This window comes from Microbacterium sp. Y547 (assembly GCF_057669785.1).
Genome location: NZ_JBYHFN010000004.1, coordinates 301415 through 413188 on the forward strand (window position 1 = coordinate 301415; position 111774 = coordinate 413188).

Consider the following 111774-nt stretch of genomic DNA (forward strand, 5'->3'; position numbering starts at 1 on the left):
CAGCGGTGCCGAGGAGGACGTCATCGACGCCGAAGTGGTCGACGACGAAGAGGACAAGAAGTAGAACTATGACGGACAAGGACTTCGAAGAGGTCCGTCCGGGCGACGAGGGGTCGGAGGCAAACGTCTCCGACCCCGCGTCGCACCAGGACGACCTGACGGTCGAGGACATCCTCGGCGCCGACCAGACGGACGACGCGCTCACGGCCGACGATGCGGTGGATCTTCCGCCCGAGGCGTCGGGTTACCTCGCCGACCTGAAACGGCTGACCGCCGAGTACGCCAACTACCGGCGCCGCACCGAAGAGCAGCGGCAGCTCGAGATCGAGCGAGCCAAGGGCGAGGCGGCCAAGAGCCTGCTGTCCGTGCTCGATGACCTCGACCGCGCTGAGAAGCACGGCGACCTCGAAGAGGGCACTGCCTTCGCCGTGATCGCCGAGAAGGTGCGCGCTGCGGTGGCCAAGCTGGGCGTCACCGCTCACGGCGCCGCCGGCGAGGTCTTCGACCCGCAGCAGCACGAAGCGATCTTCCAGGTTCCGACGCCGGGGCAGGCGACCCCGACGATCGTCGAGGTCGCCGAGGTGGGCTACCGCCTGGGCGATGTCGAACTGCGTCCTGCGAAGGTCGTGGTTGCCGTGGCGGCGGAATAGGCAGGGGCGTTCATGGCCAGTCAAGACTGGTTCGACAAGGACTTCTACAAGGTCCTCGGGGTCAGCAAGGACGTCTCTGACGCAGACCTGAAGAAGACGTATCGCAAGCTCGCGCGCAAGTATCACCCCGATTCGAATCAAGCGGACGCCGCGGCTGAAGCCAAGTTCAAAGAGATCAGCGAAGCGTATGCCGTGCTGTCGGACGCCGAGCAGCGCCAAGAGTACGACCAGATCCGCGCCATGGGCTCGGGCGCCCGCTTCACGGCGGGCGGCCAGGGCGCCGGCGGGTTCGAAGACGTCTTCTCGCAGTTCGGGCAGAGCCGCGGTGGTGGACGCTATGCCTCCGCCGCTGATTTCGACGACATCTTCTCCATGTTCGGGCAGCAGCAGGGCGCCGGGTTCGGCTCGGGCCGCTTCGGGCAGACGACGGGCGGATTCCGCGGCTACGGGGGTCCTACCAAGGGCGCCGACGTCACGGCACGCACGACCGTCGACTTCGTCACAGCGACGAAGGGCGAGACCATCTCGCTGCAGGGCGAAGACGGAAAGCCGTTCAAGGTCAAGATCCCCGCGGGGGTCTCAGACGGGCAGAAGATCCGACTGCGCGGGCGCGGACGACCGTCGCTCGACGGCGGCGAGCCCGGTGACATCGTCGTTCAGGTCGCGGTGCGCCCGCACCCCGTCTTCGAGCGGGACGGGCTGAACCTGCGCGTCAAGGTGCCCGTCACCTTCACCGAAGCAGCCCTCGGGGCCACCATCGAGGTGCCCACGCTCGGCGGCGACCCCGTCAAGCTGCGCGTCGCACCCGGCACTCCGTCGGGGCGCGTGCTGCGCGTCAAGGGACGCGGCGTTCAGACATCCAAGGGCACGGGCGACCTTCTCGCCGAGGTTCAGGTCGCCGTGCCGGCGCACCTCGACGACGCCGCGCGCGAGGCGCTCGAGCGGTTCCAGTCGCTCGAGCCGAAAGAGAACCCGCGGGCAGACCTCATGGCGAAGTCGCGCGGCTGACAGGGGGTGACCGATGATGTCTGACGATCTCGACGAAGATGCCCCCATCTTCGCGATCGCGGTGGCCGCCGAGTTGTCGGGCATGCACCCGCAGACACTGCGGCAGTACGACCGGCTCGGTCTGGTGACGCCCGCGCGCACGCAGGGTGGCTCGCGGCGGTACTCGCTGCGGCATATCGAGCAGCTCCGCGAGGTCGCACGTCTGTCGTGTGACGGCATCGGCCTGCCCGCGATCATGCGCATCCTCGAGCTCGAGCGTCGGGTTCGGGAACTGACGTCTCGCGTCTACGAGCTCGAGGAGCGCATGCAGTCCGAGCTCGAGCGCCGCCCCGGTGCGCGCGTCTTCGTGGCCGAATCGACCGGGGCCGTCGTGCCGCTGCGTCGCGGCACGCGCGTGCGCCGCTCGACCGGGCTCACCGTGTGGCGGCCTCGTCAGCTGGGGCGTGACAACGACGACGACTGATCCGCGGATGCCGCGACGAACGCGTCGTAGTCGGCGCGGGACAGCCTGGCGTAGGCGTTGGCCCACTCGAGCAGCGCCTCGCCGATGAGCCGTCCGTTGCCGATGTATCCCGACACCACCGCGGCGTTCGCCGATTGCGCATGCGCGCGAGCCAGCGTCGCGGCGCAGGCTTCGGCATAGACGCGGAAGGGCCGGTCCTCGAGCTGTTCGAGATCGAGGCCGCCCTTCATGTCGTGGAACTGGCGGACGTAGAAGTCGCCCGCGAACGCCCGCAGGTGTCCCAGGAACGGGTCGGAGGTCGCCTGCAGAATGCGCTGCATCGCGACGACGCGTCCGCCCTGGCCGTAGCGGTCGATGTGCTCGTGAGCGGCTGCCGGCTGCGAGATGCCGCCGTACTGCGCGAGCACACTCTGACCGGCTTGCTTGGCCTGCAGGATGAGCGAGCCGCCGTCGCCGTCCTGCAGGAGGATCAGGCTGCACACCGTCCCGACGCTGCCGACCCCCACCACCCGGCGGGCGAGGTCTGACACGGTGTAGTGCGTCATCAGCAGGCGGATGTCGATGTCGGCGCTCTCGGCGTATGCCCGGGCGTTCTCGTGCAGCCGGTCCCGTGCAGCGGCGCTCGCGTGCACCATGGTGGGGGGGCGCTCGAGGAACACCATGCGGCCGTCGGGCAGCGTTTCGGTCAGTTTCCGGGCGGCGCGCTCGCCCGTGCGCTTCTCGGCGTCGCGGATCGCCTCTTTGAGCACGAGCCGCGTCTCGCGGTCGGCGGCCGCCGCGACCGCACGCACGTCGAACTGCACGAAGTACCGGTCCAGCGGGCTCCGGGCGGAGTGGGCAGCCATCGCACGCGCATACGTGCGCACCGCGGCCAGGGTGGCATCCTGCACCACCGTCTCGTCCCGACTGGATGCCTGCCCGCCGATGACGATGCTGGCGACGAGACGCTTGACGTCCCATTCCCAGGGCGCCCATGCGGCTTCGTCGAAGTCGTTCAGGTCGAACACGAGCGTGCGCTGCGGTGACGCGAAGAACCCGAAGTTCGCCACATGGGCGTCGCCGCACGAGGGCACGAGGATGCCGCTGTGCGGGTCCCGCCCCAGATCGGCGGCCTGCAGGGCGGCGGTGCCGCGGTAGAACGCGAACGGACTCGCCGCCATCCGCTCGGTGCGCAGCGGCACGAGTTCGGGGATCCGTGTCGCGTTCTGGTCGTCGAGGATGCGCAGCGGGTCACGGCCCGTGGTCGTGAGCTGCGACAGCGTGCTGCGCGGCACGCGCGAGCGGACAGCGCGGCCCTCCGCGGTCCGGGCCGCCACCGTCGGCGGCAGGGTCCACGTCTCGGCGAACGGCGATGCGACCGGCGTTGTCATGCGTGCATTGTCTCGCAGGTCAGGACGGTCCCAGGCGCAAGACTCCCGGTGTCTCTCCGACGGGCAGATCTTCGCTGATGCGCACGCTCCTCGCGAGGTCGTCGACCGCCCCGATCACGGTGCCGAATCGCTCGCGGTCGGCGCACACGGCGGACACCGTCACGAAGTGCGTCCCGGTGTCCCACGTGTAGGTCGCGAACGGCGGCGTCCGCGGATCCGGGGGGAGGGGCATCGCCAGCTTCTCGCCTGCGCCGAGGTATGTGCCGCGGAACGTCTCGGTGTCGTCGTATTCCATCGGCATCATGGCTCGCGCCGTGCGCAGCTGCGGGGTGGCCTCCTGCACCTGTGCCATCACGACGACGAGCTCGGGGTCGGCCTTCCACACCCACACCAGGACGCGGCCCGCCGCCTTGCGCATGAGAAAGGGCGCCGCCTGGCTCATCGCCCACGCCGCCACGCCGCTGCCGGGGCGCTCGGCCCCCATGGCGCTGTTCGCTCGGGTCAGCAGCATCCGGATCGCGGCTTTGCGGTGTCGGCGTCCGCGCCAGCCGAGGGATTCCGTGACCGGAACCCACAGCGTCGCGTCGGCATCGGCGTGCAGTCGGGGCATGACTCCAGGGTAGGCGTGTTCCCCGGACCCTCGGAGGCGCTCAGGCTACAGTGGGAGCGGCGCGCGTCCTCCCCACTGCGTGCCGCTCCGCACTACAGACAGGCCGCATTCTTCGTGACCGAATCCGCGACGCCCGCCGACCATGCCGCCGACGCGCGGCCGCTGACGATCCTGATCGGCGCCGATACGTTCCTGCCGCACGTCAACGGCGCCGCCCGCTTCGCCGAGCGTCTCGCCGCGGGACTGGTCGAGCGCGGCCATGACGTACACGTCATGGCGCCGAGCGCCGGGCACCGCAACCACGGCACGTTCCGCGAGGTCATCGAGGGCGAGCAGATGACCCTGCACCGCCTGCCGTCGTGGCGCTGGCCCCCGCATGACTGGCTCACGTTCGTGCTGCCGTGGATGTCGAAGCGCTACGCGCGCCGTGTGCTCGACGAGGTGCGCCCCGACGTCGTGCACATCCAGTCGCACATCGTCGTGGGCCGGGGCCTGGCGCGCGAAGCCCGCAAGCGCGGCATCCCCGTCGTGGCGACGAACCACGTCATGGCCGAGAACATCCTCGACTTCACGACCCTGCCGCCGGTTCTCGACAAGATCGTGGTCAGGCTCGCATGGAACGACGCCAAGCGCACCTTCGGCATGACGCGCGCCGTCACGACGCCGACGCGGCGGGCGGCCGACTTCCTCGAGACGACGATCGACATCCGCGGCGTCGTGCCGATCAGCTGTGGTCTGGATGCCCGCAACTACACTCCCGATCTCACGCCTCGTGACGCGAACCGCATCGTGTTCGTCGGCCGGCTCACGAGCGAGAAGCAGATCGATGTCGTGCTGCGAGCGATCACCAAGCTCGATCCCGCGCTCGATGTGACGTTCGACATCGTCGGGAACGGCGATCAGCGCCGCAACCTCGAACAGCTCGCCAGCGAGCTGGGCCTCGCCGACCGGGTGACGTTCCACGGCTACACGACCGACGAAGAGCTGCGCGCCATCCTCAGCCGTGCGAGCGTCTTCGCCATCGCATCGATCGCCGAGCTGCAGTCGATCGCGACGATGGAGGCGATGGCGTCGGGACTGCCCATCGTCGGGGCGAACGCCGTCGCACTGCCGCACCTCGTGCACGACGGCGAGAACGGATATCTTTTCGAGCCGGGCGACGTCGACGACCTCGCGGCCAAGCTCACGAGCGTGCTGACGCAGTCGCCCGAAGAGCGCCTGCGCATGCAGCAGGCATCGCTCGACGGCGTGAAGATCCACGACATGCAGCGCACCCTCGACACGTTCGAGGCGCTGTACCGCGACGAGCCCCTGCCGGAGTGAGCCGCCCGTGCACGTCGTGATGTTCGGCGATCAGCACGTCGAGACTCTCGGCGGTGCGCAGGTGTCGATGCGGCTGCAGCGGAGGTTCCTCGAAAAGGCCGGCCACACCGTGACGCTGGTCGCACCGGCCAGGCACGGCCGTCGCGCGGCGCCGTTCGACACGGCCTATGTCGACGTGCCCTCGATTCCCATCACGCTCGATCGCGAGTACGCGATGTCGTGGCCCGGTCGGCGCACAGACGAGCGGGTGGATGCGGCGCTCGCGGGCCGCGCGCCCGTCGATGTCGTGCACGTGCAGGCTGATTTCTGGGGTGCGTTCATCGGATACCGCTTCGCGAAGCGGCACGGGCTCCCGGTCGTGCACACGATGCACAACCGCGTCGACGTGGGAATCGAAGCGACGGCCCCGTTCCCGGGGCTCGTGCTGAGCGCGCTGAACGCGTGGAGTCGCGTCGCGCTGGCCGAGCCGACACCGGGCCGCGACGGGTGGGCCTACCTGCGACGCCTCGCGCGCGGTGCCCGGGCGGTCACTGCTCCGTCTCAGCACTTCGCCGAGCGGCTTGAGCAGCACGGAGTCTTCGTCGACGTCGACGTCGTATGGAACGGCATCGACGACGACGTGCTCGACGACGTGCTCGCCGCCGCCCCTGCGGTGCGCGAACCGGGCCCGGCGCGGTTCGTGTGGCTCGGGCGCATGAGTCCCGAGAAGCGCCTGCTGCCGTTCCTCGAGGCCCTCGCGCGGTCCGGCGTGCGTGCCGAGGTCGAGATCATCGGCGGGGGTGGGCAGCTCGCCGCGGCCCGTCGGACCGTCGAGCGGCTTCGGCCCGCAGCATCCGTCGTCTTCTCGGGCCGGATGCCGTATGCCCAGACCCTCCGCCGCATCCAAGCCGCCGACGCCGTGGTGCAGACCTCGATCGGCTTCGAGACGCAGGGCATGACGATCTTCGAGGCGGCGTCGCTCGGCACGCCGTCGATCGTGAGCGACACCGACCTCGCGCGCGAGCTCGGCCGGGGGTTCTGGGCCGTCGGTGGTGACGTCGATGCGCCCCCCGCGGTGGCCGACGCATCGGTCGACGCACTTGCCTCGGCGCTGCAGCAGGCGGTGCGGGACATCGCTGCGGGGTCGGCGGTGCAGCCGGATCCGGGGATCCGTGAGCGCTTCCGTCAGTCGTCGCGCACGGCTGCGATGGTCGAGGTGTACGACCGCGCGCGCGCGTCCACGGCCTGACACCCCGCCGCGTCCGGGTCAGCCGGACACTTCGTCGCGCACGCGGCGATGGTCTCGCTGTGCCCGCGCGCCGGTGGGCGGCGGCGCAGACCCTTGCCGCGATGGAGCCCCCTGCGCTAAACTTGAGTCAACTCGGCTCAACCTTTGAGCCCTCAGGCCTCAGGAGCTCCCATGAACGCACAGCCCCAGCCCGGGCAGGACGACCAGCAGAGTGCCCTCGAGCAGTTCGGGATCAACCTCACCGACCGAGCCCGCCAGGGCAAGCTCGACCCCGTCATCGGGCGAGACAGCGAGATCCGCCGCGTCAGCCAGGTGCTGACCCGCCGCACCAAGAACAACCCCGTCCTGATCGGCGAACCCGGCGTCGGCAAGACGGCCGTCGTCGAAGGTCTCGCCCAGCGCATCGTCGCGGGCGATGTCGCCGAGTCGCTCAAGGGCAAAGAACTCATCAGCCTCGACATGTCCGCCCTCGTCGCCGGCGCGATGTACCGCGGTCAGTTCGAAGAGCGACTCAAGAACGTGCTCAAAGAGATCACCGAGTCCGAAGGCCAGGTGATCACCTTCATCGATGAGCTGCACGTGCTCATGGGTGCGGGTGGCGGCGAGGGCTCGGTGGCGGCATCCAACATGCTCAAGCCCATGCTCGCGCGCGGCGAGCTGCGCCTCATCGGCGCGACGACGCTCAACGAGTACCGCGAGTTCATCGAGAAGGATGCCGCGCTTGAGCGCCGCTTCCAGCAGGTGTACGTCGGCGAGCCCAGTGTCGAAGACACGATCGCGATCCTTCGCGGGCTCAAGGAGCGCTACGAAGCCCACCACAAGGTGGCGATCGCCGACGGCGCGCTGGTGGCTGCGGCATCCCTGTCGAATCGCTACATCCCCTCGCGCCAGCTGCCCGACAAGGCGATCGACCTCATCGACGAAGCCGCGTCGCGGCTGCGCATGGAGATCGACTCGGCACCGCTCGTGATCGACGAGCTGCGGCGGCACGTCGACCGGCTCAAGCTCGAAGAGATGGCACTCAAGCGCGAGAAGGACGACGCGTCGAAAGAGCGCCTCGCGACACTGCGCGAAACGCTCAAGACCGAACAAGGCCGTCTCGCCGAGCTGCAGAACCGCTGGGAGCAGGAGCGCGCATCGCTCAACCTCGTCGGTGACCTCAAGACCCAGCTGGATGCCGCCCGCATCGAAGCCGATCGCGCGCAGCGCGAGGGCAACCTCGAACGGGCGTCACGGCTGCTCTATGCCGACATCCCCGCGCTCGAGCGCAAGCTCATGGACGCAGAGAAGGCCGAGAGCAGCGACGACCGGATGGTCGGTGACCAGGTGACCGATGAGGACATCGCCAAAGTCATCGCCGCGTGGACCGGCATCCCCGTCGGGCGCCTGCTGCAGGGCGAGACCGAGAAGCTGCTTCACCTCGAGAGCGAGCTGGGCAAGCGGATCATCGGGCAGAAGGACGCCGTCAAGACCGTCTCCGATGCCGTGCGCCGCTCGCGCGCCGGCATCAGCGACCCGCAGCGTCCGACCGGCTCGTTCCTGTTCCTCGGCCCGACCGGCGTCGGCAAGACCGAGCTCGCCAAAGCGCTCGCCGAGTTCCTCTTCGACGACGAGCACGCCATGGTGCGCATCGACATGTCGGAGTACGGCGAGAAGCACTCGGTCTCCCGCCTCGTCGGTGCCCCTCCGGGGTACGTCGGCTACGAGCAGGGCGGGCAGCTGACCGAGGCCGTGCGACGGCGTCCGTACTCGGTCGTTCTTCTCGACGAGGTCGAGAAGGCGCATCCCGAAGTGTTCGACGTGCTGCTACAGGTCATGGACGACGGGCGCCTCACCGACGGCCAGGGCCGGACGGTCGACTTCACGAACGTCATCCTGATCCTGACGTCGAACCTCGGCTCACCGATCCTGATCGACCCGACCCTGACGACCGAGCAGAAGCGCGAGCAGGTGCTGGCGCTCGTGCGCCAGACGTTCCGCCCGGAGTTCGTCAACCGGCTCGACGACACCGTCGTGTTCCACGCTCTCACCGAGGACGACCTCGCGCAGATCGTCGAACTGTCCGTCGATGCGCTGCAACGCCGCCTCAAGGACCGTCGCCTGACACTCGCTGTGACGCCGGATGCCCGCGCGTGGCTGGCCGAACGCGGATACGACCCGTTGTTCGGGGCGCGGCCGCTGCGCCGGCTCATCCAGTCCGAGATCCAGGACCGCCTCGCGATGGCGATCCTCGGCGGGGGCATCCACGACGGCGACGCCGTGCGCGTCGATGTCGCCGCCGACGGAGCGACGCTCGTGCTCACGAGCGAGCGCATGCCCCCGATGGACGAGGAGATCGTCGACGCCGAGCTGATCGAGGACTGACCGCGATAGCCGATACGGTCGGGGGATGCACATCGCAACCTCCGGCCGTTTCGTCTTCGTCGCGCAGTGGATTCTCGCGCTCCTCCTGCCCCTGTTCGTCATCGTGGGGCGAGGGATCGTCGGCTCGCCGCTGGGCTGGATGATGGTGATCGGCGTCTGGTTCGGCCTCTTCGGGATCATCGCGCTGTACGTGCCGCCCGTTCTGACGCTGTTCGACCGTGAGGTGCGCGCCGCGAAGGCCACGCGCACGGTCTACACCGCGGCGACGTGGGTGCTGTGGGCAGCGCTCGTCGTGTTCGCGGTCACTCTCGTCGACGGCGGCGACGACGGCGAAGTGGGCTCGGCGCTCACGGTGTGGACAGGCGGCGCCCTGTCGGATGACGCATCCAACGTCATCGCCCTCATGGCCGTACTCGTCGGCTTCGTGGCCCTGATCGTCGCGTTCGCGGCGGCGATCGCCGGTATCGTCCGCGCCCGCCGTAAGGTCGGCTGACCCCACACAGGGCGCTGCCTGCGCGCTCGCGGCGAGAGCGCGTGGACGTGAGAGTATCGAGCGTGAGCGTCATACGAGGACTGTGGGGATCATCCCACCCCGGGCCGACGCTCGTCGTGACCGCCCTCGCGCTCGCCCTCGGTCTCGCGGTCTCGCTCGACCTGTGGCGACTCGCGCTGCTGACGATCGCCGTGTTCGCGGGGCAGCTGTCGATCGGCATCTCGAACGACGCGTTCGACGCGGGCCGTGATCGCGCCGTCGGCCGTACCGACAAACCCCTCGCGCGCGGCGACGTGAGCCTTCGCACCGCGTGGATCGCGGCATGGGGCACCCTCGCGATCGCACTCGCGCTGTCCGACATCCTCGATTGGCGGATGCTGGCAGCGCACGCTCTTCTGCTGGGATCGGGCTGGTCGTACAACGCGGGGCTCAAGGCCACCGCCGTCTCGGTCGTGCCCTTCATGGTGAGCTTCGGCGTCTTCCCCTCGCTCGCGCCGCTCTCGGCGGCCGACCCGGCCTTCGCCGCGGGATGGGCGTGGATCGCCGGGGCCGCCTTCGGCGTCGCCGTGCATCTCACGAACGTGCTGCCCGACCTCGATGACGATGCGCGCACGGGCGTGCGGGGTCTGCCGCACCGGATCGGCCCGCGGTGGTCTGCCGTCATCGCGGCCGTCGCCGTGAGCGGAGGGGCCCTCGCCGTGCTGCTCGGCCCGGCCGCGGGAGACCCGGCGGCCATAACGCCGCTGTCGTGGGTGTTCTTCGCGGGAGTGCTCCTCGTCGCGGTCGCCACGGTGGTCCGCGCGGTCATCAGGCCCCCGGCGCGCATCCTCTTCCGCCTCGTCATGCTCGCGGCGCTCCTGCTCGCGGCGCAGCTCGTCGCCTCGGGATCGGCGCTGTCGGGCTGAACCGGCGGAGCGCCTCAGCCGAAGGACCGCGCGTCGCGGTCCAACCCCATCGCGTACGCCCGCGCGAGCGCGGGCCGCAGTGGCGGCGCGAGCATCGCACGCACCCCGACGCGTCGCACAGCGTCGCCGCGACCGAGCGATCTGCCGACCGCCGTGTTCACGGCGGCGAGCCGTGCGGCCGTGCGGGCGGATGCCACGCGCCGACGTTCCCACCGGGCGAGGTCGGCGTCGGGCGCGACCCCCGCGTGCACCCACTCCGCCAGGAGCGGCGCGAGCGTGGCCGCGTCGAGGAAGCCGAGATTCATGCCCTGACCGCCGATGGGGCTCACTTCGTGGGCGGCGTCGCCGATGACGAACACCCGCCCGTTGCGCAGCCGCGGAGCGACGAAGCGCCGCACGCCGAAGCCCGTCGCCGTGGCGATGCCCGACGGGTCGAGGCCGCGCGCCGCCACCGCTGCCCGCAGGCGAGCGAGACGGGCCGCGGGCTCCGGGTCGGCGTCGGCCGCGTCCGACGCGACGAAACGGCGTTGCCCACCGGGCAGCGGGAACGACTCGAGCACTCCGCCCGCGTCGAGGTGCACGACGGCGACATCCGACGATCCGGGGGCGACGGCGTCTGCCATGACGTACCGGTCAGGGTACGCGTGCACGCGCGTGGCGGTCTGGCGCAGGACGAGGTCGCGACCGCCGGCACCCGTCGCGACGACGACGATCCGAGGCTCTCGCTCGACGGTGCGGTCACCGGCGCTCGCACGGACGATCACCCGGTCATCGCACGGGCGCACCGCGGTCACGTGCGTGCCCCGCGCAGGCGTCGGGGTGCGCGCAGCGAGTGCGCCTTCGGTCGCCGACTGCGGAAGCGTCGCGACGAACGGGAACCGCGTCGACATCCGATCGAAGCGCACGATGCCGAGAAGGCGTTCGCCCGAGCGGGCCTCGCCGCGCGTCACCCGTGTCGCCTCGCTGAGCAGACGTTCCGTGACACCGCTCGCCTCGAGCGCCGCCAGCGCGGGCGAATGCACGCCGATCGCCCGCGAGCCCCCCGCCGCCGACGGACGTCGATCGAGCACTTCGACCTCGACGCCGTGGCGGGTGAGCTCACCGGCGAGCAGGAGACCGACCGGGCCCGCGCCGACGACGACGACGTCAGGCACGCTCGCCGCCGACGGCGAGCAAGCGGAATGCGGCGGGTTCGGTGACGTGCCACGGTGCGCCCAGCGCGCGCTGCAACTCTGCGCGCGTGTAGCTGCGCCGGATCGAGCGCAGCCCGTCGGTGCGCAGGAACGTGCCGCGCGCGAGCGGAGTGATGCCGACGGCGAACAGGCCGTACGCGCGCCGGCTGCGGGCGATGTCGGAGTGCAGGACGATGCCCGATGAGAGCGCGAGGGAGTCCTCGGCGAAGCGGGGCAGCTCGTCGTCTGACAGGTGGTGCAGCACGTGGTTCGAGAGCACGGCATCGAAGCGCTCGTCGGCACGACGCAGGTCATCAGACGTCGCCTGCACGTGCACGATGCCCGGTGTGGGAAGGGATGCGTCGAGGGCACGGGGGTCTGGATCGGCACCCACCCACTCGACGCTCAGTCCATCGGCGCGGGCCAGCCCGTCCAGACGCCGGAGGAGGTCGCCACCACCCGAGCCCAGATCGAGCACGCGGGCGGGGCGGTCGAGCTGCCGAAGAAAAGGTCGCAGACGGTCGCGGTAGACACGCCCCCACCCCGAGATGAGCCGGTTCACCACGGCGAAGCGCGCGTATGTCGCCGCGAGCAACTGCGGATCGCACGCCGGGTCGTCCATGAGCTCGCGGACATGCCGGTCCCGCCGACGCAGATCCACGGGGGCGTCCGCCGTCATCCGGCCACCGTCTCGAGGTCGCGGGCCGTCGTCGGAACGGGCACTCGTGCCGCACGCCGCACGAGGCGGGCCGCCTCGACCGTGAGCCCCGGCCCGAAGGCCATCGCGCCGATCCGCGCGCCGTCGGCGGTGTGCTGCGACCACAGTTCGTCCAGGACGAAGAGGATCGTCGAGCTCGACATGTTGCCGTAACGGCGCAGCACGTCGCGCGACGCCTGAAGCGCGTCAGTCGGCGCGCCGAGCGCCTCTTCGACGCGATCGAGGATGCTGCGCCCACCCGGATGCACGGCCCACACATCGATGCCGTGCGAGGTCAGCAGCACAGGAAGCGACGAGCGCGCGTGTGCGCCGACGAGGCGGGGCACCTGCGCCGTCAGGGTCATCTCGAACCCGGTGTCGCCGATCGTCCACTGCATCTCCTTCTCGCCGTCCGGCAGCAGCTGGGTCTGGAACCCGTCGAGTTCGAGGCGCTCAGCACTCTCGTATGCCGGGTCGGCCGTCACGATCGCGGCCGCGGCGCCGTCGGCGAAGACCGAGGCGGCGACGATCTGCTCGGGATCGGACGAACTGCGCAGGTGCAGTGAACACAGCTCGGCGGTCGCCACCAGCACGACCGCGGTGGGGTCGCTCGCTGCGATGTGTCCTGCCAGGCGAAGAGCGGGTACGGCGGCAGCGCACCCGACGAAGCCGAGGTGGTAGCGCTGCACTCCCGCGTCGAGCGACAGGTCGCGCACGAGCTCGACGTCGGGTCCGGGCGCGTAGAGACCGGTGCACGAGACCGTCACGACATGTGTGATCGCGCGCGCCTCGATCCCTGCTCGCGCGATCGCGGCACCGGATGCGGCGGCGAACAGGGGGGGAGCGCTGCGCCGGTACTCGTCGTTGCGCGCACCCGTCGGAGGAGCCAGAAGCACGCCGTCCTCGCTCACGACCGGAAGGTGTGTGGCGGGCTGACCCGCGAGATCGGGAAGCACCGTGCGGCGCGACTCGATGGCGGATGCGCCGAACGCGGCGTGGATGAGGCGCCGCGCACGGCGGTCGATGCCGGGCTGGCTCGCGAACAGGTCGCGCACGGCATCCTGCGCGAGAGACGTCGGGGGAACGGCAGTGCCGATGGACAGGACGCTCGGGCGCATGGTTCACGATAAACCGCGCGAAGCCGCTGGCGCGCGGTCTGGCGCGGGGTGAACGGGACGTCTATTGTGGCGGGCCGAGACGGCGGGGTCCCCCCACCATCTCGGCCCGTCGATGCCGCCGTACGGGTCAGCCGCGCAGGGCCTCGGTGAGCTTGACGCGAGCGCCCATGCGCAGGAGCGAGTTCTGGTAGATCTTCGCTCCGACGAGGATCGCCGCGACGCACGTCACGAGCAGGATCGCGAGCGAGAGCAGCGGCTCCCACCACTCGGCCTGGCCCAGGAACATCCGCATCGGCATGCCCACCGGCGCGGAGAACGGCACGTACGACATGACCGACAGCACGGCGGGGTTGTTCCAGAAGAAGATCACGAGGAAGTACGGACCCATGATGAGGAACATCAGCGGCGTCGTGGTCGAGCCGATGTCCTCCTGGCGCGACACCATCGCCGCCGCCGCCGCGAACAGCGCGGCGAGCAGAACGAACCCGAAGAGGAAGAAGATGGCGAACCAGGCGATCGGTGCGCCGAGCCCCCGCAGCAACTCGGTCTGCCCTGTGACCGTCAGTCCCACGACCGCTATCGCCGCCAGGATCAGCAGCTGCGCCATCGCGAGGATCGTGTTGCCGATGACCTTGCCCGCCAGAAGCGCGCGCACCGGGATCGCCGAGATGAGCAGCTCGACGACGCGCGTCTGCTTCTCTTCGACGACGGACTGGGCGATCGTCGCGCCGAACAGCTGCGCCGAGAACAGGAAGATGATCCCGAAGCCGATCGCGGCGATGTATCCGAGGAAGTTGGGCGCGTTCTCGGGATCGAGCAGTTCGACCGGCGGCGGCACCGACAGGCCGAGCAGGAGCGTCGACGACACGTCATTCTCGGCGAGCACGACGAACCCGACCGGCGACGACGAGTCACCCACGAGGGCGACATCGACATCGCCCGCGCGCACCAGCTCTTCGGCGGCGGCTCGATCCGCGACCTCGGTGATGTCGAGGCCCGTCGTCGGCGGCACATACGGCTGCGCATCGGCGGTCACGGCGACGGGAGTCCCCCCGCCGCTGCTCGCCGCGAAGCCTGCCCACAGCACAGCGGCCAGCGCGATGGCGAAGAGGATCGCGAACGAGATGAGGAACGACTTGCTGCGCAGCTTCGAGCCGATCTCACGCTCGGCGACGAGCCACGTGCTCTGCGCGAAGCTCGGCGCGGTGACGGCGGGCGTCCGGCGGGCGTGGGTCTGCGTGGTCACTGGATGACCTCCTTGAAGATCTGGGCGAGAGACGGATGCTGCGGGGCGAAGCTCGCGACGTCGCCCTGGGCGACGGCGCGGCGCAGAACCCGCTGCGCGGTCTCATCGGAGTCGGCGTCGAACACGGCATACCCGCCGTCGAAGTCGAGCACCTCGACGCCCGGCTCGTCGCGCAGCCAGCCCGCGTCGCCGGTAGAGACGAGCTCGAAGCGGCGCGTGGAGTATTCGGCGCGCAGAGCGTCGCGGGCGCCCGACGCACGGATCGCTCCGCCGGCGATGATGACGAGGTCGTCGCACAGCCGCTCGACCACGTCGAGCTGGTGCGACGAGAAGAGCACCGAAGCTCCGGCGGCGGCCCGCTGCTGCAGCACGTTCGCGACGACATCGACGGCAAGCGGATCCAGGCCCGAGAACGGCTCGTCGAGGATCAGCACCTTCGGGTCGTGCACGAGCGCCGCCGCGATCTGGGCGCGCTGCTGATTTCCGAGCGAGAGCGTCTCGACGTTGTCATGGAGGCGCTCGCCGAGTCCCAGCTCCTCGAGCAGGGACTGCGCGCGGGCGGCGGCATCCGTCTTCGAGAAGCCGTGCAGGCGCGCGAGGTACACGATGTGCTCGAGCACTTTCATCTTCGGATAGAGCCCGCGCTCTTCGGGCATGTAGCCGAAGGAGCGACGGTCGGATGCCGTGACATCGACGCCGTCGAGCGTCACGGTGCCGTCGTCCTTCGAGAGCACGCCGAGGATGATGCGCATCGTCGTGGTCTTGCCGGCGCCGTTGCCGCCGACGAACCCCGTGAGCCGGCCCGGCCGCACGTCGAACGTGATGTCGTCGAGCACACGGCGCGCGCCGTAGCTCTTGGTGATGCCGCTGAGGCTCAGCATGATCCGCCTTTCGGTCTTCGGACGGGATCAACGCTACGGATCGGTCGCGCGGCCGTCCTCCCCCGAGGGGCGGGTGTTGAGGCTCCCCCCGAGGGAGGAGTCGGCACCCCTCTTCATGCGCGGGAATAGAACGCGGTCGATCCCCGGTTGGCTCTGGGGAACGTCCACGGTGGTCCCCACGGGGATCCCCATTCTTTTTCACGGAGGAATCACGCAATGACCGATCGGACCATCGGCTACATCGTCGGCAGCATCTCATCGACCTCGATCAACCGGCGCCTCGCCAAGGCGCTGGAGCGGCTGGCTCCCGAGGGCACGACGCTCGTCGAGATCCCGATCGCGGATCTGCCGTTCTACTCGCCCGACCACGACGCGGACTTCCCGCAGGTCGCGCGGGACTACAAGCAGGCGATCGCCGACGTGGACGGCGTCATCATCGTCACGCCCGAGTACAGCCGTTCGATCCCCGGCGTCCTCAAGAACGCGCTCGACTGGTCGGCGCGCCCGTGGGGCCAGGCCTCGTTCGACGGCAAGCCGACGGCCGTCATCGGCACGTCGGCCGGCGGTATCGCGACCGCCGCTGCGCAGCAGCACCTGAAGGCGATCCTGAGCCACTACAACGCTCCGACGCTCGGCCAGCCCGAGGGCTACGTCCAGTCGCTTCCGGGCCTGTTCACCGATGACGGCGAGGTCACGAACGACCAGACCGCCGAGTTCCTCGTGGGCTACCTCGAGGCGTTCAACGCCCTCATCGACCGCTACGCGCGCGTCGCCGTCGCCGCCTGACCGCGTCGCGAGACTGACTGACTGATCGGTCGCGAGTCGGCATCGTCGGGCGGAGTCGGCGGGGTTCCCCGCTGTCTCGCCGTCGGGTGCCGCCTTGCGGCCGATCGTCGTCGGAGCGGCCGATCTCAGGTCAGACCGTGCCGGTGGGCGTAGACGACCGCGGCGACCCGATCGCGCGCGCCGAGCTTCTGCAGCACGTTCGAGACGTGCGTCTTGACGGTCGCCTCGCCGATGTAGAGCTGCGCGGCGATCTCGGCGTTGCTCATCGCCCGCGCGACGAGCCGCAGCACCTCGGCTTCGCGCTCGGTGAGTCCCTCTGCGAGCGCGTCGTGCGCGGGTGCCTCGGCCGCGGCCGGTGCGGGAGTCGCCGCGAAGCGCTCGATCACCCGCTTCGTCACCTCGGGGGCGAGCAGCGCATCGCCGGCGGCGGCGACGCGGACGGCCGAGACGAGCTCTTCGGGGCCGGCGTTCTTGAGTAGGAACCCGCTCGCACCGGCGCCGAGCGCCGCGAACAGGTAATCGTCGCGGTCGAACGTCGTCACGATCACGACGGCGGCGCCAACGGCGGCATCCGCGACGATGCGCCGCGTCGCCTCGAGCCCGTCCATCGTGGGCATCTGCACGTCCATGCAGATGACGTCGGGGCGAAGAGCGGATGCCGCAGCCACGGCCTCGACGCCGTCTGCGGCCTCACCGACGATGCGGATCCCGCCCGCGGCCTCCAAGATCATCCGGAATCCCGCCCGCATGACGGCGTGGTCATCGACCAGCAGCACGCCGATCATGCGAGGACACCCGTCGGCACGTGCGCCCGCACGAGGAATCCGCCGCGATTTCGGGGCCCGTATTCGAGCGTGCCGCCCGAGGCCGCGGCGCGCTCGCGCATGCCGACGAGTCCGAGGCCCGGCGCGATGAGGCCCGAACCCCGCCCCGTGTTGGCGATCTCGAGCTCGACTGAGCCGTGTGCGTACCGCAGGCGCACGTCGGCGGTGGCATCCGGTCCGGCGTGACGCCGGGCATTCGTGAGCGCTTCCTGCGTGATGCGGTAGAGGTTGACCTGCGTCACGTCGGGCAGGGGGACGGGGTCGCCGACGACCGTGAGGGTCGTTGTGAGTCCGTTCTCGTTCGCGTGTGCGACGAGGGCGGGGATCGCGTCGATGCGCAGGGTCGAGGCGTCGGGGGTGTCGCCGGCCGACGTGCGCAGCGTCTCGAGCAGATGCCGCAGCTCTCCCAGCGCCGAGCGGGAGGATTCCTCGACGGTCACGAGGGCGGTGCGGGTGGCGTCGGGATCCCGGTCGAGAACGGCGCGCGCCGCGCCCGCCTGCACGCCCATCGCCGAGACGTGGTGCGCGACGACATCGTGCAGCTCTCGAGCGATGCGCACGCGATCGAGGGCGACGGCCTGGGCGGCGGTGACTTCGCGCTCGGCTTCGAGTTCGCGCGTGCGCTCCTCGAGCGCCGTCCGTTCGAGTGCCGAGGCGTACGCCCGATCGCCCATGTAGTACGCGCCGCCGAAGAAGGCGACGTTGATGAGCAGCTGCATGAGCATGAAGGCGACGAACGGCGAGAACAGCCCCACGCGCGACAGGCCCTCATCGCCGGGGGCGATCGCGGCCTGGAACATCGTCACGAGCAGCCACACGAACATCGCGACGATGACAACGACACGCACGACGGTCGCCCGGCGCCGGTTGTCGACCCACGCGCCCACGGTGTACATCGCGATGAAGACGGCGACGTTGCCGACGTAGAGTTCGGGGATCTGCACCGTCACGCCGACGAAGAAGACGAGCGCGACGACGAGAGCCACGATCTCGGGAAAGCGCCGGCGCAGCGCGAGGGGCGCGGTCAGTGCGAGGGCGTAGAGGATGCCCCACGCGAGGTGCGGCGAGTCGGTCCCGTAGACCCCGGCGACCGAGCCGAGAGCCATGCTGAGGATGCCGGCGACGAGAAGCCCGCCGGCGAGCCAGACGTCGTGGCGGAGCCCCTCGGGGGTCACCGGCGTGCGCTGAACGGGCGCCGTGGCGCCGGGGAGGGCGTGGTCGGGCATCCTTCCACCGTACGGGGGAGGACGACGCGCGACATCCGCCGCGCGACGGAGTTCCTGCTTGCTCTTGACAGGTCTTGTTTTTTCTTACGAGCATGATGGTCTTGCTCGAGCGCTACGCCGAGACTTCCCGCGTCGGATCCCGTCGTCGTCACGGCGGCCTGAAACGGAGTCCATCATGACCGGACGCATCACGATCGACCTCTTCACGACGCTCGACGGCGTCGCTCAAGCGCCGGGCGGTCCCAACGAGGATCCGTCGAACGGATTCCCCTTCGGCGGCTGGCAGGCCCCCATCGACGACGCCGTCATCGACGAGCGCGTGGGCGCCGGGATCGCCAGCATGGACGCACTCGTGCTGGGACGGCGCACGTACGACATCTTCGCCGATTACTGGCCGAAGCACCGTGACAACCCCATCGGCCGCCGATTCGCAGAGATCCCGAAGTACGTCGCCTCACGCCGCGGCGTCGACCTGACGTGGGCGGGATCGTCGCTGCTCGGACCGGATGCCCCCGCAGCCGTCGCGGCGCTGCGTGAGCGCCACGACGATATCCACGTCATCGGCAGCATCGACTTCGTGCAGTCCCTCCTGGCCGCCGAGGCGTACGACGAGCTCAAGCTCTGGGTGCATCCCGTCGTGCTCGGGCAGGGCAAGAAGGTCTTCCCCGAGGGGGTGGCTCCCGCGGCCCTGCGCCTCATCGCTCCGCCGACGACGGGCGGCGCGGTCGTCGAACTGCGTTACGCCCCGGCCGGCCGGCCCGCCACGGGCGACATGACCGGCTGAACCGCGGGCGACTAGAAGATCATCGGACGGTCGTCGTCGTCCGGGCCCGTGAGGTCGAGGTCGACCACGACCGGCACGTGATCGCTCGGCGCCTCGCCCTTGCGCTCGTCGCGGTGGATGGATGCCCCGGCCACAGCCTCGGCCAGCTGGTGCGAGCCCAGGATGAAATCGATCCGCATGCCCTGATTGCGGGGGAACCGCAGCTGCTTGTAGTCCCAGTAGGTGAAGCCCGTCGGCACGAGCGGACGCACGACGTCCTGCACGCCGGCGGCCTCAATCGCGGCGAACGCCTCGCGCTCCGGCGGTGAAACGTGCGTCGAGAACCCCTGCACGATCTCGGGCACGCCGTTGTCGGCATCGGTCGGGGCGATGTTGAAGTCGCCGACGAGGGCGAGAGCGAGATCGGGGTCGCGGGTCAGCGCGTCACGTGTGTAACCGGCGAGCTGGGCCAGCCAGTCGAGCTTGTAGTAGTAATGCGGGTCGCCGAGCGAACGGCCGTTGGGAACATACAGGCTCCACACCTCGACCCCGCTGATCGTCGCGCCGATCGCGCGCGCCTCTTGCGGTGCATCCGGTCCCTCGTAGCCCTTCTCGAAGCCGGGCATCCCCGGAAACGAGGTGCGCACGTTCTCGATCGGCTCGCGGCTCGCGATCGCGACGCCGTTCCATTGCGAGAAGCCGTGCGCCTCGACGTGGAATCCGGCCTCTTCGAACGCCGCGAACGGGAACTGCTCGACCTTGCACTTGATCTCCTGCATCGCCAGGACATCGATGTGCTCGCGTACGGCGAAGTCGACGATCCGGTCGACGCGAGCACGGATGGAGTTCACGTTCCAGGTGGCCAGGCGCATGCGGTCCAGCCTAGGACGAGCGGTTCTCTAGACTCTCATCCATGACCGTCGCGTCCACGCCCGAGCTCGAAGCCGATCGCCAGTACCTCATCGCCCTCATCGAAGATGAAGCCGTCTTCCACGGCGACTTCACGCTCTCCAGCGGCAAGAAGGCGACCTACTACGTCGACATGCGCAAGCTCACGCTGGACCACCGCGCCGCGCCGTCGATCGGTCGCATCATGCTCGACCTGCTGCGCGATGTCGACGGGATCGTCGCCGTCGGCGGGCTGACGCTCGGCGCCGACCCGATCGCGAACGCCATCATGCACGAATCCGTGCGCACCCCTCGTCCGCTGGACGCCTTCGTCGTACGCAAGGAGCCCAAGGACCACGGCCGAGGCCGCCAGATCGAGGGTGCCGACATCGTGGGCAAGCGCGTCGTCGTCGTCGAAGACACCTCGACGACGGGGCAGTCGGCGCTCAAAGCCGTCGAGGCGCTGCGCCGCGAGGGTGCGGAGCCCGTCGCCGTCGCCGTCATCGTCGACCGCAAGACCGGGGCTCAGGCCGCGATCGAAGCCGAGGGCCTCACCTGGCTCGCCGCCGTCGACCTCGACGACCTGGGGCTCGAACCGCAGTAGCCCGGCAGGGCCACACCGAGCTGGCGCGTCGCGAAGGCGTGCGTCAGGCCGCACGCAACCGTCGGGGCGCCCCGGGTCGACACCGCTCGACGATCGAGGGGCCCGGGACGGTTCACTCTTGTGAGCGGAGCTCGTCCCCTGGCAGAGTAGGACGGCCCGCTCTGAATCGGTTCATTTCCGCCGCACCAGAGATCCTGCATGGGCCATGACGCCCAGATCAATGACGATCGGAACTCGAATGTCTTCAGCCACAGCCGCCCACGAACCCCGTGGAAGCAGCGCGGTCAGCATCCCCGGGCGACGCCCTCGAACACGGCCGATCCTCGCGGTTTCGCTGGCAACGGCCCTGAGTGTCGGCTTGGTGTTCACCGCTGGTGTCCCCGCATCGCGGGCGGTCGACGACGGTGTGGCTGTCGTGGACCTCAGAGTCAACAACACGGTCGCCCCGCTCGGAATCGACGACCCGACGCCGAGATTGTCGTGGAAGACCACGTCGACCGAGAAGGCCACCGCACAAACGAGCTATCGGGTTCTCGTCTCGTCGTCGGCCCAACGATCCGCCGATCTTGACGGCGACGTCTGGGACACCGGTGTCGTCGAAGGCGATCAGTCGACAGAGCTCGAATACGGTGGCCCCGAGCTGAGTGACGCCACCCGCTATCACTGGCGTGTGCTCGTGCAGACCGAGCACGACTCTGCCGGCGAATGGAGTGAACCGAGCTGGTTCGAGACGGGCATCGGCAGCGCCGGCTGGAGCGCGTCGGAGTGGATCTCGGTGCCGACGCCCGACGACGACGGCGAACGCACGCCGCTGACGTTGGCAGACACCCACTGGGTCTGGTACCCGGATGGAACCCCGCCCACGGCGCCCGAAGGCAGCCGCTACTTTCGGGCCGCGCTCGAGCCCGAGGCCGGGAAGACGGCGGTCTCCGCCGACATCCTGCTCACGGCAGACAACAAGTACAAGCTCTACCTGAACGGTTCTCTGCTCGGACAGAGCGCTCCGGCTGACCACACGTGGAGGTCAGCGCAGCGGTTCACCGTCCCGCTCGATGCCGGCCCGAACGTCGTTGCCGTCGAGGCGTACAACTCGTGGGAGGCCGCCGGCGTGGGCATCAAGTCACCGGCCGGGATCATCGCCAACGTCCGCATCAACTACAGCGACGGCACCTCGTCGCTGATCCAGACCGGCAAGAGTGCGAGCTGGGTGTCGCACCACGAGGAGCTCAGCGGATGGGCGTCACCGGGATTCGATGACACAGCCTGGGTTCCGGTCGTGTCGCATGGCGTCTACGGCACTGGTCCGTGGGGTGGGAACGTGGTCGCCGATCCGGTCAGCGCTGCAGCTTCTCCGATCGCGGGGTCCTCGTGGATCTGGTACCCGGATGGATTCGCACCGGCGGCGCCGAGCGGAGCGCGCTACTTCCGCTACGACTTCGAGGTGAACCCGGGTCTCGAACTGCTCTCGGCGGAACTCATCATGACGGCCGACGACAAATACACCGCCTACCTCGACGGTGCCGTCGTCGCGCGTTCTTCAGAGTCCTCCGAGGCCTGGCGCGAAGCCAAGGTCTCGTCACTCAACACTCTCCGGCCGGGAACGAACACGCTCGCCGTGCGGGCCGAGAATCGAAACTTCGCCTCGGGCGCGATGTCGCCCGCCGGCCTGCTGGGAACGATTCGCCTGACATACCTGGGCGGAACCGTCGAACTCATCCGCACGAGCGCGGATTGGCTGACCAGCGCCACACTGCAGAGCGACTGGTCGACGTACGGATTCGACGACTCGGACTGGACGAATGCTGTCGTGCACGCGCCATACGGTTCCGGTGATTGGGGGAACAACGTCGTCGTGACCGAAGCGGGCGACGGCGCCCCCCTCCTGCGCAACGAGTTCTCGGTCGGGCGCGAGATCGCGAACGCTCGTCTCTACGTGGCGGCGGGCGGAATCGTGGATGCGCGACTCAACGGCGCGCAGGTCGGTGATGAGGTCCTCTCCGTGAGCCACACCGACTACGGCAAGACGGTGCACTACGTCACCCACGACATCACAGATCAGCTCGATCAGGGTGACAACGCACTCCTGTTCGAGCTCGGGCGCGGCTTCTACTCCATGCAGACGCAGAACTCCTGGGGCTGGGAGCGCGCCCCCTGGGTGCAGGACTCGCCTACGGTTCGCGCGCTCGTGCGCGTCGAGTACCGTGACGGCAGTGTGGAGGAGTTCGGTACCGACAGCACGAATTGGCGTGCTGCTGAGGGACCGACCACGTACGACTCCCTCTACGAGGGCGACTTCTATGACGCCCGTCTCGAAGTGCCGGGGGTCGACCGTGCCGGCTTCGACGACGCTGCGTGGAAGAGCGCCGGCGCGGTGGAAGGACCCGTCGGTGAACTCACCGCTCGCGTGCAGCCGCCCATCCGGGTCGCCGACACGCTGAAGCCCTCAGCGGTCTCCGAACCCTCGCCCGGCGTGTACATCGCGCACTTCGACCAGCAGATCGCCGGATGGGCGACCATCACCGTCAACGGTGAAGCGGGCGACGAGGTTCAGTTGCGCTACGGCGAACGCCTTAACGCCGACGGCAGCATCAACTCTGCGACCGGATTCACGGGTGGTGCGTTCCAGACCGACCGGTACACGTTGAAGGGAGGCGGCCAAGAGACGTGGGAACCCAAGTTCTCTTACAAGGGCTTCAAGTACATCGAGATCGTCGGCTGGCCGGGCGGCCGGGCTCCGACCGTCGATGACATCTCGGCCCGCTGGCTTCACACCGACGTCGAGACGATCTCGACGTTCGAGAGCTCGGAACCGCTCTTCAACTCGATACACGACGGCGTCGTGCTGACGATGTTGAACAACTTCCACCACATCCCGACGGACACGCCCACGTATGAGAAGAACGGCTGGACGGGTGACGCGCAAGTGGGCGCGGAGATGTTCCTGTGGAACTTCGACAGTCACAGCTTCTTGACCAAGTGGATGCGCGATGTCAGTGATTCACGCCTGGCGACCGGCCGCCCGGCAGCGATCGCGCCGGACCCGAACTGGGGCTCCGCCTACGACATCTCGCCCACGTGGAACGCCGCGTACGTGCTGATCCCCTGGTGGGTCTACGAGTACACCGGTGATCTGAGCATCATCGAGGAGCACTATGAGGGCATGCTCGACTATGTCGAGCTCGAGCACTCGATCTCGGTCGGGCATATTTCGGACAGCTTCCTGGGGGACTACATGTCGCCCGACAATGTCGCCAACCCGCCGGAGGATCTGAAGGTCGCGGCCACCGCGTACGTCTACGAGATGACGAATGTCGTCGCCGAGATGGCCGATGTGCTGAACAAGCCCGATGACGCTGCGCGCCTTCGAGAAGAGGCGGCCCGCATCAAGGACGCCTTCAATGCCGCGTACTTCGATGCCGCAGCGCAGGTGTACCGCGATGCGGTCGCGGGCTATCGGCAGACGCACAACGTCCTCGCCGTCGAGTTCGGACTCGCGCCGGAGGGGCAGGAACAGGCCGTGGTCGACAACCTGGCGCGTGACATTCGTGTCGTGCGCAACGACCACCTGTGGACGGGCGTCCTGGGTACCAAGTACCTGCTCCCCCTGCTCACCGAGTACGGTCACGGCGACCTCGCATACACGGTGGCAACCCAGCGTGACTATCCGAGCTGGGGTCGCTGGTTCGACTCGGCAGAGGGTTCGACGACGATGTGGGAGGCGTGGGATGACTACCGCTCACGCAACCACTACTTCCTGGGGACGATCGATGACTGGTTCGCCCAGGATCTCGCAGGAATCACTCCGCTCGAACCGGGATTCAAGGAGATCTCCATCGCCCCGCAAGCCGTGGGCGAACTCACGAGCGCGTCAGGGTCGACCGTCACGCCCTATGGCACCGTCTCCTCCTCGTGGTCCAAAGACGAGCAGAAGTTCGTGCTCGATGTCGAAGTTCCCGTGGGCACGACGGCTCTCACGTCGATTCCCGTGGCAGAGGGTCACGTCGTGACAGTCGATGGGGTTCCCGCCGAGCGTGCAGAAGGCGTGGAGATGATCGGCGTCGACGACGGGCGGGCCCAGTTGCGCCTTCAGTCCGGTGCCTACTCGCTGGTCGCTGCCGAGCCGCTCCCCGGTGTGACGGCGTCGGCGACTCCGCGCACGCTCGCGGGCAAGCAGGTCGTCTCCGTGACCGTGACCAATGACGAGGATGTCGCGGTGGATCTCGTCGTGACCTCCGAATTCGGCGGCAAGACGTTCACGGGCGTTGCACCGGGGGCGACGGTGAGCGTGTCGTTCAACACCCGTGCGACCTCGATCGCCGCCGGTGAGGTTTCGATCACGGTGTCGGCGATCATCGACGGGGTCCCGGTCACGGCCGTCAAGACGGCGTCGTACGGAGCCCGGCCGCCCGCGGACTGAGCCTCATCTCGAACAAGACGGTGTCTCCAGGGCGGTCGCCGTGGGGGCACCGTCCTGGGAGGCCGTCCATCGATCTCAGTCCTCGTCGTCGCGACCGCGCCACCACTGCCAGATGAACGCGATGAGGGTGCCCACAAGCACGATGCCGCTCGTCACGAAGAGCAGCGACTGCTCGAACTCGTTCACCGCTCAGAGGTTCTCGGGCAGGTCGGATTCGATCGGCTCTGCCGGAAGCAGATCCGCGACCGAGCCGAGCACTTCGTCGGGGCGGAAGGGGAACCGCTGGATCGCGAGCGGGTCGCTGATCCCCGTGAGCACGAGCACGGTGTGAAGGCCCGCCTCGATGCCGGCGACGATGTCGGTGTCCATGCGGTCGCCGATCATCCCGGTCGTCTCGGAGTGCGCCCCGATCCGGTTCAGCGCCGAGCGGAACATCATGGGGTTCGGCTTGCCGACGACGTACGGCTCCATGCCGGTCGCCTTCGTGATGAGCGCTGAGATGGCCCCGGTCGCCGGCAGGACGCCGTCGATCGAGGGGCCCGTGGCATCCGGATTCGTCGAGATGAAGCGGGACCCCGCCCCGATCAGCCGGATGGCCTTCGTGATCGCCTCGAACGAGTAATGCCGGGTCTCGCCGACGACGACGTAATCCGGCGCCGTCTCGGTCATGATGAATCCGACCTCGTGCAGCGCCGTGGTGAGGCCTGCTTCGCCGATGACGAAGGCCGTGCCGCCGGGCATCTGCCCGCGCAGGAAGTCTGCGGTCGCGAGCGCCGAGGTCCAGATCGCCGCCTCGGGAACGATGAGACCCGATGCCCGCAGCCGGGCGGACAGGTCGCGCGGCGTGAAGATGGAGTTGTTCGTCAGGACGAGGAACGGCGTGCCGGTGTCGCGCCAGTGCTCGAGCAATTCCGCCGCCCCGGGGATGGGCGTGTTCTCGTGGACGAGAACGCCGTCCATGTCGGTCAGCCAGCATTCGATGTCGGCGCGCGTGCGCATGCGGTCAGCCTATCCCGGCCGGATGCCGGCCGTCCCGGCATCCGTCCCGCGCGTCCGACACGGGCGACCGAGCGCGCGGCGTAGGGTCGGATCGTGCCGTCTTGGAGTCTTCCCGATCTGACCGGCCGCACGTATCTCGTCACGGGGGCCAACGCCGGTCTCGGCTACTTCTCGTCCGAGCACCTCGTGCGTGCCGGTGCCCGTGTGCTCATGACGGGTCGGAGCCCGAACCGCCTTGCCGCCGCGCGGGCGGCGCTGCACCGTCGCATCCCCGATCTGCCGGCCGACCGTGTCGAGACGATGCTGCTCGATACGAGCAACTACGGTTCGGTGCGCGCCGCTGCGGCGAGCGTGCGCGGCCGAGGCCGGCTCGACGGCGTGCTGCTCAACGCCGGCATGGTGCGCCCTCCGACTCGCCGCGAAACGACGACCGACGGGCACGAGCGCGTGCTGGCGACGAACGTTCTCGGCCACTTCGCGCTCGGTGGCGCGCTGCTGTCGACCCTCGCCGGCACGGCGGGGCGCATGGTCTGGGTGGGCAGCGTGTCGACGTCACTGTGGCCCTACAACCCCGTCGATCCCCACCTCGTCGAGGGCTACACTGCGTGGCGCGCGTACGTGCAGTCCAAGGTGGCCGCGACCTCGCTCGGGCTCGAGGCCGATCGCCGACTGCGCGAGGCGGGCGTGTCGGTGTCGAGCGTCGTCGCCCACCCCGGCTATTCGACGAGCGGGCGCTCGCCGGGCATCGTGGGCGTCAACGAGCCCAGCCGCATGGCGCGGTTCACCGACAACCTGCAGACGCCCATCACGCAGTCCAAAGAGGCTGGTGCACTGCCGCTCGTGCATGCCCTGGCCGCCGATGGCCTCGAGGGCGGGTCGTTCTGGGGCCCGCGCTACGTCATGCACGGCACGCCGCGGCGAGCTCGGCCCTCGCGGCTCGGGCGCGACCCCGAACTCGGCGCGCAGCTGTGGGAAGTCGCCGAAGACGCGACGGGCGTGCGCTGGGCGTTCGAGCGAGCCGCGCAGAACCGCCGCTGAGCTCAGGCGCTCAGCCAGACCGCGTCGCCGCTGCCCTCGGGAAGAGTGACCTCGCCGTGCGCGAAGCGCAGCGTGACGGCGTCGACGACCGTGACCCGCGCCCCGACCTCGACTCCGGCCGACTCCACGGCGCGCAGCAACCCCGGGTTCCGGTCGCTCACGCGCAGCACGTGCCCGGCGTGCCCGGGCGCCGCGGTGGACAGCAGGACGAAGGGCGTCCGCTGGACGCGGCCCTGGGCGTCGGGGATCGCATCGCCGTGCGGGTCGAACCGCGGCCGGCCGAGTCGCTGGTCGATGCGCTCGAGCAGCCGGTCGCTCACGGCGTGCTCGAGGATCTCGGCTTCGTCGTGCACTTCGTCCCACGCGTAGCCGAACTCCTGCACGAGCCACGTCTCGATCAGCCGGTGGCGACGGATGATGGCTGCGGCGCGACGCAGGCCATTGGCCGTGAGTGCGATGGGTCCGTAGGGGCGGTGTGCGACGAGCCCCTGCGCGGCGAGCTTCTGCACCATCTCGGTCACGCTCGAGGGGGCGAGCCCCAGCTCGGCCGCGAGCTGCGACGGAGTGATGCGGGCATCCTGCCACTCGGTGTGGTGGTAGATCGTCTTGAGGTAGTCGTCGACGACGGGAGAGGCCACGGGTTCAGCGTACCCGCCGGGTAGCCTGGGCCGGTGACCGACCCCGCCGACCCGGCCGACCCCGCCGACCCCGCCGAGCCCGCTGTGCTGCACGGTGTCGGGCCCTGGCCGGGGGAGTGGCCCGACGACCCGCGCTACGACCGCGATCTGCTCGCGCACGGCGATCGACGCAACGTCGTCGACTCCTACCGGTACTGGACGATGGATGCGATCGTCGCCGACCTCGACACGCGCCGCCACCGGTTCCACGTCGCGATCGAGAACTGGCAGCACGACATGAACATCGGCTCGATCGTGCGCAGCGCCAATGCCTTTCTCGCCGCCGAGGTGCACATCGTCGGCAAGCGCCGGTGGAACCGCCGCGGGGCCATGGTCACCGACCGCTACCAGCACGTGCGGCACCACGAGGACATCGCCGCCTTCGCCGCGTGGGCCGCCGACGAGGCGCTGCCCATCGTCGCGATCGACAACGTGCCCGGGTCGGTGCCGCTGCCCGACGCCGAGCTGCCTGAGCGGTGCGTGCTCCTCTTCGGGCAGGAAGGCCCCGGGCTGTCGGCAGAGGCGGTCGAAGCTGCGACCGGCGTCGTCGAGATCCAGCAGTACGGCTCGACCCGCTCGATCAACGCCAGCGCGGCAGCCGCCGTCGTCATGTACGAGTGGTGCCGCCGCTGGGCGTGAGGGCCCGTCCGGGGTGACCCGGGATCACGACCCGGCCGTCAGCCACGCCGGCCCGCGCACGCGCCACGCCAGGGTCGCCAGTCGGGCGAGCATGTAGACGCCGAAGAACGCGACGCCCAGCCACGCGAGTCCGGCCGCGCCGGTCGGCTGCAGCGCCGCGATCAGCACGAGGGCCGGCAAGAACGGCACGAGATTGACCACGCCCGCGATCGCGAGGTACTTCGCGTCGCCCGCCCCGATGAGCACGCCGTCGAGCACGAAAACAACGCCGCAGATCGGCTGTGCGACGGCGAGCACGAGCAGCGCCGGCATGACGAGGGCGGCCACGGCGGGGTCGCCCGTGAAGATGAGTCCCATCACCCCCGACAGCGCCGCCACGACCGCCCCGACCAGCACGCCGAACCACGCGCCCCACGCGAGCGTGCGCGCGAGGACGCGCCGCACATACGATTCATCGCCCATGCCCAGCCCTTTGCCGATCAGGGCCTGCGCCGCGATCGCGAGGGCATCCAGAGCGAACGCCGTGGTGGAGAAGAGCGTGAAGACGACCTGCCACCCCGCAAGCTCGGCGGTGCCGAGCCCCGTCGCGACCGCGACAGTGGCAAGCAGCGCGACGCGCAGCGACACCGTGCGCAGGAACAGCCATCCGCCCGAGCGCGCCGAACCGCGCACTCCGGCGCGCTGCGGACGCAGGGATGCCGCGTGCCGCCGCGCGACGCGACCTACGACGACGGCGAACGCGGCCACCATCCCCCACTGTGCGACAACGGTGCCGGCCGCCGAACCGGCGATCCCCCATCCGAAGCCATAGATGAAGAGCCAGTTCAGGAGCGCGTTCGCGGCGAAGCCGAGGCCCGCGATCCACAGCGGCGTCACGGTGTCCTGCAATCCCCGCAGGAGCCCCGTCGCGGCGAAGACGACGAGCATGGCAGGCAGTCCCCACATCGACAGTCCGAGATAGATCTGGGCCTGCTCTGCCACCTCGGGCGTCGCACCGAACAGCGAGACGAGCAGGGGTGTCGCAAACCATCCCGACACGGCGAGCACCGCCCCGAGCCCGAGCGCGAGCCACATCCCGTCGATGCCGACCGAGACGGCCGATCCGTGGTCGCCCGCGCCGAACCGGCGCGCCACGGCCGGTGTCGTCGCGTAGGCGAGGAACACCATGAGCCCCACGATCGTCTGCAGCACCGCGCCGGCGATGCCCAGGCCCGCGAGGGGAACGATGCCGAGGTGCCCGATCATTGCCGCGTCGACGATGAGGAACAGCGGCTCGGCGACGAGGGCGCCGAGGGCCGGGACCGCGAGGCGCAGGATGTCGCGGTTCAATCCGCGCATGGGGGGCATGCTCCGATGCTACGAGTGAACGTCCTCCGCCTCCGTCTGCCCCCGGGCGCCTATCCTGGTTCGCATGACCGAAGCTCTCCCGTCCGGTATCGCTCTCGACGAACTCAGCGCGGACATCCGCCCTCAGGACGACCTTTTCCGTCACGTCAACGGCTCGTGGATCGACCGCACCGACATCCCCGAGGACAAGGCGAGGTGGGGGTCGTTCCACCTCATCGCCGAGCAGGCCGAGAAGCACGTGCGCGAGATCGTCGAAGAATCGCAGGATGCCGCAGAGGGCACCGAGGCGCGAAAGATCGGCGACCTCTACACGAGCTTCATGGACGTCGATCGGATCGCCGAGCGTGGCGCAGAACCGCTGCGCGATCAGCTCACCAAGATCGACGCGATCGACTCGATCCCGAGCCTCTTGCGGGTCGTCGGCGAACTCGAGCGCGAGGGAGTCGCCGGGATCTTCCACCTCTACATCGAGCCCGACCCGGGCAACCCGCAGCGCTATGTCGCCTTCTTCATGCAGGGCGGGCTGTCGCTTCCCGACGAGAGCTACTACCGCCTCGACAGCTTCGAAGAAACGCGCGCCGCGTTCCGCGCGCACGTGCACCGCATCCTCGATCTCGCCGGCGTCGCCGACGCCGAGGCATCCGCTGATCGCATCTTCGCGCTCGAGACCGAACTCGCGACCCACCACTGGGACAACGTGAAGAGCCGCGACGCCGTCGCGACCTACAACCTCATGACGTGGGACGACGTGCAGAGCCTCGTCGGGGTGGATCTGTCGCCGTGGCGCGACGGTGTCGCGCCGGCGCACGGCGATGCGTTCGCCGAGATCAACGTCTACCAGCCGAGCTTCCTCGAAGGTCTCGGCGGGCTGCTCGCCCCGGAGCGCCTCGAGGATTGGAAGGCCTGGCTGCGGTTCGCCGTCGTGCACGGATCGGCGGCGTTCTTGTCCGACGAGTTCGTCGACGAGAACTTCTCGTTCTACGGCACCCAGCTCACCGGCGTGCCGGTCATCCGCGAACGGTGGAAGCGCGGCGTCGGCCTCGCTGAAGCGGCGATGGGCGAGGCGATCGGCCGGGTCTACGTCGAGCGGTATTTCCCGCCCGCCGCGAAGGTCGCGATGGACGAGCTCGTCGCGAACCTCGTCGAGGCCTACCGGCAGTCGATCGTCGCGCTGGAGTGGATGAGCCCGGAGACGCGCGAGAGGGCCCTGGCCAAGCTCGACGCGTTCACGCCGAAGATCGGCTACCCCGTGAAGTGGAAGGACTACGACGCTCTCGAGATCGACCCGACCGACCTCATCGGCAACGTCCGGCGCGCGAACGTGCACGAGCACGACCGGCAGCTCAGCAAGGTCGGGCAGCCGATCGACCGCGACGAGTGGTACATGACGCCGCAGACGGTCAATGCGTACTACAACCCGCTCATGAACGAGATCGTCTTCCCCGCTGCGATCCTGCAGTACCCGTTCTTCGACGCCGAGCGCGACGCGGCCGCGAACTACGGCGGCATCGGGGCCGTCATCGGGCACGAGATCGGCCACGGCTTCGACGACCAGGGCAGCCGCTTCGACGGCGACGGATCGCTGCGGGACTGGTGGACCGATGAAGACCGGGCGGCGTTCGAGGAGCGCACAGCCTCGCTCATCGCCCAGTACGACGGGCTCACTCCGACGGGCATCTCCGAGGACTACACGGTCAACGGCGCGCTCACGATCGGCGAGAACATCGGCGACCTCGGCGGCCTCGGCATCGCCCTCAAGGCGTATGCGCTGTCGCTGGGTGCCGATTCGGTCGGTGACCCGGTCGAAGCCCCCGAGATCGACGGGCTCACCGGCATCCAGCGTGTGCTGCTGTCATGGGCGCAGATCTGGCAGCAGAAGAGCAGGGATGCCGAGACGATCCGGCTGCTCACGATCGACCCGCACTCGCCGAACGAGTTCCGGTGCAATCAGATCGTGCGCAATCTCGACGCGTTCTACGACGCGTTCGGCGTCACCGAGAGCGATGCGCTGTGGCTTCCGAAGGATCAGCGCGTCACGATCTGGTGACCGCAGGGCCCCGGGCCTAGAAGACGATCGTGTGGTTCCCGTGGCGGATCACGCGGTCCTGCGCGTGCCAGAGCACGGCGCGCGAGAGCACCTGGCGCTCGACGTCGGCTCCGCGGCGCGCGAGCTCGGCGACGCCGTCGGCGTGCGTCACGCGCACGGTGTCCTGGTCGATGATGGGCCCTTCATCGAGGTCTTCCGTGACGTAGTGGCTCGTCGCGCCGATGAGTTTGACGCCGCGCTCCTTCGCCTTCTTGTACGGCTCGGCGCCGATGAAGGCGGGCAGGAAGGAGTGGTGGATGTTGATGACGGGCACACCGAGCTGGGCGAGGAAGTCGCTCGAGAGGATCTGCATGTAGCGCGCCAGCACGATGAAGTCGACGTTGCCGACGAGCAGCTTGAGGATCTCGGCCTCAGCCGCGCTCTTGTCCGGGCCCGGCGCCGAGGGCACATGGAAGAACGGCACGCCGAACGAGCGCACGTCCTCGGCCGCGGTCGTGTGGTTCGAGATGACCATCGGGATCGAGACGGGCAGGTCCCCGCGGCGGTGCCGCCACAGCAGGTCGAGCAGGCAGTGGTCCTGCTTCGAGGCGAGGATCGCCATGCGCTTGGGCACGGACTGGTCGGTGAGCGACCACTCCAGGTCGAACCCGCCGAGCGTCGTCGCGAGGTCGGCCTCGATCTCGGGCAGGGCGGCGTCGAGTCCCGGGCGGTGGAAGACGACGCGCTGGAAGTACGCTCCGCCCGTCGGGTCGTCCGAGTACTGGTCGAGGGCGACGATGTTCCCCCGGTTGCGCGTGATGAGCGCAGAGACGGCGGCGACGATCCCCGGCTGGTCGCTGCCGTGCACGATGAGGCAAGCGTGTTCGGGAAGGAGCTGCGGTGAAGACGGCGCGGACATCCCTCGATTCTGCCCTCAGTTGACGGATGCCGCGTCCACGGACGCGGATTCGGGGCGAGTCAGCGAAGCGACGGATGCCGCTCGTGCGCGTCGGGACGGGACGGGATGAACACCGCGATGCCCAATGCGACGACGGCGGCGGCGCCGCCGAGCACGAACGACAGCTGGAAGCCCTCGGGTGTCGGCATCGAAACGCCTTCGAACGGTCGGGACGAGGTCGCGAGGACGGCTCCGGTCACTGCCGCCGCGACGCTCGTGCCGAGTGAACGGAACAGCGCGTTGAGGCCGTTCGAGGCGCCCGTCTCGCTCTGCGGCACGGAGCGCATGATGAGCATGGGCATCGCGGCGTAGCCGAAGCCGATGCCGACGCCGATGAGCAGGTTCGCGATGAGCAGGTGCCAGACCTCGGCCGACAACAGCAGGGTGAACCCGTAGGCCGCGATGAGTGCGGTCGATCCCATGACGAGCAGTGCCTTCGGGCCGATCGTGCCCGCCAGGCGTCCCGAGACCGGCGAGAGCACCATCATCACCAGGCCCGACGGCATGATGATGAGACTCGCCGCCAGAAGCGACAGCCCGAAGCCGCCTGCTCCCACGGGGAGCTCGAGCATCTGCGGGTAGCTCACGTTCGAGGAGAAGAGCGCGAATCCGAGCGCGACCGAGGCGAGGTTCGTCAGCAGCACGGCGGGACGACCCGCGATGCGCAGGTCGAGCAGAGGCTCGTCGATGCGCAGCTCGTACCAGCCCCACAGAAGGAGCACGACGACGCCTCCGATGCCGCATACGAGGGTGGCCGGTGCGGCCCAGCCCCATTCGTTGCCGCGCGAGACGGCGAGCAGGATGCCGACCAGGCCGACAGCGAGGCCCGCGGCGCCGATGTAGTCGAAGCGACCCGCGGTGCGCAGGACACTGACGGGCACGATCCACAGCACGAGCACGAAGACGAGCACGCCGAGTGCCGCAGAGACCCAGAACAGCAGGTGCCAGTCGGTGTACTCGGTCACGAGGGCACTGATCGGGAGCCCGATCGCGCCGCCCACGCCGAGCGTCGCACTGATGAGCGCCACGGCCCCGGCGACGCGGTCCGCCCGCAGCACGTCACGCAGGATCGATATGCCCAGCGGGATGACACCGGTCATCGCGCCCTGCAGCGTGCGGCCGACGATCACCCCGACGATGTCGGTCGACAGCGCCGCGACGGCAGACCCGGCGACCATCACCGCGACGAGCACGAGCAGGATCCGACGCTTGCCGTACATGTCGCCCAGGCGCCCCGCGATGGGCGTGATGACGGCGGCGGCGAGGAGCGTCGAGGTGACGACCCACGCGGTGTCCTCGCGGCTCGCGTCGAGCAGTTCGGGCAGCTTCGACTGGATCGGGACGACGAGCGTGAACATGAACGACGAGGCGAGCCCGGCCACCGCCAGGACCGCGATGATGGCGGCCTGTGACGGCATCCGGGTGAGTCTTCTGCGTGCGTTCTCGTCCCGGTTCATTACGACTCAGGCTATCGGCACTCGCGGGTGCCTCGGCCCGAAAGGGCTACGCGCCCTTCTCTCGGTCGGGTTCTTCGTACGGGTTGCCCGGTCGCACGACGGCGTCGTCGCGCACGTCGATCCGCGTGACACCCTCACGGTGGGTCACGTCGATCCGTGGCGCTGCGTCGGCCTCGACGGCGTTCGGCGCCGCGAGCAGCTGGTCGCGGCGCTTCTCTTCGTCGGTCATGCCCGTCTCATCCGTTCCCATGGCCGCTCCTTCCGATGCGTCGAGAGTACGGGCGCCCGGCGGCGGGCAGGACGGGGTTGCCGTGGCGCGACGCGTGCGCTACTTCGCCGTCCCGGTCGCGCGGCGTATCAGCCGACGGCTCAGTCGCTCCTCTCTCTCGAAACCCGCGTCATGCAACGCGGCCCGCGCGGTCTCTGGATCGAGTGAAAGGAGAAGGCGATGAGGGAGTCCCTGGTGCGCGAAGTGCTCGAACAGCTCGTGCGGACCATCACGAGTGGGCGCGGGCAGGGCAGGGCGCCGCGCCTGCCGCGGGCGCTGCGCCCGCACACGGCGCGATCGACCTACCGCCCCGTGACCGACGTCGAGGTCATCCGCCGTCTGGCGGCCCGGCCGGGTCTACCCTGATCGCATGCCCACCGCGACACCGGCGGCGTGCGCCCCGGCGGGTCGATCGCGCGCGATCGGCACGACGGGCCCGCGCCATCGGGTCCGGCACGTCGGCGCGCAGCGCACGGTCCGGCGGATCGCACGGATGCTGCCCGTCTGCGTCGTCGCGCTCGCCGCGTGTGCGCCGAGCGCGGAGCCCGCGATCACCGACGGCCTCGAGGTCGCCGTGGTGCAGTCACGCTCCGACGTCGCCGATCGCCACGCGCAGGTGCGCGTGCGCAACATCACCGACGCCTCCGTCGACATCGGTGCCGTCGAAGTCGTCGACGCACGCTTCGCCGAACCCGCGACGCGCACCGATCCGGCCCGGATCACGACCGTGCGGCCGGGAGCGACGGTCGACATCCGCGTCGCGCTGCCCGACATGGACTGCGCCTCGCCGTCGGGCGACCCCCGCGTGCGACTGGAACTCGCGGGCATGGCCGTCGAGGCTTCGGCCTCCGATCCGCTCGACGTCATCGCGCCGCTCCACGAGCGCGAGTGCCGCGCCGCGCGGCTCGCGGCCGCGGCCGACGTCGCGTTCGCGTCCTTCGTGCCCTCGCTGCCCCCGGAGCCTGCCGTGCTCGAACTCGAGGTCGTGCCGACGGGTCGCGCCGAGGCGATCATCGCGGGGGTTCAGCCGACGAACCTGCTGCGCTTCGACAGCGTGGCCGCCGGTGAGACTCTGCCGCTCGACATCATGACCGAGGACGGGCCCGTCGCGGTCCCCCTGCCTGTCGTGCCCCTGCGCTGCGATCCGCACGCCGTGCAGGAGGACAAACGAGGCACGGTCTTCACTCTCGTGGTCGACCTCGACGGCGAGCCAGGAGAGATCGAGCTCGCGGCGCCTGCCGACCTGCGCGCTCGCATCCTGACGTGGGTCAGCCGGTGGTGCGCCGGATGAGCGGCGCCGAACGCTAGGCTCGGCGCCGTGACGCTTCCCCCGCAACCTCCGCCCCCGCCCGTCTACGGCGCGGGGCCGCAGCCGATGAGCCCCTCCGACGAGAAGATGTGGGCGGTGCTCGTGCACCTCGGCGGAGCGCTCGTGAGCATCCTCGTGCCCCTCATCGGCTACCTCGTGCTGAAGGATCGGGGGCCCTTCGTGCGCTCGCACACCGCGACGGCGCTCAACTTCCAGCTCACGGTGCTCATCGCCTACGTCGTCGGCGGCGTGCTGACCATCGTGCTCGTTGGGATCTTCATCCTGATCGCCGCGATGATCGTGAACATCGTCTTCGCGATCATCGCGGCTGTGAAGGCCGGCCGCGGGGAGTGGTACCAGTACCCCCTCGCGATCCGCTTCGTCAGCTGAGCGGCCTGCCGCTGCGCGGCTAGACTCGACGGATGCCGCGCTGTGCGGCATCCGCGCCCTCTTCGCGCCCTCCCCACCCGACCATTGGAGCCACCGTGGCCGAGCAGTCCCGTCTCGACAAAGTCATCGCCCTCGCCCGTCACCGCGGGTTCGTCTTCCAGGCGGGTGAGATCTACGGGGGGTCCCGATCGGCCTGGGACTACGGCCCCCTCGGCACGGAGCTCAAAGAGAACGTGCGCCGCCAGTGGTGGCAGTCGTTCGTGCGTGGTCGCGGCGACATGGTGGGACTGGATTCGTCGATCATCCTCCCCAAGCGCGTATGGGAGGCCTCAGGCCACGTCGCGACCTTCACCGACCCTCTCGTCGAGTGCCTGCAGTGCCACAAGCGCTTCCGTGCCGACAACCTCCTGGAGGACTTCGAGGAGCGCAAGGGTCGCGTCGCCGAGAACGGCCTCGCCGACGTGCCGTGCCCGAACTGCGGAAACAAGGGCCAGTGGACCGAGCCGAGGGCATTCTCCGGCCTGGTCAAGTCGTACCTCGGCGTCGTCGACGATGAGACCGGCCTGCACTACCTGCGCCCCGAGACCGCCCAGGGAATCTTCGTCAACTTCGGGAACGTGCTGACGGCGAGCCGCAAGAAGCCCCCGTTCGGTGTGGGCCAGGTGGGCAAGGCGTTCCGCAACGAGATCACGCCGGGCAACTTCATCTTCCGCACGCGTGAGTTCGAGCAGATGGAGATCGAGTTCTTCACACCGCCCGCCGAGGCCGGCGAGTGGTTCGACCACTGGGTCGAGGCGTGCTGGGACTGGTTCATCGACCTCGGCATCGACGCCGACAACATGCGCCGCTTCGACGTTCCCACCGAGGAGCGCGCGCACTACTCGGCCGGCACGATCGACGTCGAGTACCGCTTCGGCTTCGCCGGCAAGGAATGGGGCGAGCTCATGGGCATCGCCAACCGCACCGACTATGACCTGAAGAGCCACACCGAGGCGTCGGGGCAGAGCCTGACGTTCTTCGACCAGGCCTCGGGCGAGCGGTACACCCCGTTCGTCATCGAGCCCTCGTTCGGCCTGACCCGCGCCATGATGGCGTTCCTCGTCGACGCGTACCACGAAGAAGAGGTGCCCAACGCGAAGGGCGGCACCGACAGCCGCACCGTGCTCAAGCTCGACCCGCGCCTGGCTCCCGTCAAGGTCGCCGTGCTGCCGCTCTCGCGCAACGAGCGGCTGTCGCCCCTTGCTCGTGGCCTGGCCGACGACCTGCGCGCGCACGGCTGGAACATCGACTTCGACGACGCCGGCGCGATCGGCCGACGCTACCGCCGCCAGGACGAGATCGGCACGCCGTTCTGTGTCACCGTCGACTTCGACTCCCTCGACGACAACGCCGTCACGGTCCGCGACCGCGACACGATGTCGCAGGAGCGTCTGCCGATCGAAGGGCTCGCAGACTTCCTGGCTGAGCGACTCAAGGGCGCCTGACGCATCCGCCGCTCACGGGTGGCGATGGTCCAGGTGCGCCCGGTTCAGGTGGCCTCGCGGGCGGCGGCCTTCATCGCGCGCTTGTGCTCGCGCACCTTGGTGAGCGATTCGGGCGAGACGATATCGGCGACGCTGCGGTACGACCCCTCTTCGCCATAGGGGGCCGATGCCTCACGCCAGCCGTCGCCCGTGAACCCGTACTGCTTGCCCAGCAGTGCGAGGAAGATCTTGGCCTTCTGGTCGCCGAAGCCCGGCAACGCCTTCAGGCGCTTGAGCACGGTCGCCCCGTCGGGTGCATCCCGCGTCCAGATGGCCGCGGCATCCCCGCCCCAATCCGCTTCGACAGCTGCGCACAGCGCCTGCACCCGCGCAGCCATCGAACCGGGGAACCGGTGCACGGCGGGCGTCTTGCGGAAGACCTCGACGAACGCGTCAGGATCGTAGGCGGCGAGGGTGCCCGCCTCGACCGCGCCGGCGCGCTCCTGGATCTTCAACGGCCCCGCGAACGCCGTCTCCATCGCGATCTGCTGGTCCAGCAGCATCCCGATGAGCAGGGCAAGCGGATTGATGGTGAGCAGATCGTCGGCACGGTCGTCGCCCGTGATGTGCAGCGTCATGCCCCTCAGTCTCGCACCGGCCCGGTCGGCTCGTGGCGCGGGGTGCGAGGATGGACGGCGTGAACGACGCCGCGCCCCTCGAGAACCTCGCCGCGCACGCCCGGGAGACCCATGTCGTCGTGGTCGGAGCCGGCATCGCAGGCCTCGTCGCGGCGTACGAATGCGCCAAGGTCGGCCTCGCCGTCACGGTGCTCGAGGCCCGTGAGGCGCCCGGTGGCGCCGTGCGCTCCGGCACGGTGGGCGAGACCGAGCTCGATCTCGGTGCAGACGGCTACGCGACGGCGGGAGGTCACGTGCGCGCACTCGTCGATGAGCTGGGCCTCACCGACCGTGTGCGCGCCGAGGCGCCGACGACACCGTGGGTCGCCGGTCTCGCGGGCGGTGCCGCACCCCTGCCCCCCGAGAACGTGCTCGGCATCCCCGCCAACGCGTGGGATCCCGCCGTGCGCCGCATCATCGGGTGGCGCGGCGCGTGGCGCGCGTACCTCGACCGGCTGCGCCCGCCGCTCACGATCGGCCAGCAGCGCAACCTCGACACGCTCGTGCGCGGCCGGATGGGTCCCCGCGTCGTCGAACGCCTCGTGGCGCCGCTGACCGCCGGTCGGCACGGACTCGCCCCCGACGATGTCGATGTCGAGGTGGCTGCTCCGGGCCTCAACACGGCGCTCACGCGCACGGGCTCGCTCTCGGGCGCCGTGGCCCAGCTGCGCGGCATGGCGCCGGAAGGGCCCGCGTACGAGACGATCGACGGCGGGATGCGGGTGCTCGTCGCCGCCCTCGCGGAGCGACTCGCCGAGCTCGGCGCCGAGCTGCGGACCGAGACCGAGGTCGCCCGCCTCGACCGCGTGCCCGGAGCCGGGTGGGTCGTCGTGTGCGCAGGCGACGACGAGACCCGCATCGACGCCGACGTCGTGCTCGTCGCGACAGAGGAGCACGCAGCCCGTGGCCTGCTCGCGCCCCACGTCAGCGGGCTGGGCGCTGCCGAGCCGAGGTCGGCCGACGTAGTAACGCTCGTGCTCGACGGCACGCCCGATCCCGCTCGCGCCGCCGTCTATCCCGTGCCCGGCGCGCACGCCGCGTCGTCGGCCGTCGACATCACGGCACGCTGGCCGTCGGTCGCAGCCTCTGTGGGTGCCGGCACCCGTGTGGTGCGTGTGACGCTGCCCGCGGGGCCCGCCGACGAGGAGGGCGCGATCGCAGCGGCCACCCGCGACGCGTCCGCCCTCTTCGGTCTTGCGGACCCCGTCGTGAAGGCGGGGCGACGCGAGCGCTTCGACATGGCGCCGCCCCGGTCTGCGCGCGGCCGGCTTGATGAGGTGCAGCGGGCGCGCACCGACGTGCACGCCCGTGAGGGGCTCGCCGTCGTCGGGGCATGGGTTTCGGGCAGCGGGCTCGCGCAGGTCGTCCCCGACGCCGTCGCCGAGGCGGAACGCGTGCGACGGCGCGCTCTGTTCGGCAATGAACCGCTGCAGTGAACGTGACACGGCGCCGGTTGTCAAGGGTGGATACCCGAAGAGGAATACGGGACTACCCTGGTCACGTCAGCTGGCGCACCACCCAACGTGAGGAGACCCCATGAGGGGCAAGACAGGACTCGTCGTCGGACTCGCCGTGGGCTACGTGCTCGGAACGCGCGCGGGTCGCGAGCGATACGAGCAGATCAAGACACAGTGGCTCAAGGTGTGGCACACCGACCCCGTACAGAAGCAGGTCGAGAAGGTGAGCACGTTCGCGAAGGAAGCCGCCACGGCGCTGCCCAGCACGCTGTGGGCTTCCGCCGTCAAGGTGACCAAGGCCGCCTCGTCCGAGGGCACGCCGCGTGAGAAGGTCGACAAGGCAGTCGCCGCCGGCAAGGAGAGCGCCGAGGATGTCGCCAAGACGGTGAAGGCCTCGGCCAAGACCGCGAAGAAGGCCGCCGATGACGCCGTCGATGACGCTGCGAATGACACGTCGGGGAGCGGCGGGGCCTGAGATGACGACGCCCCGAGGATTCCGGGATCGCGCCGACGACAGCCTTCTGACGCTGCTCGGCGAGATTCCCGAGCTCATCCGCAACCTGGTGGTCGCCGAGATCGACGCCGGCAAGGCGTGGGTGCGGCGCACCGCGAAGGACGCGGGGATCGGCGCCGGCTGGTTGGCCGCCGCTCTGTTCTTCCTGTTCTGGACCGTTCCCGCGCTCTCCGCGTTCGTGATCATCGGCTTGTCGTCGTGGTGGCCCGCGTGGCTGTCGGCGCTCGTCGTCTTCGGCGCGATGCTCTTGATCGCGATCGTCTGCGCGCTGCTCGGCATCCTGCGCTTCAAGAAGATCTCAGCGTCCAAGAACCCCGTCCAGGCCATCAGCGAAGACATCAAGGAGGTGCGCGATGAGCTCTAAGGTGCCCGTGCCGGTGCCGCGCACCGGAGTTCCGATCGGAATCGATGACCCCGTCGAGAAGGCTCGTGCTGAGCTGAAAGCCGCTCTCGCGGCGATCGAGGTCAAGGCGAATCTGCCGCGCCGCATGAGCGAGGTGACCGAGCGCAACGTCGCTGCCGGCCGCGCGTTCGCGCGTCGCAACCCCGGCGCGGCCACAGCGGCAGTCTTCGCGGGAGCGGTCGTGGTCGGCGCTGCGGTGTGGGGGCTGGTGCGCCTTTACACGCGCTGAGCGGACATTGCGGGCGGCGAACTCGGCCCCCGCCCCCGTCCGAGGGGTATGCTCAGGGTCAGGCAGTGCAATGGTGCGGATGCTGCTGGCCGCGCGAACCCGACTGAATCGCGCGTCGGCTGCCTCGACGACTGGGTGGCCGATCGAGTCCCACGAAAGTCGATCAACCCCATGAACACACCCACATCGTCTGTTCCCGACAAGCCCCTCGCGGGCTGGCGCGTGCTCGTTCCGCGCGGTGGCCCCTGGGGCGACGGCGTCGCGGCGACCCTGCGCCGACAGGGAGCGACGCCCGTCATCGCACCGCTCATCAACTTCGCCCCGACGAACGACCCCGCGGGTCTCGAACAGGCGCTCGCCGACCTCGCTGCGGGCCGGTTCGACTGGCTGACGGTCACCAGCGCGACGACGGTCGATGTGCTGTACGCGTTCCGCGCCACGATCCCTGCCAAGACGAAGGTCGCCGCTGTCGGTGAGACGACGGCCGCGGCGCTGACCGCGGTCGGCTACAAGGTCGACCTGATTCCCGACGAGGACAACTCGGCAGCCGGGCTCGCCGGTCAGCTCATCGCGCTGGAACCCGAGCCCCGCGAAATCCTGACGCTGCGCAGCGAACTGGCCAAGCCCATGCTGACGCGCATGCTCACCGACGCGGGGCACGATGTGCGCAGCGTCGTAGCCTATCGAACCGTCGGCGTTCCCGTGACCGAACGCATCGCCCACGATGTCGAGTCCGGCCGCATCAACGCGATCCTCGTCACGAGCGGCTCGGTCGCCGAGCAGGTGCACGAGCAGTTCCCCGACCTGCCGGTCACGACCGTCATCGCCGCGATCGGCCCCCGGACGGCGAAGGACGCCCGTCGCGCGGGCCTCGCCGTCGACATCGTGGCCGACACGCAGACCGTCGACGCGCTGATCGACGCCGTCGCCCGGTTCCCCCTTCCGCACGCAGCCGACGAGGTCGCGCCGCGCACGGGCCTCTTCCGTGCGATCGTCCGCGATCACGACTGAGTTCCGCACGTGAGCGAGAGCCCGCGCGTCGTCGTCCTCGCGGGCGGCGTGGGCGGTGCGCGCTTCACGCTCGGCGTGCGCGCAGCCCTGCAGCGCCGTGGCGCAGCCCCCGCGACCGTCGTGGTCAATACGGGCGATGATCTGTGGCTGTCGGGCGTCCGTCTGCAGCCGGACATCGACTCGATCATGTATGCGCTCGCAGGAGTCAACGACACGGGCCGAGGGTGGGGTCGCGCGGGTGACACCGAGCGGGTCAACGCCGAGTTGCAGGAGTGGGGCGCGGGATGGCCGTGGTTCACCCTCGGCGACCTCGACCTCGGCACCCATCTCGCGCGCACGGGGTGGCTGCGTGACGGGCTCACCCCCACCGGCGTGCTCGAACGCATGTCGACGCGGTGGGACCTCGGGGCGACCCTGCTGCCCATGACCGACGCCGAGGTCGATACCCACGTCGTCCTGGCTGACGGTGCACGGATGCACTTCCAGGAGTGGTGGACCCGCCACCGTGCGGCGCTGACGCCCGCCGCGTTCGAGAACCCGGGCATCGATGATGCCCGGCCGGCCCCCGGCGTCATCGAGGCCATCCAGGCGGCCGACGTCGTGCTGCTGGCGCCCTCGAACCCCGTCGTCTCGCTGGGACCGATCCTCGCCGTACCGGGCATCCGCGAGGCTCTGCGTGAGACGCCGGCCGCTGTCGTCGGAGTGTCGCCCATCATCGGCGGACGCGTCGTGCGGGGCATGGCCGACATCTGCCTCACGGCGATCGGTGTCGAGACCTCGGCACCCTCCGTCGCGGAGCATTACGGTGCGCGCTCGGCCGGCGGCATCCTGGACTCGTGGCTGCTGGCCGAAGAGGATGCGGCACACGCCGGCGTCGTCGACGCCCTCGGGGTGCGCGCCGTCGTCGCCCCGCTGTGGATGACCGATGCCTCAGCCTCGTCCGAGATCGTCGACGCGGCCCTTTCCGTCGCCGGTCTCTGACGCGCGGTTCGCCCTTACGACCCCACGATCGCCGCCGTGCGGGGGCCGAGTCCCAGCCCGCGCGCGGCGTGCAGCTGCTCGGCGGTGTCGACGTCGCGGCGCAGGGTCGAGGCCGCATCCACCTCGAGCGGTGTGCAGCCGAGCTCGACGTGGCGCGCGAACGAGTCGTCGCCGAAGGCCGAGCTCCACGGAACCCCCGCCGCTGCGGTCACGAGCGTCGAGCCGGTGCCCTCGCCGTCGGCGACGACGCCGCGATCCACGGACGCCGCCAGCGCGAGCGCTGCCGCGAGGTCGTCGGGGCGGAGGGCAGGCAGGTCGCCCAGGAGCGCCGCCCGTGGCAGGTGCGGAACCGCGGTCATGCCCGTCGCGATCGCCGCGTTCAGCCCGCGGGGCTCACCCTCGGGCACGAACAGCAGGTGCGCGATGTCGAGTGCTCCGAGGACGAGGCCCCCGTCATCGCCGACGACGACGACGCGCTCGACAGCCGGGCAGGCCGCGGCCGCAGCGATCGTGTCGAGGGCTATCGCGCGGGCGAGCGCCACCCGGTCGACCCCGGGGACGGCGAGTCGGGACTTCCCGCGCGCGGGATCTTTGACCGGGATGACGACGGCCCAGCGGGTCGTCACGCTCCGAGGCGGGCGCGCAGCCGCGGCAGGATCTCAGCGCCGTACGTGCGCAGGAACTTCTCCTGGTCGTGCCCCGGGTCGTGGAAGACGAGGTGCCGGAAGCCCAGTTCGTGGTACTTCAGGATCTGCTCGACGTGCTCGTCGGGATCCGTCGAGACGATGAAGCGGGATGCCGCGCGCTCGATCGGCAGCGCGTCGCCGCGGCGCTGCATCTCGATGGGGTCGTGGATGCCCATCTTCTCTTCGGCGGAGAGCGCGAGCGGTGCCCAGAAGCGCGTCTTCTCGAGGGCCGTCTGCCGGTCGGGGTCGTACGAGACCTTGACCTCCATGAGGGTGTCGATCGAGTCGGCCGAGCGCCCCTCCTTCTCGAGGCCCTCGTGAAGAGCGGGCAGGAGCTTGTCGGCGTACAGCGCCGGGTCCTTGCCGCTGGTCGTGATGAAGCCGTCGGCGATGCGCCCGGCCAAGCGTGTGGCTGCGGGGCCGGCTGCGCCGATGTAGATCGGCACGGCCTGGTCGGGTGCCGGACGGTCGTACACCGTCGCGTCCTTGACCGAGTAGTAGGTGCCCTCGAACGTGACGCGCTCGTCGGACCACAGGGCCTCGATGAGGGCGATGGCCTCCTTCAGACGCTGGAATCGTTCGGGGGACTCGGGCCACTCCATGCCCAGGGTCACTTCGTTGAGCGCTTCACCCGTGCCGACACCGAGCACGATGCGGCCCGGGTACATCACGCCGAGGCTCGCGAACGCCTGCGCGATGACGGCGGGGTGATAGCGGAAGGTCGGTGTCAGCACCGACGTGCCCAGCATGACGCGCGACGTCTTGGCTCCCATCGCGCCCAGCACGGGCAGAACGGCGGGGGCGTGGCCGCCCTCATGCATCCAGGGCTGGAAGTGGTCCGAGACGAAGACCGAGTCGAAGCCGACCTCTTCGGCGAGGACGGCGAGATCCACCAGTTCGGAGGGCCCGAACTGCTCTGCCGATGCCTTGTATCCGAAACGCAGGGGGACTTCCTGGGCGGTGCGAAGTGTCATACGTGGCCTCTCTTGACGGGGGCGGGAAGGAACTCCGAGCCGTCCGCGGCGGCGAGCCGCTCACGGAAGGCGGCGACGGTCCCGGGCCACAGCAGTGTGAGCCGGCCGGAGCGTTCGTCGACGTACCAGTTGCGGCATCCGCCTGCGATCCATGGGGTGGATGCCGCGCGCCGATCGATCTCGGCGCTGTAGGCGCGCTCGGCGTCGGGATCGACGCGCAAGACCCCGTCACGCGATGCCAGGACGCGGGCCGCGTAGGCGGCCTGCTCCTCGAGCATGAGGACCGACGAGGAGTGCCCGAGCGAGGCGTTGGGACCGTTGAGCACGAAGAGGTTGGGGAACCCGCTCACGACCGTCGAGCCGAACGACGTCATGCCCGCCGACCAGTGCTCCGCGAGGGTTCCGTCTTCGCCCCATACGAACTCCGCATAGGGCTGGCGCGTCGAGGCGAAGCCGGTGGCGAGCACGATGGCGTCGACCTCGTGCCGCGCGCCGCTCGCGGCGACGAGCGTCGACTCGCGCACCGAGGCGAGCGCCGACGGCTCGAGTCGCACGCGGTCCGACGCGACGGCGGGGTAGAACTCGTCCGAGAGCAGCACCCGCTTGCACCCGAAGGCGTATCGGGGTGTCAACGCATCGCGCAGCGCGGGGTCGTTCACCTGCGCCTCGAGGTGGGCGGTCGCGGTCCCGGCGGCGGCGGTCGCGGCATCCGGATCGCCCGAGCGCGACGCGAAGCGTGCTTCGCCCTCGACGTCGAGAGCCTCCCGCAGACGGGCTAGTTCATCGGGGTGTGCCGCGAAGCGGGCGCGTTCGGCGTCGGTGTAGGGATGCGCTCCGCGCGGCACGATCCACGCGGGCGTGCGCTGGAAGAGCGTCACCTCGGCGATCTTGGCGAGCTCGGGGACGAGCTGGACGGCCGACGCTCCCGTGCCCACGACGGCGACGCGGCGGCCGGTCAGGTCGGCGGCGTGGTCCCAGCGCGAGGAGTGGAAGAGCGGACCGGGGAACGTCTCGAGTCCGGGGATCTCGGGGATCCTCGGCTCGGTGAGGCGCCCGCACGCCAGCACGAGCGCATCGGCTTCGATGACGCCGGGGTGTGAGCCGCCCACGTCGAGGCGCCAGGTCTGGGTCTCGTCGTGCCACGCGGCGCCGAGCAGCGGGGATTCGAAGCGCGGCCGGATGCCCTCGACCTCGGCGACATGCTCGAGGTAGGTGCGGATCTCGTCACCACGCGCGTACAGCCCCGACCAGTCCGGGTTGGGGTGCGCGGCGAAGCCGTACAGGTGGCTCGGCACGTCGCATGCGACGCCCGGGTAGGTGTTGTCGCGCCATGTGCCGCCGAGAGAGGCCGCCCGCTCGAGCACGACGAAGGAGTCGATGCCTCTGCGGCGCAGCTCCATCGCCATCGCGAGTCCGGCGAACCCGGACCCGACGATCGCGACCTCGACGCGCGTCATCACCCGTCCTCGCTCGGCACCGCAGCGTGCCGCGGGGTCGGTGTGCCGTACTCCGTCGTGCGCAGGCGGAAGGGCCGGAACAGGCGAGCCGCGAGCCGCGACGCGGTCGCCACGGGCAGTTCGAGCCCGAACTCGATCCCCGCCTCGGGTTTGACGCGACCGTCGAAGAGCGTGCCGCCGAGGTCGTTGCCCCCCGCGCGCAGCAGTTCGGCGGCGGTGTCCAGCCCGACCCGCGTCCAGGGGATCTGCACGTGCGGGATGCTGCCGCTCAAGAGCAGCCGCGACACCGCGACCATGGCGCGATGCTCGTCGAGAGGAGCACGTCCGGCGACGAGGGGCACCCCGCCCGCGTGACCGGGCAGGGGGATCGGTACGAACTCGCTGAACCCGCCGCCGGCGCCGGCCGCATTGGCGGCCTCCTGCAGGCGCCGCAGCGAGCGCAGATGGGCGATGCGCTCGGCGGCTGTCTCGACGTGCCCGTAGAAGAGCACGCTCGTCGAGCGGAAGCCGGCTCGGTGGGCGGCCACGATACCCTCGGTCCACGTGTCTATCGCGAGGTCACGGGGCGCGATGAGGGCGCGCACGCGCTCGCTGAGCACTTTGACCCCGGTGCCGGGGACCGTGCCGACGCCGGCCTCGCGCATCGCCGCGAGCGCGGCGTCGAGCCCGAGGCCCGTGCGATCGGCCAGGTCGCGCACATCCTGCGGTCGGAAGGCGTGCAGGTGCAGCCCGGGGGCCGCGCGCACGATGGCGCGCGCGAGGTCGAGGTAGGCGCCGGGGTCTTCGCTCGGCGAGACGAGGCCCTGCACGCAGATCTCGGTCGCGCCGAGGTCCCACGCATCGGCGGCGATCGCGGCGGCATCGGCGAGATCGAACTCGTCCGGAGCGTCGGAGCCACCGCGCCGGAAGCCCGACGACGTCAGATTGCGGTTCACGACGAGAGTGACCGCTTCGCCCACCGTGTATCGCCGCACGTCGTCGGCCGTCGCCGTGAGGGCGTCGAGCCCGTCTCCGGACACCTCGAGCAGCAGCGTCCAGTCGTCGTCATCGAGCGAGAGGGGGTCGGATGCCGCGGCCTCGGCGAGCCGCCGCGCGACCCCGGCCCGCGACCCGGTCGTCGAACCGCCACCGCCCACCGGCCGTGGGGTGTCGGTCACCGACCCGAGGTCCGCTTCGCGCGCGAGCCCCGTTTCGGGATCCGCGAGCGCCGCGACGGCGTCCCGCATCTCGGGCGCGAGCCAGGTCTCGGGGCTGCGCACATACTCGGGGTGCGCCGTCAGGCGCTCGCGCAGGGTGAAGCCGAGCGATGCCGTGTGCTCGGCGAGCTCGTCGATGTGCGGCCACGGGCGCTCGGGGTTGACGTGGTCGGCGGTGAGCGGCGAGACGCCGCCCCAGTCGTCGGCGCCCGCGCGCACGAGCAACGCGAACTCCTCGCGGTCGGACAGGTTCGGCGGCACCTGGACGCGCATCGCGGGGCCCATCACGAGCCGGGCGACCGCGACCGAGGCGACGTACTCGAGCAGCGCGGCATCCGCAGCGCCCTGCATCGCGGTGCGGGGCTTCGCGCGGAAGTTCTGCACGATGACCTCTTGCACGTGTCCGTGCCGTTCGTGCGCGTCGCGCAGGGCGATGAGCGATTCGGCGCGGTCGCGCACGGTCTCGCCGATGCCGACGAGGATGCCGGTCGTGAACGGCACACGCGCCCGCCCGGCGTCGTCGATGACGGTGAGGCGCAGTTCGGGGTCTTTGTCGGGCGAGCCGAAATGCACCTGTCCGGGCTCTTCGAACAGGCGCCGCGACGTCGTCTCGAGCATCATGCCCATCGACGGCGACACGGGGCGCAGTGTCGCGAACTCGTCGGGCGTCATGACCCCGGGGTTGGCGTGCGCGAGCAGTCCCGTCTCGGCTGTCACGAGGCGCGCCATGGCGGCGACGTAGTCGATCGTCGACGCATAGCCGTGCTCGTCGAGCCATGCGCGCGCCTCGGGCCAGCGGTCTTCGGGGCGGTCGCCGAGGGTGAGGAGCGCCTCTTTGCAGCCGAGGGCAGCCCCCTGCCGGGCGACCGAGAGCACCTGCTGGGGCGACATGTAGGCGGGCTTGTTCTTCTTCAGCAGCTGCCCCGGTGTGTCGACGAAGACGCAGTAGTGGCAGCGGTCACGGCACAGGGTCGTGAGCGGGATGAAGACCTTGCGCGAGTAGGTGATGACGCCCGGTCGACCGGCATCGGCGCCGCCGGCATCGCGCATCGCGCCGGCGAGGGCGAGCAGTCGCTCGAAGTCGTCGCCCGTCGCACCGAGCAGCGTCTCGGCATCGTCGGCGACGACGCGCGCGCCTGCCGCGACGCGGTCCAGAACCGCGGCGGCATCGGCCCGCCTGGCGGGCGCCGGATCGAGCAGGGTCACCGTCCCAGTCTGGCACCGCCCCGCACACCGGGCGTCACGGATCGTTGCTTCACCGTAAGCAAACGATCCGGGCTCCCCAGGCCCGGCGCTGGCAGACTGGGGCTATGGTGACGCTTCTTCTGGACTCGACGCGGCTCGAGGTCGCACTGTCGGGAACCGAGCGCGCGCTGGCATTGCGCAAAGGCAACGTGCTCGTCGAGCGGTCCGAGATCGCCAAGGTGCAGCTCACCGATGACGCGTGGACGTGGTTGCGCGGCGTGCCGTCGCCCGGCACGCATGTGCGCGGTGTGATCGCGATGGGCACCTGGAAGTCAGCGGGCGGATCCGACTTCGTCCTCGTGCGACGACGGCGTCCCAGTGTGGTGATCGACCTCGACGGGCACCCCGAGTTCGCGCGTATCGTGCTGACGACGCGTCACGGGCTCGCGCTCGTGCAGGCGCTGCAGCTCGATGACGTCTCGGCCGTGCCGGCCGACGTCGTCGACATCGCGACCGGCGCGATCCCGATCGCCGAGACGCCGGTCAGCTGACGTCGCGCCGCCAGCTCGTGGCATACGCGAGGACGAGCAGCACGACGGCGTAGCCCAGCAGCACGAGGCCCCCGGCCCACCACTGCATGCCCGCCGAGTCGACGGCGGCGACCGCGAAGACGCTCGCTCCGACGAGGGCGTCGCTTGCCGCCCCGGGCAGGAACTGGATGACGTCGGACAGGCCCTCGACGAAGGATGCCGCCGCCCGGCCGACCGGTTCGAGGAACTGCGTGAACACCAGGACGCCGACGATGGCGCCCACCTGGTTGCGCACGAGCGCCCCGACTCCGATGCCGACGATCACCCAGAGGACGTACGCGAGCAGCATCCGCCCCAGCATCGCCCAGGTCTCCGGCGACCCCAGATCGGTGTCGAGGCCGAAGGCGGCGAGGAACGCCGCGCCCGGGCCGACCGAGGCGACGATGCCCAGCACGCCGTACAGCAGCCCCAGTGCGATGCCCACGAGCACCTTGGCCGAGAGCACCGTGCCGCGCTGCGGCGTCGCGAGGAAGGTGGGGGTGAGTGTCTTGTGGCGGAACTCCGCCGTCACGATGAGCGTGCCGATCAGGAGCGGGAAGACGTACCCGACGGTCGTCGCCGTGCTGTAGAGCGTGGCGGACAGCCCATCAGCCGGCAGCATCGCCTCGCCGGGGAGGTTTCCCGATGCGGTCGCGGCGAACACGCCGCCGAGGACGGCGGCCGTGAAACCGACGTACACGACGAGGATGATCGCGAGGATCCACCACATCGACGTCGTGAACTGCTTCGTGGTCTCGGACCGGGCTGCAGCGGCGAGGCTCATCGCGGGTCACCTCCCTCGTGGCCAGGCGCGTCGACGGCATCGGCCGCCCGATCGTCACGCGCGCTGAGGCCCGTCGCAGCCGAATGCACGCGCTGACCGCTCACGAGCTCGAGGAAGACCTCTTCGAGCGCGGGGCCCCGACGCTCCAGCGAGGACAGCGCGATTCCCGCATCCGCCGCGATCCGGCCGATGTCTGCGGGATCGAGCCCGCGCACCGTGAGGCCCGAGCGGAGCACGTCGTACGCCACACCCGCCGCGTCGAGGGCTTCTGTCAGCCGCGCGCGCTCGGGTGCGTCCACGACCGTGGCGTACTCGGTCGCATCGGCGAGGTCTTCGAGCCTGCCCTGGAAGACCAGGCGGCCCTGCGAGATGACCAGGAGTGCGTCGACGGTCTGCTGCACTTCGCTGAGCAGATGCGACGAGACGAGCACCGTGCGCCCTTCCGCGGCGAGCTGCTGAAGGAACCCGCGGATCCAGCGGATGCCCTCGGGGTCGAGTCCGTTCGTCGGCTCGTCGAGCACGAGCACGCCCGGGTCGCCGAGCAGGGCGGTGGCAAGCCCCAGACGCTGGCGCATGCCGAGGGAGTATCCGCCGACCTTGCGCCCCGCGGCATCCGCGAGGCCCACGAGCCCCAGGACGTCATCGACCCGCGCGTCATCGAGGCCCGCCGCGCGGGCGTAGACGCGCAGGTGGTTCGCCGCCGTGCGGCCGGGGTGGAAGCTCGAGGCTTCGAGCACCGCGCCGACCGTGCGCAGGGGGTGGTCGAGCTTGGCGTACGGCGTGCCGCCGATCGTGGCGACGCCCTCCGTCGCTCGCACGAGCCCCAGAAGGATCCGCAGCGTCGTCGTCTTGCCCGCGCCGTTCGGCCCGAGGAACCCGGTGACCCGGCCGGGTTCGACACGTGCCGTCAGCCCCGCGACCGCGGAGATCGCGCCGAAGCGCTTCGAGACACGGTCGAACTCGACCACGTGTCCTTCGGGCATGTCGAGACCCCTCGTCGTGTGAACCGTGCCCCCCTATCCTGGCCGAAAACCGCCCCGATCGCTGTCTGCCACGTGGGCGGTGGACACTCCCGGGGCGGACGGTAGCCTTGCGGGCGTGACCGATGCCTCTGAACCCCAGGTCCTCGTCCGCGCCGAAGCGGGCCTCGGCCGCCTCACGCTCAACCGGCCGCGCGCCATCAACGCGCTCGATCTCGGCATGGTCCGAGACCTCGCCGCGGCCCTGGACTCCTGGCAGGACGACCACGACGTCGACATCGTGCTGATCGACGGCGCGGGCGATCGGGGCCTGTGCGCCGGCGGCGACGTGCGCGGTCTCGCGGCGCAGATCCGGCAGGGCGACGCCGAGGCGGCGGGGGTGTTCTTCCGTGAGGAGTATGCGCTCAACGCGCGTATCGCCGAGTACCCGAAGCCCGTCGTCGTCTTCGCCGACGGCGTGACGATGGGCGGCGGGATCGGTCTGGCAGGCCACGCGGCCGTGCGTATCGTCACCGAGCGCTCCAAGCTCGCGATGCCCGAGACGCGGATCGGCTTCACTCCCGACGTGGGCGGCACGTGGCTGCTCGCTCGCGCCCCGGGCCGGATCGGTGAGTACCTCGGGCTCACGGGGGCGACGATGGATGCCGCCGATGCCGTCTACGCCGGCTTCGCCGACCACGTCGTCGCGAGTGAACGCCTCGATGACGTGCGCCACGCGCTGCAGACGCGCGCCGACCCCGCGACCCCGACAGAGATCGTCCTGCTCTTCGACGAGACCCCCGCCCCCTCGCGCCTCGAGGCCTCTCGCGCGTGGATCGACGACGCGTTCTCGGCCGACAGTGTCGCCGAGATCGTCGAGCGGCTGCGGGCCCGCCCCGAGAGCGATGCGCACGCGGCCGCCGAGGTGCTGGGCGAGCTGTCGCCGACAGGGCTCGCCGTGACGCTCGCATCCGTGCGCGCGGCCCGCGCAGCGTCGGGCCTGCGCGAAGTGCTGGCGCAGGAGTACGGGCTCGTGATGTGGTTCGCCCACACGCAGCCCGACCTGCTCGAGGGCATCCGTGCACAGCTGGTCGACAAAGACCGTTCGCCGCACTGGTCACCGCCGACGATCGACGAGCTCGCACCGGATCTCGGAGAGAAAGCCCTCGGATACGAGCCGCGCACGCCTCTGTGGGCATGACGACCCGACGCCGCGCCGTGTCGATCGGGGTTGCGATCGACGGGTTCTTCTTCGTCTTCGCGGGTCTCGCCGCGGTCTGGCTGGCATACCTCAGCCTGACCGAGACGTTCCACGTCGGCTGGTGGGGCGTGCTGTTCGCCGTGCTGTTCTGGCTGCTGCTGGCCTACCTCGTGCTGCCGCGGCTGCACCGCATCCTCACCACGATCTATGTGCCGGACTACTTCATCGGGCGCGCGCGCACGAGCGACGGACTGCTCGGCGACCCCGTCAACCTCGCCTTCCTCGGCGAAGGTGAGCAGATCGAACGGGCGATGCGGGCGGCCGGCTGGACGAAGGCCGACCCCGTCACCCTCGCATCGTCGGTGAACATCGTCACCTCGACGCTGCGACGGCGCAGCTACCACGAAGCACCCGTCAGCCCGCTGTTCCTGTTCGGGCGGCAGCAGGACTTCGCGTATCAGCAAGAGGTCGACGGCAATCCGGCCCAGCGGCACCACGTGCGCTTCTGGAGGTGTCCCGACGGCTGGCTGCTGCCGGGCGGCCGCCGGGTCGACTGGCTCGCGGCGGGAACGTTCGACACGAGCGTCGGGCTGTCGCTGTTCACCCTGCAGATCACGCACCGCATCGACGCGGACACCGACGTCGAGCGCGACCACATCGTGCAGACCGTGACCGGGGCCGATCCCCGTGTCACCGTCGACGTGATCCGGGACTTCTCGACGGGCTATCACTCGCGCAACGGCGGCGGCGACAGCATCCGCACCGACGGCGACCTGCCGATCATCGATGTGCGCGCCATCGCGGAGGTGACGACATGACCGAGATGCCACACAAGCGCCCCGCCTTCGAACCGGCCTCGCGTCTGCTCGTGCCCACCGGGTACGACCCCGGCATGCGCCGACCCGCCCCGATCGTGGCCGGGTTCGTGCTGGTGATCCTGCGTGTGATCGCCGGGGCGGTCCTGCTGTTGGGCATCGCGTTCGGCTGGGACTGGCTCATGCTGCCCGACGCCGACGAGCTCGCGTCGATGCGCGAGGACTCCGTGACCGGCCAGAGGGTCATCGCGCTCATCGTGGGAGTGGGTGCGCTCACTCTGCTGCTGGATCTGACGTTCGGCGTGCTGGTCTTTCGCGGGCGCAACGTCGCCCGCATCATCGTCATGCTCGTCTCGGTCATCTCGATCACGTCGTCGTTCGTCGCGTGGTGGGCGCAGGGTCAGGACATCACGCTGCGCACGACCTTCGTGTCGCTGAGCCTGGACATCCTGATCCTGCTGGCGCTGTCCAGCCGCGGTGCCGCCGCCTATGCGCGTCGCACCGAACGACGCTGAAGGCGACGTGGCATAACCTGTAAGCCGCCGCGGCCGCGGCATCCGCTCGGGAGGGTGCGTGTTCGACAGTCCACTCTCGGCGTCGGCCTACGACGTGCTCGCCGTCGCTCCCGATGCCGACGATGAGACGCTGCGCCGCGCCTATCGCCTGCGTCTGCGCCAGACGCACCCCGACACGGGAGGCGATGCGACCGTCTTCGTGCAGGTGCAGCGTGCGTGGGAGCTCGTCGGCACGAGTGACGCGCGGGCGGCGTACGACCGCGGTCACGGGTTCGGCGCGCACGCTGCGCCGGATTTCACGCAGGATGCCGCGGGGTGGCGGCCGCCGCGACCGACCGCCGACACGCGGCCCCGCGCCCGGTCGCACGGTCACCCCGGCGGGTGGAACCGCGAGCGCTATCTGCAGCTGATGCGCGAGTGGGTCGGACGCGGGGTCGAACTGGACGATCCCTACGACCCCGCCCTCGTGCGCTCAGCGCCCCACCACGTGCGCGAGCTCCTCGCCGATGCGCTCGCCGAAGAGGCGACGGCCCGCATCGTCGCCGATCTCGGCATGGGCTACACCGTCTGGCACGACGTGCGCGCGGCCGGCCGCAGCGACGCACCCGACGCCAAGATCGACCACATCGTGCTCGGCCCGAGCGGGCTTTACTCCGTGCAGTCGATCGACACGGGCGCGCCGGTGCGACTGCGCCGCGGCGAGCTCATCGGCGACGGCGTCACCGGGGCGCCGATTGCGACTCTCGTCGCCCGCACCCGCGTCGTGGCGCGCGCCGCGGGCGTGCGGTTCCGAGGGGCGATCGTCGTGCTGCCCGACGACGATGTCGCCCACCCCATCGACGAGCTCGGCAAGGTGCGCGGCACGCCCGTCGCGATCGTGTCGCGCAGCGCGCTGACGACGATCCTTCGTCGCGGCATCGCCGGTGCACGACCGATGGGCGGCACCGAGGTCTTCGACGTGCGCACGCGTCTTCAGCAGACGGTGCGCTTCGCCTGATCGATCAGCGGGTCAGTCCGAACAGCTCGAGCGGGTGCGTCAGCCGCCACCAGGCGTCCGGGTCTTCGATGTCTTCGGCCAGACGCAGCGGCACAGCGGCTTGGTCGAGCGGCCCGACAGCCGACAGTTCGCCCACGGTGTCACCCTTCGCACGTGCCTCGCCGAGGTCGAACGTGGTCGACACGTCAGCGGCACTGCCGTTCCACAGCACGACGGTGGCATCCTCGGCCGTCACGATGGGGGAGTTCGCGCCCCACGCCGTCGTCACCCGCCCCACGGTCGCGCCCGCCGTCACCGACGGGCGCGGCTGCAGTTCGGCCTCGAGCTGAGCGTAGAGAGCACGTGAGACGTCGACGCGCGCTTCGCCGTCGGGCTGTCCGAGGACCGACGCGTAGACGCGCACGCGGGTGTCGCCGACCATGATGTCCTTCGCCGTCAGCAGGTTCCAGGTGTCCAGCGTGCCCGTCTTGAGGCCGATGACGCCGGGGTCCTCGAGCATGCGGTTCGTGTTCTCGACGACGCCCACGCCGGGAAGGTCGACGGAGCGCTTCGCGACGATCTCGGCGATCACCGGGTGGGCGAGGGCCTTCTGCGCGAGGGTCAGCAGGGCCGCCGGCGTGGCGACGTTGCGCGGATCCAGTCCCGTCGGCTCGACGACCTCGATGCCCTCGATACCGTGCGTGCGCAGCCAGCCGTTCGCCGCTGTGGCGAAGACGTCGTCGGTGGGCCACAGCGTCGTGGCGAGGCGATCGGCGTAGTTGTTGCCGGAGCCGATGAGCATGCCCTCGAGCATCTGGTACTGCGTCAGAGAGGCGCCGACGGGAACGTCGAGCGCCGATTCGCCGTTGGCCCGGTACTGCCAGTAGCGGGCGCGGTCAAAGCCGGTGAACTGGTATTCCGGTCCGGCCTCGCCCAGCGCGAGCGGCATCTCTTCGAGAACCACGAGCGCCGTGACGACCTTGGTGATGCTCGCGATGCTGACCTGCTCGGGCATCGACGCGAGCTGTGTGTCGAAGCCCTCGACCGCGACGGCGGCCGCGCCCACCTCAGGCCACGGCAGAGCGGCCTCGGCTGCGGCGACGGGCTGCACGCCGATCGCCTCGACCGTCGGTGCGACGGCGTGCAACGGCCACAGCAGCGTCGTGGCGGCGTAGGCGCCGACGATGAGTGTCACGAGTGAAGCCGGGATGAGCACACTGGCACGCAGCGGCGACCGCCGCGGGGCGCGCGCGAGCAGGTCCGGCCCAGCCTCGGTGACAGCCGACGACGTGCCGAGAGCGGCCGGGTCGACCCAGGTCAGCGCGCGACCGCCGACGGTGGGCCCCGTGCTCGTGCCCGCCGATGCGCGGGAGGGCAGGGCGACCTCGGTCGTCGTCTCGGCGACCACGAGAGCGGCGTCGGGCTCGAGCGTCGCCGTCACCGACCGGTTCGCCGCCTGCTTGCGCAGCGCGCGTCGCGTCGGGGGCGGGGTGATGTCGGGTGTCACCCGCCTACGGTACAACGCAGGTCACACGGATATACTCATCGGCACAACCACGGGAGTCCGGTGAGCCGGGCTGAGAGGAAGCGATCCACGCTTCGACCGTCGAACCTGATCCGGATCATGCCGGCGCAGGGAGGAGCATCCGATGCCTACAGCCACGTCCGCATCCACCCGGTCGACGACCGTCCGCAGCCTGCGGTGGAGAGTCGTCGACATCGTCGTCGCCAGCGTCATCGGCGTCGCGGCGGGACTCATCTTCCTGCTGTGGAACATCGGCTATCTGGGTCCCAAGACCCTGCTCGAACCGCTCGCGCCGGGCATCCAGGGCCTGCTCGACGGTCCGTGGCTCTTCGCCGGCGTGCTCGGAGCGCTCATCATCCGCAAGCCGGGCGCCGCGATCTACACCGAGACCCTCGCCGCTGTCGTGTCGGCGCTCGTCGGCAATACGTGGGGCGGGTTCCTCACGATCGAGGCCGGTCTCGTGCAGGGACTCGGCGCCGAGCTGATCTTCCTGCTCTTCTTCTACAAGCGCTGGTCGCTCCCCGTCGCGGTGCTGGCGGGCGCGGGCGCCGCGCTGGCCGGCGGGATCAACAACCTGCTCCTGTGGTATCCCGGAGCGGATGTGACCTTCACCGTCGTCTACATGATCAGCACACTCATCTCGGGGGCGGTCATCGCCGGTGCGCTGTCCTGGGTGCTCGCGAGGGGCCTCGCGGCGACCGGCGCGCTCGACCGCTTCGCGTCCGGGCGCGCCGCCCGCGTGCGCGTCTAGCCGTGCCGGGCACCGCATCGCGGCCCGCTGTCGTCGAAGCGCGCGGGTGGGGGTGGCGTCACGCGTCCCGTCACGCGTGGGCCGTGCGCGGCGCGACCTTCCGCATCGAGCCCGGCGAGCGCGTGCTGCTGCTCGGCGCGTCGGGCTCGGGAAAGTCGACGCTGCTGCATGGACTGGCGGGAGTGCTCGGCGGCGAGGAGGAGGGGGAGTCCGAGGGTGAGCTGCTCCTCGACGGCGTGCCCGCTGCAGCGACCCGAGGGCGGGCCGGTCTCGTGCTGCAAGACCCGGATTCGCAGGTCATCCTCGCCCGTGTCGGCGACGACGTGGCGTTCGGCTGCGAGAACCTCGGCATCGAGCGCCACGAGATCTGGCGGCGCGTAGCGAGTTCGCTCGACGCGGTCGGACTCGACGTGGCGCTGGATCGGCCGACGAAGCAGCTGTCCGGCGGCCAGAAGCAGCGGCTCGCGCTCGCCGGGGCCCTCGCGATGAGGCCGGGACTCATGCTGCTGGACGAGCCCACGGCCAACCTCGACCCCGACGGGGTCGCCGAAGTGCGCACGGCCGTCGCGGCGATGCTCGACGCGCACGATGCGACCCTCGTCGTCGTCGAGCACCGGGTCGCGGTGTGGCTGCCGTTCGTGACACGCGTCATCGTGCTGGGTGCGGGCGGCGTCGTGGCTGACGGGCCGGTCGACGACGTGCTGCGCGGGCGCGCCGTCGAGCTCGCCGCCGGTGGCGTCTGGGTTCCGGGGCACCCGCCCGCTCATCCGCCCGCGCCCGCTCGCCCCGCCGGCGCCGTGCTGCTCGAGGCGCGGGAGCTCGCCGTCCAGCGCGTCCGCGGACGCGCCGTCGCGACGGGCCTCGAGGTCGAGGTGCGCGCCGGCGCGGCCCTGGCCGTCACGGGCCCCAACGGTGCGGGGAAGTCCACGCTCGGGCTCACCCTCGCGGGCCTCCTGTCCCCGGCATCCGGATCCCTGCGTGCGCACCCGCTCCTCGCGGGCGACGCGGGCGACTCGCCCATCCGCTGGTCGTCGCGGCAGCTGCTGACGCGCATCGGCACGGTCTTCCAAGACCCTGAGCACCAGCTGCTCGGGCGCACCGTGCGCGGCGAGCTCGAGATCGGCCCGCGCGCTCTGGGCCTTGCCGAAGACGAGATCTCGCGCCGCGTCGATGAGCTGCTCGAGCGGCTGCGCCTCGCGCGTCTCGCGGAGGCGAATCCGTACACGCTGTCCGGCGGCGAGAAGCGCCGGCTCACGGTCGCCGCGGCGCTCGCGACGGCGCCTCGGGTGCTCGTGCTCGATGAGCCGACGTTCGGACAGGATGCGCGCACGTGGGCCGAGCTCATCGCTCTGCTGGCTCGCCTGCGCGACGAAGGCTCGGCGATCATCACGATCACGCACGACCTCGACGTCGTCGAGGCGCTGCATGCTGATCAGTTGCGGATGCGCCGCCCCGACCCGGATGCCCGGGGGTCGCGGCCATGACCCTGCTCGACACGCAGGCCCGCACAGGTGCCGTCGCCCGCCTCAACCCCGTCGCGAAGCTCGGCGCGAGCGCGCTCATCGCGATCCCGCTCGTGCTGACCCTCGACCCCGTCTCGGCGGCGGTCGCCCTGCTGCTCGAGTGCCTGCTGCTGCCGTTCGCCGGACTGCGCTGGCGGGAGTTCTGGATGCGGACGTGGCCGGTCTGGCTCGCTGCGCCCCTCACCGCCGTCACGATCGCGCTCTACGGCGAGACGTCAGGCCAGATCTACGTCGAGTGGTTCGTCGTGCGGATCAGCGACGGCTCGCTCGAGCTCGCCTTCGCGACGCTACTGCGTGTCTTGGCGATCGCGCTGCCGTCCGTCGTGCTGTTCGTCACTGTCGACCCCACCGACCTCGCCGACGGCCTTGCGCAGATCGTGCGGCTCCCCGCACGATTCGTGCTCGGGGCACTCGCGGGCCTGCGGATGGTCGGACTCTTCCTCGACGACTGGCGTGCCCTCGAGCTGGCCCGCAGGGCGCGCGGCGTGGCCGACCGCGGCCGCACCCGGCGGTTCCTGGGCATGGCCTTCGCACTGCTCGTGCTCTCGATCCGCCGGGGCACGAAGCTGGCCACGGCGATGGAGGCCCGCGGATTCGGGGCGCCTACGCGGCGCACGTGGGCGCGCGAGTCCCGCTTCGGACTGTGCGAGTGGGCGCTCATGGGGATCGGTCTCGCGATCGCTCTCATCGCGATCGGCGCGGCGCTGTGGGCGGGCACGTGGAACTTCATCCTCGGCCCGTCGTGATCACTCGGCGAGGAGCACCTTGCGCAGGATGACGGCCTGGTTGTGCTGTGGGTCGTGCGCTCCGAACAGCAGCGTGCAGACCGGATGCTGCAGCAGCTCTGCCCGCAGCGCGCGGACAGCGGGGTTGCCGGCGAGCTCGGTGCGGTAGGCCGACACGAAGTCCTCCCACGGCAGGCCGCCGTGGTGGAAGGCCTCCCGCAGGGCGGCGGAGGGGGCGACGTCCTTCGCCCACATGTCCAGCGCCGCGCGCTCCTTCGAGACGCCGCGGGGCCACACCCGATCCACGAGCACACGGAAGCCGTCGCCCGGTTCTGCGTCTGCGTAGATGCGCTTGAGCTGCAGCTGCATGCTCCCATCCAACACCTTTCGCGCCGAGAGGGCACGGCTTCGCCCATAGGCTGGATGCGATGTCGCGGCGGACGCCGCTCGGTTCGAAGGAGAGCACATGAATCTGACCGGAGCTTCGGCACTCGTCACGGGCGGCGCCAGCGGGCTGGGTCTGGCGACCGCGCGCCGCCTCGCCGCCGAAGGCGCAGCCGTCACGATCGTCGACCTGCCCAGCTCGGCCGGAGCCGACGTCGCGGCCGAACTCGGAGGGTCCTTCGCGCCCGCCGATGTCACGTCGCCCGAGCAGGTCGCCGCGGCCGTCGAGACCGCGTCGGCGGCCGGCCCCCTGCGGGTCGTCATCAACTGCGCAGGCATCGCGCCGCCCGCCAAGGTGCTCGACCGTGAGGGCAACCCGACGCCGCTCGAGACCTTCGAGAAGATCGTGCGCGTCAACCTCATCGGCACGTACAACGTCATCGCGCAGGCCTCTGCCGCGATCGTTCGGACCGAGCCCACCGACGAGGGGAGCCGGGGCGTCATCGTCAACACGGCATCCGTCGCGGCATTCGACGGCCAGATCGGCCAGCCGGGGTATTCGGCCTCGAAGGGCGGGGTGCACGCGATGACCCTGCCGGTCGCGCGCGAACTCGCGCGCCATGGCATCCGAGTCGTGACGATCGCCCCCGGGATCATGGAAACGCCCATGCTCCTGGGCCTGCCGCAGGCGGCTCAGGACTCCCTCGGGCAGCAGGTCCCGTACCCGTCTCGCCTCGGGCGGCCGGACGAGTACGCGCGCCTGGTCATGGCGATCATCGACAACGAGTACCTCAACGGCGAGACGATCCGCCTCGACGGGTCGATCCGGATGGCACCCAAATGAGCGGTGTCGTGCTGCGGATCGATGACGGCCTCGCGCGCATCACGCTGAACCGCCCCGACCGCCTGAACGCCTTCGACGCCGAGATGGCCCACGGGTGGGCCGAGGTGACAGCCGAGGCAACGTCGCGCTCCGATGTCGGGGCGATCCTCCTCGAGGGGGCCGGTCGCTCGTTCTGCGCGGGCGGCGACGTGCTCGCGATGGCGAAGGAGGTCTTCACGGGCGGCGACATCGCCGACCTCGCGGGCGTCATCAATCGCGGCATCCTCGCGCTCGTCGAGTCCTCGGTTCCCGTTGTCGCCGCGGCGCACGGCACGACCGCGGGCGGGGGTCTCGGGATCCTGATGACGAGCGACTACGCCGTCGTCGGCCAAGACTCGAAGATCGGCAGTCTGTACGCCAATATCGGGCTCACCCCCGACCTGTCCGTCACGACGCAGCTCGCGCGCGCCGTGGGCGAGCGCCGCGCCCTGCAGCTCGTTCTGCAGGACCGGCTGCTCTCGGCGCAGGAAGCGCTCGAGTGGGGCCTCGTGGCCGAGGTCGTCGAGCCTGACCGGGTCGGAGCACGCGCCGAGGAGATCGCGCGGTTCTGGCTGAACGGGGCGTACCGCGCGTACGGCGAGGCGAAGCGCCTCGTCCGCTCGCAGCCCGGCCGCACCGATGCCGAGCAGCTGGCCGAAGAGGCACGCACGATCGGCGCGGCGCTGGACACCGCCGAAGCGCAGGCCCGCGTCGCGGCGTTCGCCGCACGCTCCCGACAGAAGGGGACCCCTTGACCACGACGCCTTCCGCCGGACGACTCGCCGGCAAGACGATCCTGATGTCGGGTGGCAGCCGCGGCATCGGCCTTGCGATCGCGCTGCGCGCGGCGCGCGAGGGGGCGAACGTCGCGCTGCTGGCGAAGACCGACACGCCGCATCCGAAGCTCGAGGGCACCGTGCACACGGCGGCCGAGGCGATCCGTGCGGCCGGCGGGCAGGCGCTGCCCATCGTGGGCGACGTGCGCAACGACGACGACGTCACCGAGGCGGTCCTCACGACGCAGGGCGAGTTCGGGGGCATCGACATCGTCGTCAACAACGCCTCGGTCATCGACCTGTCGCGCTCGCTCGACCTGTCGGCGAAGAAGTACGACCTCATGCAGGACGTCAACGTGCGCGGCACCTTCATGCTGTCGCGGGCGGCGGTTCCGATCCTGAAAGACGCCCCGAACCCGCACATCATCTCGCTCTCGCCGCCCCTCAACCTCACACCGCAGTGGCTCGGTGCGCACACGGGGTACACGCTCGCGAAGTACGGCATGACGATGGCGACGCTGGGCATCGCGGCGGAATTCGCCGAGTTCGGCATCGCGGCGAACACGCTGTGGCCGCGCACGACGATCGCGACGGCAGCCGTGCAGTTCGCGCTCGGCGGTGACGAGATGATGAGGGTCAGCCGCACGCCCGAGATCTATGCCGACGCGGCGTTCGAGGTCATGCTGCAGCCCGCACGCTCGTACACGGGCCAGACGCTCATCGTCGAAGACGTGCTCGAGGCGGCCGGTGTGACGGACTTCGCGGGCTACGCCGCCGTGCCGGGCACCCCTGATTCGGCGCTCTTCCCCGACATCTTCCTGTAGCGGGAATCCGCGTCCGGGCGCCCCGCCGCCGGCGACCTCAGTCCAGCAGGCCGAGTGTGCGGAAGGCGTTCCAGACGCCGTCCGCGCGCACGGTCGTCGTGATGTGGTCGGCGAGGGCCTTCAGCGTCGGCTCGGCGTTGCCCATCGCGACCGCCGTGCCGCACACCTCGAACATCTCGACGTCGTTCCAGCTGTCGCCGATGCCGACGGCGTCGGCGGCGTCGAGCCCGAGGTGCTCGAGCACCGTCCGGATGGCGGACCCCTTGTTCGTGCCGAGCAGCGCGATCTCGCCGCTCGTCACGCCGGTCCGCGGCATGCTGCCGTTCACGACGTGGAACTCGTCGCCGAGCTCGTCGTCGAGCACCCGCACGGCATCGTCGTCGCCACTGACGAAGACGGCCTTGGTGATCTCGTGGGGCGGGGCATCCGCGACGTCGCGGTACGTCCGGTTGCCGACGCCGGCCAGCGAATCCTCCGGCTCGTCGGTCTGGGCGGCCCCCGCCTCTCGCGCGCGCTCGCGGACGAGCGCCAGCATCCCGGAGCTTGCGAACACCTCGTCGTCGGTCTGAAGGAAGTAGTGCATCCTGTGCGCGTGGAACGACCGCACGAGCCGCGAGACGGATGCCGCGGGCAGAAGCTGCGACAGGATCCGCTCACTCCCGACGTGGGCGGTCGCCCCGCCGTTGGTGATGGCGCCGTCGAAGCCGATCGCCCGGACGGTGGGGTGCAGGTCGCCCCGGGCGCGCCCCGTGCACAGGTAGACGAGGTGTCCGCGCTCGCGGGCGCTCCGGATCGCGGCGGCGGTCGAGGGGGCGACGTACTCGTCGTGGTCGATGATCGTTCCGTCGACGTCGATGAACACGATGCGGTCGGTGCTCTGAGAAGTCACCCCTCCATTGTCCCCCGCCAGCCCGCAGCCGCTCCGGGGGTTGACCGCGACGGTCGACCGGCGTCCAGGTGCGTCGCCTACGCTCGAAGGATGACGACTCAGCCGCCTGTGCGTGCCACGACCCCGCGGGACACGCCCGTGCGCTCGACGACACCGCGAGAAACGACGCCACAGGTGCGCCCGCGCACCGAGGGGTGGACGCAGAAGAAGGACGCCGAGGGTCGGCCGCTGCTGCAGTTCGCCTCGCCGAAGCGCGGCAAGCCGCCCGTGCACCTGGCCGACCTCACTCCCGAGCAGCGTGTCGAGAAGGTCATCGAGCTCGGCCTGCCGGGTTTCCGTGCCAAGCAGCTCGAGAAGCACTACTTCACCCACTTCACACACGACCCCGCCGAGATGACCGACCTGCCGGCATCCGGGCGCGAAGAGCTCGTACACGGAATGCTGCCGCCGCTGCTCACCGAAGTGCGCCGCCTGCAGACCGACCGTGGCGACACGGTCAAGTTCCTGTGGAAGCTGCACGACGGTGCCCTGGTCGAATCCGTCCTCATGCGCTACCCCGGCCGCATCACGCTGTGCGTGTCGAGCCAGGCCGGCTGCGGCATGAACTGCCCGTTCTGCGCGACCGGCCAGGCCGGCCTCACCCGCAACATGTCGGCCGCCGAGATCATCGAGCAGATCGTGCGGGCGAACCGGGTCATCCGCGACGGCCAGCTCGGGCCGCGAGAGCACCCCGACGAGCGGGTCACCAACATCGTCTTCATGGGGATGGGCGAGCCCCTCGCCAACTACGCCCGGGTCATGCAGGCCGTGCGCGTCATGGTCGACAAGAAGCACGGACTCGGCATGAGTGCGCGCGGAATCACAATCTCGACCGTCGGCCTCGTTCCCGCCATCCGCAAGCTCACCGACGAGGACATCCCAGTGACCTTCGCGCTGTCGCTGCACGCGCCCGACGACGAGCTCCGCGACGAGCTCATCCCCGTCAATTCCCGCTGGAAGGTCGACGAAGCACTCGACGCCGCACGCGGCTACTTCGAACGGACGGGTCGCCGCGTGTCGATCGAGTACGCCCTCATCAAAGACATGAACGACCACGGCTGGCGTGCAGACCTGCTCGGCGACAAGCTCAACGAGCGCGGCCGCGGCTGGGTGCACGTCAACCCCATCCCGCTGAACCCGACTCCCGGCTCGGTGTGGACGTCGTCGACCCGCGCCGCGCAGCAGGAGTTCGTGCGCCGGCTCGAGGCGAAGGGCATTCCCACGACGCTGCGCGACACTCGGGGCAAAGAGATCGACGGTGCCTGCGGACAGCTCGTCGCGACCGAGGAAGACGCGACGATCGCCGCCGCCACACCCGCCGAGGAGTGACCAGACACCGCGCGCTCGCCGGTGACGGCGGCGTGCGGGAGCGCTCTTCCCGGAACGCTATGATTCTGCTGTGCGCGCCCTCCCCCCGACGCGACGCGCGCCCGTCGTGGTCGCGCTCGCGCTCGCCCTCGCAGCCTTCGTCGTCGGCATCCGCTGGATCGCCCCCGATGCGATTCCGCTGCCGGATGCCGGTCAGGATTTCCTCACGCTCGGCATGAGCGTCGTGATCGAGTCCGTCCCGTTCGTGATGCTCGGGATCATCCTCTCGGTCGTCGTCCAGGTCTGGCTGCCCGCGGGCATCCTGATTCGCTGGCTGCCGCGCAACGGGATCCTGCGGCGCGCCTTCATCTCGCTGTTCGGCATGTTCTTCCCCGTGTGCGAGTGCGGCAATGTGCCGCTGGCGCGAGGGTTCATCCTGCGCGGATTCACCGTCGCGGAGTCGATCACGTTCCTCGTGGCCGCCCCGATTCTCAACCCCGTCACGATCATCACGACGCATCAGGCCTTCGGCTGGGACGACCACATCCTCGTCGCCCGGCTCGTGGGCGGATTCCTCATCGCGAATCTCCTGGGGTGGCTGTTCAGCAGGCACCCGAACCCCGAGCAGCTGCTCACAACGTCGTTCCAAGCGGTCTGCGCGACTGACCAGGACACGCACGGGGGATCCCGCTGGGCACGGAGCATCGAGATATTCATCCGCGAGACGAGCAGCATCATGCCGGTGCTGCTCATCGGGTCCTTCATCGCCGCGGCGATCCAGGTGTTCGTCCCCCGTGATGTCCTCGTCGCCGTGGGATCCGACCCCGTCCTGTCGATCTTCGCGATGATCCTCCTCGCCCTGATCGTGTCGGTCTGCTCGAACGTCGACGCCTTCTTCGTCCTGGGGTTCGCCGGGACGTTCCTGCCGGGAGCGATCGCCGCCTTCTTGATCTTCGGCCCGATCATCGACGTGAAGATGATCGCCCTCATGCGCACGACCTTCACGACGCGCACGATCGTCACCATCGCCGCGGTGACCACCCTGGTCAGTGTCGGCATCGGGCTGGTGATCAACCTTGTCGCCTGATGCGCCCCGCTCCGAGCGCGCTTACCGGCGGGCGCTGTGGGTCATCGTGGGTTCGCTCGGGGCCTTCGCCGTTGTGGCCGGCGCGCTCAACGTCGTCGCCCCCCTTCGGGTCACCGGGGCGTCGGTTGCTCCCGAGGCGCTCGTGTCGTTCTCTCGGCAGAGTGTCGTCATCGACACGAACCGGCAGCTGTCCGAAGTCGCAGACGCCGATGTGCGCGTGGATCCACCCGTCTCGGCGAGCGCCCGCGTCGCCGCGGACAAGGTCGCCGTGGACTTCGCCGAGCGGCTGGACTACGACACCGATTACACCGTCACCGTGGATGCCACGGCCCGGGACGGTCGCCAGGCGGTCCTGACGACGCGCTTTCGCACCCCGCCGGCGCAGATGTATCTGTTGAGCGAGATCGGCGAGGGTGGCGAGCAGGACATCCTGCGGGCCACGCTCGGCGACGAGGAACCCGAATCGGTATACCGCGCGAGCGGGATCACCGCGTACGCGGTCTCTGCGGGCACCCTCGCCGTGGCCCGCGCCGACCGCACCGGGAACGTGCTCGAAGTCGTGCCGAGCGGCGGCGGAGGCGTCAGCGAATTGCGCCTTCCGGGCGAGGGGACGATCACGGACATCGCCCTGTCCAGTGACGGCGGGACCGTCGGCTACCTCTTCACGTCCGTCGCGTCGGATGCCTTCCGCCAATCGCGCGCGCTCGTGGTGCAGATGGTGGATCCGGATTCCGAGCCACAGTATGTCACCGACCTCGAGGGCGAGATCCCGAGCGTGGATCGCTGGAGTTTTCTTCCACAGCGAGGCGACGTGATCGCGCATCTGATGAGCGGCGATCTGATCGCCGCGAACCCGTTGGCAGGCACAGACCCCACTCCGCTCGGCCGCGCCGCGGTGCTCTACGGAGCCTCTGACGATGTGCGGCGCACGGTGATCGACCCGGGCGACGGGGTGCTGAGCTATTTCGATCTCGTCGATGGCAGCACCCGCCCCGCGCCGTCGTCGCTGGAGGGCATCGGGGACAGGACCCATGTCTCGAAGGTCGATGTCATCCCTGACACCGATCTGCTGTTGGAGTGGCGACTGATCTTCGACGGCGCCGCGGCCGCGCCGCGTGAGGTGCTGCGCGAGGTCGATGACGCGGGAACGGCGCGCACCGTGTTCGATGCGTCGGAGGACGGTGCGGCGCTCGTGGCCACCTCACTGTCCCCGAACGGCGAGTACGTCGCCGTCGAGGTGCTGCCCGCGCGCACGCATATCGTCGAACGCGCGACGGGTCGCATCGTCACGACCTGGGAGGGAAGAGGGGCGCGATGGTGAACGCAGATATCACCCACGACCACGACGACCACGACGCCCACGCGGAGACGAGTCTCCCGGCGCTCGTCACGCGCTGGCATGGCGTCGTGCTCAGCCTGGTGCTGGCGACGATCACGATCGTCCTCGGCGTGACCGGTCAGCTCGGCCTGTACATCCATCCCCGCTACTTCGTCTTCACCATCGTGCTCGCCGTGGCCGCACTGCTCTTCGTTGCCGGTGCGCTCGTATGGCGAGGGCACCTGCACGAGGACCGTCGGCCGACTGCGCGGGGGATCGCCACGACAATCGGCACGCTGGTGACCACCGGCGCCCTCACGGCCGCGATGGTCGTCGTGCCGCCGGCGAGCCTCTCCGCATCGAGTGCATCACAGCGCTCGATGAGCGGGGACGGTGCGCCCATCGTCTTCGACGGATCCGCATCGATGGACCTCATCAGCACCGGTTCGGCTGATCTGCTCAGTCTCGGTGACTGGGCGACGCTGATGGCCCGCCAGACCGATGCCGGCTACTTCGCCGGCATGACCGCCACGGTGTCGGGCTTCGTCATGCCCGCCGAGAACAAGGCTGACGTTTTCCTGCTCTCTCGCTTCAAAGTCACGTGCTGCACGGTGGATGCCCAGCCCGTCAGTGTGCCGGTGCGCCTCGAGGGCTGGGCCGAGGAGTTCCCGGTCGACGGGTGGGTCGAGGCCACCGTGCGCTTCGTGCCCGCCGACGAGGACGGCGCCGGAGTCGTCTTGGACCCGGTCGAGATCCAGCAGATCGATGAACCCGCGGAGCCCTACGAATACTGACCCTCGATAGACGAGGCCACCGACAGAGATGCCCCGGACCGCTGGTCCGGGGCATCTCTGTCGGTGTGCGCTGTTACGACGCCGTGAGCGAGGCGAGCAGTTCGCGCCGCTGGCGCTGCTCGACGGGGTCGGGAACGGGCAGGGACGCCAGCAGGCGCTGCGTGTAGGCAGCCTTCGGCGCGTGCAGGATCTGCGCGTTCGGTCCCTCGTCCACGAGCTTGCCGCGATGAAGCACGCCGATGCGATCGGCGAGCAGGTCGACGACGGCGAGGTCGTGGCTGATGAACAGCGCCGCGAACTTGTACTCGCGCTGCAGCTCGGTGAACAGGTCCAGCACGCGGGCCTGCACCGATACGTCCAGGGCAGACGTCGGCTCGTCGGCGATCAGCAGCTCGGGCTCGAGCGCGAGTCCGCGGGCCAGGCTCGCGCGCTGACGCTGTCCTCCGGACAGCTCGTGCGGGTAGCGATCACCGTAGGCACGCGGCAGCTGCACGGCCTCGAGGAGCTCGTCGACACGTGCACGCGCGGCTTCGGGGTTGCGTGCACGACCGTGGATGACCAGCGGCTCGGCGACGCACTCGGCGATCGTCAGCAGCGGGTTGAAGCTGGACGCCGGGTCCTGGAAGACGAACCCGATCCGGCTGCGCAGCGGCTTGAACGTGCGCTCGCGGACGCGGTACATCTCGGTGCCGAGCACCTTGAGCGAGCCGCCCGTGATCTTGGTCAGACCGCCGATCGCGCGACCGGTGGTCGTCTTGCCCGAGCCGGACTCGCCGACGAGACCGAGCACTTCACCGGGACGGATCTCGAACGAGATACCGTCCACGGCCACGAACGGGGGCTTGCCCATCCGCCCCGGGAACTCGATGCGCATGTCCTTGGCCACGACGACCGGTTCGGCGGCGGGGTCGGGCACGAAGCGCTCGCGCTCGCTGACCTCAGCGGGACGGATGCGGGGGACGGCGGCCAGGAGCTTCTTGGTGTAGTCGGCCTTCGGCGCGGTGAAGAGCTCATGGACCGTCGCCTGCTCGACGACATCGCCCTGGTACATCACCACGACGCGGTCGGCGAGGTCGGCGACGACACCCATGTTGTGGGTGATGAGCACGATCCCCGTGTTGAACTCGTCGCGGCAGCGGCGCAGCAGGTCGAGGATCTCAGCCTGCACGGTCACATCGAGCGCCGTCGTGGGCTCGTCGGCGACGATGAGTCCGGGATCGAGCACGAGCGCCATCGCGATCACGACGCGCTGCTTCTGCCCGCCCGAGAACTGGTGCGGGTAGTAGTCGACGCGGGTTTCCGGGTCGGGGATGCCGACGCGGCGCAGGATGTCGATCGCCTGGCGGCGCGCTTCCTTCGAGCTCATCCGCGTGTGTGCGCGGAGTCCCTCGATGATCTGCCACCCCACCGTGTAGACGGGGTTGAGCGCGGTCGAGGGCTCCTGGAAGACCATCGCCACATCGGTGCCGCGGACGCTGCGCAGGGTCTGTTTGTTGGCGCCGAGGATCTCGGTGTGCGAGGACCCGTCTTTGCTCGTGAGCACGACCGCTCCGTGAGCCGTCGCCGTCTCGGGCAGCAGCCCCAGGATCGTCTTGGCAGTGACCGACTTGCCCGAGCCCGACTCGCCGACGATCGCGACGACCTCGCCGCGCGCGACCGTCAGTGAGACATCATTGACGGCCTTGACGGCGCCCGCGTCCGTGGCGAACGAGACGCCCAGGTTGGTGATGTCGACGACGCTGTTGCTCACGAGCGTTCTCCGATTCCGTGGTTTTCGAACGATTCGCCGTCTTCGAGACCCTTGAGGCCGCCGGGGCCTGCCGTGAGCGGGCCACCGGGGACGACCGAGGTCTCGGCGACGAGGCCGGCGGCCTTCGCGACGCGGCGACGGCCGCGAAGACGCGGGTCGGCCAAGTCGTTGAGGCTCTCACCGACCAGGGTGATGCCCAGGACGACGAGCACGATGGCAAGACCCGGGAAGAGGGCCGTCCACCAGATGCCGCTCGTGACGTCGGACATCGCCTTGTTGAGGTCGTAACCCCACTCGGAGGCTGCCGTCGGCTCGATGCCGAACCCGAGGAAGCCGAGGCCCGCGAGGGTCAGGATCGCCTCGGACGAGTTCAGCGTGATGATCAGCGGCAGCGTGCGGGTTGCGTTGCGCAGCACGTGACGGAACATGATGCGACGGTTCGACGCGCCGAGCATCTTGGCCGACTCGACGTACGCCTCCGCTTTGATCCGGACGGTTTCTGCGCGGATGACCCGGAAGTACTGCGGGATGAAGACGACCGTGATCGAGATCGCCGCCGCCATCACACCGCCGATGAGGCTCGACTGCCCGCCCGAGATCACGATCGACATGACGATCGCGAGAAGGAGCGAGGGGAACGCGTAGATGGCGTCGCAGACGACGACCAGGACGCGGTCGACCCAGCCGCCGAGATACCCGGAGACGAGTCCGAGGAGCACCCCGATGAAGATCGACAGCGCTACGGCGACGACGATCACCAGGAGTGCGGTCTGGGCGCCCCAGATGACGCGCGACAGCACGTCGTAACCGCCGACGGTCGTTCCGAGCAGGTGTTCGCCGGACGGCGGCTGCTGTGCACCGAAGACGCCGTCTTCGCCGCGGCGCTGGTTGAAGCTGAACGGCGAGATGTACGGAGCCAGCAGTGCCGTCAGGATGAAGATGAACGTGATGACGAGGCCCGCGATGAGCATGCCGCGCTGGAGTCCGACGGACTGGCGCAGCTGGTGCACCACCGGCAGGCGGCTCAGGAGCGACTGCTTCTGACGGGGCGGGAGGGGAACGGTGGTGGTCATCGTCATGTCAGTACCTCACTCGCGGGTCGATGATCGCCGCGACGATGTCGACGAGGAAGTTGGTGAGCGCGACGATCACCGCGAGCAGCACGACGATGCCCTGCACGGCGACGAAGTCGCGTGATTGGAGGAACTGGGCGAGCATGAACCCGAGCCCCTTCCACTCGAACGTCGTCTCGGTGAGGACAGCGCCACCCAGCAGGAGCGCGATCTGCATGCCGATGACGGTGATGATCGGGATGAGCGCCGGCCGGAACGCATGCTTGCGCACGAGGCGGAGCTCGCTCACGCCGCGCGAGCGAGCGGCATCCACGTAATCGGTGGACAGCGTGCCGATCATGTTGGTGCGCACGAGGCGGAGGAAGACGCCGGCCGTGAGCAGGCCGAGCGCGATCGCCGGGAGGACAGCGTGTGAGAGCACGTCGGCGATGACGGCCGGATTGCCCGTGCGGAAGGCGTCGATCGTGTAGAAGCCCGAGGAGTCATCCAAGCGCATCATCTGCAGTTCCGCCCCCGTGGAGGCCCGGCCGGCGACCGGGAGCCACTTCAGCCACACGGCGAAGACGAGCTTGAGCAGGAGACCCGAGAAGAAGACGGGAGTGGCGTAGAAGAGGATCGCCGACACGCGCAAGACGGCGTCCTGACCGCGGTCGCGGTAGTACGCGGCCACGGCGCCGAGCGGGACGCCCACGATCAGCGCCACGATGACGGAGAAGAAGACGAGCTCGAACGTCGCCGGACCGTAGGTGACCAGCACCTCGGCCACGGGGCGGTTCGTGGTCAGCGTCGTTCCGAGGTCGAAGCGCAGCAGCTGACCGAGGTACTCGAAGTACTGCTGCCATAGCGGCCGGTCATAGCCGGCAGCTGCGATCAGTTCAGCGAGTTTGTCTGGGGGGAGACGTCCGCCCTGAGCGGCGGTGATGGGGTCACCGGTCGTGCGCATGAGCACGAACACCAGGGTGACGAGGATGAAGATCGTGGGGAAGATCAGCAGGAAGCGGATCAGGATATAGCGCCACAGGCTGCCACCGGAGGAACGTGTCTTCTTCTGGCGTGTGCTCCGTGGAGACGCCGGCGCCTCTTGCGGGGTTGCCGTCGTGGTCATGGGGTCGGATCCTCGGGTCGGATGGGGCTGGCAAGAAAATAAGGAGGTGGTCCGACGTGGTCGGACCACCTCCTCTCAGACTGAACGCGGAGCGATCAGCCCTTGGTGATAACGCCGTAGCGGAACTTGAACGTCGGGTCGAGAGTGTTCTCGACGCCCGACACGTCCGTGCCCGTCACTGCGTTCTGAGCGAACGCGATGTAGGGGAGCGTGGACAGTTCGCCCGCGACGACTTCCTGGATCTCCTCGATGAGCGCAAGACGCTCGTCGAAGTCGATCGTCGAGCCCTGCTGCTTGAGCAGCGCGTCGACGTCGGCGTTCGAGTAGTGGTTCGCGAGGAAGTTCTCCGTGGCGAAGAACGGCGTCAGGTAGTTGTCAGGGTCAGCGTAGTCCGGGAACCAGCCGAGCTGGTAGATCGGGTACGCGTCCGCGACGCGGTCTTTCGAGTAGGTGACCCACTCGGTGGACTGGATGTTCGTCGTGAACAGACCGCTCGAGTCCAGGCTGTCCTTGATGACGGCGTACTCGTCACCCGACGAGGGGCCGTAACGCTCAGCGACGTACTGGATGTTGAGCTCGACGGGCGTCGCGACACCAGCGGCCTCGAGGACTGCCGTGGCCTTGTCGACGTCGGGCGCACCGTTGCCGTCGCCGTACGCGTCGCGCAGCGACACGGTGGCGCCGGGGACACCCTCGGGCAGGTACGAGTACAGGGGCTCAACGGTGCCCTTGTAGACCTGCTCGGCGATGGCGTCACGGTCGATCACGTTGGCGATGGCCTGACGGACGGCGAGAGCCTTCGCCGGGTCAGCCTCGGGCGTGGTGGCGCCGTAGGGCATCGTGTTGAAGTTGAAGACGAGGTAGCGGATCTCTCCACCCGGGCCGTCGACGACCTTGACGTTGTCGTTGCCGCGGAGGTCGTCGATGTCGGTGGCCGACAGCGTACGGTTCGCGACGTCGATGTTGCCTTCCTGGACGTCGAGCTTCAGGTTCGAGGCGTCGGTGTAGTACTTGACGTTGACCTCAGAGGTCAGCGGCGCACCGAGGAGGCCGTTGTAGCTGTCGTTCGCCTTGTACGAGATCAGGTTGTTGAAGTCGTAGCTCTCGATGACGTACTGACCGGCGAACGGCTGGGCCGCGACGATCTCGTCGTCCGAAAGCGCCTCATCGGCCGGGAAGACCTCTTCGTCGACGATCGGGCCGGCGGGGCTCGAAAGCACCTGGGGCCAGGTCTGGTCGTTCTCGGACGTGAGCGTGAAGACGACCGTCAGGTCATCCGGGGCCTCAACCGACTCGAGCGCGCCGAGCAGGTAGGACGGGCCGGTCTCGGACGCGATCGCCAGCTGGCGGTCGAACGAGAACTTGACGTCGGACGACGTCAGCTCGTTGCCGTTGGCGAAGGTCAGGCCCTCCTTGAGGGTGACCGTGTACTCGTTCGGCGCCGTGAACTCGGCCGACTCTGCGATGTCGGGCTTGACCTCGGCGTCGCCGGGGACCGAGTTCATGAGGAACGGGTAGATCTGGTTCATGACCGTGAAGGACCCGTTGTCGTAGGCGTTCGCGGGGTCGAGGGCCGTCACCTGCTCGGTCGTACCGATGGTGATGGCCTCACCGCCCGTGTTGCCCTCGTCGGTGCCATCGGGCGTCGATCCACCGGCGCATCCGGCGAGAACGAGGGCAAATGCCGCCGCTCCACCGAGGCCGATGACGATGCGACGACCAGTAGTCGTAGCGGTTGCCATGCTTCTCCTGTCTGCAAGGGTTCAGCGCTGAAGGACGAGACCACAGAAGCAGCCTCGCGCGCTGTGTGACGTATCAGTCCTATCACAGCGATTTCTCGCGGTTTCGGACGTATGCGGAACCGTAACATCGCGCTCCGGAGGGGTTGCGCGCGAACGGATGCTGTTAACGCATAATAACCGCGAAACGACGCGGGACTTGCCGGTAGATGCGGCACTCATCACTCTTTCCGAAGAGTACAGTCCACTTTTCCCGATTCCCAGGGGCCCTGAGTGCGTGACATGCTACAAGTCACACGTGTGTGCCTTTCTGGGGGTAACGCTGCCCACGGGTGCGGAGGCGCACGCACCAAGAATCAGAGGAGTGATCTCTTGACATCACCACGCCGAATGCGTTCGCGCAGCTGGCGCGCAGGGCTTGCCGCCACGGCCGCCCTCAGTGTCGTCATGACCGGCGCCATCGCCGGCCAGGCAGCCACTGCAGCGCCCGCCGACCCGATCATCGACCCGTCGGTGCTCGAGCCGGTCGACCCGCAGAATTGGGTCAACATGGACGACATGACGACGGAGGACTACGTTCCCGTTCCGAACACCGACTGGGCGAACGACACCGAAGGCAGCCTGACGACCTTCAACGGTGCCATCGTTCTGCTCGACTTCACGGACCAGCCGTTCGTCGTGACGCAGGAGCCTGAGTCCGACGCGTTCAAGAACCCGACCGCGGGCTTCGAACCGGTCGCTCGTGAGGACGTGCCGCAGTTCTACCTCGACCTGCTCAACAAGCCGAGCGAGCTGAACAACGGTCAGACGCTCAACGACTACTGGATGGAGCAGTCCGGCGGCCGCATCAGCGTCCAGATGGAGGCCTTCGGCCCCTACCAGATGCCGGGCAAGATCCACGAGTACGGCCTGAACGACAGCTTCAACCGCCCGAACGCTGCGTTCTGCCCGCAGGGCGACACCTGCAACAAGGTCATCCGCACCGACGCGAACCGTCTGTGGTCTGCTGACCTCGAGGTCGCCGACCCGCTGACGCAGTTCGACCAGGTCTTCTACATCACGGCCGGCCAGGACGAGTCCTCGACGTGGGAAGAGTTCGGTCAGATGATGTTCGCCACGCCCGAAGACGTGCCGGACGCGTTCGGCCCGCCCCGTGACGAGAACGGCTTCGCGCCGGATCAGAACGGCAACAACATGGCCAACTGGGCCAAGACGCGCTACATCCCTTGGACGTCGTGGAAGGCAGCGATCAGCCACTGGCCGAACGCCAACTTCCCGACCGCGACCCGCGCCGGCAACTCGACGCAGGCCGAGTCCTCGGGTATGGGAACGTTCGCGCACGAGTTCGCGCACATCCTCGAGATCGCGGACAACTACGGAAACCCGTACGGCACGGATGCCGCTGACGGCGGACCGCTGCGCGACACCTCCGGTCCGTTCGACATCATGGCCCGCGGTTCGTTCAACGGCCCCGGTGGCACGCACACGCGCTGGCACATCCCCTCGGTGCAGGGTGGCTCCGCCCCCGCCGGCGTTGCTCTGCGCAACCGTCTGAACCTCGGCATCATCGGCGAAGACAACGTGCTGCAGACCTCGACGACCGAGATCGCCGCCAAGGGCTCGATCACGGCGAACATCCTCAGCCGCGCCGTCATGCAGGAGAACCGCCTCACGGGCATCAACCTCGCGCTCGACGGTGGCGACAAGTCCACCGGCACGTGCACGCGCCGCGCGCAGTGGGACTGCGACGGTGGTGGCTTCAACCACTACACGCTCGAGGTCATCGACCGCATGGGCACGGACTCGTACCAGCCCGACGCCGGTGTCATGATCGCCAAGACGAAGGTTGCCGACCGCAACCCGTTCCTCTGGACGATCGACGCCAACCCGCAGGACATCGACACGCTCGACTACATCCGTGGCGACGGTGTGCCGGTTCCGATCACGCGCGGTGACCAGCGCCAGCTGAACGACGCCCTCTTCCACGCCGGGGTCAACTCCGGCTCGGAGTACGAGTACGTCGACGAACTCAACGGACTGCACTTCTACATCGAAGAGATGCGCCGCGACGAGACCGGCCTCCTCGAGTACGACGTGGCCGTTCGCTCGATCGGCAACGCCGGTCCGCAGCAGCGTGGCGTGAGCCTCGCGCAGCCGGCCATCACGGCGGGCAAGGAAGCCGTCGAGCAGGGTCAGATCGCACAGTGCGTCGTGCCGCTCACCAACACGGGCGCCGCTGTCGAGGATGCCGCTGCCAACAGCGACATCTACCGCATCTCGACGACGGTCGCGGGTGAGGGCTGGAACGCTCACACCCCGAGCGCCATCGTGACGGCAACGGCAGGCGAGACGGTCGACGTGCCGGTCTACGTCTACCGCGACGGCGAGGGCACCAACGGCGCCCGCGTCTCGGTCACGGCGACGTCTGAGAACAACCCGGCGGCGACGTCGACGATCGAGTGCGTCGTCGACACGCAGCGTCCCGAGACGAACCTCGTCTCGCCGTCGTACGTCGGCCCGCACGACGAGCTCTCCATCGAGCTCGCGTCGACCGATGACACCGGTGTTGCCACCATCACCGCGAACGTCTACCAGGGCAGCACGCTCATCAAGAGCACGTCCTCGGCTGCGGGCGGCGCCACCTCGGCGACGCACACGGCCACGGTCGCCCTCGCGGACGGTGCGTACACGCTCCGTTACAACGCGCGGGACATCGCGGGCAACGCGTCCGCGACGAAGACGTTCGACTTCACCATCGGTGACGCCGTGACGGCAGAGACGACCGCTCGCACCCTCGCGGGCAAGGTCTACCTGTCGGTGTCGGCGACGAACAACGCGACGGTGCCTGCGGACATCGAGATCACCACTGCCTACGGCTCCAAGACGTTCACGAACGTCGCCCCGGGCAAGACGGTCTCGGTCTCGGTGAACTCGCGACTGGCTTCGGTCCCGGCTGGAGAGGCGACGGTCACCTCGACCCTCGACTTCGACGGTCAGGTCGTGGTCAAGACGGCCACGGCTCCGTACGCCGCTTACCCGGCGGGCTGATAGCCCTCCTGCCGCTCCGGGGTGGGGCTTCCCACCCCGGAGCGGCACCCGCGTGGCTGCCCTGCGCCGCCCCAAGCAACAGATCTCTATCCGAAGAAGCCGCCCCTCAGCCGAGGGTCGGAATCCGCTCAAAAAAGAGGAAACAACCCGCAATGAAGAACATGACTGCCACCCGTGTGGGCGCGATGGCATTCGGCACGCTGCTGCTGGCTTCGGCCGGTGCTGCTGTCGCCACCGCTGACGAGGTCGTTGACAACGGCTCGGTGAACATCAACGTCGAGGTCACCGACCGTTACCCCTCGGGCGTGCTCGCGATGAGCGTTGCCGCGAACGAGACCTCGCTCACCGAGCAGGACTCCGGCGACCCGATGGTCCGCGAGTTCACGGGCGTGCTGCCCACCGTGACCGTCACCGACACGCGCTCTGTCGTTCCCACCACCCCCTGGTACGTGATGGGCACCGCCAGCGCCTTCACCTCCGGCACGAGCAGCATCGGTGCGGAGTTCCTCGGCTGGTCGCCGCAGACCGCTCAGGACACCGACGGTGCCGTCTCCGTCGGTGGCGACGTCGAGGGCGTCCTGGACGAGGGCCCCGGCCTGGTCGACCAGGAACTGCTCTACATGAACACCGACCAGGAAGGCACCTACGACCAGGGCTCCTGGGACGCCACCGCCGACCTGACCCTCAAGGTCGCAGCCACCGCTGCCGCCACGGGCAGCTACACCTCGGTGATGACGCTCTCGCTCTTCGAGTAAACCTTCACACGCGAGAGGCCGTGCCCCACGGGTGCGGCCTCTCCGCGTGGATCCGATGACACCCTGAATGACGGAGGCACGAAGGAACGATGGTGATGAGACGAACGACGGCCACGATCGTGGGGGCCCTCATGGTGCTTCCCCTGCTGGCGGCATGCTCCGGCGGCGCCGGGGATGGTGCCCCTGATCGGCCCCTGCAGATCGCCGTCGGCGACGGTTCGCTGCGGGCGGTGGGCGATGACTGCGCAGGCACCGGTGCGTATCGGCACATCCACGCTGGTGCCGAGGTCGTGCTGACGGATGCCTCCGGCGACGAGGCGTTCCGAGCCACGCTCACGCCCGGGGTTGCCAAGGAGGCGAGCGACATCGACTTCGAGGGGACGCCGCGCATCCCCACGATCTGCATCTTCTCCCTCGACGCCGGAAACCTCGCCGGCGATGCGACCTACGATGTCGTGGTCGCCGAGAAGTCCTACGGCTCCTTCACATACCTCCCCGACGCCGAGGGAATCCCCACGATCCTCATCCCCGAACCCGCCATGAAGGGCACGCAATGAAGCGCCGATTGACAGTCCTCGCCGCCGGTGCAACACTCGCGCTCGCACTCACCGGCTGCACCGCCGCATCGACGCTCGGCGGCGCCGACGCGCTCCCCGAGGGCACCGGATCATCGCAGGCGACGGTCGCCGAGGCTGTGCCCGCGCCGTCGTTCACCGCCGAGCTCGCCGACGGCGCCGAGGTCGACTCTGCCGACCTGTTCACGGGGCGAGTCACGCTCGTGCAGTTCATGGCGAGCTGGTGCACGCAGTGCGTCGGCCAGGCCGAGCTGCTCACCGAGGCGGCCGAAGAGCACGGCGATGACGTGCACGTCGTCTTCGTGTCGTCTGACAAGGACGACGAAGCGCTGCAGGAGTTCCTGCGCGACAACGCCGATGACGTGCCCGTCGTGATGGACCGCGACGGCCAGCTCTTCCACCGCTACGCCGTCGTCGAGCCGCCCGTGACGGCGGTCCTCGACTCTGCCGGCGGGATCGTGCGCATGTGGCCCGGTGGTGCGACCGCCGAGCAGCTCGACGACGAACTCGCCGCGCTCCTCGAATAGGGGCTCAGCGCCCGTTCTTCGGAGCCACCGACACATCGATGCGCTCCTGTGCGCCGAGCGATGACCATTCGCTCGCGATGCCCTTAGCGGCGTGCTCCGACGCCCGCACGGCTCGCTCGTCGGCCCACGCGTTGAGCACGTGCCCGGAATGGCCGCGCACGTGCTCGAGGACGACATCGGGCAGGCCCGCCGCGCGGCGGGCGTCGCGCGCCACGATGAGCTGCTCGAGCAGGTCGATGTTCTTCGTCGGTGCCCCGCTCGAGGTCTTCCAGCCGCGGCGCCGGTGCCCGTCCATCCACTTCTCGTATGTGTCGATCGCGTAGCGGGAGTCGGCCTGCACGATGAGGTGGGCGACGTCGCGGTGGTCGTCGATGGCCTTGAGCAGGCCCATCAGCTCGCCGATGTTGTTCGTGCCGACCGGCAGCGACCCGGCGGCCCACTCGCCGTCTTCGCCGACCCACGCCCATCCGGCGGGTCCGGGATTGCCTTTGCAGGCGCCGTCGGTGGCCACGGTGTAGGGGGATGCGTCGGTCACCGAGCAAGGCTACCCGGCCGCGGCGGACGGCCGGCACCTCGCGGGCACCCCAGACGCAGTTTGTATACGCTCGGTGCCGCGAAGGGAGGCGTTATTGGCTCCTGAAGCGGTTTGTGTATACGCTAGCGGGAGGAAAGGGGGCGCCGATGCGAGCCAGTGACCGCGCGTACGCCACTCTTCTCGACGAGATCCAGTCGGGTGTCCTCGCCCCGGGAACCGTCCTCGGTGAAGTCGAACAGGCCGCCCGCCTCGGCGTCAGCCGCACGCCGCTGCGTGAAGCGCTCGGGCGCCTCGTGGCAGACGGGCTCGTCGCGCAGCAGTCGCCCCGCGTCACGGTCGTCACCGACGTCGACGCCGACGACATCCTCGAGCTGTTCGAGGTGCGGCGCGCGCTCGAAGAGACCGCCGCGCGCCTGGCCGCCCGGCGCGGAGATTCCGCCACCTTCGCCGCCCTCGCCGACGAATTCTCGCACGCCAGCCTGCGCGCCGAAGACGGCCGCGAGGCCTATTACGCGCTCATCCGGCGCTTCGACGAGGCGCTGGACGCCTCGGTCGCCAACGACTACCTGACCTCCGCGCTCCGGACGATTCGCACGCACCTCGTGCGCGTCCGACGGCTCGCGCGGGACAACCCGGCGAGGCTCGCGGCATCCGTCGACGAGCACCGCCTGATCGCATCGGCGATCGCCACGGGCGACGCCGAACTCGCTGCGCATGCGACGCACGTGCACCTGCACAATGCGCTCGCGACCATCCTCGATGCTTCGATCGGCACGACGACCGCGGGGATACCCGTCATCTCGGTCGCCGAATCGGGCTGAGCATCGCGTTCCTGAAAGGCACATCATGACCGTCACCCACCACCTCCGCGTCCACCGCAGCGATGAGAACCTCGCGCGCGAGGACCAGCTGGCTTGGCACATCGCCGAGGTCGCGGCCGACCCCGTCGCCGTCGACGACGACGTCGTCGACATGATCATCAACCGTGTCATCGACAACGCCGCGGTCGCCGCTGCATCGCTCACCCGTCGCCCCGTGAGCGCGGCCCGCCAGCAGGCGCTGGACCACGCCGTCTCGGTCTCGGGTGACGGCGCGACCGTCTTCGGGTGCTCGCTGGACCGTCGCACGTCGCCCGAGTGGGCGGCGTGGGCCAACGGCGTCGCCGTGCGTGAGCTCGACTACCACGACACCTTCCTCGCGGCCGACTACTCGCACCCCGGCGACAACATCCCGCCGATCGTCGCCGTCGCCCAGCACGTCGGCTCCGACGGCGCCGCGCTCGTGCGCGCCCTCGCGACCGGCTACGAGGTGCAGATCGACCTCGTGCGCGCCATCTGCCTGCACAAGCACAAGATCGACCACGTCGCCCACCTCGGCCCGTCGGCCGCCGCCGGCATCGGCACCCTGCTCGACCTCGACGTCGAGACCATCTATCAGGCCGTCGGCCAGGCGCTGCACACGACGACGGCGACCCGCCAGTCCCGCAAGGGCGAGATCTCGACGTGGAAGGCGCACGCCCCCGCGTTCGCCGGCAAGCTCGCGATCGAGGCCGTCGACCGCGCGATGCGCGGCGAGACCTCGCCGTCGCCGATCTACGAAGGCGAAGACGGCGTCGTCGCCTGGATGCTCGACGGACCCGACGCGTCGTACGACGTGCCGCTCCCGGCTCCGGGCGAGTCCAAGCGCGGCATCCTCGATTCGTACACGAAGGAGCACTCGGCCGAGTACCAGGCGCAGGCGTGGATCGACCTCGCGCGCAAGCTGAACGGCGAGCACCCCGAGGCGACCGACCCCGCCAACGTCGAGTCCATCGTGCTGCACACGTCGCACCACACGCACTACGTCATCGGCTCGGGCGCCAACGACCCGCAGAAGTACGACCCGACCGCGTCGCGCGAGACGCTCGACCACTCCATCCCGTACATCTTCGCCGTCGCCCTTCAGGACGGCGGATGGCACCACGTCGACTCGTACGCTCCCGAGCGCGCGGGCCGCGAGGACACCGTGGCGCTGTGGCACAAGATCACGACGGCCGAGGATGCCGAGTGGACGCGTCGCTACCACTCGGAGGACCCCAACGAGAAGGCCTTCGGCGGCCGCGTCGTCATCACGTTGACCGACGGGACCGTGATCGAGGACGAAATCGCCGTCGCCGACGCGCACCCCCTCGGCGCGCGCCCGTTCGCCCGCGCCGATTACGTCCGCAAGTTCCGGATCCTGGCCGAGCCCGTGCTCGAAGAGGCCGAGATCGAGCGCTTCCTGGCGCTGGCTGAGCGTCTGCCCGAGCTCACGCCCGAAGAGGTGCGCCAGCTCACGATCGTCGCCAAGCCCGGCGTGCTGGCATCGGCTCCCGCCCCCAAGGGCCTCTTCTGATGCTGTACTCCACCGTCTCGCCCGCCGAGAAGCGCCGGGCGTTCCGCGAGCGGCTCGCGACGGGGGAGCTGCTGCGCTTTCCCGGGTCGTTCAACCCGCTCAGCGCGCGACTCATCGAGCGCAAGGGCTTCGAGGGCGTCTACATCTCGGGTGCCGTGCTCTCGGCTGACCTCGGCCTGCCCGACATCGGGCTGACGACGCTGACCGAGGTCGCCGCGCGCGGTCAGCAGATCGCGCGCATGACCGACCTCCCGGCCATCATCGACGCCGACACCGGCTTCGGCGAGCCGATGAACGTCGCCCGCACGATCCAGACGCTCGAGGACGCCGGCATCGCCGGCGCCCACATCGAGGACCAGATCAACCCCAAGCGCTGCGGTCACCTCGACGGCAAGTCGGTCGTCGATCAGGACACGGCGATCAAGCGCATCCGGGCCGCCGCCGACGCGCGACGCGACCCGAACTTCCTCATCATGGCGCGCACCGACATCGCAGCGGTCGACGGGGTGCAGGCCGCCGTCGACCGCGCGAAGGCGCTCGTCGACGCGGGAGCCGACGCGATCTTCCCCGAGGCGATGCGCTCGCTCGAGGAGTTCGCGGCGGTCCGTGCCGCGGTCGACGTGCCCATCCTCGCCAACATGACGGAGTTCGGAAAGTCCGACCTCTTCTCGGTCGACCAGCTGCGCGATGTCGGAGTCAACATCGTGATCTGGCCGGTGTCACTGCTGCGTATCGCGATGGGTGCGGCGTCACGCGCTCTCGATACGCTCACCGATGAGGGGCACCTCACGTCGAAGCTCGGCGAGATGCAGCACCGCGCCGACCTGTACGAGCTGATCGACTACGAGCAGTACAACCACTTCGACACGAGCGTCTTCAACTTCCAGATCGAAAAGGACTGACATGACCGACATCAAGAAGGGCCTCGCCGGCGTCGTCGTGGACTACACGGCCGTGTCGAAGGTGAACCCCGAGACCAACTCGCTGCTGTACCGCGGGTACCCCGTGCAGGAGCTCGCGGCGACCCAGTCGTTCGAGGCGGTCTCCTACCTCCTGTGGCACGGCGAGCTGCCGACCGATGCCCAGCTCGCTGACCTGCGGGCCGTCGAGCGCGAGCACCGCGCCCTGCACCCCGACGTGCGCGCCGTCATCGACCGTGTGCCGCTGGATGCTCACCCCATGGACGAGGTGCGTACCGCGGTCAGCCTCATCGGCGCGCGCGACCTCGCCGGCTCGGGCTCGGTGCTCGATGCCTCGGGCAATCCCGACGAGAACCTCGCGCGCAGCATCCGGCTGTTCGCGTCTCTTCCGGCGATCGTCGCGTACGGTCAGCGTCGCCGTCGCGGGCAGGAGCCCGTGCCGCCGCGCGATGACCTGGACTACGCCGCGAACTTCCTCTGGATGACGTTCGGCGAAGACGTCGACGATGTCGTCATCGACGCCTTCAACCGCTCGATGATCCTGTACGCCGAGCACTCGTTCAACGCCTCGACGTTCACGGGCCGCGTCATCGCTTCGACGCTGTCCGACCTGTATTCGGCCGTCGTCGGCGCGATCGGTGCGCTCAAGGGTCCGCTGCACGGCGGGGCCAACGAGGCGGTGCTGCACATCTTCGACGAGATCGGCGATGCCGGGAACGTCGAGGAGTGGCTCGAGACGGCGCTGGCGGAGAAGCGCAAGATCATGGGCTTCGGCCACCGCGTCTACAAACGCGGCGACTCGCGTGTGCCGACGATGAAGGCCGCCCTCGACACGCTCGTCGAGCACTACGACCGTCCCGATGTCGCGGCGCTGTACGACGCCCTCGAGTCCGAGTTCGTCGCACGCAAGGGCATCTACCCGAACCTCGACTACCCGTCGGGGCCGGCCTACAACCTGATGGGCTTCGACACGCTGACCTTCACGCCGCTGTTCGTCGCGGCGCGGGTCACCGGGTGGACCGCGCACATCCTCGAGCAGCTCGCCTCGAATGCGCTCATCCGCCCGCTGTCCGAGTACAACGGACCCGACGAGCGCCACATCGAGGGCTACGTTCCGGATGAGGCGATGGTGGCCGCCGCCGAGCGTGCAGAGGAGTCCGCGGGGTGACGCGCGAGAAGATCGTCATCGTCGGCGGCGCGCGCACGCCCATCGGGTCGTTCGGCGGCTCGCTGAAGGATGTCGACGCGTACGAGCTCGGGGCGGCCGCCGTCACCGAGGCGCTGGCTCGATCGGGCGTCGACGGGTCCGACGTCGGCGAAGTCGTCATGGGCAACATCTCGCAGGTCGGTCCGGATGCCTACAACGCGCGCCGCGTGGCGCTCGCGGCGGGGCTCTCGCCGCGCGTGCCCGCTTTCAACGTCAACCGGCTGTGCGGGTCGGGCCTGCAGGCGATCTGGTCGGGCGCACAGGCGCTGCTGTGGGGCGGGGTCGACGTCGTCGTCGCCGGCGGCAACGAGGCGATGTCGCGGACCCCGTTCCTCGACTTCACCGCCCGCGGCAACGGCCGGCTCGGCGATCGCAAGCTGCTCGATGGCACGCTGGCGATCCTGACCGATCCGTTCAGCAAGGAGCACATGGGTGTCACGGCCGAGAACGTCGCCGACAAGTACGGCGTCTCGCGCGTCGAACAGGACGAGTTCGCGCTCGAATCGCAGCGCCGGGCATATGCCGCGCGCGCGGTGTTCGCCGAAGAGATCGTCGCCGTGTCCTCGGGGGGCCGGCGGCCCGTCGAGGTGTCAACCGACGAGCACCCCCGCCCCGACACGACCCTCGAGGTGCTCGCGGGGCTGCGCCCGGCGTTCCGCGAGGGCGGGTCGGTCACGGCCGGCAACGCGTCGGGCATCAACGACGGCGCGGCGGCGACCGTGCTCATGCGCGCGTCGGACGTCCGTGAGCGCGGCTTGTCGGGGCTCGCGACCATCGAGGCCGTCGCCACGGCCGGCAACGAGCCCGAGCTGATGGGCTATGCGCCCGTCTTCGCGCTTGCGCGCCTGTGGGAGCAGACCGGGCTGACGCCCGCCGACGTCGACGTCATCGAGCTCAACGAGGCGTTCGCGTCGCAGGCCATCGCGGTGACCCGTGACGCAGGTCTGGATGCGGCGAAAGTCAACCCGTACGGCGGCGCGATCGCGCTCGGACACCCGGTCGGTGCGACGGGTGCGATCCTCACGGTGCGGGCCGCGCTGGATCTGCAGCGACGCGACCTCGAGTACGCCGTCGTCACGATGTGCATCGGCGGCGGGCAGGCGCTCGCGGCGCTCATCAAGAGGTGGGACGGGTAGAGCCGTGTGACCCCGTGAGGCTCGGCATCACCCTGATCTCGTTGCCGAGCCTCGCGGGACCGGTGGTCCGTGCGTGTCAGGCCGACCAGTGCATCCCGCCATCGACGCTGAACATGTCGCCCGTGATGTACGAAGCAGGGCCGGACGCGAGGAACGCGACGAGCGCCGCGGCTTCGTCGGGCGTCCCGAAGCGACCGGCGGGGATGCGGCGGGCGATGAACTCTTCCTTCGCAGCGCCGTCGGGCATCGCGCGGCGCACCTGCTCGCTGTCGATGCGGCCGGGCGCGATGCAGTTGACGGTGACGCCGTCGGCCGCCACGTCGCGCGACAGGGCTTTGGACCAGAGGATGCACGCGGCGACGGCTGCCTGCGCCGCGGAGACCACGAGGGGTTCGAGCAGACCCACGAAGTTGACGACGCGGCCGCGCCCGCTCGTGCGCAGCATCGGGAGGACGGCTTCGGTGAGGCGCCGCTTCGAGTGGAAGTTCAGTTCGAACTGACGCTGCCAGATCTCCTCGGTGAGCACGGTGCCGGGCTGTTCGGCCGCGCCTGCAACGTTCACGAGCACGTCGAGTCGGCCGAAGTGCTGGCGCGTGGTGGTCGCGACCGCGGTGGCAGAACCCGGTTCGATGAGATCCGCCTCGACGATGAGGGGCCGGTGGCCCCCGGATCGCTCGATCTCATCTGCGAGCTCACGCAGGGCATCGCCGCGCCGAGCGCAGAGGGCGAGGTGGGCGCCCTCCGCCGCGAGAAGGGTCGCTGTCGCGCGGCCGATGCCCGCGCTCGCGCCCGTCACGAGCGCGATCGAATCGTTCAGCTGCAGATCCACGGATACCCCCTACCGAGGAGGCTAATGGTCCGTCTCGCCCCTGTCGAGCAAGCGCTTGATGAAGTACATCCCAATGCTTGACATGCCCGGGGCGCGGTGGCATACACTGGGCTCGTTGACATCGAAGTCAAGCGAGCGCTTGATTCAGAACATGATCCGAAACGGCGCACACGAAAGAGGGCCTTCGTGCAACTCCTGATTCAGCAGCTGATGAATGGCCTGGCGCTCGGGTCGATCTACGCCCTCTTCGCCATCGGCTTCTCTCTGATCCTGGCACGCATGGGCATCCTGAATGTCGCTCACGGAACGTTCGCGACGTGGGGCGCCCTTTCTTCGTACTGGCTCGTCGCCGAAGTCGGCGTGAACTTCTGGGTCGCGCTGCTCGCGGGCGTCCTCTTCGCCGGTATTCTCGGCGTGGCATCCGATGTTCTGGCCTTCGAGCCGCTGCGCAAGCGCAAAGCGGGCACGTTCGCCCCCATCATCGCGAGTATCGGCATATGGATCGTTCTCCTCGCTGCCGCCGAGGCGTTCGCGGGTCCGTCGGCCACGAGCTACCCCGCCGGGTCGGTGCAGACCGAGGCGTTCCGCATCGGCGGCTTCGTGATCCTCCCGGCTCAGCTGTACAGCGTCATCGCACTCATCGTCGTCGTGACCGGCGTCCACATGCTTCTGACGCGCACGCGCTTCGGCGCCGCCGTCCGCGCGGTCTCCGCCGACACCCCCTCGGCGACGATCGTGGGCGTCAACTCGCGCAACACGCTCATCGCGGTGGCCTTCCTCGCCGGCGCGATCGCCGGTCTTGCGGGCGTCCTCGCGGCACTCTCCGACAACAACGTCTCGTTCAGCCTCGGTGAGGCGCTGCTGCTCAAGGGCTTCGCCGCCGTCGTCGTCGGCGGGTGGGGCGACATCCGCGGCGCCGCGATCGCGGGCCTGGCGATCGGCGTCCTCGAGGTCATGAGCGCCCAGTACATTTCGTCCGGATTCCGCGACGCCATCACCTTCGGAATCCTGCTGCTGGTGCTCGTCGCGTGGCCCCGGGGCATCTTCCGCGAACGTCAATTCGTCCGAGCCTGACTGGGAGCCCGACTTGTGAGTATTACAGCCTGGTTGACCACCCTGCAGTTCGCGGGGGTCAGCGCCCTCTTCGCCCTCGCCATCTATGCGTCGCTCTGGACCGGTGTCCTGAGTCTCGCTCCGGTGTTCTTCGGCGCCTTCACCGCTTTCACCTTCGCCTATCTCGTCGGTTCGATGGGGCTTCCCGCCGTCGTGGCATTCGTCCTGTGCATCTTCGTCGGCGCGGTCGTCGGTGCGATCACGGCGCTCCTTCTCATCAGACTCGACAGCCATTACCTCGCGATGGCCACGATCGCCATGGTGCTGATCGGTCGCGTCATCATCCTGAACGTGCCCGAACTGACCGGCGGTGCGACGGGAACCCGCGTGCCGGGCGAGCTCGGCTCTTGGCTGTGGCTCATCGGCGTGCTCGTCGTCGCCGGCTTCGTCATGTGGCGCCTCGGCGCGTCGCGGTTCGGCCTCGCCGCAGACGCCGTGCGCGAAGATCCTGCCGTCGCAGAGACGCTCGGGATCTCACCGCGCCGCGTGCAGTTCATCGGCATGGTCATCTCGGGCGCCCTCGGCGGCGCGGCCGGGGTTCTGCAGGCGAGCTTCCTGCAGTACATCGGCCCCGACACCTTCTATACGCACCTCGGCTTCGTGAGTCTTGCCGCTGTCGTCCTCGGCGGCGCGTTCTACTGGCTCGGCCCGATCGTCGGCGCGATCGTCTTCACGATCCTCCCCGAGCTGCTGCGCGGACCGATGGGCGACTTCGACCGGGTCGTGACCGGCATTCTTCTCGTCGTCATCATCATCTACCTGCCCCGCGGCCTGGTCGACATGCGACGGATGCGACTGCTGCGAGCGCGTTGGGAAAGTCGTAGGGCCAAGAAGCCCGACGCCGGGTCCGCACAGTCGAACTCGCAGGAGCAGATCACGGCAGGGGCGACGTCATGACCGATCCGCAGCACCCGCTCGCGCCGGGCGAAGAGCTCGCCGTCGACATCGTCGACCTGACCAAAACCTTCGGTGGACTCAAGGCCGTCGCCGACGTCACGATCAAGGTGCCCAAGCAGCGCGTGCACGGGATCCTCGGCCCCAACGGCGCCGGCAAGACGACCGTGCTCAACATGATCAGCGGCTTCGTGCGCGCCGACGCAGGGCACGTGAAAGTCTTCGGTGACGACGTCACCCACATGCAGCCGTTCAACATCGCGCGACTCGGTGTCGCGCGCACCTACCAGAACATCCGGCTGTTCCCCGGGCTGAGTGTCATCGAGACGGTCATCGCGGGTGCCTACATGCAGCGCTCCTCGACGATCGCTGGAGCGATCCTGATGAGCCCCGCCGAGCGTCGCGAGCGCAAGGCGGTGCGCGAGCGCGCCGCCGAGCTGCTCGACATGGTGGGGTGCACAGCCCCGCACTCGACGCTGGCTGAGACGCTCTCCTACGGCGACCAGCGCCGCGTTGAGATCGCCCGCGCCCTCGCGACCAGTCCGCGGATCCTGCTGCTGGACGAACCGACGGCCGGAATGAACGACGCCGAGTCCGAACAGGTGGGCCAATTGCTGGTCCGGCTGAAGGAGCTCGGCCACACCCTCATCCTGATCGAGCACAACATGCGCCTGGTCGAGGAGTTCTGCGAGTCCGTCTCGGTCATGAACTCCGGCGTGCTGCTCGCCGAGGGGGCACCGACCTGGTGTCTCGAACAGGACGACGTGAAGGAGGCCTACTTTGGCAAACGATCCGATGCTGCGCGTATCGCGACTCTCCGCCGGGTACGGCGCGATTCCGGCGGTTCGTGAGGTCGACATCGAGGTCGCTCAGGGCACGCTCGTCGCTCTGATCGGCTCGAACGGCGCAGGCAAGACGACGACGCTCAACACGATCGCTGGGCTGCACAAGCAGTCCAGCGGCACCGTGACCGTCGGGGGCAAGAACATCACAGGGTGGCCGTGCCATCGCGTCGTCCGCTCGGGTGTCGCGCTGGTCGCTGAGGGACGCCGCGTCGCCCCGCCGCTGACGGTGCTCGAGAACCTCGAGCTGTCCTCGTTCAGCGGCCGCGGCACACGCGCCGAGCGCAAGGACGAGTTGGACCGCGTCTTCGAGCTCTTTCCTCGCCTGGCCGAGCGTCGCAACCAGTTCGCCGCCTCACTGAGCGGTGGCGAGCAGCAGATGCTCGCGTTCGGTCGCGCTCTCATGACGATGCCGCAGGTGCTGCTGCTCGACGAGCCGTCGATGGGGCTCGCCCCCTCGATCGTCGACATCCTCTTCCAGACCATCGAGACGCTGCACCGCAGCGGCTCGACGATCCTGCTCGTGGAGCAGAACGCAGAGCTCGCCCTCGAGGTGAGCGACGAGGTCTACGTCATGCAGCGCGGCCGGATCGTCTCGCACGGAACACCCGACGAGGTGCGCGGCAGCTCCGAGGTGATGGCGGCCCTGTTCGGTTGATCCGGCCGCATGCGGCTCAGAGACAAGGAATGTGAATCAATGACCGACATCAGTCTGGACGGCCGCGTGGCGATCGTCACGGGAGCAGCCCGCGGTCTCGGCCGCGAGCACGCACTGGCCCTCGCCTCGCGGGGCGCGACGGTCGTCGTGAACGACCGCGGCGGGGCGCTCGACGGCAGCGCCGGGACGTCACCGGCACAGGAGGTCGTCGACGAGATCGTCGCCGCGGGGGGCGCCGCGATCGCCGACACGAACGACGTCAGCACACTCGAGGGCGCGACGAAGATCGTCGAGCTCGCGACATCGACGTACGGTCGCCTCGACATCCTCATCAACAACGCCGGCATCCTGCGCGACAAGTCGTTCGCGAAGATGACCGAGGACGAGTGGAACCCCGTCCTGGCCGTGCACCTGGGCGGAACCGCCTGGATGAGCAAGGCGGCGTGGCCCGTCATGGTCGCGCAGGGGCATGGTCGCATCGTCAACACGACGTCGGCGGCGGGTCTCTTCGGCAACTTCGGCCAGGCCAACTACGGTGCGGCCAAGGCGGCGATCTGGGGCGTCACGAAGACGCTCGCGATCGAAGGCGCTCGCCATGGCATCCAGGTCAACGCGATCGAACCGGGCGCGCGCACCCGCATGACCGAGAACCTGCTCGGCGAGTTCGCCGACCGGCTCGACCCGAGCCTCGTCGCGCCCGTCGTGGTGTGGCTGAGCGCGGACGAGTGCACGACGACGGGTGAGGCCTACAACGTCGGTGGCGGAAGGGTCGCGCGCGTCGTGATCGCCCAGACGCCCGGGTACTTCTCCCGATCGCTGAGCCCTGAGGAGCTCCGCGACAACTGGGACGCGCTCAACGACGTCTCGAATGCGCAGGTCATGGAGACGTTCCAGCAGGAGTTCGAGCTGCTCGTCGGGATGCTGAGCACCGAGGCTTCCGCAGACGCCTGACGCCCGCCCACCGCGCCCGCTGCCCGTGAGGTCAGCGGGCGCGGTGCGTTGCGGCGGGGTCCTGGTCGCCGCGCTCGCCGTTCGCGAAGATGCCTCGCGGATAGGCGTCGAGGCCGCGATCGTCGAGGAAGTCGATGTCGTGCACGAATGTCCGCTCGCTGATCCGCCACTCGCCATCTCGCAGCGTGAAGACGTCGAGGTAGCGCCCGTGCAGGTGCTCGACCCGTCGACCGTCGTCGCCGACGATCTCGTGCAGCGCGAGTACGTCGGACTCGACGGCGACCTCGTCAGGGGCGCGCCAGTCGAACGTCGACGGTCCGAGCAGATGCACCGTCGAGCGCGTGCGCGCGACCAGACGCGCAAGCGCGCCCGGGAGATCCGCCGCGGCGACGCCGTCCCACGTGCCGTGGTGGTCCACGCCGTCCGGGTGGTACGAGCGCACCGCTCGCGCGGCGTCGCCGCGGTCGACACCGCGGCAGTACTCCACCAGGGCGCGGCGGATCGCGTCTTCCGCGAGGAGTCGCTCCACGCTCGAGACGATGGCCATGATGGTCAGAGGCCGACGATCTCGGCGAATCGCCTCATGTCGCGCTCGTAGTTCTCGTCGCCGATCCGGGGTGAGACGACGACCTCGTCGATGCCGAGCCGCATCACCTGGTCGATGTAGGCGCGGTCGTTCTCCCAGTCCTGCTCGGTCTTTCCCTTGCTGCGCCTGCCGACCTTGAGCGACAGCTCCGACATGTTCCTGCCCGCGGCATCCATGAGCGTCGACAGACGCTCGATGAAGACCTCGATGTCCTCGGGTGTTCGGCTGTAGCCTGCCCACCCGTCACCGAACTCGACGATGCGCCGCAGGGACGCGTCGCTGTTGCCGCCCACGATGATGGGCAGGCGCGGCTGCGCGGGCTTGGGGAAGCAGTACAGGGGAGGGAAGTCCACGAACTCGCCCGAGAAGCTCGTGAGCTCCTCCGGCGACCAGAGCGCCCGCATCGCGGCGAGGTACTCGTCCATACGGGCCCCTCTGCGGCCGAACGGCACGTCGAGGGCGGAGTACTCCTCTTCGGACCACCCCACGCCGACGCCGAACTCGAAGCGGCCGTCGCTCAGCTGATCGACACTGGCCACCTGTCGCGCGGTGATGATGGGGTTACGCTGCGGCACGACGAAGACATACGTGCCGATGCGAAGGGTCTTCGTGGCAGCAGCGATGCTCGAGGCCAGCACGAGCGGGTCGATGACTCCCAGCATCCGGTGCACTTCTTCGGCACCGCCGGATTCATACGGATACTGCGACGTGTATTCGGGGAAGAACACGACGTGCTCGGGCAGCCACACGGAGTTGTAGCCGATCTCTTCGATCAGCTGGGCGGCGTCGGTGGCCCAGGATCCCGAACGGGTCCCCGTGCCGGTGAAGATCTCGCTGATGCCGAGTTTCATGCGTCCACCTTCGTCTGTTCGATTCGCTCTGCGAGCTGTTCCTTCAAAACGTGCTTCATCACCTTCATGCCGGCGTTGCGCGGCAGTTGGTCGACGATGAAGACGTGCACCGGCTTCTTGTAGCCGGCGAGCTGTCCGCGCGCGAACGCGCGAATGTCGTCCTCCGTCACGGTCGACCCATCCGCGAGCACGAGCGCGCACGAGACCGCTTCGCCCCATTTCTCGTCGGGCAGGCCGAAGACGGCGGCGTCGAGGATGTCGTCCATGAGCAGCAGCACCCGCTCGACCTCGGCGGCGTAGACGTTCGCGCCGCCGCTCAGGATGAGGTCCTGCCCGCGGCCCGTGAGGTAGTAGTAATCGTCCTCGTCGCGGTAGCCGAGGTCGCCCGTGAAGTACTCGCCATCGCTCAGGACGGCCGCTGTCTTCTCCGGGGCGTTGTGGTATCCCGAGAACATCGTGTCGGCCGAGATCACGAGTTCGCCGATCTCACCAGGTCCGAGCGTGTTGCGGTCGGCATCGACGACCCGCATCGACGATGTCGGCAGGGGGCGCCCGACGGACTCGAAGATGCGCTCGGGGCCGCCCGTTCGGTAATCGCTGCGGTTGGTGATCGTGATGGGCCCGATCACCTCGGTCATGCCGTAGGTCTCGACGAGGCGATCGCCGATGACGCCGACGAGCTTCTGGGCGAACTCGGGAGGAAGCGGTCCTCCCGAGTGCAGGACGGTCTGCAGCGTGTCGAGGACGCGCGGGTGCAGGTGGATCGCCTCGAGCAGCCCCGGGATCAGGGGAGTGAGGCCCAGCGCGAACGTCGATCCGCGCTCGACGATGTGCCGCCCGAGCTCGTCCGGCGTCACGCCGGGGACGAACGAGACCGTGCCTCCGGTGTAGAAGTGCGGGAAGATGACGCCCCACAGCCCCGAGACGAACGACCACCCGCCCGCGAAGGCCGCGTGACCCCGCAGGGGGAGGCGGTAGGCGAACGGCACGAGCTTGATGCAGTTCACGACGGCGCGGTGGCTCACGAGCACGCCCTTGGGGAACCCGGTCGTGCCACTGGTGTATCCGATGAGCGCCGTGTCCTCGGGCTCCGCAGTGATCGGCAGGGGGTCGGCGGATGCCGCTGCGAGAGCTTCATCGAACGACTCGGCGCCCTCCGGGGGGACATCGCCGGTGGCCAGCCACGCACGCAGCTGCGCGTGGCAGCTCACACCCGCGGCGGTCTCGGACGCTGTGTCGGTGTGGATGAGTGCGACGGCTCCGGAATCCGAGAGGACGTAGTCGACCTCGGCCGACGTGAGCCGATCGTTGACGTGCACCGTCGTGTAGCCGCCGAGTGCCAGGCCCACGTACACCTCGAGCGACTCGACGCGGTTGCCCAGCAGCGCGGCGACGGGGGAGCCGGCGGTGATGCCACGGTCCCGGAGCGCGTGCGCGAGCCGCCAGCCGCGCTCGATCACTTCGCCGAACGTCCTCTGCTGTCCGCACGATTCGATCGCGACGTTGTGGGTGAAGCGGTGACCAGCGTGGGCGAAGAGCTCACCGAGAGTGGCACTCATGCGAATTCCTTGAGGTCGAACAGGCGGATGGCGTTGTCGGCGAGAAAGAAACCCAGTTCCTCCTCGGACAAGACGGGGGCGGAACCCTCGTAGGGCGACGCGAGATCGCGCACTTGCGCGATCCAATTCTCGAGGTCGGCACCGTCGGGATCGTGCTTGGTGCCGCGCATGATGTCGGACCCGAACACGAGGCGGTGGGCGCCGAGCTGGTCGCGCATCAGCTTGATACGGTGCCGGAACTCGCGGTAATCCCGGGTGGCGACACGCTGCCAGAGCGACAGCTCGAGGTACGCGTGCTGCCAGCCCGTCGCGCAGTCCAGGGCTTCGGCCCACCACGCTTCGATGCCCGCGTGAGCGAATGAGACACGCAGTGTCGGGTGATTGGCGAGCACGGCTGCAACGGCGCCGGGCCGGGAGCGGATGACCTGCAGCGGGTCGCCGCCGAGCGGGCTGCAGTGGATGACAGCGGGAAGGTCGCGCTCGACAAGAGCCTGGAAGACCCAGTCGAACGCCGGGTCGGTGAGGTCCCAGCCGGCGGCGGGGTAGAGCTTCACTCCGCGGCAGTGTGGATGGGACACGACCTCGTCGAAGAGGGTGTGGGCATCGGGATGCCGCGGGTCGATGCCCGCCGCGAAGAACAGACGCCCCTCGCGCTCGGTGCACAGCTGCTCGTAGCGCGCGTTGAGCTGCGCCGTCGGAAGGTGCTCGCCGGCCGGAGCGCCGACGATCGTCCAGTCGACCACGGGGACGAGTCCGGCCGCGACACCGGCGCGGTCGAACGCGCGGATCGTGAGTTCGGCATCCGGGTCGCTCTGCCCCGAGGCCACGTGGGGCAGGATGTCCTGCGGGTCGCGCTCGGGAAGCCGGCGCCCCGCGCCCTGCCGCGCCCACGCCAGTCGGAGGCCCTCGGGCAGCCACGATGCGTCCCACACGTGCATGTGGGCGTCGATGACGAGGTCGTCCGCCACGGTCAGGCCTTTCCGAGGATGTGCACGCTGGAGGCGGCCGTGAGCCAGTCGACGACGCCGCCCCCGATCTGCACGAGGGCTCGGTCGGTCTTGTCCAGCTGCAGCTCGCCCGCTTCGCCGCGCAGCTGTGCGACGACGTCGTGCACCTGCGCGAGGCCGCTCGCACCGAGCGCGTGGCCTCGGCCGACCAGGCCGCCCGAGCGGTTGACGGGCAGCGCGCCACCCGCCGCCGTCACGCCCTCCATCGCCCACCGCTGTTCGTCACCGGGCGCACACAGGCCGGTGTCGGTCCAGGCCATCAGCTCGTAGGCGACCGACGCGTCGTGCACCTCGGCGAGGTCGATGTCGTCGGGGCCGAGGCCGGCCTGCTCGTAGGCGGCGATCGCCGACGCCTCGACGGCGTTGGGCGCGTCCGGCTCGTCGCGCGGAGGCCGCGTCGCCATCCGTGAGGCGAGGATCGGCACCGAGCGGGCGGCTTTCACGACGTCGGGCCGACTCGTCACGACGACGGCGGCGGCGCCGTCGCTCACGGGCGAACTCATCAGCACGGTGAGGGGCTCGACGACGACTCGCGCGTTGAGGACGTCTTCGGGGCTCCCCCCGAACCGGCGGTGCGCGAAGGGATTGAGTCGGGCTGCTTCGAGTGAGCGAGACGTGACCCGCGCGAGTCCCTCCATCGTGACGCCTCGGTCATCGAACAGCGCGGAGGCGAGTTTCGCTTGACGGTCGACGAACGGGCTGCGTTCCTGACCCGCACCCTCGCCGGTGGCGAATCCCTGCTCGACGTCCATACCGGCGGCGTACGCGCTGAACGTGCGCTGCTTGTCCTCGTGGTTCGCCTTCTCGACGCCGAGCGCGAGCACGGTGTCGTACATGCCCGAGGCGACGGCCATCCACGCGAGGTGCAGCGCATTGCCGCCCGACGCGCACGCGTTCTCGACGTTGTGGATCGGGATGCCGGCGAGCCCGAGCGGGTACACCGTGACCTCGCCGCGGATGCACTCCTGGCCCGTGATGAGACCGGCCAGCGCGTTCGAGAAGAACAGCGCCTGCACGTCCTTCACGCCGATCTGCGCGTCGGCGAGGGCAGCCTCGACGGCGACGCGGGCCATGTCTTTCATCGAGAGATCGAGGAACTTCCCGAACGGGTGCATTCCGACGCCGCTCACGACGACTTGACTGTTCACGCTGACTCCTTTGTCTTCACGTCTGACATCACCGCGGCGGGATCGGCCACGCGGCGCTCACGCCGCCGTCGACGATCAGGCTCTGGCCCGTGATGTATCCGGCGTCGTCGCTGGCGAGAAAGCTCACCGCGGATGCCGCTTCTTCCGGCGTGCCCTCGCGCCGCATCGGCACGACGGCGGCGCGAGCGTTCGATGCGTCGGCGCCGAACTCGCGTCTCACGAGCGCGGAATCGATGTTGCCGAGCACGACCGCATTGGCTCGGATGCCGCGGTCGGCGTAGCGGACGGCGACATGGCGCATGACGGCGAGCTGCGCGGCCTTGGTCGCCTCGTACGACAGCGAGCGGCGGCTGCTCAGCATGCCGGCTGTGGACCCGACGAACACGAAGGCCCCGCGCTGCTGGTCGAGCATCGTGGGGAGGGCTTCCTGAGCGGTGATCCAGTGCGAACGGACGTTCACGTCATCGGCGAACTCCCAGTCCTCGAGCGACTGAACCTTGAGCGGCTCGCGCCCTGACACGCCGACGTTGCACACGACGATGTCGAGGCTCCCGGTGAGGCCGGCGGCGGCGCGTACAGCGGCTCGGCACGATTCCGGGTCTGCGGCATCCACTTCGACGGCGAGGCCCTGGCCGGTGAGATTCTCGACGGTCGTCTCGGCGCGTTCGAGCACCTTGTCGCCGACGACGACGGTCGCACCTTCGGCGCTCAAGCGCATCGCGATCGCGCGGCCGTTGCCGATCGCGATCTTCTCGCCGGGGCGAGCGGGACCGTCGCTGCCTCCGCCGAGCACATAGGCGACGCGGCCCGCGAGCCGACCGGCGGTCATTGGTCGGCCCCTCTCGGAGGGCGGCTCATCGGCATCATCGTCAGTCCTTCTCGGCGTCGTCGGCGGTGATCCGACTGTAGAGCAAGTGCTTGATCTACGCAACGCGTATGAAGGGTCGAAAGGGTTGCGAATCCGCGGAATCCTGTGGTTTTCTCATAGTCAATCAAGCGATTGCTCAACAAAGGAGTGACGATGGAATCCGCCCCGACACGCACGCTCGACGTCGCTCTTGCCTTCATGAGCGCGCTCGACGCGAACGATGCCGAAGCCGTGCGGTCGTGGATGGCCCCGGGCGCGACCTGGTGGGTCGACACGGGACTCGATCGGGCAAGCGGCGTGTTCGGCGTCGACCCGGGCGACGCGCGCGGCTGGCCGCTGCACGGTGAGATGGACGCGCAGGTCAAGTGCGACGGCCTCGCAGGGGTTCGCGAGCGCTTTCCCGGCGGCGTGCGGCAGATCGTGCGCCGTTCGTTCGCGCGCGGGCCCTTCGCCGTGCTCGAGGTCGCAGGCGACGGCCTCTACCGGGGGGAGCGCCCGTACCGCAATCGGTACTGCTTCGTCATCGAGGTCGGCGACGGGCTCGTGCTGTCTGTGCGGGAGTATCTCGACACGCGGCACGCAGCCGACGTCTTCGACGGTCGGCACCTCGATCGGCGGTCCGAGGCCGCGCACCTCCCTGCGGTCGTGCTCGATCCGCGAGGCGCCCCCGGACGCGCAGCGCTCGCCCTCCTCGATGCGATCTCGGCGGGAGACCAGGACGGCTTCTTCGCGCTGTTCACGCCCGATGCCACGTGGTGGGCCGACGGCGGCGCGGACCGCCGCTGGTCCGACGTCGAGGGCCACGTCGACCGTGACCCCGACATGCTCGTCGTCGGTCGCGTGCTCGTCTCGCAGCGCGGCGAGCGAATCTCGCAGCTGCAGGCGGCGTACGTCGACGGCTTGCGGGTGCGTGCGCACCGACTCATCGAAGATGATGCCGGCACGGGGCTCGTGTGCGTCGAGGCGATCGGCGAGGGCGTGCGCCTCGACAACGGGCGTCGCTACCAGAACCGGTACGCGTTCGTGCTGTCGGTGCGCGGCGACGGGCTCATCGACGAGGTGCGCGAGTACTGCGACACGCAGCACGCATTCGATGTCTACGAGCTGCCGCTGTGAGGTGTGCTCAGTCGACCGCAGCGCGCAGGTAGCGCTCGAATCGTTCCGGCAGGACGTCGGAGTCGGCCGTGCTGGCACCGGCCGTGCGCACCTTGCGGGCAGCGATCCGCCAGCGCTCCCCGTCGTCGACGAGCTCGTCTTCGTAGCATCCCCAGATGTGGAAGTGCACGTCGCCCGTGTCGTGGAACGCGTAGACGTAGCTGATCGTCGAGGCGCTGTGCTCATCAAGACGCAGGTAGGCGATCGTCGACACGTGGTGGCTCGTCGCGATGTACTTGCCCGTCGCCGTGACGAAGAGCGCTCGGAGCGCCTCGCGGCCTGTCGTCACGTTGCCGTGCCCGTAGTCGAACGTGGCATCGGCCGTGAAGAGGTCGGCGAGCAGGTCGATGTCGCGGCGATCGACACCGCGGCTGTATGCGTGCAGGGTGTCCGCGATCTCAGCGCGGGCGACCAGGTCTGCGGCGGTGAGTCTTGTCATCGTGTCCCTTCCGAGGGGGCGTCGTGGAAGCGCGCGAGGATTTCGCGCAGGCGATCGGGATCGTCGACAGGCCAGCCGTAGTAGGACGAGATCCGGTCCACGCGTCCGCCGAAGCGCGCACGGCAGAGATCGGGCATCTCGTCCGGCGTTCCCGTCAGTGCGATCGCGTCGAAGAGGGGCGCATCGATGAGGTCGGCCATCTCGGCCCAGCGGCCTTCGCGGGACAGGCGCTGAAGCTCGGGTTGCAGAGCGTCGTAGCCGACGCTCTCGAGCACCGCCGAATAGGCCGGCGTCGAGGCGTAGAAAGCGATCTGCTCACGAGTCTTGCGCGCGGTTTCGGCGATCTGCTCCTCGGTGTCGCCCATCACGAGGAAGAGCGGCACATACAGCTCGAGCGACTCGCGCGTGCGCCCCGACGCGGTGAGCCCGCGTTCGACGGCGGGCAGGGTCACGCCATCGAGATAGGCGGTCGTGGTCATGCCGTGCAGCAGCAGTCCGTCGCAGAGCTCGGCGCCGAGGGCGGTCATGCGCTCGCCGACCGCCGCGACCATGAGCGGAATGCGGTACTCGTGGTGCGGTGGTGTGAAGACCGGCGTCATGAGTGTGTGCTGGTAGACGTCGCCCCGATAGTCCAGCTTCGATCCGTCGCGCCACGACGTGAAGATCGCCTCGAGGGCGAGCAGGTAATCGCGCATCCGCGCGATCGGCGCCGACCACGGCATCGAGAACCGACGCTCGATGTGCGGCTTGATCTGGCTGCCGAGGCCCAGAATGAACCGCCCCTTCGATGTCGCGGCAAGATCCCAGGCGGCGTATGCCGTCGACATCGGGTTGCGGGCGAACGCGACGGCGATCGCCGTCCCCACGGTGAGCCGAGAGGTCTGCAGAAGGGCCGCCTGAGACTGCAGGAACGAATCGGTCACGCTTTCGCTGGCCCAGACGGCATCGAATCCCTGGCGCTCCGCGGCAGACGCGATCGGGCCGCATTCGGCTCCCGTCGCACCGATCATGCCCATGTCGATCTTCATCGCGCGTCCTTCGGAAGGTTGAGGACCCGCTCGCCGACGGCGTTCTTCAGGATCTCGTCGGTGCCGCCGCCCACGCGCAGACCCGGCAGTCCGAGCGTGAGCTCGGACCAGGCGTATGTGCCCCAGGCGCCCGTGTCGGCGACGTGCGCCGCGCCGAGGATGTCGGCGGAGATGTCGCTGATCTGCGCGAGCAGATCGGTCGTGAGGAGCTTCGTCAGGGCCAGCTCGGGCCCGGGCGTGCCGTCGGATCCGAGCATGCGTTCGGTCGTGAGTCGGGCTGCCCACGCGCGCACGACGACGTCGGCGACGGCGTCGCGGGTGCGCTCGTCGAGCGGCGTCGACGAGGTGCGGGCCAGATCCACGAGTCGATCGACGAGCGTCGCGTCGACGCCCACTTCGCGGCCGATCGCGGAGCGCTCGTTGAGGAGCGACGTCACGACGACCGACCAGCCCCCGTTGACGTCGCCCACGCGTGCGCTGTCGGGAACGAAGACGTCGGTCAAGAACACCTCGTCGAACGACGCGCCTCCGGTCAGCTGGCGGATGGGGCGGATCTCCACACCCGGCGCGCGCATGTCGACGAGGAACGTCGTGAGGCCGGCATGCTTCGACGTCGACGGATCGGTCCGGGCGATGCACAGGCCGAGGTCGCTGAAGTGGGCGCCGGAGCTCCACACCTTCTGGCCCGAGATGAGCCAGCCGTCGCCGGAGCGCTCCGCGCGTGTCGACAGACCTGCGAGGTCGGATCCGGCACCTGGTTCGCTGTAGAGCTGACACGCGATGACGTCGGCAGCGCGCAGGCGGGGGAGCAGGTCGTCACGCTGGGCGTCGGTGCCGTGCGCGAGCAGGGTCGGAGACAGCGTCGAGACGCTGAAGCGCAGGTACCCGTCGTCGGGCAGGACGTACTCGCTTTCGATGTCGCGCAGCAGCGCGCCGAACGACGACGGAAGCTCGCGTCCGCCGTGCTGCTTCGGGCCATCGACCCAGGCGAGGCCGCAGTCGGCCAGGTACGCACGGTAGCGGCGCAGCTCGGCCAGCTCTTCCGCTTCGCCCTCCGACCGTTCCGCGACGACCGACACCCGGTCATCGGCAGGGCCTGCAGAGGCATCGGTCTGTCGGCGCTCGGTGAACGCGTCGAGTGCCGCGGTGACCTCTTCTCGGAACTGCGCCTCGCTCACGCTCGTCATCGTCCTCCTTTGGCCGACCCGTTCCGACATCGGTTGCGTCGGCGGTGACTGACTTCGTACACTAGCAAAGCAAGTGCTTGATTTAAACTGTCAGTCGCCGAGAGGACGTGTCGTGATCGGCATCGAGACCTACAGTGCCTACGTGCCCGCCCCGCGGCTCGACCTGTCCGACGCGGCTCGCGTGCTCGGCATCCGTGCGAAGGGCGCTCGGCCCGTCGCCTCTTACGACGAGGACACCACGACGATGGCAGTCGAGGCCACTCGCCGCGCCTTGAAAGACGCAACGGGTGTCGAAACGCTGTGGTTCGCGACGAGTCGCCCCGCCTACGAAGAGAAGTCCAACGCTTCCACCGTGGCGGTCGCGTCCGGTCTCGGCGAGCACGTCGCAGCCTTCGACGTCGGCGGCGCGCTGCGCGGCGGTGCAGGCGCCTTGCGCGCGGGACTGGCGTCGGGTTCCTCGGTCGTCTCAATGAGTGACATCCGTTACGGACTCCCCGCGTCGGCCGACGAGTCGGCGGGCGCTGACGGAGCCGCCGCCTTCGTGATCGGACCGGATCCCCTCGCCGAGCTCATCGGGCAGGCCTCTGTCACGAGCGAGTTCCTCGACCGCTGGCGCGAGCCTGGTTCGGCTCGCACGCGCACATGGGAAGAGCGCTTCGCCGTCGATGAATACGTCCCGCTCATGGAAGGCGCGCTCACCGAGGCGCTCGAACGTGCGGGCATGGACCGCGATCAGGTCGATCACGTCGTCGTCAGCACTCCCCACGCCCGTGCCGCGGGTGTCGTGCGTCGCGGGTTCCACCCCGAGCAGCTCGCGGCGAGCGACGCCTGCGGATTCGGGTACGTCGGTGCGGCCGACTTCGCGGTGCGGCTCGCTGCCGTCCTCGACGCGGCGACGCCGGGGCAGAGCGTGCTCGTCGTGCACGGTGCGGACGGAGCCGACGCCTTCGTCTTTCGCATGACGGCGAAGCACGCACCGCGTGACTCGGGTGTCGCGGGGGCGATGTCGAGTGGCTACCCAATCGGCTACGGCGAGTTCCTGTCCTGGCGGGGGCTGCTTCCGCGCGAACCCGCCCGTCGGCCTGACGTGCGTCCCCCCGTGCCTCCGGCGGCACGTCGCACCGCGGCGTGGAAGTTCGGCTTCGTCGCCGGCGAGTGCACCTCGTGCGGCTACCGCAACATGCCGCCGCGCCGGGTATGCCTGAAGTGCTCGGCCACAGACGGCTTCACACCGGTCTCGATGGTCGACGTGCCGGGTCGCGTCGCGACCTTCACCGACGACTGGCTCTCCGAATCCATCCAACTGCCCGCCAAGGTCGTCGCGGTCGACTTCGAGGGCGGCGGCCGATTCGAGTGCGAGATGACGGATGCCGTCGGTCGCTCGTTCAAGATCGGCGATCAGGTCCGCCCGACGTTCCGCCTCGCGAACGTCGGCGCCAACGGCGTACGCAACTATGTGTGGAAGGTCCGCCCGCACGACGAGGAGGTCGGCTGATGGGAACGCATGCGCTGAAGAACCCGGTGGCGATCGTCGGGATGGCGTGCACCGCCTTCGGCGAGCACTGGGATCGCGGGGTCGACGACCTCCTGGTTGAAGCGACCCATGGCGCGCTCGCGTCCGCGGGTGGCCTCGACGTGCAGGACGTCGACGCTTTCTGGCTCGGCTCGATGGTGTCCGGGGTGTCCGGCCTCACGCTCACGCGACCGCTGAACATCTCGCACAAGCCCGTCACACGCGTGGAGAACATGTGCGCCACCGGTTCGGAGACCTTCCGGAACGCGTGCTTCGCGGTGTCATCGGGCGCCTATGACATCGTCATGGCGGTCGGCGGCGAGAAGCTGAAGGACGCCGGCTACTCGGGTCTCGAGATGCCGAGCGTTCCCAACGACGGGACCCCCGCCGTGCTCAGCGCACCGGCCATGTACTCGATGATCGTCCCCGCCTACGCGCGTCGGTACGGTGTCTCGGAAGAGCAGATCAAAGAGGCGATGACGCATATCGCGTGGAAGAACCACGCGAACGGCGCGCTCAATCCTCGTGCTCAGTTCCGCAAGGTCGTCTCGAAGGAGACGATCGCCGCGGCCCCTGCGCTGGCGGGCAACCTCAGCGTGTTCGACTGCTCGGGGGTGGCCGACGGCGCCGCGGCCGCCGTCATCGTGCGAGCGGAGGATGCCTACAAGTACACCGACCGCCCCCTCTTTATCCACGCACTCGCCCACGACGCGGGGTCCGGAACGGGCCGCTTCGACAGCGACTACGACTACTCCGACCTCTCCGAGGCGGCGGTGTCGGCGCAGCGGGCGTATGCCCAGGCGGGCATTACCGACCCGGCATCCCAGATCTCGCTCGCCGAAGTGCACGACTGCTTCACGCCGACCGAGCTCGTGCTGATGGAGGAGCTCGGATTCTCGGAACGCGGCCGTGCGTGGAGCGACGTGCTCGAGGGGCGTTATGACCGCGACGGCGCACTGCCGGTCAACGTCGACGGCGGGCTCAAGAGCTTCGGGCACCCCGTGGGCGCGAGCGGCCTGCGGATGATGTACGAGATGTGGCTGCAGTTCCGCGGCGAGGCAGGCGAACGCCAGATCGCCGACCCCCGGTACGGGCTCATCCAGAACCAGGGCGGGAGCCCCGGCGACCTTGTGAGTCTCGTGACGATCGTGTCGGGTCAGCCGTGATGTTCCGCGCGGCTCATGCGGTCTGCGGGCACCGCTTCGGTAGTATTCCCCCGAAGCCGGAGCAGTCCCAGAGGGGGAACCCACAGTGACAACCACCACCCGGCGCAGGTCCGCGGGCTCTCCCGCAGGGGTCGCGCGCAAAGAGGTCATCCTGCGCGCCGCCGCGAAGGTCTTCGCGAGCAACGGCTTCTCGTCGGCGACCGTCCGCGATGTCGCCGACGAAGCCGACATGCTCTCGGGCAGTCTCTATTACTACTTCGACTCCAAGGAATCGATCGTCGAGCAGGTGCTCGTGGAGTACCTCGACAAGCAGATCCGCGCGTACGAGCGCGCCATCGAAGAGACCGAGGGCGCGGTGCCACGGCTTGAGAAGCTGCTCGCCGAAGCTCTGCGCGGCACGGTGACGCACCGTGAGCACCTCACCATCCTGCAGAACGACTGGCAGTACGTGCGGCCGATGGCCGAGATCCACGAGCGCCAGGCTCAGATCGAGAAGATCTGGCTGCGCACGATTCAAGAAGGCATCGACGGGGGTTCGCTGCGCAGCGACATCGACGCACGCATGGTCTACCGGACGATCATGGGTGCCGTCCAGGCCGTGATCCGCTGGTTCGATCCGCGTGGCAGCGCGAGCATCGACGACATCATCGCCATTCAAACCGCGATCCTGCTCGAGGGCGTCCGCGCACCGAGCTGATCTCCCGGCCGAACGGCCCACCCCTGTCCTGGGGAAAGCAAGCGCTTGTTCAACGAAGAGGAGCCTTCCGGTGTTCGCACCCCTCAGTCCCGAGATCAGTCCCGTGTTCGCGCGGTTCATGGACGAACGCAGCCCGTGGGAGGTCAGCCGCACGAACGGTGACGGGCGCCCGCCCCTGTGGAGCGCTCTCGTCGAGGAGGTCGGCGCAGCGAGCTTGCTCGTCGATGACGACTTCGGCGGTCAGGGCGCCTCGATGACCGAGCTGGCCGCTGCCGTCGCCGAGGCCGCACGGGTGGGGTGGTCGGGACCTCTCACGGCGACCGCGGGCAGCGCCGTGTGGCTCCTGCGGCTCATCGATCCGCAGGACGAGTCCGGCGTGCAGCGGGCGATCGCCGAAGAAGGCCTCGTCGCGGTCGTCGCGTTCCACGAAGACGATCACGGTGCATCGCTCGACGTCGAGACCCGCGCCGGCGGCGTGGGCGAGGGCTGCCGTGTTTCCGGCCGCAAGACCTTCGTCGACAGCGGAATGCATGCCCAGGCGTTCCTCGTGCCCGCGATCGATGCCGACGGTCGCGCATCCGTGGTCGTCGTCGACGCGGACGCCCCGGGTCTGCGCCGCACCGCGATGGACTCGGTTGACCCGGGGCGGGGGCTTGCGACGCTCGACCTCATCGATGCCCCGGCGAGGATCCTCTCGACCGGTGATCCTGTGACCGGCGCGCTCGCCGAGGCGTGGCGGGTCGGAGCGCTCCTCACGAGTGTCGACTTGCTCTCCTCCGGGCTGCGCGCCTTCGCGCTCGCGCGGGACTACTCGCTCGTGCGGGAGCAGTTCGGTCGCACGATCGCGTCGTTCCAGAGCATCAAGCACAAGCTCGTCGACATGTACGGCGACCTGCAGACCGCCTACAGCGCCGTCGCGACCGCCGTCGCGACCGATCCCTCCGACGAGGGGTGGCGCTTCGCGGTGTCAGCGGCCAAGGCCCGGGCCGGCGACGCCGCGATGCAGGTGCTGCGCGAATCGATCCAAGTGCACGGCGGTATCGGCTTCACATGGGAGCACGAGGTCTCCCACCACTTCCGTCGCGTCGTCGCGTCGCGCGCGCTCTACGGCACGCCGACGGCGCATCGCGCGATCGTTGCCAGCCTGAGCGGGCTCTGACCGCCGTTCCGCCCCGGTGCGCCCGCACCCTCACCCGCCAATGGAGGCGACCATGCCGCTTGACCCCTCCCGTCTCGGCTTCCGCACGGAGCCGGAGATCGTTCGCTGGAGCACCCGCGAATCGCTGCTCTACGCCCTCTCCGTCGGGGCGGGGCAGGCTGATCCCGCCGAGGAGCTCGCCTTCACGACGGAGAACACCGACGGCACGCCCCAGCAGGTGATCCCTAGCTTCGCGGTCGTGCTCGGGTTCGTCGGCGGCATGCCCGACGTCGGCACCTACGACCCGACGCGCGCCGTGCAGGCCGAGCAGTCGTTCGAGGTCTCGGGTCCGCTGCCGGCGGAGGGGCGCGCGCGCGTCACGACGACGATCACCGAGATGTGGGACAAAGACCCGCACGCGATCGTCTGGACCGAGACCGAACTGCGAGACGAAGCGAGCGACGCGCTCCTTGCTCGCAGCCGGACGGGCGCGTTCCTCGGCGGTGCCGGCGGCTTCGGCGGCGAGCGGGGACCGAGTGCGGTGTGGTCGGCACCCGACGTGCCGCCCGATGTCGACGTGCCGTTCACTCCTCGCCGTGATCAAGCCCTGCTCTACCGGCTGACCGGCGACCGCAACCCGCTGCACTCTGACCCGTCGTTCGCCGCCCGCGGGGGGTTCGAACGACCCATCCTGCACGGCATGTGCACATACGGATTCGCCGCTCGGCTCATTGTGAACGAGCTCTGCGGCGGAGACGTCGCACCGTTCCGTGCGATGTCCGGCCGCTTCGTGCGTCCTGTCCTGCCCGGAGATCCGCTCCGTCTGCGCGCGTGGAGCACGGCGGAGGGTGCCGCGTTCCAGGTGCTCACGAGCCAGGACGAGCTCGTCATCGATCGCGGTGAAGTGACTCTCGTCCCCGCGGCGACGGCGGGGCCTGAAAAGAAAGAGGTGCAGTCATGACACATCGGATGCGCACTGCTGCGGTTCTCGTCGCGGGCGCCCTGGCGCTCTCCGGCTGCGCCGCCGACGACGGCGGAGGGGCTGCGGGCGAGGCGACCGTGTACAAGGTCTCGGCGCCCCTCGTGCAGTCCGGGCCCGGCGCGTTCGCCGGCATCCCGGTCTCTCAGGGCATCGAGCTGGCGATCGACGAGATCAACGAGTCCGGCTTCCTCGGTGACGGGTCGACGATCGAGCTCGAGTTCTTCGACACGGCCGGCGACCCCGCGAAAGCGATCGCGGGGTACAAAGAGGCCGAAGCATCCGGCGCCGTCGGCGTGCTCTGCTGCACGCTCGGCGGCGAAGCCGGGGCGCTGCTGCCGCTTCTGCAAGAGGGCGCGACGCCGGGCGTCGTCACCGTCTCGATCCTCGACGGGCTCGCCGATCCGCCGCACTTGTTCCGGCCGTTCGAGGTGCCGTCGAGCCCGGGTGGCGTATACGACCAGTTCCTCGACGCCGTCTTCGGCGGCGGTGAGTACGCGACCGCGGTCATGGTCGTCAACAGCGACAACGACGCGATGGTCCAGGATGCCGCTGTCTACGCCGAAGGCCTGCAGCGCAACGACGTCGAACTGCAGCGGACGGTCGAGGTGCCGGTCGCTGAGACGTCGTACATCGGTCCGGCGACGCAGATCATCGCTCTCGACCCCGATGTCGTCGTGGCGAGCACGATCGGCTCGTCGACCGCGAATCTCGCCAAGGCTCTGCGTGAACTGGGGTACGACAAGCCCATCGTCTCCAACGTCGGCGCCGACAGTCGCGCGGCCTACGACGCGTCGGCCGGTGCCATGGCCGGCACCATCTTCCCGACGCCGTTCCAGGCCCTCTATCCCCTCAATGACCTTGCGGCCGACTTCGCCGCCGCATATGAGGAGTCCTACGGCACCGCGCCCGACATGTTCGCTGCGCAGGGTTACACAGCGGCCTGGCTTCTTGCCACGGGCATCCGCGATGCAGGAAGCGAGGACCCCGTCGCGGTCGGCGAGGCCCTCGCTGCGATCTCCGAGCAGGAGAGTGTGTACGGTTCGCTCACCTACGACGGGGGTCAAGCGGCAGTCGCAGAGCCGGCGCTGCAACTGGTCTGGGGCGCCGACGGGGCGCTCTCCCGGCTCGGCGAGTGAGTCCCGCGGTCGGGTTCGAGTCGTTCCCGCCCGACCGCGGCTTGACCGTTGCGCCTTCCGGTCCGCTATGTCAAAATCAAGTGCTTGCTTCACATTCACGAATAACCCGAAGAAGGGACGATGATGTCTCCCACCACTACCCCCCGCCGACTGCGGACGCGAGCCGCGATCGCCACGATCGCCGCCGCCGCACTGATCGGGCTCGCCGGCTGTGCTTCCGGCGAGCAGGCCGCCGACGACGGCACGGCCACCGAGTACATCGTCGGTTTCCCGGCGATCCTGTCCGGCCCGGCTGCCTTCGCTGGTGTCCCGATCGCCGACGGAGCGAAGCTCGCCGTCAAGGAGATCAACGAGAGCGGATTCCTCGGTGAGGGATCCACGATCGACCTCCGCATCGACGACATCAAGGGCGACCCGGCGCAGGCCATCGCGATCTTCAACCAGTACGCGGCTGACGGTGCTTCGGGCATCCTCTGCTGTGGCTTGTCCTCCGAGGCCGGCGCGCTGGCCCCCGTCATCGAAGACGCGCAGACCCCTGCAATCGTCACCTCTGCGATCCTCGCAGGACTCGCGAACCCGCCGTACGTCTACCGCCCCGTCATCCTGCCCGCCGAAGAGGGCGGCATGTACGACCAGTTCGTTGACGCCGTCGTTCCCGGTGAGGGCATCGAAACCGCCGTCATCGTCGTGACGGCGGACAACGACGGCATGGTCGGCGACTCGAAGGTGTGGGCGGCTGCTCTCGAGCGCAACGGCGTCGAGATCCTCAAGACGATCGAAACGTCGGGGGCAGACACGAACTACACGCAGGCCGCGACCGAGATCGAGGCGCTCGACCCCGACGCCGTCATCGGATCGACGCTCGGCACCCCGACGGCGCTCCTGGCGAAGTCGATGCGCGAGCGGGGCTATGACAAGCCGCTCCTGACCACGTACGGCGTCGACAGCGAAGAGCTCTTCACGACGTCTGGTGGCGGACTCGAGGGCACGATCTTCATGTCGCCCTTCCACGCAGGCTTCAACACCAACGACACGGCCCTCTCGTTCGTCAAGTCCTACGAGGCCGAGTACGGCGAGGTCCCCGACATGTACGGTGCGCAGGGCTACACCGCCATGTGGCTGATGGCCGAGGGCATCAAGGCCGCCGGCAGCTCCGACCCGCAGAAGGTCGCCGAAGCACTCGAGAAGATCACGGAGCAGGACTCGGTCTACGGTCCGCTGACGTACACCGGTGGCCAGGCGAGCCTCGACGCTCCGGGTCTCTACCTCGAGTGGACCGGTGACGGAACGCTCGTGGACTGGAACAGCTGACAGTGACGACGGGGATGTCGCCGGACACCGGTGTCGCGTGCAGTTTCCGACTCGATGGCGGCGTCTCGCTCGCTGATGCCCTCCGGGCGGCGGTCCGTGCAGCAGAAGACTGCGCGGTCGCCTCCTGGTGGGCACCGGGGGATCGCGAGGTTCTCGCCGACCGGTCGTACGAGCCGACGCTCGGACTCCACGTCGTCGCCGGCGCGAGCAGCGCTCTGCGGCTCGTGGTCTCCGGCGACATCCCCTCCCTCTACAGCGCGCCGGTGCGGGCGAAGCAGATCGCCACGCTCGACTGGTTCAGCGGAGGCAGGGTCGAGCATGGCATCGACCTCGCACCGCCGCCGGCCGCGCTGATCGATGACAGTCGGCCCGGCGCCGAGGATCAGCTCGGGCAGGTCATCGATCAGACGGCCGCGATGCACGCGCTCTGGACGAAGCGCCGCGCGAGCTCCTCCCGTCCGCACATCTCCTTCGACGGCGCCATCTCGCTGCCCAAGCCTGCGGGGGATCGCATTCCCCTCACGCACCTGCGGGCGACGACCGCCGATCGGCTGGAGCGGTACGTCGCGGTGAACGGTGCACCGCAGGGGTGGACGGTGTGGTCGGCCCATGTCGACGACGTGGCTTCGGCCCGAGCAGTCCTCGACGATGTCCTCGGTCATGCGGCGGACGATGTCCGGCTGACGTGGGTTGTGTCCGCGTCGCAACGGCCGGACCGCGCAACAGCGGCAGCGCTGGGCGTCGACGAGCTCGTGTCGTACTTCGGCAGCATCCCGACGCCCGGTGACATCGAGAAGGCGGTGGCCTGACATGGTCGCACTGACGACGACCGGCCGGCCGATGCAAATCGGACTGGTCGACCTCTTCGACGGGTCGCCTGAGCGCGACCCCGGATTCATCCGCGCTTTCGCGCAGACAGCCGAGGACCTGAACTTCACCGGGATCTGGCTGCCCGAGCACATCCTCTTCTTCGATCAGTACACCTCCGCCTACCCGTACCCCGCTGCGCCATCGGCGACGAATCCCGACACCGCCGAAGTGCACAACAAGACGGTCGACGGCAAGCCGCGCGTCGAAGCCTCGGCAGATCAGGGGCTTCTCGATGTCTTCCAGACCGCCGTGCATGTCTGCCAGGCCACGACACGGCTCCGTTTCGGAACCTCGGTCATGCTGCTGCCGTTGCGCAATCCCCGCATGATCGTGCGCGAACTCAAGACGGTCGGCGAACTCACGGGCGATCGCTTCGATCTCGGCGTCGGCGTCGGCTGGTCGTCGGAGGAGCTCGAAGCGTGCGAGACCGACTTCACGACGCGGGGAAAGCGCTGCGAGCAGATGATGATCGACATGCAGCGTGAGTGGCACGACGAGGACCTCTTCCCCGCTTCGACGGCGCCGTTCCCGCGCATGCTGGTCGGCGGCCACTCGCCGGCGGCGATCCGTCGTGCGGCGCAGGTCGCGACCGGGTGGTACCCGTGGAACCTCACGATGCCGGAGTTCGCGCAGCATTACGCGACGTACAGCGAACGGGTGCGCGCGAGCGGCCGCGACCTCGCCGACCAGCAGGTCGTCGCAGGACTGCGATTCAGCGGCGACATCGATGCTCTTCCCGCGATCGTCGAGGGCTACGCACGCCTCGGCGCAGACGCCGTGAACATCTCCCTGCGCACCGACACCCGAACCTTCGCCGATCAGCTTTCGGCGGTATCCGAGACCCTGGAGCTCGCAGCATGACCGCAGACGACGACGCCGGCATCGCCGACTTCCGACGTGAGGTGCGTACGTGGCTCACCGAGCACGTGCCCGCCGAACCGCTCGAGCCGTGGACCGAGCGCGAGGGATTCGATCAGCACCGCGAATGGGAGCGCGTGCTCTTCGAGGGTGGTTACGCCGCCATCGATTGGCCGGCGCAGTACGGCGGGAGGGATGCGGGCCTGCGACGCTCGATCGTCTTCGGCGAGGAGTACTACCGGGCCGGCGCCCCCGAGCGGATCAACATGGGCGGTCTCTACCTGCTCGGGCCGGTCCTGATGCAGCACGGGACACCCGAGCAGTGCGCGCGGTGGATCCCCGACATCCTCAGCTGCCGGACGATCTGGTGTCAGGGATTCAGCGAGCCGGAGTCAGGGTCGGATCTCGCGTCGCTGCGCACACGGGCAGATCGCGACGGCGACGACTTCGTCGTCAACGGGCAGAAGATCTGGACCTCGATGGGCGGGTTCGCCGATTGGATCTTCGCTCTCGTGCGCACCGACTCCGGCGCCGCGCGCAAGCACGACGGCATCACGTTCCTCTGCATCGACCTGCGATCGCCGGGGGTCGAGGTGCGGCCGCTCACGATGGTCGACGGCACGCAGGGTTTCGCGGAGATCTTCTTCACCGATGTTCGGGTGCCCGTCGACAACGTCGTGGGTGAGATCGGGGGCGGGTGGGCCGTCGCGATGTCGACGCTCGGCTTCGAGCGCGGTGCGGTGTTCGGCGACCACGCCAAATACACCAAGGACGTCGAGAACCTCGCGCGGCTCGTGCGTGCGCGGGGTGCCGAAGACGACGGCGCCGTGCTCGACGAGCTGGGGCGCGTCCTTGTCGAGACCGAGGTGTACCGCTCGAACGTCTACCGGCTCGCGAAGCTTGCCGAGGCAGGCGTCGATCTCACCGCGACGGCGAGCATCAACAAGATCTTCTGGACCGAGATGCAGTTCGACATCTTCGACGCGGGGCTGCGGCTGCTCGACGAAGACGCGGCGGTGGTCGGTGACCCCGCAGCCGTTCCCGACGCCGACGAGCGCACTCGCCGCGCCTGGGCGGACTGGCATCACCGCTACTGGTACGCCCGTGCTGCCATGATCTTCGGCGGCACGAACGAGATCCAGCGCAACATCATCAGCGAGCGCGTGCTCGGACTGCCCATGGAGAGCCGGAGATGATCGATACCGTCCTCGACCCCGACCACCGCGAGCTCCTCGAGCTCAGCGAGTCCATCCTCGACCGCGCGTGCACCGTCGAGCATCTGCGCGTGCTCCTCGACCGCGGCCAGGCACACACCGATGAACTCTGGGCGAAGCTCGCCGATGCGGGGCTCCTGTCGGCGCTCATCGACGACGAGCACGGGGGACTCGGCCTCGACACCGCCTTCCTCTCGGGCGTGCTGTTCGCCTTCGGTCGGCACGCCGTGCCCGAGCCCTTCCTCGAGACCGCGGTGGTGGCGGCATCCGTTCTCGGCGATTCGCCATGGTCGGATGCCGGCACCTGGCTCGAGAAGATCGCCGCGGGCGAAGCGATCGTCGCCCTGCGACTCGACAGCGCCGCGCACGTCGCTTTCGCACACGACGCCGACCTGCTGATCGAGATCGGGGCCGACGACTCGGTGCGTGCCTTCACGGCTGAGCAGTTCACGGTGACGGATGCCGCCGCGCTCGACCCGCTGCGTCCGCTCGGCATCGTCCAGACGGACGGCCCCGGCGTCGATCTCGCGGTGCCGGCCGAGCGTGTGCGTCGTGCTCGTGCCCTCGCCGTCGCGGGTGCTGCATGCCTTCTCGCGGGCGCGGCCCGTCGCCTCCTGGATATCACCGTGGAGTACGTCGGGATGCGGAAGCAATTCGATCGTCCCGTCGGATCCTTCCAGGCTGTGAAGCACAAGATCGCCGATGTCGCGGTCCGCGTCGACATGGCGACATCGGCGGCGTTGTCGGCGTTCGACGACGTGGACGCCCCCGATGCGATGCGCCGCGCCGCTGCCGCGAAGGCCTATGCCGGCGACGCGGGGCAGGCCGCGAATGTGCAGAGCCTGCAGCTGCACGGGGGTATCGGCTTCACCTGGGAGTACGAGCTTCAGATCTGGCTCAAGCGCGTCATGAGTCTGTCGGCTGCGTACGGCACCACCCGACAGCTGCGCCGGGGTCTCGCGCGCCAGTTGCTGGCCGAACTGGACGAGGCATGACCGAGCTGGGCTTCTGGCGCCTCGCCGCAGCAGAGCCGGGCGGGCGTGCCGTCGTCTGTGCCGATGGGCGTGTCGTCTCGAGAGGCGAGCTCCTGTCGCTCAACAACGGCATCGCGCGCCTGCTGCGCGAGAGCGGGGCGCAGCGCGGGGACCGGGTCGTCGGGGTCGTCTCCAACGAGCCGCTCGCGCTGGCGCTGGCCCTGGCCTGCCAGCAGTCCGGCGTCTACTACGTGCCCGTCAACACCGCTCTCACTGCGCACGAGATCGCGTACATCATCGGCGATGCGGCCCCTGTCGCCCTGTTCACGTCGTCGGCCTACGCCGATGTCGTCGCCTCGGCGGTGGCAGAGAGCCGGCTCGACCCGCACGTCTGCTTCTCGTTCGGTGCCGACGCCGGGTTCCGTGACCTCTCGGCGGTGCTCGAAGGGCTCCCCGACAGCACGCCGCCGGAGCGTTCCCCGGGAGCATTCCTCGGGTACACCTCAGGGACGACCGGGCGCCCCAAGGGCGTCGCCCGTGCGCTCGCGAGCGGTGATCCCGACGATGTGTTCGCCGCCGGCGCCCAGTGGCAGCTCGGCATGTTCGGCATCACGCCGCTCGACGAGGGCATCCACCTGGTCACTTCTCCCCTCAGCCACACGGCGGTCAGCGGGCTCGCGGTGACCTCGCTTCACTTCGGCCATGCCGTCGTCCTGATGGAGCGCTTCGACGCCGAGACGGCGCTGCGGCTCATCGAGGAGGAGCGAGTCACGACGACCCACATGGTGCCGACGCAGCTGCACCGGCTGCTGCGCCTGCCCGACGACATTCGGGCGCGTTACGACGTGAGCTCGATGCGAAACCTCGTACACGGCGCGGGGCCGTGCCCCGAAAGCGTGAAGCGCGCGATCATCGAGTGGTTCGGCCCCGTCGTGTGGGAGTACTACGGCGCGACCGAAGCGGCGGGCACGGCGATCAGCAGCGACGAGTGGCTCGAACGCCCGGGGAGCGTCGGTCGTCCCCAGCCCGGAGCCGATGTCCAGATCCTCGACGACG

At 69.4% G+C, this 111774-nt stretch carries 109 protein-coding genes and 1 riboswitch (2 of these 110 only partly in view); of the genes, 68 read left to right on the forward strand and 41 right to left on the reverse strand.

Annotation, left to right across the window (positions count from 1 at the left end; genetic code table 11):
- The 4 genes in view from dnaK to AC25Y0_RS08545 are tightly spaced (at most 13 nt apart) and all read left to right on the forward strand, a layout consistent with a single transcriptional unit that may run on beyond the window.
- Positions 1-64, forward strand: partial view of a molecular chaperone DnaK gene (dnaK, locus tag AC25Y0_RS08530; protein WP_488123582.1) — the 3' portion only. 1793 nt of this gene lie to the left of the window's left edge; the window shows 64 of its 1857 coding nt (coding positions 1794-1857); its start codon lies beyond the left edge, outside the window; its stop codon occupies positions 62-64.
- Between the two features lie 4 nt (positions 65-68).
- Positions 69-650 (forward strand): nucleotide exchange factor GrpE, encoded by a 582-nt coding sequence (locus tag AC25Y0_RS08535; protein ID WP_488123581.1) that lies wholly within the window; start codon positions 69-71, stop codon positions 648-650.
- Positions 651-662: 12 nt separating this feature from the next.
- Positions 663-1658 carry a DnaJ C-terminal domain-containing protein gene (locus AC25Y0_RS08540; RefSeq protein ID WP_488123580.1) on the forward strand — a complete coding sequence of 332 codons (996 nt, stop codon included), beginning with the start codon at positions 663-665 and terminating at the stop codon, positions 1656-1658.
- Between the two features lie 13 nt (positions 1659-1671).
- Positions 1672-2121: a heat shock protein transcriptional repressor HspR gene (locus AC25Y0_RS08545; protein ID WP_488123579.1), complete on the forward strand. Its 450-nt coding sequence runs from the start codon at positions 1672-1674 to the stop codon at positions 2119-2121.
- Here the strand turns inward: AC25Y0_RS08545 and AC25Y0_RS08550 are convergent.
- Both AC25Y0_RS08550 and AC25Y0_RS08555 read right to left on the reverse strand, forming a co-directional pair.
- Positions 2091-3491: a DUF2252 domain-containing protein gene (locus AC25Y0_RS08550; RefSeq protein ID WP_488123578.1), complete on the reverse strand. Its 1401-nt coding sequence runs from the start codon at positions 3489-3491 to the stop codon at positions 2091-2093. The genes AC25Y0_RS08545 and AC25Y0_RS08550 overlap by 31 nt on opposite strands.
- 19 nt (positions 3492-3510) lie before the next feature.
- Positions 3511-4101 (reverse strand): hypothetical protein, encoded by a 591-nt coding sequence (locus tag AC25Y0_RS08555; RefSeq protein WP_488123577.1) that lies wholly within the window; start codon positions 4099-4101, stop codon positions 3511-3513.
- A 114-nt stretch (positions 4102-4215) separates the two neighbouring features.
- Here AC25Y0_RS08555 and AC25Y0_RS08560 point away from each other — a divergent pair, with 114 nt between their 5' ends.
- The 5 genes from AC25Y0_RS08560 to AC25Y0_RS08580 all read left to right on the forward strand — a co-directional run bounded on the left by AC25Y0_RS08560 (position 4216) and on the right by AC25Y0_RS08580 (position 10414).
- Positions 4216-5424 (forward strand): glycosyltransferase, encoded by a 1209-nt coding sequence (locus tag AC25Y0_RS08560; RefSeq protein WP_488123576.1) that lies wholly within the window; start codon positions 4216-4218, stop codon positions 5422-5424.
- Positions 5425-5431: 7 nt separating this feature from the next.
- On the forward strand, positions 5432-6652 hold the full coding sequence (locus AC25Y0_RS08565) for a glycosyltransferase (RefSeq protein ID WP_488123575.1): 1221 nt from the start codon (positions 5432-5434) through the stop codon (positions 6650-6652).
- 171 nt (positions 6653-6823) lie between these two features.
- Positions 6824-9016 (forward strand): ATP-dependent Clp protease ATP-binding subunit, encoded by a 2193-nt coding sequence (locus AC25Y0_RS08570; RefSeq protein ID WP_488123574.1) that lies wholly within the window; start codon positions 6824-6826, stop codon positions 9014-9016.
- A 25-nt stretch (positions 9017-9041) separates the two neighbouring features.
- Positions 9042-9509: a hypothetical protein gene (locus AC25Y0_RS08575; protein WP_488123573.1), complete on the forward strand. Its 468-nt coding sequence runs from the start codon at positions 9042-9044 to the stop codon at positions 9507-9509.
- A gap of 62 nt (positions 9510-9571) precedes the next feature.
- Entirely contained in the window at positions 9572-10414 is an 843-nt protein-coding gene (locus tag AC25Y0_RS08580; RefSeq protein ID WP_488123572.1) for a UbiA family prenyltransferase, read from the forward strand.
- A 14-nt stretch (positions 10415-10428) separates the two neighbouring features.
- Here the strand turns inward: AC25Y0_RS08580 and AC25Y0_RS08585 are convergent, their stop codons facing one another.
- The 5 genes from AC25Y0_RS08585 to AC25Y0_RS08605 form a co-directional block, all read right to left on the reverse strand.
- Positions 10429-11568 (reverse strand): FAD-dependent oxidoreductase, encoded by a 1140-nt coding sequence (locus AC25Y0_RS08585; RefSeq protein WP_488123571.1) that lies wholly within the window; start codon positions 11566-11568, stop codon positions 10429-10431.
- Positions 11561-12265, reverse strand: coding sequence for a methyltransferase domain-containing protein (locus tag AC25Y0_RS08590; RefSeq protein WP_488123570.1), 705 nt, complete (start codon positions 12263-12265; stop codon positions 11561-11563). Before AC25Y0_RS08590 ends, AC25Y0_RS08585 begins: the two co-directional genes overlap by 8 nt.
- Positions 12262-13401 carry a type III polyketide synthase gene (locus tag AC25Y0_RS08595; protein ID WP_488123569.1) on the reverse strand — a complete coding sequence of 380 codons (1140 nt, stop codon included), beginning with the start codon at positions 13399-13401 and terminating at the stop codon, positions 12262-12264. Before AC25Y0_RS08595 ends, AC25Y0_RS08590 begins: the two co-directional genes overlap by 4 nt.
- Positions 13402-13528: 127 nt before the next feature.
- Complete coding sequence (locus AC25Y0_RS08600; protein WP_488123568.1) at positions 13529-14647, reverse strand: ABC transporter permease; 1119 nt, start codon at positions 14645-14647, stop codon at positions 13529-13531.
- Positions 14644-15528, reverse strand: a complete 885-nt coding sequence (locus AC25Y0_RS08605; RefSeq protein WP_488123567.1) for an ABC transporter ATP-binding protein — start codon at positions 15526-15528, stop codon at positions 14644-14646. Before AC25Y0_RS08605 ends, AC25Y0_RS08600 begins: the two co-directional genes overlap by 4 nt.
- A gap of 216 nt (positions 15529-15744) precedes the next feature.
- Between AC25Y0_RS08605 and AC25Y0_RS08610 the strand changes: the two genes are divergently transcribed.
- Positions 15745-16314: an NADPH-dependent FMN reductase gene (locus AC25Y0_RS08610; RefSeq protein ID WP_488123566.1), complete on the forward strand. Its 570-nt coding sequence runs from the start codon at positions 15745-15747 to the stop codon at positions 16312-16314.
- A gap of 125 nt (positions 16315-16439) precedes the next feature.
- Here AC25Y0_RS08610 and AC25Y0_RS08615 read toward each other — a convergent pair whose 3' ends face one another.
- Both AC25Y0_RS08615 and AC25Y0_RS08620 read right to left on the reverse strand, forming a co-directional pair.
- Positions 16440-17099, reverse strand: a complete 660-nt coding sequence (locus AC25Y0_RS08615; protein ID WP_488123565.1) for a response regulator — start codon at positions 17097-17099, stop codon at positions 16440-16442.
- Positions 17096-18364, reverse strand: coding sequence for a sensor histidine kinase (locus AC25Y0_RS08620; RefSeq protein WP_488123564.1), 1269 nt, complete (start codon positions 18362-18364; stop codon positions 17096-17098). The genes AC25Y0_RS08615 and AC25Y0_RS08620 overlap by 4 nt, the downstream gene beginning before the upstream one ends.
- Before the next feature lie 175 nt (positions 18365-18539).
- Here AC25Y0_RS08620 and AC25Y0_RS08625 point away from each other — a divergent pair, with 175 nt between their 5' ends.
- On the forward strand, positions 18540-19148 hold the full coding sequence (locus AC25Y0_RS08625) for a dihydrofolate reductase family protein (protein WP_488123563.1): 609 nt from the start codon (positions 18540-18542) through the stop codon (positions 19146-19148).
- 11 nt (positions 19149-19159) lie between these two features.
- Here AC25Y0_RS08625 and AC25Y0_RS08630 read toward each other — a convergent pair whose 3' ends face one another.
- The gene (locus AC25Y0_RS08630) at positions 19160-19999 is read right to left on the reverse strand and encodes an exodeoxyribonuclease III (protein ID WP_488123562.1); all 840 of its coding nucleotides are present in this window, start codon (positions 19997-19999) and stop codon (positions 19160-19162) included.
- Between the two features lie 41 nt (positions 20000-20040).
- On the opposite strand from AC25Y0_RS08630, the gene pyrE reads away from it, so the two are divergent.
- Both pyrE and AC25Y0_RS08640 read left to right on the forward strand, forming a co-directional pair.
- Positions 20041-20619, forward strand: coding sequence for an orotate phosphoribosyltransferase (pyrE, locus tag AC25Y0_RS08635; protein ID WP_488123561.1), 579 nt, complete (start codon positions 20041-20043; stop codon positions 20617-20619).
- 361 nt (positions 20620-20980) lie between these two features.
- Complete coding sequence (locus AC25Y0_RS08640; protein WP_488123560.1) at positions 20981-25036, forward strand: family 78 glycoside hydrolase catalytic domain; 4056 nt, start codon at positions 20981-20983, stop codon at positions 25034-25036.
- A 189-nt stretch (positions 25037-25225) separates the two neighbouring features.
- On the opposite strand, the gene AC25Y0_RS08645 is transcribed toward AC25Y0_RS08640, so the two are convergent.
- Positions 25226-26035 carry an HAD-IIA family hydrolase gene (locus AC25Y0_RS08645; RefSeq protein ID WP_488123559.1) on the reverse strand — a complete coding sequence of 270 codons (810 nt, stop codon included), beginning with the start codon at positions 26033-26035 and terminating at the stop codon, positions 25226-25228.
- A gap of 93 nt (positions 26036-26128) precedes the next feature.
- On the opposite strand from AC25Y0_RS08645, the gene AC25Y0_RS08650 reads away from it, so the two are divergent.
- Entirely contained in the window at positions 26129-27073 is a 945-nt protein-coding gene (locus AC25Y0_RS08650; RefSeq protein ID WP_488134508.1) for an SDR family NAD(P)-dependent oxidoreductase, read from the forward strand.
- Between the two features lie 2 nt (positions 27074-27075).
- Here AC25Y0_RS08650 and AC25Y0_RS08655 read toward each other — a convergent pair whose 3' ends face one another.
- On the reverse strand, positions 27076-27711 hold the full coding sequence (locus tag AC25Y0_RS08655; RefSeq protein ID WP_488123557.1) for a metal-dependent transcriptional regulator: 636 nt from the start codon (positions 27709-27711) through the stop codon (positions 27076-27078).
- A gap of 33 nt (positions 27712-27744) precedes the next feature.
- Here AC25Y0_RS08655 and AC25Y0_RS08660 point away from each other — a divergent pair, with 33 nt between their 5' ends.
- Positions 27745-28389 (forward strand): TrmH family RNA methyltransferase, encoded by a 645-nt coding sequence (locus tag AC25Y0_RS08660; protein WP_488123556.1) that lies wholly within the window; start codon positions 27745-27747, stop codon positions 28387-28389.
- A gap of 24 nt (positions 28390-28413) precedes the next feature.
- On the opposite strand, the gene AC25Y0_RS08665 is transcribed toward AC25Y0_RS08660, so the two are convergent.
- Complete coding sequence (locus tag AC25Y0_RS08665; RefSeq protein ID WP_488123555.1) at positions 28414-29736, reverse strand: MATE family efflux transporter; 1323 nt, start codon at positions 29734-29736, stop codon at positions 28414-28416.
- Between the two features lie 64 nt (positions 29737-29800).
- Here AC25Y0_RS08665 and AC25Y0_RS08670 point away from each other — a divergent pair, with 64 nt between their 5' ends.
- Positions 29801-31783 carry a M13 family metallopeptidase gene (locus tag AC25Y0_RS08670; protein WP_488134509.1) on the forward strand — a complete coding sequence of 661 codons (1983 nt, stop codon included), beginning with the start codon at positions 29801-29803 and terminating at the stop codon, positions 31781-31783.
- Between the two features lie 16 nt (positions 31784-31799).
- On the opposite strand, the gene purU is transcribed toward AC25Y0_RS08670, so the two are convergent.
- The 3 genes from purU to AC25Y0_RS08685 form a co-directional block, all read right to left on the reverse strand.
- Entirely contained in the window at positions 31800-32681 is an 882-nt protein-coding gene (gene purU, locus AC25Y0_RS08675; protein ID WP_488123553.1) for a formyltetrahydrofolate deformylase, read from the reverse strand.
- Positions 32682-32740: 59 nt separating this feature from the next.
- On the reverse strand, positions 32741-34138 hold the full coding sequence (locus AC25Y0_RS08680) for an MFS transporter (RefSeq protein WP_488134510.1): 1398 nt from the start codon (positions 34136-34138) through the stop codon (positions 32741-32743).
- Positions 34139-34223: 85 nt separating this feature from the next.
- Positions 34224-34427 (reverse strand): hypothetical protein, encoded by a 204-nt coding sequence (locus AC25Y0_RS08685; protein ID WP_488123551.1) that lies wholly within the window; start codon positions 34425-34427, stop codon positions 34224-34226.
- Positions 34428-34625: 198 nt separating this feature from the next.
- Here AC25Y0_RS08685 and AC25Y0_RS08690 point away from each other — a divergent pair, with 198 nt between their 5' ends.
- The 4 genes from AC25Y0_RS08690 (at position 34626) to AC25Y0_RS08705 (ending at position 37628) form a co-directional block, all read left to right on the forward strand.
- A complete protein-coding gene (locus AC25Y0_RS08690; protein ID WP_488123550.1) occupies positions 34626-34811 on the forward strand; it encodes a hypothetical protein in 186 nt (61 codons plus the stop codon).
- A 4-nt stretch (positions 34812-34815) separates the two neighbouring features.
- Positions 34816-35736 carry a hypothetical protein gene (locus tag AC25Y0_RS08695; protein WP_488134511.1) on the forward strand — a complete coding sequence of 307 codons (921 nt, stop codon included), beginning with the start codon at positions 34816-34818 and terminating at the stop codon, positions 35734-35736.
- A gap of 27 nt (positions 35737-35763) precedes the next feature.
- Complete coding sequence (locus tag AC25Y0_RS08700) at positions 35764-36144, forward strand: DUF4870 domain-containing protein (protein ID WP_488134512.1); 381 nt, start codon at positions 35764-35766, stop codon at positions 36142-36144.
- A gap of 95 nt (positions 36145-36239) precedes the next feature.
- Positions 36240-37628, forward strand: coding sequence for a glycine--tRNA ligase (locus AC25Y0_RS08705; protein ID WP_488123548.1), 1389 nt, complete (start codon positions 36240-36242; stop codon positions 37626-37628).
- 44 nt (positions 37629-37672) lie between these two features.
- On the opposite strand, the gene AC25Y0_RS08710 is transcribed toward AC25Y0_RS08705, so the two are convergent.
- Positions 37673-38245, reverse strand: a complete 573-nt coding sequence (locus AC25Y0_RS08710) for an HhH-GPD-type base excision DNA repair protein (protein WP_488123547.1) — start codon at positions 38243-38245, stop codon at positions 37673-37675.
- A gap of 50 nt (positions 38246-38295) precedes the next feature.
- Here AC25Y0_RS08710 and AC25Y0_RS08715 point away from each other — a divergent pair, with 50 nt between their 5' ends.
- The 6 genes from AC25Y0_RS08715 (at position 38296) to cofD (ending at position 42879) form a co-directional block, all read left to right on the forward strand.
- Positions 38296-39720, forward strand: coding sequence for a protoporphyrinogen/coproporphyrinogen oxidase (locus tag AC25Y0_RS08715; protein WP_488134513.1), 1425 nt, complete (start codon positions 38296-38298; stop codon positions 39718-39720).
- Between the two features lie 100 nt (positions 39721-39820).
- Positions 39821-40216 carry a hypothetical protein gene (locus AC25Y0_RS08720; protein WP_488123545.1) on the forward strand — a complete coding sequence of 132 codons (396 nt, stop codon included), beginning with the start codon at positions 39821-39823 and terminating at the stop codon, positions 40214-40216.
- 1 nt (position 40217) lies between these two features.
- Complete coding sequence (locus tag AC25Y0_RS08725) at positions 40218-40619, forward strand: phage holin family protein (RefSeq protein WP_488123544.1); 402 nt, start codon at positions 40218-40220, stop codon at positions 40617-40619.
- Positions 40609-40887, forward strand: a complete 279-nt coding sequence (locus tag AC25Y0_RS08730) for a hypothetical protein (RefSeq protein ID WP_488123543.1) — start codon at positions 40609-40611, stop codon at positions 40885-40887. The genes AC25Y0_RS08725 and AC25Y0_RS08730 overlap by 11 nt, the downstream gene beginning before the upstream one ends.
- Before the next feature lie 171 nt (positions 40888-41058).
- On the forward strand, positions 41059-41898 hold the full coding sequence (locus AC25Y0_RS08735) for a uroporphyrinogen-III synthase (RefSeq protein WP_488123542.1): 840 nt from the start codon (positions 41059-41061) through the stop codon (positions 41896-41898).
- Between the two features lie 9 nt (positions 41899-41907).
- Positions 41908-42879 (forward strand): 2-phospho-L-lactate transferase, encoded by a 972-nt coding sequence (gene cofD / locus AC25Y0_RS08740; RefSeq protein WP_488123541.1) that lies wholly within the window; start codon positions 41908-41910, stop codon positions 42877-42879.
- 14 nt (positions 42880-42893) lie between these two features.
- Here cofD and cofC read toward each other — a convergent pair whose 3' ends face one another.
- From cofC to cofG, 4 genes are read right to left on the reverse strand one after another with little or no spacing between them, the layout of a single operon-like run.
- Entirely contained in the window at positions 42894-43505 is a 612-nt protein-coding gene (gene cofC, locus AC25Y0_RS08745) for a 2-phospho-L-lactate guanylyltransferase (protein WP_488134514.1), read from the reverse strand.
- Positions 43502-44539, reverse strand: coding sequence for a glucose-6-phosphate dehydrogenase (coenzyme-F420) (gene fgd / locus AC25Y0_RS08750; RefSeq protein WP_488123539.1), 1038 nt, complete (start codon positions 44537-44539; stop codon positions 43502-43504). The genes cofC and fgd overlap by 4 nt, the downstream gene beginning before the upstream one ends.
- Complete coding sequence (locus AC25Y0_RS08755; protein ID WP_488123538.1) at positions 44536-45996, reverse strand: flavin-containing monooxygenase; 1461 nt, start codon at positions 45994-45996, stop codon at positions 44536-44538. The genes fgd and AC25Y0_RS08755 overlap by 4 nt, the downstream gene beginning before the upstream one ends.
- Entirely contained in the window at positions 45996-48398 is a 2403-nt protein-coding gene (cofG, locus tag AC25Y0_RS08760; RefSeq protein WP_488134515.1) for a 7,8-didemethyl-8-hydroxy-5-deazariboflavin synthase CofG, read from the reverse strand. The genes AC25Y0_RS08755 and cofG overlap by 1 nt, the downstream gene beginning before the upstream one ends.
- Positions 48399-48502: 104 nt before the next feature.
- Between cofG and AC25Y0_RS08765 the strand changes: the two genes are divergently transcribed.
- A complete protein-coding gene (locus AC25Y0_RS08765; protein ID WP_488123536.1) occupies positions 48503-48928 on the forward strand; it encodes a hypothetical protein in 426 nt (141 codons plus the stop codon).
- Here the strand turns inward: AC25Y0_RS08765 and AC25Y0_RS08770 are convergent.
- On the reverse strand, positions 48921-49730 hold the full coding sequence (locus tag AC25Y0_RS08770) for an ABC-2 transporter permease (RefSeq protein ID WP_488123535.1): 810 nt from the start codon (positions 49728-49730) through the stop codon (positions 48921-48923). The genes AC25Y0_RS08765 and AC25Y0_RS08770 overlap by 8 nt on opposite strands.
- On the reverse strand, positions 49727-50713 hold the full coding sequence (locus tag AC25Y0_RS08775) for an ATP-binding cassette domain-containing protein (RefSeq protein WP_488134516.1): 987 nt from the start codon (positions 50711-50713) through the stop codon (positions 49727-49729). Before AC25Y0_RS08775 ends, AC25Y0_RS08770 begins: the two co-directional genes overlap by 4 nt.
- 115 nt (positions 50714-50828) lie before the next feature.
- Between AC25Y0_RS08775 and AC25Y0_RS08780 the strand changes: the two genes are divergently transcribed.
- From AC25Y0_RS08780 to AC25Y0_RS08795, 4 genes are read left to right on the forward strand one after another with little or no spacing between them, the layout of a single operon-like run.
- Positions 50829-51890, forward strand: a complete 1062-nt coding sequence (locus AC25Y0_RS08780) for an enoyl-CoA hydratase/isomerase family protein (RefSeq protein WP_488123533.1) — start codon at positions 50829-50831, stop codon at positions 51888-51890.
- Positions 51887-52708 (forward strand): LssY C-terminal domain-containing protein, encoded by an 822-nt coding sequence (locus tag AC25Y0_RS08785; RefSeq protein ID WP_488123532.1) that lies wholly within the window; start codon positions 51887-51889, stop codon positions 52706-52708. Before AC25Y0_RS08780 ends, AC25Y0_RS08785 begins: the two co-directional genes overlap by 4 nt.
- Positions 52705-53220 (forward strand): hypothetical protein, encoded by a 516-nt coding sequence (locus AC25Y0_RS08790; protein ID WP_488123531.1) that lies wholly within the window; start codon positions 52705-52707, stop codon positions 53218-53220. The genes AC25Y0_RS08785 and AC25Y0_RS08790 overlap by 4 nt, the downstream gene beginning before the upstream one ends.
- Before the next feature lie 58 nt (positions 53221-53278).
- Positions 53279-54217 (forward strand): DnaJ domain-containing protein, encoded by a 939-nt coding sequence (locus AC25Y0_RS08795; RefSeq protein WP_488123530.1) that lies wholly within the window; start codon positions 53279-53281, stop codon positions 54215-54217.
- A gap of 4 nt (positions 54218-54221) precedes the next feature.
- Here AC25Y0_RS08795 and AC25Y0_RS08800 read toward each other — a convergent pair whose 3' ends face one another.
- Positions 54222-55703 carry a D-alanyl-D-alanine carboxypeptidase family protein gene (locus AC25Y0_RS08800; protein ID WP_488134517.1) on the reverse strand — a complete coding sequence of 494 codons (1482 nt, stop codon included), beginning with the start codon at positions 55701-55703 and terminating at the stop codon, positions 54222-54224.
- Positions 55704-55742: 39 nt separating this feature from the next.
- A riboswitch (TPP riboswitch) is annotated at positions 55743-55852 on the forward strand.
- Between AC25Y0_RS08800 and AC25Y0_RS08805 the strand changes: the two genes are divergently transcribed.
- The 3 genes from AC25Y0_RS08805 (at position 55846) to AC25Y0_RS08815 (ending at position 58741) form a co-directional block, all read left to right on the forward strand.
- Positions 55846-56472: an ECF transporter S component gene (locus tag AC25Y0_RS08805; RefSeq protein ID WP_488123528.1), complete on the forward strand. Its 627-nt coding sequence runs from the start codon at positions 55846-55848 to the stop codon at positions 56470-56472. It overlaps the preceding riboswitch by 7 nt.
- Before the next feature lie 2 nt (positions 56473-56474).
- Entirely contained in the window at positions 56475-57956 is a 1482-nt protein-coding gene (locus AC25Y0_RS08810) for an ABC transporter ATP-binding protein (protein WP_488123527.1), read from the forward strand.
- Entirely contained in the window at positions 57953-58741 is a 789-nt protein-coding gene (locus tag AC25Y0_RS08815) for an energy-coupling factor transporter transmembrane component T family protein (RefSeq protein ID WP_488134518.1), read from the forward strand. The genes AC25Y0_RS08810 and AC25Y0_RS08815 overlap by 4 nt, the downstream gene beginning before the upstream one ends.
- Here the strand turns inward: AC25Y0_RS08815 and AC25Y0_RS08820 are convergent, their stop codons facing one another.
- Entirely contained in the window at positions 58742-59089 is a 348-nt protein-coding gene (locus AC25Y0_RS08820) for a DUF488 domain-containing protein (RefSeq protein WP_488123525.1), read from the reverse strand.
- Between the two features lie 97 nt (positions 59090-59186).
- Here AC25Y0_RS08820 and AC25Y0_RS08825 point away from each other — a divergent pair, with 97 nt between their 5' ends.
- The 3 genes from AC25Y0_RS08825 to AC25Y0_RS08835 are packed head-to-tail and all read left to right on the forward strand — an operon-like array spanning position 59187 to position 61566.
- Complete coding sequence (locus AC25Y0_RS08825) at positions 59187-59948, forward strand: SDR family NAD(P)-dependent oxidoreductase (protein WP_488123524.1); 762 nt, start codon at positions 59187-59189, stop codon at positions 59946-59948.
- A complete protein-coding gene (locus AC25Y0_RS08830; protein ID WP_488123523.1) occupies positions 59945-60721 on the forward strand; it encodes an enoyl-CoA hydratase/isomerase family protein in 777 nt (258 codons plus the stop codon). The genes AC25Y0_RS08825 and AC25Y0_RS08830 overlap by 4 nt, the downstream gene beginning before the upstream one ends.
- The gene (locus AC25Y0_RS08835; RefSeq protein ID WP_488123522.1) at positions 60718-61566 is read left to right on the forward strand and encodes an SDR family oxidoreductase; all 849 of its coding nucleotides are present in this window, start codon (positions 60718-60720) and stop codon (positions 61564-61566) included. The genes AC25Y0_RS08830 and AC25Y0_RS08835 overlap by 4 nt, the downstream gene beginning before the upstream one ends.
- A gap of 37 nt (positions 61567-61603) precedes the next feature.
- Here AC25Y0_RS08835 and AC25Y0_RS08840 read toward each other — a convergent pair whose 3' ends face one another.
- Positions 61604-62455, reverse strand: a complete 852-nt coding sequence (locus AC25Y0_RS08840) for a Cof-type HAD-IIB family hydrolase (RefSeq protein ID WP_488123521.1) — start codon at positions 62453-62455, stop codon at positions 61604-61606.
- A gap of 90 nt (positions 62456-62545) precedes the next feature.
- Between AC25Y0_RS08840 and rlmN the strand changes: the two genes are divergently transcribed.
- The 4 genes from rlmN to AC25Y0_RS08860 all read left to right on the forward strand — a co-directional run bounded on the left by rlmN (position 62546) and on the right by AC25Y0_RS08860 (position 67001).
- Complete coding sequence (rlmN, locus tag AC25Y0_RS08845) at positions 62546-63823, forward strand: dual-specificity RNA methyltransferase RlmN (protein ID WP_488123520.1); 1278 nt, start codon at positions 62546-62548, stop codon at positions 63821-63823.
- 70 nt (positions 63824-63893) lie between these two features.
- A complete protein-coding gene (locus tag AC25Y0_RS08850) occupies positions 63894-64889 on the forward strand; it encodes a permease (protein ID WP_488123519.1) in 996 nt (331 codons plus the stop codon).
- Positions 64879-66210, forward strand: a complete 1332-nt coding sequence (locus AC25Y0_RS08855) for an Ig-like domain-containing domain (protein WP_488134519.1) — start codon at positions 64879-64881, stop codon at positions 66208-66210. Before AC25Y0_RS08850 ends, AC25Y0_RS08855 begins: the two co-directional genes overlap by 11 nt.
- Positions 66204-67001: a TIGR03943 family putative permease subunit gene (locus tag AC25Y0_RS08860; protein ID WP_488134520.1), complete on the forward strand. Its 798-nt coding sequence runs from the start codon at positions 66204-66206 to the stop codon at positions 66999-67001. Before AC25Y0_RS08855 ends, AC25Y0_RS08860 begins: the two co-directional genes overlap by 7 nt.
- A 73-nt stretch (positions 67002-67074) precedes the next feature.
- Here AC25Y0_RS08860 and AC25Y0_RS08865 read toward each other — a convergent pair whose 3' ends face one another.
- The 4 genes from AC25Y0_RS08865 to AC25Y0_RS08880 form a co-directional block, all read right to left on the reverse strand.
- A complete protein-coding gene (locus AC25Y0_RS08865; protein WP_488123516.1) occupies positions 67075-68751 on the reverse strand; it encodes an ABC transporter ATP-binding protein in 1677 nt (558 codons plus the stop codon).
- Complete coding sequence (locus AC25Y0_RS08870) at positions 68748-69824, reverse strand: ABC transporter permease (RefSeq protein WP_488123806.1); 1077 nt, start codon at positions 69822-69824, stop codon at positions 68748-68750. Before AC25Y0_RS08870 ends, AC25Y0_RS08865 begins: the two co-directional genes overlap by 4 nt.
- Positions 69825-69831: 7 nt before the next feature.
- Positions 69832-70929: an ABC transporter permease gene (locus tag AC25Y0_RS08875; RefSeq protein ID WP_488123515.1), complete on the reverse strand. Its 1098-nt coding sequence runs from the start codon at positions 70927-70929 to the stop codon at positions 69832-69834.
- 95 nt (positions 70930-71024) lie between these two features.
- Positions 71025-72671 (reverse strand): ABC transporter substrate-binding protein, encoded by a 1647-nt coding sequence (locus AC25Y0_RS08880; protein WP_488123514.1) that lies wholly within the window; start codon positions 72669-72671, stop codon positions 71025-71027.
- 387 nt (positions 72672-73058) lie between these two features.
- Here AC25Y0_RS08880 and AC25Y0_RS08885 point away from each other — a divergent pair, with 387 nt between their 5' ends.
- From AC25Y0_RS08885 to AC25Y0_RS08900, 4 genes are all read left to right on the forward strand, one after another.
- Entirely contained in the window at positions 73059-75716 is a 2658-nt protein-coding gene (locus tag AC25Y0_RS08885; protein ID WP_488134521.1) for a M6 family metalloprotease domain-containing protein, read from the forward strand.
- A gap of 161 nt (positions 75717-75877) precedes the next feature.
- Positions 75878-76471, forward strand: coding sequence for a hypothetical protein (locus AC25Y0_RS08890; RefSeq protein ID WP_488134522.1), 594 nt, complete (start codon positions 75878-75880; stop codon positions 76469-76471).
- A gap of 95 nt (positions 76472-76566) precedes the next feature.
- Complete coding sequence (locus AC25Y0_RS08895) at positions 76567-77028, forward strand: hypothetical protein (RefSeq protein ID WP_488123511.1); 462 nt, start codon at positions 76567-76569, stop codon at positions 77026-77028.
- The gene (locus tag AC25Y0_RS08900; RefSeq protein ID WP_488123510.1) at positions 77025-77573 is read left to right on the forward strand and encodes a TlpA family protein disulfide reductase; all 549 of its coding nucleotides are present in this window, start codon (positions 77025-77027) and stop codon (positions 77571-77573) included. The genes AC25Y0_RS08895 and AC25Y0_RS08900 overlap by 4 nt, the downstream gene beginning before the upstream one ends.
- A gap of 4 nt (positions 77574-77577) precedes the next feature.
- Here the strand turns inward: AC25Y0_RS08900 and AC25Y0_RS08905 are convergent, their stop codons facing one another.
- A complete protein-coding gene (locus AC25Y0_RS08905; protein ID WP_488123509.1) occupies positions 77578-78108 on the reverse strand; it encodes a ribonuclease H family protein in 531 nt (176 codons plus the stop codon).
- Positions 78109-78254: 146 nt separating this feature from the next.
- Between AC25Y0_RS08905 and AC25Y0_RS08910 the strand changes: the two genes are divergently transcribed.
- The 5 genes from AC25Y0_RS08910 to AC25Y0_RS08930 are packed head-to-tail and all read left to right on the forward strand — an operon-like array spanning position 78255 to position 83744.
- Positions 78255-78929 carry a GntR family transcriptional regulator gene (locus AC25Y0_RS08910; protein ID WP_488134523.1) on the forward strand — a complete coding sequence of 225 codons (675 nt, stop codon included), beginning with the start codon at positions 78255-78257 and terminating at the stop codon, positions 78927-78929.
- 25 nt (positions 78930-78954) lie between these two features.
- Positions 78955-80481, forward strand: a complete 1527-nt coding sequence (locus AC25Y0_RS08915) for an MmgE/PrpD family protein (RefSeq protein ID WP_488134524.1) — start codon at positions 78955-78957, stop codon at positions 80479-80481.
- Complete coding sequence (prpB, locus tag AC25Y0_RS08920; protein WP_488123506.1) at positions 80481-81383, forward strand: methylisocitrate lyase; 903 nt, start codon at positions 80481-80483, stop codon at positions 81381-81383. Before AC25Y0_RS08915 ends, prpB begins: the two co-directional genes overlap by 1 nt.
- Position 81384: 1 nt before the next feature.
- A complete protein-coding gene (locus tag AC25Y0_RS08925) occupies positions 81385-82569 on the forward strand; it encodes a bifunctional 2-methylcitrate synthase/citrate synthase (protein WP_488134525.1) in 1185 nt (394 codons plus the stop codon).
- Complete coding sequence (locus AC25Y0_RS08930) at positions 82566-83744, forward strand: thiolase family protein (RefSeq protein ID WP_488123504.1); 1179 nt, start codon at positions 82566-82568, stop codon at positions 83742-83744. Before AC25Y0_RS08925 ends, AC25Y0_RS08930 begins: the two co-directional genes overlap by 4 nt.
- Before the next feature lie 76 nt (positions 83745-83820).
- Here the strand turns inward: AC25Y0_RS08930 and AC25Y0_RS08935 are convergent, their stop codons facing one another.
- Entirely contained in the window at positions 83821-84573 is a 753-nt protein-coding gene (locus tag AC25Y0_RS08935) for an SDR family NAD(P)-dependent oxidoreductase (RefSeq protein WP_488123503.1), read from the reverse strand.
- 186 nt (positions 84574-84759) lie between these two features.
- Between AC25Y0_RS08935 and AC25Y0_RS08940 the strand changes: the two genes are divergently transcribed.
- From AC25Y0_RS08940 to AC25Y0_RS08960, 5 genes are read left to right on the forward strand one after another with little or no spacing between them, the layout of a single operon-like run.
- Positions 84760-85647: a branched-chain amino acid ABC transporter permease gene (locus tag AC25Y0_RS08940; RefSeq protein ID WP_488123502.1), complete on the forward strand. Its 888-nt coding sequence runs from the start codon at positions 84760-84762 to the stop codon at positions 85645-85647.
- Positions 85648-85680: 33 nt separating this feature from the next.
- Positions 85681-86583: a branched-chain amino acid ABC transporter permease gene (locus AC25Y0_RS08945; protein ID WP_488134526.1), complete on the forward strand. Its 903-nt coding sequence runs from the start codon at positions 85681-85683 to the stop codon at positions 86581-86583.
- Positions 86580-87431, forward strand: coding sequence for an ABC transporter ATP-binding protein (locus AC25Y0_RS08950; protein WP_488123500.1), 852 nt, complete (start codon positions 86580-86582; stop codon positions 87429-87431). The genes AC25Y0_RS08945 and AC25Y0_RS08950 overlap by 4 nt, the downstream gene beginning before the upstream one ends.
- Positions 87361-88080, forward strand: coding sequence for an ABC transporter ATP-binding protein (locus tag AC25Y0_RS08955; RefSeq protein ID WP_488123499.1), 720 nt, complete (start codon positions 87361-87363; stop codon positions 88078-88080). The genes AC25Y0_RS08950 and AC25Y0_RS08955 overlap by 71 nt, the downstream gene beginning before the upstream one ends.
- Before the next feature lie 39 nt (positions 88081-88119).
- Positions 88120-89031, forward strand: a complete 912-nt coding sequence (locus AC25Y0_RS08960; RefSeq protein WP_488123498.1) for an SDR family NAD(P)-dependent oxidoreductase — start codon at positions 88120-88122, stop codon at positions 89029-89031.
- A 31-nt stretch (positions 89032-89062) separates the two neighbouring features.
- Here the strand turns inward: AC25Y0_RS08960 and AC25Y0_RS08965 are convergent, their stop codons facing one another.
- From AC25Y0_RS08965 to AC25Y0_RS08990, 6 genes are read right to left on the reverse strand one after another with little or no spacing between them, the layout of a single operon-like run.
- On the reverse strand, positions 89063-89578 hold the full coding sequence (locus tag AC25Y0_RS08965) for a nuclear transport factor 2 family protein (RefSeq protein WP_488134527.1): 516 nt from the start codon (positions 89576-89578) through the stop codon (positions 89063-89065).
- A gap of 5 nt (positions 89579-89583) precedes the next feature.
- Positions 89584-90468, reverse strand: coding sequence for an LLM class F420-dependent oxidoreductase (locus AC25Y0_RS08970; protein ID WP_488123496.1), 885 nt, complete (start codon positions 90466-90468; stop codon positions 89584-89586).
- Positions 90465-92027 (reverse strand): class I adenylate-forming enzyme family protein, encoded by a 1563-nt coding sequence (locus AC25Y0_RS08975; RefSeq protein WP_488134528.1) that lies wholly within the window; start codon positions 92025-92027, stop codon positions 90465-90467. The genes AC25Y0_RS08970 and AC25Y0_RS08975 overlap by 4 nt, the downstream gene beginning before the upstream one ends.
- Entirely contained in the window at positions 92024-92995 is a 972-nt protein-coding gene (locus tag AC25Y0_RS08980) for an amidohydrolase family protein (RefSeq protein WP_488123494.1), read from the reverse strand. The genes AC25Y0_RS08975 and AC25Y0_RS08980 overlap by 4 nt, the downstream gene beginning before the upstream one ends.
- A gap of 2 nt (positions 92996-92997) precedes the next feature.
- A complete protein-coding gene (locus tag AC25Y0_RS08985; protein WP_488123493.1) occupies positions 92998-94182 on the reverse strand; it encodes a thiolase family protein in 1185 nt (394 codons plus the stop codon).
- A gap of 28 nt (positions 94183-94210) precedes the next feature.
- Positions 94211-95011, reverse strand: coding sequence for an SDR family NAD(P)-dependent oxidoreductase (locus tag AC25Y0_RS08990; protein WP_488123492.1), 801 nt, complete (start codon positions 95009-95011; stop codon positions 94211-94213).
- Between the two features lie 192 nt (positions 95012-95203).
- Here AC25Y0_RS08990 and AC25Y0_RS08995 point away from each other — a divergent pair, with 192 nt between their 5' ends.
- The gene (locus AC25Y0_RS08995; protein WP_488123491.1) at positions 95204-96166 is read left to right on the forward strand and encodes a nuclear transport factor 2 family protein; all 963 of its coding nucleotides are present in this window, start codon (positions 95204-95206) and stop codon (positions 96164-96166) included.
- A gap of 7 nt (positions 96167-96173) precedes the next feature.
- Here AC25Y0_RS08995 and AC25Y0_RS09000 read toward each other — a convergent pair whose 3' ends face one another.
- The 3 genes from AC25Y0_RS09000 to AC25Y0_RS09010 are packed head-to-tail and all read right to left on the reverse strand — an operon-like array spanning position 96174 to position 98859.
- Positions 96174-96644: a nuclear transport factor 2 family protein gene (locus AC25Y0_RS09000; protein WP_488134529.1), complete on the reverse strand. Its 471-nt coding sequence runs from the start codon at positions 96642-96644 to the stop codon at positions 96174-96176.
- Positions 96641-97672, reverse strand: a complete 1032-nt coding sequence (locus tag AC25Y0_RS09005) for a TIGR03617 family F420-dependent LLM class oxidoreductase (protein WP_488123489.1) — start codon at positions 97670-97672, stop codon at positions 96641-96643. Before AC25Y0_RS09005 ends, AC25Y0_RS09000 begins: the two co-directional genes overlap by 4 nt.
- Positions 97669-98859: an acyl-CoA dehydrogenase family protein gene (locus tag AC25Y0_RS09010; protein WP_488123488.1), complete on the reverse strand. Its 1191-nt coding sequence runs from the start codon at positions 98857-98859 to the stop codon at positions 97669-97671. Before AC25Y0_RS09010 ends, AC25Y0_RS09005 begins: the two co-directional genes overlap by 4 nt.
- 112 nt (positions 98860-98971) lie before the next feature.
- Here AC25Y0_RS09010 and AC25Y0_RS09015 point away from each other — a divergent pair, with 112 nt between their 5' ends.
- From AC25Y0_RS09015 to AC25Y0_RS09070, 12 genes are all read left to right on the forward strand, one after another.
- Entirely contained in the window at positions 98972-100354 is a 1383-nt protein-coding gene (locus tag AC25Y0_RS09015) for a hypothetical protein (RefSeq protein WP_488123487.1), read from the forward strand.
- Complete coding sequence (locus AC25Y0_RS09020; protein ID WP_488123486.1) at positions 100354-101538, forward strand: acetyl-CoA acetyltransferase; 1185 nt, start codon at positions 100354-100356, stop codon at positions 101536-101538. The genes AC25Y0_RS09015 and AC25Y0_RS09020 overlap by 1 nt, the downstream gene beginning before the upstream one ends.
- An 85-nt stretch (positions 101539-101623) precedes the next feature.
- Positions 101624-102235, forward strand: coding sequence for a TetR/AcrR family transcriptional regulator (locus AC25Y0_RS09025; protein WP_488123485.1), 612 nt, complete (start codon positions 101624-101626; stop codon positions 102233-102235).
- Between the two features lie 70 nt (positions 102236-102305).
- Complete coding sequence (locus AC25Y0_RS09030) at positions 102306-103394, forward strand: acyl-CoA dehydrogenase family protein (RefSeq protein WP_488123484.1); 1089 nt, start codon at positions 102306-102308, stop codon at positions 103392-103394.
- A gap of 52 nt (positions 103395-103446) precedes the next feature.
- Positions 103447-104334 (forward strand): MaoC/PaaZ C-terminal domain-containing protein, encoded by an 888-nt coding sequence (locus AC25Y0_RS09035; RefSeq protein ID WP_488123483.1) that lies wholly within the window; start codon positions 103447-103449, stop codon positions 104332-104334.
- Positions 104335-104342: 8 nt separating this feature from the next.
- Positions 104343-105491, forward strand: coding sequence for an ABC transporter substrate-binding protein (locus AC25Y0_RS09040; protein ID WP_488123482.1), 1149 nt, complete (start codon positions 104343-104345; stop codon positions 105489-105491).
- A gap of 120 nt (positions 105492-105611) precedes the next feature.
- Positions 105612-106802, forward strand: coding sequence for an ABC transporter substrate-binding protein (locus AC25Y0_RS09045; RefSeq protein WP_488123481.1), 1191 nt, complete (start codon positions 105612-105614; stop codon positions 106800-106802).
- A gap of 14 nt (positions 106803-106816) precedes the next feature.
- Positions 106817-107611 carry an LLM class flavin-dependent oxidoreductase gene (locus tag AC25Y0_RS09050; RefSeq protein ID WP_488134530.1) on the forward strand — a complete coding sequence of 265 codons (795 nt, stop codon included), beginning with the start codon at positions 106817-106819 and terminating at the stop codon, positions 107609-107611.
- A gap of 1 nt (position 107612) precedes the next feature.
- Positions 107613-108533: an LLM class flavin-dependent oxidoreductase gene (locus AC25Y0_RS09055; protein WP_488134531.1), complete on the forward strand. Its 921-nt coding sequence runs from the start codon at positions 107613-107615 to the stop codon at positions 108531-108533.
- Complete coding sequence (locus AC25Y0_RS09060; RefSeq protein ID WP_488134532.1) at positions 108530-109726, forward strand: acyl-CoA dehydrogenase family protein; 1197 nt, start codon at positions 108530-108532, stop codon at positions 109724-109726. Before AC25Y0_RS09055 ends, AC25Y0_RS09060 begins: the two co-directional genes overlap by 4 nt.
- Positions 109723-110739, forward strand: a complete 1017-nt coding sequence (locus AC25Y0_RS09065) for an acyl-CoA dehydrogenase family protein (RefSeq protein WP_488123477.1) — start codon at positions 109723-109725, stop codon at positions 110737-110739. The genes AC25Y0_RS09060 and AC25Y0_RS09065 overlap by 4 nt, the downstream gene beginning before the upstream one ends.
- Positions 110736-111774 carry the 5' portion of an AMP-binding protein gene (locus tag AC25Y0_RS09070; protein WP_488134533.1) on the forward strand. 506 nt of this gene lie beyond the right edge of the window, so the window shows 1039 of its 1545 coding nt (coding positions 1-1039); it begins with the start codon at positions 110736-110738; the stop codon falls past the right edge of the window. The genes AC25Y0_RS09065 and AC25Y0_RS09070 overlap by 4 nt, the downstream gene beginning before the upstream one ends.

Bases quoted from the DNA above. Each gene is read 5' to 3' on its own strand.
- AC25Y0_RS08535 (WP_488123581.1), top strand. From the start codon at position 69: ATGACGGACAAGGACTTCGAAGAGGTCCGTCCGGGCGACGAGGGGTCG.
- AC25Y0_RS08540 (WP_488123580.1), top strand. From the start codon at position 663: ATGGCCAGTCAAGACTGGTTCGACAAGGACTTCTACAAGGTCCTCGGG.
- AC25Y0_RS08545 (WP_488123579.1), top strand. From the start codon at position 1,672: ATGATGTCTGACGATCTCGACGAAGATGCCCCCATCTTCGCGATCGCG.
- AC25Y0_RS08550 (WP_488123578.1), bottom strand. From the start codon at position 3,491: ATGACAACGCCGGTCGCATCGCCGTTCGCCGAGACGTGGACCCTGCCG.
- AC25Y0_RS08555 (WP_488123577.1), bottom strand. From the start codon at position 4,101: ATGCCCCGACTGCACGCCGATGCCGACGCGACGCTGTGGGTTCCGGTC.
- AC25Y0_RS08570 (WP_488123574.1), top strand. From the start codon at position 6,824: ATGAACGCACAGCCCCAGCCCGGGCAGGACGACCAGCAGAGTGCCCTC.
- AC25Y0_RS08575 (WP_488123573.1), top strand. From the start codon at position 9,042: ATGCACATCGCAACCTCCGGCCGTTTCGTCTTCGTCGCGCAGTGGATT.
- AC25Y0_RS08590 (WP_488123570.1), bottom strand. From the start codon at position 12,265: ATGACGGCGGACGCCCCCGTGGATCTGCGTCGGCGGGACCGGCATGTC.
- AC25Y0_RS08595 (WP_488123569.1), bottom strand. From the start codon at position 13,401: ATGCGCCCGAGCGTCCTGTCCATCGGCACTGCCGTTCCCCCGACGTCT.
- AC25Y0_RS08605 (WP_488123567.1), bottom strand. From the start codon at position 15,528: ATGCTGAGCCTCAGCGGCATCACCAAGAGCTACGGCGCGCGCCGTGTG.
- AC25Y0_RS08610 (WP_488123566.1), top strand. From the start codon at position 15,745: ATGACCGATCGGACCATCGGCTACATCGTCGGCAGCATCTCATCGACC.
- AC25Y0_RS08615 (WP_488123565.1), bottom strand. From the start codon at position 17,099: ATGATCGGCGTGCTGCTGGTCGATGACCACGCCGTCATGCGGGCGGGA.
- AC25Y0_RS08620 (WP_488123564.1), bottom strand. From the start codon at position 18,364: ATGCCCGACCACGCCCTCCCCGGCGCCACGGCGCCCGTTCAGCGCACG.
- AC25Y0_RS08625 (WP_488123563.1), top strand. From the start codon at position 18,540: ATGACCGGACGCATCACGATCGACCTCTTCACGACGCTCGACGGCGTC.
- AC25Y0_RS08630 (WP_488123562.1), bottom strand. From the start codon at position 19,999: ATGCGCCTGGCCACCTGGAACGTGAACTCCATCCGTGCTCGCGTCGAC.
- pyrE (WP_488123561.1), top strand. From the start codon at position 20,041: ATGACCGTCGCGTCCACGCCCGAGCTCGAAGCCGATCGCCAGTACCTC.
- AC25Y0_RS08645 (WP_488123559.1), bottom strand. From the start codon at position 26,035: ATGCGCACGCGCGCCGACATCGAATGCTGGCTGACCGACATGGACGGC.
- AC25Y0_RS08665 (WP_488123555.1), bottom strand. From the start codon at position 29,736: ATGCCCCCCATGCGCGGATTGAACCGCGACATCCTGCGCCTCGCGGTC.
- AC25Y0_RS08670 (WP_488134509.1), top strand. From the start codon at position 29,801: ATGACCGAAGCTCTCCCGTCCGGTATCGCTCTCGACGAACTCAGCGCG.
- purU (WP_488123553.1), bottom strand. From the start codon at position 32,681: ATGTCCGCGCCGTCTTCACCGCAGCTCCTTCCCGAACACGCTTGCCTC.
- AC25Y0_RS08680 (WP_488134510.1), bottom strand. From the start codon at position 34,138: ATGCCGTCACAGGCCGCCATCATCGCGGTCCTGGCGGTGGCCGGGCTC.
- AC25Y0_RS08685 (WP_488123551.1), bottom strand. From the start codon at position 34,427: ATGGGAACGGATGAGACGGGCATGACCGACGAAGAGAAGCGCCGCGAC.
- AC25Y0_RS08690 (WP_488123550.1), top strand. From the start codon at position 34,626: ATGAGGGAGTCCCTGGTGCGCGAAGTGCTCGAACAGCTCGTGCGGACC.
- AC25Y0_RS08695 (WP_488134511.1), top strand. From the start codon at position 34,816: ATGCCCACCGCGACACCGGCGGCGTGCGCCCCGGCGGGTCGATCGCGC.
- AC25Y0_RS08710 (WP_488123547.1), bottom strand. From the start codon at position 38,245: ATGACGCTGCACATCACGGGCGACGACCGTGCCGACGATCTGCTCACC.
- AC25Y0_RS08715 (WP_488134513.1), top strand. From the start codon at position 38,296: ATGGACGGCGTGAACGACGCCGCGCCCCTCGAGAACCTCGCCGCGCAC.
- AC25Y0_RS08720 (WP_488123545.1), top strand. From the start codon at position 39,821: ATGAGGGGCAAGACAGGACTCGTCGTCGGACTCGCCGTGGGCTACGTG.
- AC25Y0_RS08725 (WP_488123544.1), top strand. From the start codon at position 40,218: ATGACGACGCCCCGAGGATTCCGGGATCGCGCCGACGACAGCCTTCTG.
- AC25Y0_RS08730 (WP_488123543.1), top strand. From the start codon at position 40,609: ATGAGCTCTAAGGTGCCCGTGCCGGTGCCGCGCACCGGAGTTCCGATC.
- AC25Y0_RS08735 (WP_488123542.1), top strand. From the start codon at position 41,059: ATGAACACACCCACATCGTCTGTTCCCGACAAGCCCCTCGCGGGCTGG.
- fgd (WP_488123539.1), bottom strand. From the start codon at position 44,539: ATGACACTTCGCACCGCCCAGGAAGTCCCCCTGCGTTTCGGATACAAG.
- AC25Y0_RS08755 (WP_488123538.1), bottom strand. From the start codon at position 45,996: ATGACGCGCGTCGAGGTCGCGATCGTCGGGTCCGGGTTCGCCGGACTC.
- AC25Y0_RS08765 (WP_488123536.1), top strand. From the start codon at position 48,503: ATGGTGACGCTTCTTCTGGACTCGACGCGGCTCGAGGTCGCACTGTCG.
- AC25Y0_RS08770 (WP_488123535.1), bottom strand. From the start codon at position 49,730: ATGAGCCTCGCCGCTGCAGCCCGGTCCGAGACCACGAAGCAGTTCACG.
- AC25Y0_RS08775 (WP_488134516.1), bottom strand. From the start codon at position 50,713: ATGCCCGAAGGACACGTGGTCGAGTTCGACCGTGTCTCGAAGCGCTTC.
- AC25Y0_RS08785 (WP_488123532.1), top strand. From the start codon at position 51,887: ATGACGACCCGACGCCGCGCCGTGTCGATCGGGGTTGCGATCGACGGG.
- AC25Y0_RS08790 (WP_488123531.1), top strand. From the start codon at position 52,705: ATGACCGAGATGCCACACAAGCGCCCCGCCTTCGAACCGGCCTCGCGT.
- AC25Y0_RS08805 (WP_488123528.1), top strand. From the start codon at position 55,846: ATGCCTACAGCCACGTCCGCATCCACCCGGTCGACGACCGTCCGCAGC.
- AC25Y0_RS08815 (WP_488134518.1), top strand. From the start codon at position 57,953: ATGACCCTGCTCGACACGCAGGCCCGCACAGGTGCCGTCGCCCGCCTC.
- AC25Y0_RS08820 (WP_488123525.1), bottom strand. From the start codon at position 59,089: ATGCAGCTGCAGCTCAAGCGCATCTACGCAGACGCAGAACCGGGCGAC.
- AC25Y0_RS08825 (WP_488123524.1), top strand. From the start codon at position 59,187: ATGAATCTGACCGGAGCTTCGGCACTCGTCACGGGCGGCGCCAGCGGG.
- AC25Y0_RS08830 (WP_488123523.1), top strand. From the start codon at position 59,945: ATGAGCGGTGTCGTGCTGCGGATCGATGACGGCCTCGCGCGCATCACG.
- rlmN (WP_488123520.1), top strand. From the start codon at position 62,546: ATGACGACTCAGCCGCCTGTGCGTGCCACGACCCCGCGGGACACGCCC.
- AC25Y0_RS08860 (WP_488134520.1), top strand. From the start codon at position 66,204: ATGGTGAACGCAGATATCACCCACGACCACGACGACCACGACGCCCAC.
- AC25Y0_RS08870 (WP_488123806.1), bottom strand. From the start codon at position 69,824: ATGACCACCACCGTTCCCCTCCCGCCCCGTCAGAAGCAGTCGCTCCTG.
- AC25Y0_RS08875 (WP_488123515.1), bottom strand. From the start codon at position 70,929: ATGACCACGACGGCAACCCCGCAAGAGGCGCCGGCGTCTCCACGGAGC.
- AC25Y0_RS08880 (WP_488123514.1), bottom strand. From the start codon at position 72,671: ATGGCAACCGCTACGACTACTGGTCGTCGCATCGTCATCGGCCTCGGT.
- AC25Y0_RS08885 (WP_488134521.1), top strand. From the start codon at position 73,059: ATGCGTTCGCGCAGCTGGCGCGCAGGGCTTGCCGCCACGGCCGCCCTC.
- AC25Y0_RS08890 (WP_488134522.1), top strand. From the start codon at position 75,878: ATGACTGCCACCCGTGTGGGCGCGATGGCATTCGGCACGCTGCTGCTG.
- AC25Y0_RS08895 (WP_488123511.1), top strand. From the start codon at position 76,567: ATGAGACGAACGACGGCCACGATCGTGGGGGCCCTCATGGTGCTTCCC.
- AC25Y0_RS08900 (WP_488123510.1), top strand. From the start codon at position 77,025: ATGAAGCGCCGATTGACAGTCCTCGCCGCCGGTGCAACACTCGCGCTC.
- AC25Y0_RS08910 (WP_488134523.1), top strand. From the start codon at position 78,255: ATGCGAGCCAGTGACCGCGCGTACGCCACTCTTCTCGACGAGATCCAG.
- AC25Y0_RS08915 (WP_488134524.1), top strand. From the start codon at position 78,955: ATGACCGTCACCCACCACCTCCGCGTCCACCGCAGCGATGAGAACCTC.
- prpB (WP_488123506.1), top strand. From the start codon at position 80,481: ATGCTGTACTCCACCGTCTCGCCCGCCGAGAAGCGCCGGGCGTTCCGC.
- AC25Y0_RS08925 (WP_488134525.1), top strand. From the start codon at position 81,385: ATGACCGACATCAAGAAGGGCCTCGCCGGCGTCGTCGTGGACTACACG.
- AC25Y0_RS08950 (WP_488123500.1), top strand. From the start codon at position 86,580: ATGACCGATCCGCAGCACCCGCTCGCGCCGGGCGAAGAGCTCGCCGTC.
- AC25Y0_RS08960 (WP_488123498.1), top strand. From the start codon at position 88,120: ATGACCGACATCAGTCTGGACGGCCGCGTGGCGATCGTCACGGGAGCA.
- AC25Y0_RS08965 (WP_488134527.1), bottom strand. From the start codon at position 89,578: ATGGCCATCGTCTCGAGCGTGGAGCGACTCCTCGCGGAAGACGCGATC.
- AC25Y0_RS08970 (WP_488123496.1), bottom strand. From the start codon at position 90,468: ATGAAACTCGGCATCAGCGAGATCTTCACCGGCACGGGGACCCGTTCG.
- AC25Y0_RS08975 (WP_488134528.1), bottom strand. From the start codon at position 92,027: ATGAGTGCCACTCTCGGTGAGCTCTTCGCCCACGCTGGTCACCGCTTC.
- AC25Y0_RS08990 (WP_488123492.1), bottom strand. From the start codon at position 95,011: ATGACCGCCGGTCGGCTCGCGGGCCGCGTCGCCTATGTGCTCGGCGGA.
- AC25Y0_RS08995 (WP_488123491.1), top strand. From the start codon at position 95,204: ATGGAATCCGCCCCGACACGCACGCTCGACGTCGCTCTTGCCTTCATG.
- AC25Y0_RS09000 (WP_488134529.1), bottom strand. From the start codon at position 96,644: ATGACAAGACTCACCGCCGCAGACCTGGTCGCCCGCGCTGAGATCGCG.
- AC25Y0_RS09005 (WP_488123489.1), bottom strand. From the start codon at position 97,672: ATGAAGATCGACATGGGCATGATCGGTGCGACGGGAGCCGAATGCGGC.
- AC25Y0_RS09010 (WP_488123488.1), bottom strand. From the start codon at position 98,859: ATGACGAGCGTGAGCGAGGCGCAGTTCCGAGAAGAGGTCACCGCGGCA.
- AC25Y0_RS09020 (WP_488123486.1), top strand. From the start codon at position 100,354: ATGGGAACGCATGCGCTGAAGAACCCGGTGGCGATCGTCGGGATGGCG.
- AC25Y0_RS09035 (WP_488123483.1), top strand. From the start codon at position 103,447: ATGCCGCTTGACCCCTCCCGTCTCGGCTTCCGCACGGAGCCGGAGATC.
- AC25Y0_RS09040 (WP_488123482.1), top strand. From the start codon at position 104,343: ATGCGCACTGCTGCGGTTCTCGTCGCGGGCGCCCTGGCGCTCTCCGGC.
- AC25Y0_RS09045 (WP_488123481.1), top strand. From the start codon at position 105,612: ATGATGTCTCCCACCACTACCCCCCGCCGACTGCGGACGCGAGCCGCG.
- AC25Y0_RS09050 (WP_488134530.1), top strand. From the start codon at position 106,817: ATGTCGCCGGACACCGGTGTCGCGTGCAGTTTCCGACTCGATGGCGGC.
- AC25Y0_RS09055 (WP_488134531.1), top strand. From the start codon at position 107,613: ATGGTCGCACTGACGACGACCGGCCGGCCGATGCAAATCGGACTGGTC.
- AC25Y0_RS09060 (WP_488134532.1), top strand. From the start codon at position 108,530: ATGACCGCAGACGACGACGCCGGCATCGCCGACTTCCGACGTGAGGTG.
- AC25Y0_RS09065 (WP_488123477.1), top strand. From the start codon at position 109,723: ATGATCGATACCGTCCTCGACCCCGACCACCGCGAGCTCCTCGAGCTC.